Consider the following 112,276-nt stretch of genomic DNA (forward strand, 5'->3'; position numbering starts at 1 on the left):
CGCCGGGCATCTTGATCTCCTTGGGGGTAGCCAGCCCTGGATTGTGACAAATTTTACAAAATGACATTTATGACAAGTGATGATGTTACATGACATCACCATTCGAAAACAAGGGCTCTATACGAAACAGCCGGATTCGCGTTTATCTCCTGTCACGCAATTCGCAATGCACTGTCAAAGTTGTGACGGTTCAAGGAGAGTCTCATGAGCAGCAATTTCTGGGTGATCGGCGGCGAGTTCGGCTCGATGAATTTCCACAAGCTGGTGGAAGGCTCGGCCCAGGTGAAGGGTCCGTTCAAGTCGCGCAAGGAAGCCGAGGATTGCTGGCGCGAGGTGTCTGAGGAGAACCGCCACAAGGCTGGCGTCCGCTTCTCGATCGTCGAGGAGCCGCAGCGCGCTCCGGCGGCCTGACCGCCGATAAGGAATGCATTGCCGGGTATTTGAATAAGCTCGAGGAAGAGCCCAAGGACGGGGCGGTCTCAGCCGGGTCATTCCGGAGGGGGCCGCCCACGTCCGTTTGTGGTTACGACGGCGTGCTTATAACCCATTGAAGATGAAAGGGGATTGCAGAATACTGGGTTACTGCTAGGTTAACACGGTGGGAACCTGGCGAAACCAGGGCCGAACCGTGAAAGCGTGAGCGATGTCCGAGGCCGCCGATAGCAGCACAGACTCCCGCCCCGTGCGCCTGCGCGAAGCGCTGCGCCAGGCCCGGATCGAGGCCGCAGACCGAACAGGCGTGGTGGTCGACCTGCGCGACGCCGAGGTGGCGCGGCTGGAGATCCTCAACGATGCGCTCGACCCGCTGTTCGCGGAGATCCCGGGTCAGCTCGATCTGTTCGATCGCGGCATCAGCCAGGGTGAGACGCCGCGGCTGTGGATCGACGTCGTCGCCCATGTCGTGATGGGACGCGACAAGCGGCAGTACCGCTTTGTGCAGGACACCCGCAACGGCCGCATCGTGCTCGCCGAGTCGCACGACATCGCTGCGATCGTGAAAGCCGTCACCGACTACGTCGCCCGCCGCATGGTCGAGCGCGAGCGCGCCTTCAGCGTCGCGCGGGCTCAGTCGAGGACGATCGCCGAGGCGCCGCGCCGGCGCGGTGGGATCTGGCCGTTCGTGCTCGGCTTCGTGCTCGGCGCGCTGTCGCTGTTCGGGGTCGCATTCTATGCGAGCCTGCAGCAGATCTGACGGCCAGGCTGCGACTCAAAGCAGGCGGACCTCGCGGATCTCGCGCACGCGCAGCGCCTCGTTGACCGCGCGCACGGTCATGTCGCAGCGCCAGTGATTGCCGTCGCTGCTGATGGCAAACATGTTGTAGGCCGCGGCCGGATAGTGGCCATGCGCGATCGAGGAGGCCGAGGGCACGCCGACGACCGGGATCTTGCGCTCCGGGCCGTCGATCCAGAGCGTCGAATGCACGTGGTCGTGGCCGTGCAGGATCAACTCGACGCCGTGGCGGGCGAGCAGCGCGATCAGCTTCTTCGCGTCGGTCAGCCGCTTCATCCGGTGGGCCGAGCGCAGCGGATGATGCACCAGCAGCACGCGGAACAGCTGCTCGTGCGCCAGCGATTCGAGCATCTGCTCCAGCGCAGCGAGCTGTGCGCGGCCGAGCCGTCCCGTCGCCATGAACGGCGCCGAAGGCACGGCAGAGGACAGGCTGATCAGCGCGAGCGGCCCGCGCCGGCGCAGCGACGGAAACGTGGCCGGTCCCTCGGCATCGCCGCCGAAATAGTCGGCAAAGCTCTCGGCGAAGCGCAGCCGCGTCGAGCGCACATAGGCGTCGTGATTGCCGGGAATCGCGGTGACCCTGTCCGGCGGCCCCACGGTCCGGAGCCAGGCCTGGGCGATGGGAAATTCGGATTCCAGCGCGAAATTGACCAGATCGCCGGTGACGGCGATCTGGTCCGGCATCTGCGTGTGCAGGTCGGAGATCAGCAGATCGAGGATGTCGCGGCGATGGTATTTGTAGCGATTGCGCGTCCAGTTGAGATAGCCGAGCGCGCGCTTGCCGGCGAGCTCCGACAGGCGCGGCTTGTGCTGTGGCGCGAGATGCGGGTCGGACAGATGGGCGAGCGTGAAGGCAGCCATTATGCCCCTCGGTGCCGATGGCGGATGCAAGCGCGCCCAGATGTCATCTCGTGCTATCCCTCGTGGTGCCCGGCTCTCATGACAAGCCCTGCCAGCGAGCGCAAGAACAACCAGGACGACGACAGCGATGACGACATATCTGAGCCGGCTGCGGATCCGGCTCGAGCCCGCGCTCCGGCGCGGCTTCCACCTCTATTGGCGCTTCGCCCGCGGCATGACGCTCGGCGTCCGCGGCGTGGTGCTGGATGCCGAGAACCGCGTGTTCCTGGTCCGGCACGGCTATGTCTCGGGTTGGCACCTGCCGGGCGGCGGCGTCGAGGTCGGCGAGACGTTCATCGAGGCGCTGACGCGGGAGCTGTTCGAGGAGGGCCGGATCGCGCTGGAAGGCGAGCCGGAGCTGCACGGCATCTTCCTCAACGGCCACGTCTCGCCGCGCGACCACGTCGCCGTCTTCGTTATCAAAAGGTTCACGCAGGACCGGCCGCCGGAGCCGAACCTCGAGATCGTGGAGACCGGCTTCTTCGCCCGCGACGCGCTGCCGGAGGGAACCACGCTCGGCACGCTGTCCCGCCTGCGCGAGGTGCTAGACGGCGTTAAGATCATTCCCACTTGGCGGCCGGAACAGCACGTTGCCGCCGGATCATTATGAATTTCTGCACCGAATGAGGGCAGTCTCCCGTCCCGTGGGAGAGGGGTCGATGATATCACCTTCGATGCGGATCGCCGTGCTGGTGCCCTGCTACAATGAGGAGGCCGCGGTCGCCACCGTGGTCCGCGATTTCAAGCAGGCGCTGCCGACGGCCACCGTCTACGTCTACGACAACAATTCCAAGGACCGCACCATCGAGGTCGCGCGCGCGGCCGGCGCCGAGGTGCGCTCTGAGCGGCGCCAGGGCAAGGGTCACGTCGTCCGGCGCATGTTCGCCGATGTCGATGCTGACATCTACGTGCTGGTCGATGGTGACGCGACCTATGACGCGCCGAGCGCGCCCGGCATGGTTGCGCGTCTCGTGAGCGAGCGGCTCGACATGGTGGTGGGTCTGCGCGTCGACCAGGAGCAGGCCGCCTACCGCATGGGCCATCGCACCGGCAACTGGATGCTGACGAGCTTCCTCGCCGAGGTGTTCGGCCAGGCCTTCAAGGACATCCTGTCCGGCTACCGCGTATTCTCGCGCCGTTTCGTCAAATCCTTCCCGGTGCTCTCCGACGGCTTCGAGATCGAGACCGAGCTGACCGTGCATGCGCTGGAGCTGGCGCTGCCGGTCGCCGAGCTCGCAACGCCATACTACGCGCGGCCCGAAGGGTCCGTCTCCAAGCTCAACACCTGGCGCGACGGCTTCCGCATCCTCGGCACGATCCTGAAGCTCTATCGTTCGGAAAAGCCGCTGCGCTTCTTCAGCGCGATCGGCATCTTCCTCGCGCTGGTCTCGATCGGCTTCGCGATTCCGATCTTCGTCACCTATATCGAGACCGGACTGGTGCCGCGGCTGCCGACCGCCGTGTTGTCGATGGGCCTGATGATCATGGCGCTGCTGTCGGCCTCGTCGGGCCTGGTGCTCGACACCGTCACCCGCGGCCGCCGCGAGATGAAGCTGCTGGCCTACCTGTCACACGCCCCGATCGAGGGCTGATGCAGGCGAAAGCTTGTGTCCGTCCGCCGTTCCGGTCATGGTTCGGGCGTCAATGTCCTGAACGAGAACACCGCCTCCATGCCCATCCTCAACAGCATCGCCGCGCTCGCCGACGACATGGCCGCCTGGCGCCATGATTTCCATGAACATCCGGAGTTGATGTACGAGGTGCACCGCACCGCCGGCATCGTCGCCGAGCGCTTGCGCGAATTCGGTTGTGACGAGGTGGTGACGGGCATTGGGCGCACCGGCGTGGTCGGTGTCATCCGCGGCCGTCGGACCAGTTCAGGTCGCACCATCGGCCTGCGCGCCGACATGGACGCGCTGCCGATCGAGGAAGCCTCGGGCGTGCCCTATGCGTCGAAGACGCCGGGCCTGATGCATGCCTGCGGCCATGACGGCCATACCGCGATGCTGTTGGGTGCCGCCAAGCATCTCGCCGACACGCGCAATTTCGACGGCACCGCGATCGTGATCTTCCAACCCGCCGAGGAGGGCGGCGCCGGCGGCAAGGCGATGGTGGACGATGGATTGATGACCCGCTGGGGCATCCAGGAGGTCTACGGTCTGCACAATGCGCCGGGCGTGCCCGAAGGCGTGTTCGCGCTGCGGCCGGGTCCGATGCTGGCATCATCGGACCAGCTCGAGATCACCGTCCGCGGCAAGGGCGGTCATGCCGGCGCCGGCGTCCACAAGGCGGTCGACAGCGTGCTGATCGCCGCGCACATCATCACGGCGCTGCAGTCGATCGTGTCGCGCAACGTCGATCCGATCAAGTCGGCGGTCATCTCGATCTGCGTCGTCGAGGCCGGCAAGGCGATGAACGTCATTCCGGAGACCGTCGAATTGAAGGGCACCGTGCGCACGCTCGATCCCGAGGTGCAGGACCTGGTGGAGCGCCGCATTGCCGAGGTCGCCGACGGCATCGCCCGCACCTATGGCGGTGAGGCGGCGACGAAATACACGCGGCTCTACCCGATCACGATGAACCATGCGCGCGAGACCGGCGTCGCCGCTGACGTCGCTCGCGACGTTGTCGGCGCGGAGCGGGTGGTCGACAATGCGCCGCCGCTGATGGGGGCCGAGGATTTCGCCTTCATGCTGCAGGCCCGCCCCGGCGCCTTCGTCTTCCTCGGCATGGGCGACGGCAAGGACTGCCACCATCCGGCCTATCGATTCAATGACAACATCCTCGGCCACGGCGCGTCCTATTGGGTGCGGCTGGTCGAGAAGACGATGCCGGCCGATTGATGCCGGCGGCGAGTCGCTAGCTGCGAACGGTCGCCTGCAATGACCGTTGGCGCCACTGCCGGGGACTGCAGCCGATCCAGCGCGAGAACGCGCGGGAGAAGGCTGAGGCTTCGGAGTAGCCGAGCAGGAAGGCCACGTCCCCGAGCGGCAGATGCGCTTGGCGCAGATAGTGGCGGGCGAGGTCGAGCCGCGTCACCTCGACGAGGTCGGAGAAGGTGGCGCCGAACTCGGCAAGCCGGCGCTGCAACGTCCACGACGTGGTCGACAGCGCCTCGGCGACCTCCTCGAGATGAAGCGCGCCGGCCGACAACCGCCGCCGGATTTCGCCACGGACCAGATCGAGGAACGCGGGCGTGCCGCAGGAGCCGGCGACACCGGCGAGATCGGTCGTCAGCCGCTGCAGGCGCGACAGATTGGCCTGGGGCATGGCGCGGTCCAGGCCGCGGTCGCGAAACACCAGCGCATTGGTGCCTTGCGACCATCCGACGTCGGCATCGAAGGCTGCCTCATGATCGCGCCAGGCAGCCGGCCGGGCATGTTCGAACAGCACCATGTCGGGCGCCCAGCCCGATGGCAGGCAGGCGCGGAAGACGTTCGCGAACATGCCCATGGTCAATTCGGCGTCCTGCCGGCGATCGACGATCGAGCCGTCGAGAATGCGGTATTCCAGCCGGAGCAAACCGTCATGGCGCGTGAGACGGGTTTCGGTCGCCTGCTGATGCCAGGGAAACCACAGCGCAAGATGCTCGATCGCAGAGCCCAGCGTCGGCGCCGCGAGTGCGATCTCGCCGATCAGGCCGAGCATCTGCGGCTGGTAGCGCTGGCCGAACCACAGTCCGAAATTGTCGTTGCCGGTCTCCTGCGCGGCATCTTCCATCATCGCGACGTAGTCGGCGAGGTCGAGCGCGCGGCGGGTCTGGCCGAGGCATTCGGCATCGATGCCCACCCGTTCAAACACCGCCTCGGGGCGGCCTCCCGTCAGGGCGATGAAATCGGCGACACCGGTCGCAGCAGCGGCCAGAATGTTCCGGCTGCGGTCGCGCGGATGCTGGTGTTCGGCTGCGGGAGGCTGTGCCATGAAATCCTCGCCTTTGAGGACGTACGCCGTCGGTTGACACCTCGTAGTTATGCAAGTCACGTGCCTGCCGAAGCGGGCTATCGATAAAGCCCCCGCGCAGGGACGCGGAGGGCTTGTCTTGATCCTGGATCTCGCGAGTCCTGGCGGATCAGTCGGCCATGGCGCGGGCCTCGGTCAAGGCGATGTCGAGCAGGTTGTCACTCGCCGCGTTGCCGCGCTTGCCGGCCGTCAGACGATAGAGCAGCAGACCGGCGGCGAACAGCACCACGAAGGCCGCGAACACCTGCAGGTTGAACCAAATCATCGTGAGCAGCGAGAGCGTCGCACACACCAGCGCCACGGCCGGAAGCACGGGATAGAGCGGCGCCTTGAACGGCCTGATGAGATTGGGCTCGGTGGCGCGCAGGCGGAACAGCGCGGCCATGCTCATGATGTACATCACGAGCGCGCCGAACACGCTCATGGTGACGATGTTCGCCGTCAGCGTCTGCCCGGCGAACTGGATGAGCTCGTCGGAGTAGATCGCGGCGATGCCGATCACGCCGCCGGCCAAGATCGCCCAATGCGGCGTGCGGCAGGTCGGGTGCAGCGCGGCGAGCTTGGCCGGCAGGAAGCCGGCGCGCGACAGCGCGAAGATCTGCCGCGAGTAGCCCATGATGATGCCGTGGAACGAGGCGATCAGTCCGAACAGACCGATCCACACCAGCATGTGCAGCCAGCCGGAGTTTTCGCCGACCACGATCTTCATCGCCTGCGGCAGCGGATCGTTGATGTTGGCGAGCTTCGACCAGTCGCCGACGCCGCCGGCCATGATCATGGTGCCGAAGGCGAGCACGACGAGCGTCAGAATCCCGGCGATGTAGGCGAGCGGAATCGTCTTGGTCGGATTCTTGGTCTCCTCCGCGGCCATGGCCGCACCTTCGATCGCCAGGAAGAACCAGATTGCGAACGGGATCGCCGCGACGATGCCGCCGATGCTCGTCAGCGAGAACGAATTCTCACCGGCCCAGCCGTTGGCGGCGAAGTTGGCGAAGGAGAAACCGGGCGACACGACGCCCATGAACACCAGGAGTTCGGCAATCGCCAGGACCGTGACGAACAGCTCGAACGTCGCGGCGATCGATACGCCGGCGATGTTGAGGGCCATGAACACCAGATAGGCGCCGAGCGCGGCGGTCTTGGGCGACAGCGCCGGAAACTGGACGTTGAGATAGGCGCCGATGGCGAGCGCGATGGCAGGCGGAGCGAACACGAACTCGATCAGCGTCGCGAAGCCGGCGACGAAGCCGCCGAGCGGGCCGAAGGCACGGTAGGAATAGGCGAACGGTCCGCCGGCATGCGGGATCGCGGTGGTCAGCTCGGTGAAGGAGAAGATGAAGGTCGTATACATCACCGCGATGAAGATCGTGGTGACGAGGAAGCCGAGCGTGCCGGCCTTGTCCCAGCCGTAGCTCCAGCCGAAATATTCGCCGGAGATCACCAGCCCGACCGCGATGCCCCACAGATGGAGTCCGGTCAGGCTCTTCGAAAGGGTCGGTTTGGCCTCGTCACTCATGTCCAGTCGCTCCTGTCTGCTTGTGATGGGTGATTTGGGATGACGATGTGGTCGTCTCGATCGCGGCATCCGGCGCCGCCTCCTTGAGGCCGATGCCGGTGACGCCGATCCGCAGCGCCTCGCGCACCAGCCAGGCCAGCTTGTCGGCGGCGCGCTCGGCCGAGAGCCCGTGGTCGTGAATGTTGGAAATGCAGTTGCGGGCGCTGTCGCGCAGGCCCGGCGCCGGGTGCAGCGTCAGATACACGCCAAGGGAGTCCGCGGCGGACAGACCCGGACGCTCGCCGATCAGGACCGCCACCAGCCGTGCGCGCATCGCGGCGCCGACATCGTCACCCAGCGCCACGCGCGCCTGCGAAGCCAGCACGATCGGGCCGATGGACAGGCCCGTCAGACGCGCCTCGGTGGCGATCACGACAGTGGCGGCATGGCTTTCGACGGCAGCCGCCGACAGCCCGTCGGCAATGATGAAGACGAGATCGTACGGACCGGATGTCAGCCTGGCGGCTTCCTCCGCGGCGAGGCGGCGCCCGAGGTCGGGCCGGCGCAGATAGCTGGCGCGGTCCGGTGCTGCACTCGCGACCTTGATCACCTCCCGCGGCCCGAGCGCGTCGGCGATGCCGTCGAAATTGACCTTGCTCCATACGGCATCGCGCGCGAGCGCATGCGCCATCTGGAATTCCAGCTTCGCGGCCGTCGGAAGCCCGTCGCCGGCGCGCCCGAGTGCGACGCGGGCACGCGTCATCCGGCGCAGCAGGTCGAACGGATCGCCCCTCATGCCCGCGCTCCCTGGCCGATCAGCCGGACTACGGAAGGCGCGCTGCCCGGCAATGGCGGCACGCGGCCGCTTTGGTCGAGCAGGCCCATCCGCGCCAGCCAGGCCTCGAACTCCGGCGCCGGGCGGCGGCCGAGCAGATGCCGCAGCCGCATCACGTCGTGATGCGACAGGCTCTGATAGTTGAGCATGATGTCGTCGGCGCCCGGCACGGCGATCAGGAAGTTGACGTTGGCCGCCGCGAGCAGCAGCGCCAGATCGTCCATGTCGTCCTGATCGGCCTCGGCGTGGTTGGTGTAGCAGACATCGCAGCCCATGGGCACGCCGAGCAGCTTGGCGCAGAAATGATCCTCCAGCCCGGCGCGGATGATCTCCTTCGCGTCGTAGAGATATTCGGGACCGATGAAGCCGACCACGGTGTTGACCAGCAGCGGTGAAAACACGCGCGCGACGGCATAGGCGCGGGCCTCGACGGTCTGCTGATCGAGGCCGTGATGGGCGTCGGCCGACAGCGCCGCGCCCTGGCCGGTCTCGAAATACATGACGTTGTTGCCGACCGTGCCGCGCTTCAGCGACAAGGCTGCGTCCTGCGCCTCGGCGAGCAGCTTCAGGGTCACGCCGAAGCCGGCATTGGCAGCCTCGGTGCCGGCGATCGACTGGAAGACGAGGTCGAGCGGCGCGCCTTTCTCGATCGCCCGGATCGAGGTCGTGACGTGGCTCAGCACGCAGGACTGCGTCGGCACCTCGAATTTGAGCCTGAGATCATCGAGCATCGTGAGCAGGCGGATGCAGGCCTCGACATTGTCGGTCGCGGGATTGATGCCGATCACCGCATCGCCCATGCCGAACAGCAAGCCATCGAGCGTGCCTGCGGCGATCGCCTGGGGATCGTCGGTCGGATCATTCGGCTGCAGCCGCGACGACAGCCGCCCCTCCAGGCCGATGGTGGAGCGGAAGCGGGTCACGACCCGGCATTTGGCCGCGACGGCGACGAGATCGCCATTGCCGCAGAGCTTGGAGACCGCGGCCACCATCTCCGGCGTCAGGCCCGGCGCGAGGGCGGCCAGCCGGTTGGCATCCGCCTCCCAGGACATCAGCCATTCGCGCAATTCTCCGACGGTCAGCGACGCGACGGGCGCGAATGCGGCGGCATCGTGGCTGTCGAGGATGAGGCGCGTGACCTCGTCGCTCTCGTAGGGAATCAGCGGCTCGTCGAGGAAACGCCGCAGCGGCACGTCGGCGAGCGCCATCCGCGCCGCCACCCGCCGCGCGGCGCTGTCGGCTGCTATGCCAGCCAGCTCATCGCCAGAGCGGCGCGGCGAGGCGCAGGCCAGCAGCGTCTTGAGATCGTCGAACACATGAGTTTCGCCGCGATGGCGCGACCGGAACGCACCCGTCATCTTCGACCTGCCGCTCGTGCTGCGTCAGAGCGGTCCAAGCGGCCGCGATGGCGACCACAACGCTCATGAGCTGGGGCAGGTTAAGCGAGGGCGGCTCCGGAAACTTGACATCTTAGCACAATCTTCGGTCACGCCGCGCGAATGCTCAGAAAACTGGCATCAGTGACCCCCGGGGGCGGGCGAATGCTGTCAACACGTGGACGGCCCGCCATGGACCGCGCCGCTCCAGAATGCTATCTCGCCACCCCACATGAGTGACCTGTCCATTACGATCTCCGCCGAAAAGCCGGGCGACGCGCAGGCGATCGAGCGGCTGCATGAGCGCACCTTCGGCCCCGGCCGCTTCGTGCTGAGCGCCTACCGCTTGCGCGAGCATGTCGATCATCTGCTCGCGCTGTCGTTCACCGCCCATATCGGCACTTTGCTGGTCGGCTCGGTGCGGCAACTGCCGATCTGCGTCGGCGACACCAAGGCGCTGATGCTCGGGCCGCTGACGGTCGAGCCGCCGTTCCGCAAGCACGGCATCGGCCGCATGCTGATGGAGCGCTCGGTCGTGGACGCGCGGGCGCAGGGCCACCGCTTGATACTGCTGGTGGGTGACGCGGCCTACTACGCGCGCGTCGGCTTCAAGCCGGTGCCGAAGGGCAGGGCGATCATGCCGGGACCGGTGGATTACAACCGGCTGCTGGTGAACGAACTGATCGAGGGCGCGTTCGAGGGCGTCGAGGGTGCGATCCGGCCCGATTGGGATTACGCGAAGTAATCTCGGTCTCTCCGTCATTGCGAGCGAAGCGAAGCAATCCAGAGTTCCGCCCACGACTCTGGATTGCTTCGTCGCTTCGCTCCTCGCAATGACGAAGGAGGGGGCGCAGATTGGTCGCGTTCTGCGCCCTCCTCGAATCAGAATTTGAGGTTGGCAAAGATCCGCACGCCGATGCCGGGCAGCAGCACCTCGTCCTTGGTGTAGGACACGGAATTACGGATCTTCTCGTTGAGCAGATTGTTGCCGACGAGGCCGACCAGCATCTCGCGCGCGCCGAACATGTTCGCATCGAGTTTGGTCCGGTAGCTGACCTCCGCCTTGAGCAGGTTGTAGCCCGGCGTCGGAGTCTCCGCGATCGGCGCGATGTCGTTCTGCGCGAAGGCGTGCAGCAGGTTGATGCGGGTCAGCCAGTTGGCATCGCGCCAGAACAGGCCGCCGCCGACGCGCATCGGCGGAATCCGCGGCACGTTGGTGCCGTCCGCGAAGGTGGCGCGGACGACGTCGAACTGGTTCTCGATGCCCCAGATGCCGCTGCCGAGCGGAGCAACATTGAACTGGCTCTGGAACTCGAAGCCGCGGAACAGCGCGTTGCGCTGCGAGTAGACCGCCTGATTCAGCTCGGTGCCGGTGGTGCCGCAGGAGGCAAAATCGTCGCCGCACATCACGCCGGTCAGCCGGCGATAGATGAAGTTGCTGAACTGCGTGTAGTAGGCCGTGGCTTCGAAGCGGAACGGGCCGGTGGCCTTGCGCAGCCCGGCCTCGACGGTCTTGGCGGTTTCGATGGTCAGGTTCGGATTGCCGATGTCGAAGGTTGCGGTCGCATCATGGCCGCCGCGCGAGAACAGCTCGGCTGGCTTCGGCGCGCGCTCGACATATTGCGCGGTCACGCTCGCCACCAGATCGCCCGGCAGGTTCTGCAACAGGCCGACGCTCGCGCTCTTCGGCGTGTATGACGGATTTCGGGCGATGTTGGCCTGCGGCGTGCCGTCCGGCAGATAGTCGACCGGGAAGTTCGGCGTGGAGCCGTTCAGCGCGATGTGCTCGATCCGGCCGGCGACCTGCGCCTTGGTCGAGGGCGAGAAGGCGAACTCGTTGAAGACATAGCCGGCGACGCGGTTGTTGGTGTTGGGGCCGAACAGGCCGTTGAACACCGAGCCGGGATTGTCGGGGCTCGGCGCATTCAGCTCCTGGTGCCCGGCCTGCACGCCATAGGCGGTCGTCAGGGTGGCGAAGCGCAGATTGACGGGCATCATCTGCATTTCGACGCGCGCTTCCTGCTCGCGATTGGTGAAGGTCTGGCGCACGCCATCGGTGGTCGGGTCGGTGACGGCTGCAAGGCCGAGCTCATTGTGCCGATAGTCTGTCGCGCCGGCCCAGAACCGGATCGCGTCGATTGCCGCGGAGTCCGGGCGATACTCGCCCTTCGCGGTGATCTTGGTCTGGTGCGCATCGATCCGGGTCCGGCTGTCGGCGCCGCCAATGCCGGGGATGTGGTAGAGCGCATCGGTCTGCGTGATCGCGGCGCCGACGAAGCCGCCTGAGAAGAAGTAGCTGCCGCCGATCGAGGCGCCATCGTTCTGCGCGGCGGAGTTCGGTTGCCGGCCGTTCACCGGGCGGGTCTGGTCGAACAGATAGGGATAGCCGGGAATGGAGTAGTCGCCGGTCTTGCGGCCGTAGGCATCGGCATGAAGCGCGAAATTGCCGCCGCCGGCATCGAGCAGCACGCCGCCCTCGACGCCGCGGTCGACCGAGCTGAACGAGGTGCGCGTTTCCGCGGTAACGCAGGGCGCGCTGCCCGCGGCCGGAGCGCTCGCCGGCAGGCCATAGGTCTGGAACGGCGCGGTCGAACAGGTCGGCAAAGCCTGCGGAATGCGGTTGTTGGTGGCGCTGACGACGCCGCCGATCGAGGTCGAGCCGTAGCGTAGCGCCGCGGGGCCGCGGACCACCTCGATCTGGTCGCTGGTGAGCGGATCGATCGGCACGAAATGGTCCTCGCCGAGATCCGAGGCGCCGCCGCCGCCGAGCCCGTTCTCGACGATGCCGACACGGTTGACGTCGAGGCCGCGAATGATCGGCCGGCTCGATGCGCCCGGCGCGAAGCTCGATCCGGTGATACCGGGTTTCGAATTGAGGAGGTCGCCGAGCGTGGCGGCGCCGGAGCGGCGGAGCTCCTCGTTCGGCACCACGGTGACCGTCGCGAACTGGTCGGTGATGATGGGCGTTACGCCCTGCTGCGGCGGGGGCGGCGCGGTCTGTGCCTCGCGCGCGGGCGCCGGCGTGCGTGGGCCGCTCCGGGCCACGCGCGCTGTGGGATTGGGCCGCGGCACCACCGGCTTGCGGGCACGGATCGGGCTCGGTGCGGTCACTGTGACCTCGGGCAGTTCGGCCGCCGGCTTCGCAGGATCGTCAGCGCGCGCGGGCGCACCCAAAACGCACAACATGGCTGCGGCGCTGCAGCCCGACATCAAGGCTCTCGACAACATCTTTCACTTCCTGATCCTGATCAGGCGTCCCACGTCTTTCGTTGCCGGCGGGATGCGCCTGCCGTCGTCGTGCGACGGACCATTCCTTCACGCGGCCGCCGTGCGCTCGCGCGCAGGGCAGCGTTTCGAGCGGCTCAGATCAGGCGGTGGGAGGAGCGCGCGGCTGGAAGGCGGTGTCGACGACGACAGCCGCGACAGTGGCGGTGATCGCATCGGGCAGACGGAATGCGACCGCTTCAGGAGGCGTCAGAACTGGCGCCGGTGACAGCAGGATCGACTGCGCCATCGCCATGACGGCGCAGATGGCACAGCCATCCGGCGACGGCTGTTGATCGGGATCTTGGTCAGCGGGAGAGGGACCAGTGTGCCGCTCGGCGATGGAGATGCCACCGCCGTCCCGGGCTTGTCCGGCGAGCCAATGCACATGGCCGAAGGCGAGCGCGAATTGCAGCACCAGCGCCAGCAGCGCGAGCCGCGAGACATCCTTGATGTTCGCGCGAAACCAGCTCATCGCCAGCTCTGGCTCATATGAATAGGCCACCCCGTTCGGCTGAGAGGCTCAGCCTTTGTTACAATATAACATCGCAAGGGAGCTTCACAGCTGTCAATCAGTGCACTGCAACGGTGGTCGGAATCCCCGTCGCTGTGCCCTTCGCGCCACGTGGCGCGCCGCGGTGGTGCGTGCTTGTGTCTTCGTGTCAGCGTCCCTCGCGCACCCAGGTCGCGGCGAGCGCGCCGAGCAGCAGCAAGAGGCCGATCACGCCGGCGAACATCGGCAGCACGCCGACGCCCTTGACCACGCTGGCATCGCGCATGCGCACGCCCATCCAGCCGTCGCCGCTGAACAAGGTCGATGACCTCACCGGGACGATGCGCGGCATGTCGATGCCCGAGCCGTCGCCGATGCGGCGGGCATCGCCGCCCGTCGCCTGTGCCAGCGGCTTCAGGGTTTCGGTGGTCGAGGTGACCTCGGAGAATTCCTTGGGATTGGTCGGGCCGACATTGATCAGCGCCTTCAAGGTGCCGTCGGTCGCCTGCCACAGGCCGAGCTCGTTGGCGGGAAGGGTCGCGCGCCATTCGCCGGGATCGCCCTGGCTCAGAGTGAGCTCACGCGTCTGGCCGGACGGCGAGGTCACGGTCACCGGCGGGACGCTGTCGCCCATCGTCTGCCGGATGACGGCGAGATCCTTGCCTTGAATCTGCAGCCGCAGCGCTTCCTCGTCGAGATCCGGCTGCTGCATCAGCCAGTGCGACATGCGCCGGAGCAGGTCGAGATGCGGTCCGCCGCCCTCGTAGCCGCGTGCCCACAGCCAGATGTGGTCGGACAGCAGCAGCGCGACGCGGCCGGCGCCGAAGCGCGACAGCAGCAGCAGCGGCTTGCCGTCGGCGCCGGTCATGACCGGCGGACTGACCGCATTGCGCGTCTCCACGGTGCGGAAGAAGCGGCTCCAGTGCGGCGGCTCAGAGCCCGAGCCTTCGAGGCCGCGCGTCACCGGATGGCGTTTGCCGGCGTCAGACAGATGCGCATAGAACGGCTTCTCGGTGACGCCGACCGGTTCGGCGGGCAGCACCGAGTCGAGCGGTGTGCGCCAGATGCTGGTGTTGGAGGCGTAGTCCGGGCCGGCCGAGACCAGCACCGCGCCGCCATTCCTGACATAGCGCGCGATGTTGTCGAAATAGGCGATCGGCAACACGCCCTGGCGGGCATAGCGGTCGAAGATGATCAGCTGGAATTCGTTGATCTTCTGCTGGAACAGCTCACGGGTCGGAAACGCGATCAGCGACAGCTCGTTGATCGGGGTGCCGTCCTGCTTCTCCGGCGGCCGCAGGATCGTGAAGTGGACGAGATCGATGCTGGCGTCCGACTTCAACAGGTTGCGCCAGGTCCGCTCGCCCGAATGCGGCTCGCCCGACACCAAGAGCACGCGCAGCTTGTCGCGGACGCCATCGATCGAGACCACCGCGCGGTTGTTGACGAGGGTCAGCTCGTTGTCGAGCGGCGAGGCTTCGATCTCGACGATGTTCTGGCCTTCGTGCTTGACGTCGACGTCGACATTGGCGGCCTGGCCGCTGGTCAAGGTGCGCTCGCTGATGACCTCGCCGTCGCGGCGGATCACGACCTTCGCGCTGGCGCCGCTGACGCCCTGGTCGTCGAGCCGGAAGCTGATGGTCTGCGGCTGGCCGACGATGCCGAAGCGCGGCGCGGCGGTGATCGCGATGCGGCGGTCGCGCTCGGACTTCTGGCCCGTGATCAGGGCCTGCAGCGGAGCCTGGAAGCCGAGTGCGGCAACGTTGCCGGGAATGTCGTGAACGCGGCCGTCGGTGATCATGAAGGCGCCCGCGACCCGATCGACGGGGACGTCCGACAGCGCCGAGGTCAGCGCGCTGAAAAGATGCGTGCCGTCGGTCTCGCCGTCGGCCTGGCCGGCATCGACGACGCGGACCTCGAGGCCCTTGATCTTCTTCAAGCTGTCGACCAGCGACTCCTGGGCCGCCTGGGTCTGCTTGTTGCGGTCACCGAAATTCTGGCTCGGGCTCTTGTCGACCACGACGGCGGCGACCGAGCTCAGCGGCTCGCGGTCCTCGCGCGTGAACTGCGGATTGGCCAGCGCGAGCGCGATCAAGGCCAGCGCGGTGACGCGGATCCAGGCCGAACGCGAGCGGCCGAGCAACAGGAGCGCGGCGATGACGACGATCGCGCCGATCGCAAGCCACAGCACGATCGGCGGAACCAGAGGTGTGAACGCGATGCCGTAGTTCATGAGGCAAACTCGCAGTTGTCGTCATGCCCGGCCTCGTGCCGGGCATCCACGTCGCGCAGCCTGCGTCGCTGCTCGTGGATCGCCGGGTCAAGCCCGGCCATGACAACCATTGTTGTTGTGATATCGAGAGCGACGACGCGCATTGTCACTGCCCGAGCCGTTCGATCAGCGCCGGCGCGTGCACCTGGTCGGCCTTGTAGTTGCCGGTCAGCGTGTACATCACGATGTTGACGCCGGCGCGGAAGGCGAATTCGCGCTGCCGTGGCTCGCCCGGAACCATCGGCAGCATGGCCTGGCCGTCGGGGCGGATGGCCCAGGCGCCGGCGAGATCGTTGGAGGTGATGATGATCGGTGAGACACCGTCGCCGCCACGCGCCGGACGGGAGGCGCTGTCCTCGTCCTCATCTTTCGGCAGCGCCTCGACCCAGGTCTGGCCCGCGGTGAAGCGGCCGGGGAAGTCGCGCAGCAGGTAGAACGTCTTGGTCAGCACGTGCTCGCGCGGCACCGGCTCGAGCTCGGGCACATCGAGCGACGACAGGATCTCGCGCAGCGACTGCATGCCCGGGGTCTGCTGCGCGCCGTTCTCGCCCGGAGGAGCCTCGACGGCGTCGCGGGTATCGAAGATCACCGTGCCGCCCTGCTTCATGTAGGCGTCGATCTTGTTGATCGCGTCCTGCGGCGGCTTCGGCACGCCCGGCACGATCGGCCAGTAGATCAGCGGGAAGAAGGCAAGCTCGTCATGCGCGGGATCGACGCCGACGGGATCGCCGGCTTCAAGCGCGGTCCGCTGCGCCAGGAACAAGGTCAGCCCGGTCAGCCCGGCCTTGACGATGGAATCGACGTCGGCATTGCCGGTCACGACATAGGCAAGCCGCGTCTGTGACACTGCGCGCATCGCGAAATCATCGCTGGCGGCGTCGGCGCGTGCGGGCGCCGGCATCGCGACCGCGAGCAGGGCGCCGGTTGCCAGCACCGCAAGCGCGATGGCCGCGGGGGCCGCACGCCGTCGTCTTGCCAACGCGGCCAGCACGCCGCCGAGCAGGGCGACAATGACGGCGTCGATCAGGAACAGCAGCAGTGCGGTCGACAGCAGGATGCCCCGGAGATCGCGCGGCTCGGCGGTGGTGTAGCTGGCGCGGTTGGCGCGCAGCGCTGCCGTGTCGAGCTGCAGAATGCGATCGGCGGGGCTGAGCGTGTTCACTGCGGTAGGTCCCTCGGCTGGGCCATAGAATCCGGGCGGATGATCCAGCGAAGCCCGGTCGTTGAAATCAGCCGGTAGCGGCTTGGCGGTCGAAGGCGGCGGTCCGAAGGCGCCGAAGCCGTCGAGGATGTGCAGCGGCGCCAGCGTGGCCTTGGCGGTCTCACCCGCGGGACCTGGGCCCGGCGTCGAGGTGTAGCCGGACATGTCGACGATGCGGCGGAGCATCTCGACTATGGCGCCGGACATCGGCAGATCGGACCAGCGCATGTCGGCGCTGACGTGGAACAGCGCGATCAGGCCTTTGCCGCGATGCTCACCGGTGACGAGCGGCGTGCCGTCCTCAAGAGACGCCCAGCTCTTGGTCGCCAGCACGGCGTCGGGCTCGGCGAGAACCTGGCGGTTGACGGTGACGTCCTTCGGGACAGTGATGCCGGCGAACGGGCCGTCGGCGGCGAAAGCGGCCAGGTGCTGCGGCTTCTCCCATGTCAGGCTGCCGCCCAGGGTGCGGCCGCCGCGGCGCAGCTTCACCGGCACGAGGTCGTCGTCGCCCTGCGCCAGGCGCGGGCCGGCGAAGCGCACCAGCACGCCGCCATTCTCGATCCAGCCGTTGAGACGGTCGCGCAGCTCCGGCGACAGCGTGCCGACGTCGGCCATCACGATCATCGGCACCTTCTGGTCGAGGAACTGCGTGATGACCTGCTGCGGGGCGCCGCGATCGCCGAGCCTGAGATCGGCGAACGGCGACAGCGCGCGGGTGAGATAGAAGGTCGGTGCGAGCAGCGGCTGCGCGGTGTCGCTGGTGGCGCCGGAGACGATGCCGACGGCGCGGCGGCGCCAGCGCTTGTCGAGCAACTGCACGGCGCCGGCCGAGCGCTCGCCCGCAATCTCGAGCCGGGTGATGTCGTTGCGCAGCTCGACCGGCAGGTCGAAGCTCGCCTCGGCGTCGTGCGCGCCGGCGGCAAAGCTGAACTGTGCCTCGCCGAGCGGCGAGCCCTTGGCATCGAGCGCGCGCACGATGCCGCCCGGAACGGAGAGATCCGCCCGCAGCACCTTCACCGTCATCTTGGCGGCCGCGTTCTCGGCGCCGGCGAGCGCCAGCGGCGAGGGCGTGCCGCCTTCGAACACGGTCAGGCTGCGGTCGCCGATCGTCTTGGCGAGACCCCCCACGAACTCGCTGCCGCGGCCGGGATCGACGCCGTCGGAGAACCACATGATCTCGGCATCGCCGGTCGCTTTCAGGAAGCGATCGAGCTGCGGCAGCGCGTCGGCGCGCTCGGTCGTGTAGGCCTTGGGCGCGATCTGGCGCAGCGCGACGCGCGCAGCACCGGCCGGCATCAAGGTGAGGTCACGCGCGGGCTCCGACAGCGGCAGCAGCGCGACGCCGCGGCGGTCGGCATCGGCGTTGGCGATGATCTCGTCGGCGGCCCTGATGCGCGTGTCCCAGCTTGCGGCCGCGCTCCAGCTGTCGTCGAGCAGCAGCACCAGCGGCGCCTTGCTGCCGACGGCTTCGGTGCGCGGATTCCAGATCGGGCCGGCTGCGGCGAAGATCACCAGCGCCGCCGCCACCAGCCGCAGCAGGGTGAGCCACCACGGCGAGCGCGACGGCGTCTCTTCCTTGGGCGTGATGTCGAACAACAGCCGGGTCGGCGGAAACTCGATGCGGCGCGGCCGCGGCGGCATCACCCGCAGCAGCCACCACAGCACCGGCAGGCTGACGAGACCGGTCAGCAGCAGCGGTTCGGCGAACGACAGCGGCAGGCCCATCATGCGCCGAGCCCTCCGGGGCCAGCGCCCACTTTGACGCCGCCGCGCGCGCTACCTTTGGCCGTGGTCATGCCGGCATGCAGGAACAGCAGCAGCTCGGCGGCCGAGCGGCTGGTGGTGTGGGTTGTGAACAGCCAATCGAGCCTGCCGGTCTCGGCGCGGATCTGGTCGCGATGCAGCGCCACGCGAGCGACGTAGTCCTGCGCCCAGCTCTCGGCGCGGCCGGCCGTGATCACCTCGCCGCCTTCCGGCTCGACGAACTCGACGCGGCCCGAATAGGGGAAGGTCTCCTCGGCCGGATCCACCACCTGCACCATCGTGCCGTGTGCACCGGACGCGGACAGGCCCGCCAGCATGGTGCTGATCTCGGAGATCGGCGACCAGAAATCCGACAGCACGACGATCTCGGCGAGCGCCGAGGGGACGAAGGACGGCGGTAGGCTCGGCCTGATCGTCTCATCATGCAGCATCGCCTGCGCAATGCGGTCGATCACGTTGCGGCTCCCGGTCGGATTGATCAGGCCGGGAATGCCGACGCGTTCGCCGCCGGCCACCAGCAGCTCGGCCAGGGCGAAGGTCACGATCAGCGCGCGCTCGAGCTTGCTGTCGCGCGCGCCCTTCGACGCGAAGGCCATCGACGGCGAGCGGTCCGGCCAGATCCACACCGTGTGCGCGGCCTCCCATTCCTGCTCGCGGACATAGAGATGGTCATCGCGCGCGGAGCGGCGCCAGTCGACGCGCTGCGACGGCTCACCGGAGACGAAGCGTCGGTACTGCCAGAAGCTTTCGCCGGAGCCGGCGCGGCGCCTTCCATGCAAGCCATGAATGACGTTGGCGGCAATCTGCCGGGCTTCCAACACCAGCCGCGGCAGCGACGATGCCAGCGTCCGGCTTTCGCCATCGGCACGCCGTATCGCGAGAATCTCCTTGTCGGCGTGCCCTGTCGCTGCGGCCATCAGCCAATCCGGCTCTTCAATTGCCGGATCACGTCCGGAATGGTGCGTCCCTCGGCGCGCGCCGGGAAGGTCAGCGCCATGCGGTGCTTGAGCACGGGCTCGGCGAGATCGAGCACGTCGTCGATCGAGGGCGCGAGCCGGCCGTCGAGCAGCGCGCGGGCGCGCACCGCGAGCATCAGCGACTGGCTGGCGCGGGGACCGGGGCCCCAGGCGATCAGCTTGCCGGCCTCTCCGGCCTCGGGACCGGGACGCGCCGAGCGCACCAGCGACAGGATCGCCTCGACCACGGAATCGCCGACCGGCAGCCGCCGCACCAGGCGCTGGGCCGCGATCAACGCATCGGCCGTCATCGCGCCCTTGGCGGCACTCTCCTCGGCGCCGGTGGTCTCGAACAGGATGCGGCGCTCGGCATCGCGATCCGGATAGTCGACGTCGATCTCCATCAGGAAGCGGTCGAGCTGAGCCTCGGGAAGCGGATAGGTTCCTTCCTGCTCCAGCGGATTCTGGGTCGCGAGCACATGGAAGGGCTTCGGCAGGTCATGGCGGGCGCCTGCAACCGTGATGTGCTGCTCCTGCATGGCTTGCAGCAGCGCCGACTGCGTGCGCGGGCTGGCGCGGTTGATCTCGTCGGCCATCAGGAGTTGCGCAAACACCGGGCCGGCGATGAAGCGGAACGAGCGCTTGCCGCCGGCGCTTTCGTCCAGCACCTCAGCGCCCAGAATGTCCGACGGCATCAGGTCCGGCGTGAACTGGATGCGCTTCGCATCGAGGCCGAGCGTCACGCCCAAGGTCTCGACCAGCTTGGTCTTGGCGAGGCCGGGGACGCCGATCAGCAGCGCGTGGCCGCCGGACAGGATGGTCACCAGCGTGTTTTCCACCACGCGGTCCTGGCCGAAGATGACGCCGGAGATCGCATCCTTTGCCGCTCGGATCTGGCCGGAGACCTGTTCGGCCGACCGGACGATCGCATCCTCGAGCTTCTCGGCACTCTCAGCCATTTCCGTCGCTCCTTCTGCCCCGCATCTTGAACTTTCGGACGGACGTTCCGCTCCAGTTTGCCGGGAAGCGGATGCCAACCTATGCGAAGGCGCTGTATTCGTTGAGTTAAACTATCCCCATATTATCGGCATTACGGGGTATTGACGGCATCACGTTATGGCGACCTTACATGACCTGCAGGGCCGCCAGGAACTTTTGCACAGACGACGGCGATGGAATCTTGCACCAATCGTGCCAAGGTGGACGCAAACTCAAGGCAAACCATGGCGAAGCAAGGGCAGACCACCGACAACGGACTCGATCGGCTGACGTCGGCGGCAACGCAGGCTGGCACATCGGCAAAGGAACTGCCGCCGGTGCATTTGTGGAATCCGCCATTCTGCGGCGATCTCGACATGCGAATCGCCGGTGATGGTAGCTGGTACTACATGGGCACGCCAATCGGGCGGCCGGCGCTGGTGCGGCTGTTCTCGACGATCCTCAAGCGCGAGGGTGACCGCTATTTTCTGGTCACGCCGGTGGAGAAGGTCGGCATCCGCGTCGATGATGCCCCCTTCACGGCCGTAGAAATGCGGACGGAGAGCGATGCGCGCGGGCCGCTGCTGCATTTCCGCACCAATGTCGACGACTGGGTCGCGTGCGATGCCGAGCATCGGCTGCGCTTCGAGCCCGGCGAGAGCGGCGGGCTGACGCCCTATCTGCATGTGCGAGCCGATCTCTGGGCCAAGGTGACGCGGGCGCTGTACTACGAGCTTGTTGACATGGGTGAGGAGCGGATGATCGATGGTCGTGTGATGTTCGGCGTGGGGTCGGGCGGCGCGTTCTTCCCCATGGCCGATGCAGCAGAGGTGAGGGCGGCGCTTTGAACCAGCCCATGGTGAGGAACAGGACCGCTGAACTCAGTTCGGCCGATTTCTTCGCGCGGGGCCGCGCGCGGCTGCACTTCGACGTTCCGCAGGCCCTGCTCGATCCGGACGTCATTCCGGCCAGTGGAGATTCCGGCACCGACCGCATGCTCGAGATCATCTCCCGCGAGCAGCCGATCCGCCCCGCGGCGGTGCTGATCCCGGTGGTCGACCACCCCGAGCCGACCGTCCTCCTGACCCAGCGCTCGCCGAACCTCTCGAGCCATGCCGGACAGATCGCCTTTCCCGGCGGCAAGATCGACGTCACCGATGCCTCTCCGCTCGATGCCGCTCTGCGCGAAGCCGAAGAGGAGATCGGGCTCGACCGCAGCTTCGTCGACCCGATCGGCTATCTCGACGTCTACGGCACCGCCTTCGGCTTCCGCATCCTGCCCACGGTGGCGCGGGTGCGGCCGGGATTCACGCTCAAGATCAACGAGGGCGAGGTCGACGACGCCTTCGAGGTGCCGCTGGCCTTCCTGATGGACCCCGCCAATCACCAGCTGCATTCCAAGGAGTTTCGCGGCATGGAGCGTTCGTATTACGCGATGCCGTTCGCCGAGCGCTACATATGGGGCGCGACAGCGGGCATCCTTCGGGTGTTGTACGAGCGGATCGGTCGGCCATGATCCGTGGCGTATTGACGGAAATCGGAATTTTCCTCATTCCTTTTGCGGTTTATGTGTTGTTCTTGCTCGCGACCAAATCGGGGCTGTTGGTGCCGGCCAACTGGCCCTTTCATCTGACCACAAAATTGACGGTGGCGGCCCTGGTGCTGGTGATTGCAAGTCTGGTCCTGATCGCCGAGTTCTCCGGCGCGCCGCCGCGTTCGACCTACGTCCCCGCTCATGTCGAGAACGGCAGGCTCGTTCCAGGGGTCGAGAAATGATCGACGCGCGGGTGCTGCACGCGCCCTGGCTCTCGTCCGGTCCCGCCGCGCGCGTGCTCGCGCTGCTCAATTGCGATGGCGAGGAAGCACGGGTGGTCGGCGGCGCCGTGCGCAATGCGCTGCTCGGCATCGCCATCGGCGACATCGACATCGCGACCACGGCGCTGCCGGCGGAGGTGCTCCGGCGTGCCAAGGCGGCGTCGATCAAGAGCGTGCCGACCGGCATCGACCACGGCACCGTGACGCTGGTGCTGGACGGCCATCCGTTCGAGATCACGACCCTGCGCGAGGACACCGAGACCTTCGGCCGCAAGGCCAAGGTCGAGTTCGGCCGCGACTGGGTCGGCGACGCGCACCGGCGCGACTTCACCATCAACGCGCTCTCCGTCGGGCCCGATGGCGTGGTGCATGATCACGTCGGCGGCCTCGCCGACATCGCCCAGCGCCGCGTGCGCTTCATCGGCGACCCCGCCCAGCGCATCGCCGAGGACTATCTGCGCATCCTGCGCTTCTTCCGCATCCATTCGGCGTTCGGTCACGGCGCCCCCGATTGCGAGGGCTATCTGGCCTGCATCGCCGGCCGTGCCGGGCTCGCCACGCTGTCAGCCGAGCGCGTGCGCATGGAGATGCTGAAGCTGCTCGTCACCGACGGCGCTGTCGGCGCGGTCACGGCGATGGCGGATGGCGGGTTGCTGACGGCGATCCTCGGCGGCGTCGCCTATCTCGGTCCGTTCGCCGCGATGATCGGCATCGAGCGCGAGCTGGAGCTTTCGCCGAGCCCGGTCCGCCGTCTCGCGGCGCTCGCGGTCGCCGTGACCGAGGATGCGCGCCGTCTCGGCTTCAGGCTGAAGCTCTCCAACGCCGAGACCAAGGCGCTCGACGGCATGGGCCATCGCTGGTGGCGGTTCGCTTCCGCCGACGAGGCGCGAGTCCGGCGTCTGCTGTATCGTCTCGGCGAGACCGTCTATCGCGACCGCCTGATGCTCGGCTGGGCGCGGGCGCGCGATCGCGACGACCGGCGCTGGCGCGAGCGTGCGCTGTTGCCGCAGCGCTTCACGCCGCCGAAATTGCCGTTGAAGGCGGCCGATTTCATCGCGCGCGGGGTTGCGGAGGGGCCGCTTCTCGGTCATGTGCTTACCCTCGCAGAGGATGCCTGGTTAGCCGCGGACTTCCCGCTCGACGAGGCATCGCTGAATGCGATCGCCGATCAGGCGGCGGCGCGTGTCAACCGCGACGGACGTTCATGAATTTTCTGGCAGGTTTTGCCGACATCTCGCTGCTGCAACTCCTGCTCGTCGCTTCCGTCGCTCTATTCGCTTCCATCATCGGTGGTCTTGCCGGCTACGGCACCGGCGCTCTCATGCCGCTCGTGCTGGTGCCGATGGTCGGGGCCGAGCCGGTCGTGCCGATCATCGCGATCTCGGCGATCCTCACCAATCTCAGCCGTGTCGTCGCCTATATCAGCCATGCCGACCGTACGCGCGCCGGAATCGTCATCGCGGCAGCCGCGCTCACGACCGCGCTCGGCGCCTACGGCTACACGCGACTGACCAATGCCGGCGCGGCGTTCGTGATCGGCACGATGCTCATCATGAGCGTTCCGCTGCGGCGGATCCTGCGCAAGCGCGAGGTCAGGATCGGCAATGGCGGGCTTGCTGCCGGAGCGGTCGGCTATGGCGTGCTGGTCGGCGGCACCTCCGGCTCCGGCGTGATCCTGCTGTCGCTGCTGATGGCCGCCGGCCTCGAAGGCGCCGCGGTCGTCGCCACCGACGCGATGATCTCGGTGGCGACGGGCGTCATCAAGATCTCGGTGTTTGGTTTGGCCGGCGTGGTCACCGTGCAGGTCCTGGCGTTCGCACTGCTGATCGGCGCGGTCGCGGTGCCCGGCGCGTTCCTCGCCAAGGCCTTCGTCGCGCGCATGCCGGTGCACATCCACGCCGCCATCCTCGACGCCGCCGTCATCACCGGCGGCGGCGTGATGATCGCATCAGCGCTGCGGCATCTGCTGCCGGCGGCGTAGCCTTCCGGCGTCAAGCCACCTGCTGGTCCGTGTCCCGATCGGATGGCGTGATGGTGCCGGTCTCGGCGCGTGCCACGATGGCATCGAGCGCGGCGACGGCGCGGGTGGTCACCTCGTCGAGCGGCGGCACCATGCCGCCGGAGGCGAGCTCGACCCGGTTGCGGCCCTTGTGCTTGGCGCGGTACAGCGCGCCGTCGGCGACGCGCAGGATCTCCGTCAGATCGAGGCCGGCCTCGGGATAGGCGGCGACGCCGACCGAGATCGTCACCCGCGGCAGCATGCCCACGCCATAGCTGATGTTGAGCGCCTCGACGCGGGCGCGCAGCTCCTCCGCGCGCATCGACGCGCTGCTCGACCTCGTCGAGAGCCGCCTGATCAAATGGCGTCCCAACGTTGCCGAGCGCCCGGCCTGAGGCACGACGCGGCCATCCACGAAAGGCCGAAGCGCCGGTCCTGACGGGCCGGCGCTTCTGTCATGTCAGCCTGATGTGGCCGCGGCCTGCATCAGCCCCACTTCATCTCGCCCTTCGCCACCTTGGCGCCGATGTCGAGGGCCACGCCCATGCCGAGGCCGGGGAACTTCGCCTCCATTGCGGCCTTCAGGGCTGCGGCGTCCTTGGCCTTGGCGAGCTCCTCCTCGAACGCGATGAGATAGGACTTGGTGTGCCGAACACCCGACAGGTCGGTGGCGGCGTCCGCCACGGCATGGCCGGCGACCACCACCGTCGGAGCGCGTGCAGCGATCTTGTCGAGGGTCGCGATCCAGGCTGCGCGCTGCTCCTTGCTCTGGGTGTCGGCCGTCCAGACATGGACACCCGAGAAGATCATGACGCCGCCGAATACGGCTGCGAGCGAGGGCACCCAGAGATAGCGCCGATTGGCCAGCCCCTCGGCGGCGACGATCTCGATCGTCTCGCCATCGACCGACAGCGACGGGCCATCGAACGGTTCGGGCAGAACGATGTCGGCCATCGTCTGCGGGCCGTTCTCCTTCAGCTGCGGGCCCCAGACGGCGAGCTTCTTCTCGACATTGCCCTTGATCGCCTCGATGGTCGCCGTGGCGGCGATCACCTTCACGCCGGGAAAGGCCTCGCGGATCGGCTTGAGGCTGAAGTAGTAGTCCGGGTCCGACTGGCTGATGTAGATGGCCGTCAGCGTCTTGCCGCTCGCCTTGATTGCGGCCGCCACCGCGCGGCCGTCCGGATAGTTGAAGCCGCCGTCGATCAGCAGTGCTTCGGTGGGGCCCCTCAGCAGCACGGGCGCGCGGAAGAAGCCGTTCGGACCGGCGGGAAAGTGTGTCCAGACCAGTTTGCTGCCAGCGGCACGGCCGCTGTCCGATGCACCGAGAATGGCTGCGGCGGTCCCTGCAATCGCTGTCGTCATGATCTGTCTCCGTGTCGGCATGTCAGTCTCTTTCTTGGAGTGATAAAACGATGAGGCCGGGCAGCAGGCGGCGCTCCGGCCGTGTGCGACGGCTGGGTGGATTGTGCCAGGCATCGAGTACGGAGCGGCTCAGGCTGCTCCGAGTTGTGCGAGCAGGCCGTCGAGCGGTTCGTACAAAGCGTTGCCCGGCAGCGGCCTCTGCCGCTCGCCGTCACCCGCTAGCAGGGCCGGGACACCGGACAAGCCGTAGCGTCGCATCAAGCTATGCGCGGTCTGGAGCCGGCGGCCATAGGCCTCGACCAGCGCGTGATCCCGGGCCAGCATCCGCTCGGCGGCGCTCGCAAGGCCCAGCGCTCGAAGGACTTCGCCGACGCCCGCGACGCTCACGATGTCCTGCCCGTGTACGTAGCGCGCAAGCTGCAGCTCCTTGAGGACCGTGAGCTCACGGCCGGGGTCGGTGACGTGGACCGCCGTCAGGCCGAGCGATGCGGCTGTCGAATCGAAGGCGCCGCCCGCGCCGAGAATGCGGGTGCGGTACGCGTCGGTGAAACGCTGGCCGGTCTGCTTGGCGATGCGCTGGTCGTTGCTCCAGGCATATTCGGAGAATTGCGCATCCATCCTGCCGGCGCCACGGCCGGCGAACAGGCCAGTGGGCAGCAGCTCGAGCGTGATGGCGTCGTGGGCGGCGAGCGTCTCGACCGCCGGGCCGGCGCCGTAGCACCATCCGCAGAGCGGGTCGAACAGATAGGTCAGTCGCATTTCCGGAACCCTGTCTTGGAGCGGCATGGCGCCGAGATAGCGGGTTCTCGTTTGTTCATAAATACAGCATAATGAGACAGACTGTATGCTGTTAATGGACAATAGAAGGAGCCGCCGGCATGGAGGCGATCAATCTCAACCGCCTCGTCTATTTCGCGGCCGTGGTGGACGCAGCGTCCTTTACCCGCGCGGCCGATCGGCTCGGGATCACCAAAGCCGTGGTCAGCCAGCAGGTCGCCCAGCTCGAGCGCGAGCTCAGGACCGACCTGCTGGTGCGGACCACGCGCAGGGTCGAGCCGACGGAAGCCGGTCGCCTGCTGCATGCCCGCTGTGCTGCCATCCTGCGCGAGGCCGAGAGCGCATTGGCCGAGCTGGCGCAGAGCAACGCCGAGCCGATGGGACTGTTGCGCATCGCCGCGCCGAACGACTACGGCACCTGCACGCTCGCCGCGATCGCAACCGAGTTCTCGCGGACCTATCCGGCCTGCCGGGTCGAGCTGATCCTCGCCGACAGCAAGATCGACCTCGTCGCCAGCCAGATCGATCTCTCGATCCGCGTGGGATGGCTCGACGATTCCACCCTGCAGACCCGCCGGGTCGGCAGCTTCCGGCAGCAGCTGGTGGCCGCGCCGAACGTGGTCAGGCGCGTCGCGCATCCGCGCGACCTCGCCGCGTTGCCGTTCATTGCGAATGCCGCGCTGAGGGAGCCGCTCACCTGGCAGTTCATGAAAGGCGACGTCGAGCGCGAGAGCGTCGAGATGAGCCAGACGCTTACCATCAACGCCACGCCGGCGGTGCTCGCCGCGACGCTGGCCGGCGGCGGCCTGGCGGTGCTGCCCGATTTCCTGATCAGGGACGATCTCGCGGCCGGCCGCCTCGTGGCCATCCTGCCGTCCTGGACACTGCCGTCCGGAGGCATCCACGCCGTGTTCCCAGCGGCGCGCTTTCGTCCGCCGAAGGTGACGGCCTTCGTGGCGATGCTGATGGAGGCGCACAAGCGCGCAGTCGCCGGAGGTCCGCGGCGCGCGAAGTGACGCCGGCGCCGCGCGGGCCTAGCCCGCCGGCACCAGCTCGGTCAGCGAGCGGATGATGCGGTCGGGCTTGACGTCGGTGCCTTCCGGCAGGCCGTCGCCATGGACGTCGATCCAGATCGAATAGATGCCGAGCCGCTGCGGCGCGACGATCTCCCATTCGAGATTGTCGCCGATCATCCAGGTGTCTTCCGGGCCGACGCCGAGCCGCTCCATCGCGTGCCAATAGGCGCGCTCCTCGGGCTTGCCGAAGCCGTGCTCGCCCTCGATCTGGATGTGGTCGAAGCGGTGCGCCAGCGCGAAGCGCTCGATCTTGGCGCGCTGCTGGCCGGCCTCGCCGTTGGTGACGAGCGCCAGCCTGACGCCGCGCGCCTTGAATGCGTCGATCGCCTCATGCGCCCCGGGGAAGACGAACATCTGCTCGTCGCGATAGCCGGTGAAGCGATCGGCGATCCGGATCGCGAGCTCGGTCGGTAGAGCAGGACCGTGGCCGGCGAGCGCCGCGAAGCCGTCCTTCACCACCTCCTGCCGCGCCTGGATCAGCTTCATCCGCCATTCGGCGCCGGCGACCGACCAGAAGCTGCGTGCCGAGGCCAGGATCGCGGCGGCCACCGCCTGCGGCGTATGCGGCGCGAGTTCGTCGGCAAACTCGGTGGCGACGATATTCCAGGCGATCTCGGGACGGCCATAGGCCGACAGGATGGTGTCGTCCATGTCGATCAGCATGGCGCGGGGCAGGGCGGCGGTCATGATCAATCTACGCGGTTCAACAAATCGAGTTTCAGGGCCATTTCACCTCGGGCGGCATCGAGGACAGAATGCTGTCGACATTGCCGCCGGTTTTAAGCCCAAATGTGGTGCCGCGGTCGTAAAGCAGGTTGAATTCGACGTAGCGGCCGCGGCGGATGAGCTGCTCCTCGCGGTCGGCGGCGGTCCAGGGGCTGCTGAAATTGCTCCGGACAAGCTCGGGATAGACCTTCAGGAAGGCGCGGCCAACATCCTGGGTGAAGGCGAGGTCGGCCTCCCAGTCGCCGGAATCGTGATGGTCGTAGAAGATGCCGCCGATGCCGCGCGGCTCCTTGCGGTGCGGCAGATAGAAGTACTCGTCGCACCAGCGCTTGTACTTGTCGTACGAGGCCACCGCGGCATGGGCGTCGCAGGCGCCCTTCATCGCGGCGTGGAAGGCCAGCGTATCCGCGTCCTCCTGGGTGCGGCGGCGGTCCAGCACCGGCGTCAGGTCGGCGCCGCCGCCGAACCAGGCTTTCGTCGTGACGACGAAGCGCGTGTTCATGTGCACCGCCGGCACGTGCGGCGACCACAGATGCGCGATCAGCGAGATGCCCGAGGCCCAGAACCGCGGGTCTTCGGAGGCGCCGGGAATCTGGCTGCGGAATTCCGGGGCGAACTCGCCATGCACGGTCGAGCAGTGCACGCCGACCTTCTCGAACAGCCGGCCGTGCATCATGCTCATGACGCCGCCGCCGCCCGGGCCGCCGGCATGGTCGGTGCGCTCCCACGGCGTTCGGACGAACCGGCTCGGTGTGCGCGGATAAAGGTCAGCCGGCGCCTCGTCCTCGAGCCGCTCGAACGCCGCGCAGATCTGGTCGCGCAGGCTCTCGAACCAGGCGCGGGCGCGGGCCTTGCGATCCTCGATGGCGGCGGTGGTCATGGACATTCCCCTGGCACATTGGCGCTCACCCCGCCGTCAAGCGTCCATGACAGCCGGAGGTGACAGCGCTGTTGTCGCTACGGTTCGGTCCTACCACAATCGATCAGCCCTGCGGACCGAAATAGGTGCAGGTCTCGCGGCAGCTGTCGCGGTGGACGCTGACCTTGGTGACATGGCCGATCGAGCGGACGCGCTCATAGATGAAGCGCGACAGGTTCTCGAGCGTCGGCAGCCCGATCGCCTCGATCTTGTTCAGGAACTTGTGGTCGAGCATGGCCTGGATCTCGCTCAGCCGCTGCGTCAGCACGCCGAAATCGACCACCATGCCGGTCTCGGGATGGGTCGCATCGCCGCGCACCGTCACCTCGGCGCGGAAGGAGTGGCCATGGATCTCCTGGCTGGCTTCGCCGAGCGTCGTGATCGGCAGCGTATGCGCGGCCTCGAAGGTGAACGACTTGGTCAATTCCCACATCGTGTCAGTCACAATCCCTACCTGATGCCGATCATCTTGTGCGTCTGCAGACTGAGCCGCCATTCCGGATGATGCTGGCAGTAATCAATGGCGCGCGCCGTGTTCGCGGCCGCTTCGGGCCCGTCCATCGGCTGCAGCGAGAAGCGCTCGAAGGCAAGCCCCGCGAACGTCTCCGGCTCGGCCCCGTGTTGCGGGTAGACCAGCTTCAGCTCGTGGCCCTGCCGCAGCTTCAGCTCGGCGCCGGCCTTCGGGCTGACGCAGATCCAGTCGATCCCGTCGGGCGGAATGAGCGTGCCGTTGGTTTCGACCCCGACCGCGAAGCCGCGGGCGTGGAGCGCCTCGATCAGGTCGGCATCGACCTGCAGCAGCGGCTCCCCGCCGGTGAGGATCGTATAGCGGTCGGCGGCCCCGCCTGTCCATTGCCCGCCGATGGCCTCGGCCAGCGCTGCGGCGGTCTCATAACGGCCGCCCAGCGTGCCGTCGGTGCCGACGAAGTCGGTGTCACAGAACCGGCACGTCGCGGTTGCGCGATCGGCCTCGCGGCCGCTCCACAGGTTGCAGCCGGCGAAGCGGCAGAACACGGCAGCGCGGCCCGCCTGGGCGCCTTCGCCCTGCAGGGTCATGAAGATTTCCTTCACCGCGTAGCTCACCCTCCGGCTCCTTGTGCGGATTGCAATTGGACGAATTGTCCGGTCTGGCGCAGCGCCTCGCCGGCGGCCATCGCCGCGGCCATCGCCACGTTCAGCGAGCGCAGCCCCGGCTGCAGCGGAATCCGCAGCCGCGCATCGGCGACCGCCGCCACGCCGTCCGGCACGCCGGCGCTCTCGCGCCCGAGCAGCAGGATGTCGTCCGCGCCGTAGCTGAAGTCGAGATAGCAGGTCGCGGCCCTGGTCGTCAGCAGCAGCAGGCGATGGCCCTCTGCGGACCGCCAGGCCTCGAACGCGCTCCAGGAATCGTGCCGCCGCCAATTCAGTTGGTCCAGATAGTCCATGCCGGCGCGGCGGAACTGCCGGTCGGACACAGGAAAGCCCGCCGGTTCGATGATGTGGGCCGCGAGCCCGAGGCAGGCGCACAGGCGCAGAATCGTTCCGGTGTTCTGCGGAATGTCGGGCTGATAGAGCGCGATCTGCATGCGAATTGGTCTTAGGACTGAGGCGGAAAGTCCGCTTCCGAAGCGGGAATTGGTGCATGGCGTGCTGCAGGGCCGATAGCGGGCTTGCGCTCGTATCGCAAGGGTGCCAATAGAACGATTCTGGACGGCTTGTTCCCCAGGGGCGGTGGAGCGAGCCGTTTTCTGCCGCCGCGGGGGACGCGGGCGCCGGCAGGATCTCCCGGTCACGTGATCTCCAAGGTCGAGATCGTAAGACGTCGAGCGGGGCGGTTCCACCGGCTGCAACGAAGAAAGGGTTGGAATCGTGACAGCGTCTACTGCGGATCATCCGACACGCCGGGATTTTCTTTTCGTCGCCACGGGCGCGACCGCAGCGGTCGGTGCTGTGGCCGCCCTGTGGCCCTTCATCTCCCAGATGAATCCCGATGCCTCGACCATCGCGGCCGGTGCGCCGATCGAGGTCGATCTCGCGCCCGTCGCCGAAGGACAGGACATCAAGGTGTTCTGGCGCGGCAAGCCGATCTACATCTCCCACCGCACCAAGAAGCAGGTCGAGGAGGTCCGCGCGGTGCCGGTGTCGAGCCTGCCGGATCCGGCGACCGACCAGTCCCGCACCAAGGACGGCCACGAGCAGTGGCTGGTCGTGATCGGCATCTGCACCCATCTGGGTTGCATCCCGATCGCCCACGAAGGCAATTACGACGGCTTCTTCTGCCCGTGCCACGGTTCGCAGTACGACGCCTCCGGTCGCGTCCGCCAGGGGCCGGCGCCGCTCAATCTTCCCGTCCCGCCCTATCAGTTCGTTTCCGACACCAAGATCCAGATCGGCTGAGCAGACGTTCGTCTTGAGCTCACGCTCGATCGTGCAAGATAATTTCTTCAGGAACGCATCATGAGTGGACCTTCTGACTACCAGCCGAGCCACCCCGCCTTGAAGTGGCTCGAGCAACGACTTCCGATCATCGGCCTGGTCCACTCGTCCTTCATTGCCTACCCGACGCCGCGGAACCTGAACTATTGGTGGACGTTCGGCGCCATCCTCTCGATGATGCTCGGCATCCAGATCGTGACCGGCGTCGTCCTGGCGATGCACTACACGCCGCATGCCGACCTCGCCTTCAAGTCGGTCGAACTGATCGTCCGCGACGTGAACTACGGCTGGCTGCTGCGCAACATGCATGCCTGCGGCGCGTCGATGTTCTTCCTCGCCGTCTACATCCACATGTTCCGCGGCCTGTATTACGGGTCATACAAGGCGCCGCGCGAGGTGCTCTGGATCCTCGGCGTCATCATCTACCTCCTGATGATGGCGACGGGCTTCATGGGCTACGTGCTGCCGTGGGGCCAGATGAGCTTCTGGGGCGCGACCGTCATCACCAATTTGTTCTCGGCCGTGCCGTATTTCGGCGAGAGCATCGTGACCCTGCTGTGGGGCGGCTACTCCGTCGGTAATCCCACGCTGAACCGCTTCTTCGCGCTCCATTATTTGCTGCCGTTCCTGATCGCCGGCGTGGTCGTGCTGCACGTCTGGGCGCTGCACGTCACTGGCCAGAACAACCCGGCCGGCGTCGAGCCGAAGACCGAGAAGGACATGGTGCCGTTCACGCCCTACGCGACGATCAAGGACTTCTTCGGCGTCGCCTGCTTCCTGATCTTCTATTCCTGGTTCATCTTCTACATGCCGAACTATCTCGGCGAGGCCGACAACTACATCCCGGCCAACCCGGCGGTGACGCCGGCGCACATCGTGCCCGAATGGTACTACCTGCCATTCTACGCGATCCTGCGCTCGATCCCGAACAAGCTCGCCGGCGTGATCGCGATGTTCGCGGCCATCATCGTGCTGGTGTTCCTGCCCTGGCTCGACTCGGCCAAGACCCGCTCCAACAAGTACCGTCCGCTCGGCAAGCAGTTCTTCTGGATCTTCGTCGTCGTCTGCATCGGCCTCGGCTATCTCGGCGCGCAGCCGCCGGAGGGTGTCTATGTCGTGCTCGGCCGCATCCTGACGGTGCTGTACTTCGCCTACTTCCTGATCGTGCTGCCGCTGCTCGCGCGCATCGAGCGGCCGCGCCCGCTGCCGAACTCGATCGCTGACGACGTGCTGGCCAGGTCCGGCCGCAAGGCGGCGCCGATGGTCTCGACCGTGATCGCGCTGGTCGCCGCGGTGTCGCTGCTCGCCGGCAGCATGGGCGACGCCCGTGCCAGCGAAGGCCAGGAGAACCCGCCGTCGGCGAAGTGGTCGTTTGCCGGTCCGTTCGGCACCTTCGATCGCGGCGCCGTGCAGCGCGGCCTCAAGGTCTACAAGGAAGTCTGCTCGAACTGCCATTCGCTGCAATATGTGGCGTTCCGCAATCTCGCCGAGCCCGGCGGCCCGGGCTACTCGCCGGCGCAGGCGGCCGCCTTCGCGGCCGAGTACAAGATCAAGGACGGTCCCAACGACGCCGGCGAGATGTTCGAGCGTCCGGGCCGGCCGGCCGACTACTTCCCGTCGCCGTTCCCGAACGAGCAGGCCGCACGGGCCGCCAATGGCGGTGCGGCCCCGCCGGACCTGTCGCTGATGGCCAAGGCGCGCTCCTACAAGCGCGGCTTCCCCTGGTTCCTGATCGACTTCTTCACCCAGTTCCAGGAGCAGGGCCCGAACTACATCAACGCGCTGCTGCAGGGCTATGAAGAAACCCCGCCGCACGGCGTCACGATTCCGGACGGCTCGTACTACAACAAGTACTTCCCCGGGCATGCGATCAAGATGCCGCCGCCGCTGTCCGACGGCCAGGTGACGTTCGACGACGGCTCGCCGGCCACCGTGAAGCAGTATGCCCACGACGTCGCGACCTTCCTGATGTGGACCGCCGAGCCGCACATGGAAGCGCGCAAGCGCCTCGGCTATCAGGTGTTCATCTTCCTGATCATCTTCGCCGGCCTGATGTACTTCACCAAGAAGCGGGTCTGGGCCGCCGCGCATTGAGCGGTGATCGGAAACGTCTGATGAAAACGAAAAGCCCCTCCGGGGGCTTTTTTGTTGTCCCTGTGTTAGTTGGGCTCGGGCCAGGGGAGGCCTTGTCCGCGGCGCAGCCGGGAAAACGGAGTTCGCCCATGCCGTCACTTCTCGCCTTCGCCGGCGCCGCCGTGCTGGAGATCGGCGGCTGCTTCGCGTTCTGGGCTTGGCTGCGGCTCGGGCAGTCGCCGCTATGGCTGTTGCCCGGCATGGTCGCGCTCGCCGGCTTCGCGACGCTTCTCACCGTGGCCGACAGCCCGCTCGCCGGCCGCGCCTACGCCGCCTATGGCGGCATCTATATCACCGCGGCGCTGCTATGGGGCTGGCTGGTCGAGGGCCATCGCCCCGATCCGTGGGACGCCGCCGGCGCCCTGATCTGCCTCGCCGGCATGGCCGTGATCCTGTTCGCGCCGCGCGCGATGCCGGTCTAGCGCCCGTAGCCCGGATGAGCGCAGCGACATCCTGGATCGCAACAGTGCCGGCGAGGACCCCGGATGTCGCTGCGCTCATCCGGGCTACGAATCCTCTCACGTTGCAGCGAACCCGATCGCCTCCCGTCGCGCCGGACGCGCATTTGCGGTAAACCCCGCTCCTCAGCTTCCAACAAAACCTGCGGAGGAACACATGGGCACACTGATCAGCTTCAAGCGCCCCGATGGCCAGGAGGCCAAGGGCTATCTCGCCAAGGCCGCGCAGGCCGATGCGCCGGGCGTCGTCGTCATCCAGGAATGGTGGGGCCTGCAGGACCAGATCAAGGGGATGTGCGATCGTTTCGCGCTCGCCGGCTTCAACGCGCTGGCGCCCGATCTCTACAAGGGCACGGTGGTGCCCTATCACGATACGGATGCGGCGGGCCGGGAGATGAACTCGCTCGACTTCATGGACGCGACCACGCAGACCGTGCGCGGGGCCGCGCAATTTCTGGCGCGCAACGGCGCCAAGGTCGGCCTCACCGGCTTCTGCCTCGGCGGCGCGGTGACGATCATCGGCGCGACCAAGATCGACGAGCTCGCCGCCGGCGTCGTGTTCTACGGCATTCCGCCTGAGCAGGCGGCCAAGCCGGCCGACGTCAAGATCCCGCTGCAGGCCCACTTTGCCAACAAGGATGATTGGTGCACGCCGGCGCTGGTGGACGGCTTCGAGAAGGCGATGAAGGCCGCCGGCAAGTCGCTCGAGCTCTATCGCTACGATGCCGAGCATGCCTTCGTGAACGAGCAGCGCATGACCGTGCACGATCGCAGGGCCGCCGAACTCGCCTGGGGCCGCGCCACGGCGTTTTTCCACAAGCACCTCGGCTGAGCTGAGGGCCGGCGCGCCGGTTCCAAACCGCGCCGTGCGGACTCAAACCGCGCGGGCGGCCTTGGTTTCGGCCGAGGGCGCTTCGGCCTCACCAAGAGTCGGAGCGTCGTCTGAAGGAGCCAAGGGGTCGGCGCTGGTCACTGCGTCGGCGGAGCGCCGTCGACGCTTCGTCCGCTTTGCCTGCGCTTCGAGGAAGCAATCGAGCAGCGTCGGCTGCTTCGGGAGCGCATGCGACACTGAGGGCTGTTTGCCGCGGGCCATGTTAACCAAGGTAATTCAATATGGTTAACCAATCATTGCCACACTATTGCAGATTGACAACAGTGTTGCCCTCGCGCACAGGCAAGTTATGTAACTTTTTTGGGTTGCGACAATCGTTGGTCGATACCCGAGGCGGCGTGCACGCGCGCAACATGAGGTTGTGACGGACCACACAGCCGCCGGCTGCAGCTTTTCGTCGCTCGGCGCCGTCACGTTGCCGCGAATCACCGGGATCCTGCGGAGATCTGAGCATTGATCATGTTCGAAGCGCGTCGTTTCGTTCGATGTTCGAATTCGCCGCCGGTTGCATCGCCGAAACAATCTGAGGTAGCGTTCTCCGGTCCCTCTGCTGATGGAGAAAGCCGTGCGAGTGGCCTTTGCGCTGGCCGGGCTGGGCGGCTTGAACGCCCATGGCGCCGGCTTCCTCGACACTGCCCGCGCCTGGGGCGTGACGCCGGATCTCGTCACCGCGACGTCCGGCCAGATCCTGGTGCTGTCGGCGTGGCTTCAGGGTCTCGATCTGCGCAACGAGCTGATGTCCTCCGACCGCCACCGGGATCCGGCGTCGCAGTTGCGCACGGTGATGTTCGGCTATCCCGGGGTGTTTCGTCCCGCCTATGCCGAGGCGCTGGCGCGCTTCGTCTCCTGGCCGGATTGGCGTGACGGCCCGTTCAACGCCCTCGCCGACCGGCTGTGGCCAGCGCAGCAATATGTCCCGGTGCGGAGCGAGGCCGACTTCGCGCACGCGGCGGAGACGCTCAACGCCACGTTGGTCGGCGTCGTGTTCAACACCTATGATCCCGAGACCGGCACCGGCTATCTCTACGGCAACGAGGCGGCGCGGGCGCTGCTGCCGGCGGAGAAGTCGGTTCCCAACGCCCATGCTGTCAAGGCGCGGCAATCGGCGGCCAAGCGCGACCTGCGCTACGCCTCCGAGGTGCTGGCCGAGCGCGCCATCCGCCCGATCACGCCGGAGGCGGTCAAGGCCGCGCTTTGGCTGTCGCTCTATGGCTTCACCAAGCTGCCGCAGGGACAGATGGACGGTGCCTATCACCGTGCCAGCATCATTTCCGAGCTGCACGGTTTCGACCGCGTCTTCGCCGTCCGCCCGCTCGCCCAGGGGTGGCAGGGCCAGGCGCCGGCCAACTGGTTCGAGGTGCAGGACTGGACCACGGAGATGTGGTTCTCGGTCGGCTACAAGGCCGAGGTCGACGCGCTCAAGCGCATCAACGACCTGATCGCGAGCGGCGTGATCACCGATCCGAAATACAAGACCGTGGAGCTGGTCGAGATCCAGCCGGAGACGCCGGCCGGCTACTTCAACTACTTCGTCGAGCGCGGCGAGGTGTATGAGAACGCGGTGGTGGCGACGGAGATGAAGTTCGCCGAGCTGGGGCTGGTGAAGCCGGGGACGTGAGCGGTCGGCATTCAATCACGGCCGCCGCCGCGCAATGCGGTAGCGGCCGTGATGACCGTGGTCAGCCTGCGGTGATGGCCCCCACGAGCGCGTCGTTGGTCATCGGCCTGCCGTCGAGATTCCAGGTGCCGTCCACGGCGTGGACGCCGTTGGACCAGATCCGGTCCCTGGCAAGCGCCCCGCCGGAGAGGTCATGCAGGATGTCGGTGGCTTCGCCGAAGAACGCCGTCTGGACCTCGTGACTGGCGAGCGCGAATGACGGCGTCTTGGTCTCGATCCAGGCGCCATCGACCGGCGTGCCGCCGGCGAAGGTATGGCCCTTCGGCAGGATGTTCAGATGGGCCGTGACGTTCGCCCCCATGATCCTGTTGCCCGCCAGACCATGGTGTCTCAGGAACGATTCCGTGATCCGCGCAACGGCGATCGGCGCCTGGTCGGCAGCGATGACGCCTTCGGTGAGTGTGAGACTGATCGGCATGACTCCTCCTGTGCTCGCCCTAGGGCGGTTGTCCCGGGGAACGGCGGTCATTATATAACGACCGTGATCCACCAATAAAATAACGATCGTTATCAGTCAAGCATGAAATAACGATCGCTATGGAAGGCGCCAGATGCGGTACCACGCCGAGCATAAGCAGGAAGCAAAGACGAAGTTGTTGGAGGCCGCGGGGCGCGGCTTTCGCCGGCTTGGCTATGGCGGCATCGGCGTCGACGGCCTCGCCAAGGAAGCCGGGGTCACGTCCGGCGCGTTCTACGGTCACTTCAAGTCGAAGGACGCCGCGTTCGAAGCCGCCGCGTTGGCCGGGCTGGACGATCTCAGGACGGGCACTGCGAGTCTTCAGCAGCAGATGGGAGCGCGCTGGGCGGAGGCGTTCATCGCATTCTATCTCGGAGAACGTCTCCATTGCATCCTGGACTCGAGCTGCGGACTGCAGAGCCTGACGCCGGACGTGACGCGCGCCAGCGAGGAAACGAAGGCCGCCTATGGCACCGCGCTCGAAAGGGTCGCGCAGCAGATCGCAAAGGGGTTGCAGGGGAGCACCGATGAAGCTCGGCTGCAAAAGGCCTGGTCGCTGATGGCGATCCTCTCGGGAGGGGTGACGATGGCGCGCAGCGTCGGCTCACGCGAAGCCCGCGATGCCATCGCCGCCCACCTCAAACAAGCCGCGCTGGCGCTGCTGTAGAGCCGCTGCCGCGCGAGCGCTCGGCTTCGCAAGTTGTGAGGTGCCGCTCGCCCCAACGCCAGTGAGCTCCCCTGTCCGCAAGGGGGAGGGGAGCGCACCGCCAGTTTGGCGGCATGTCGAATCCAACGACGTTTCGATATCTGCTAGCATGGCCTATCAGATGATCTTGGATCCCGCATGAGCACCGAGCCGATCACGTTCGTCGACAAGTCGTCCGGCGACGACGCATGCGTGCTGGTTCGCGTCGTCGGCGATAGCATCGGGTTGGCGCTGTCGTTGAGGACGGACGGCGACATCGAGGTCTTCATGGCGGCCGAAGAGCTCGATCGAGTCATCGGTGCGCTTCAGCAAGCTCGCGCGGCGATGGGGCGCGAGGGAAGCGTCATCGTGACTCGCCCCACGTGAACGCACGTCTGGCAAGGGAGATAACAATTCCCCACGCGATCCTTCATGTCGTCTTCAACATGTCCGCTGCAGGCACGTTGCGCGCTGCGCTCCAGCAGGCTGGGCGCAGCGACCGCGTGATTGGCTTTGCCGACAGCCTGAGCTTTGGTCCGATCAATCCACCCGACCCGGAGCTGCGAACCGCCTGGATGGACCAGGAATTGCAAGTGTCAGGCTGGGAAGAGGTGGGCGGCCAGGCAACATCGTTCTGGGACGAGGCACTCTCGAGCAACAACCGACGGATCGCCTGGTTCACGCGGCGATCGACCCAGGAATATGCCGGCTTCCTCGAACTCCTGTGGCGGCTCGGCGATGAGCCGATCGAGATCGTCGATCTCACCGACACAGTCGTGCGGGCAGGGGAGACTGGGCCGAAGGCGCCACGGCTGGCCGTCAGCCTGGGTTTAGTGTCGCCGGAGACAATTCGCGACAATGCACTGTGGGATCTGCGGACCGTTCTGTCGCCGAGTCGGCGTGATGCCTGCCGAGAACGTTGGGCGCGCCTCAAAGCGGAGAACGCGCCGTTGCGCGTCATTCGCGACGGCGAATTGCTGTCAGCGCCGATCTCGTTCTTCGATTCGGTGCTGCTGTCATTTGCCACGGCCGACTGGCAGAAGACGGCGAGCATTATCGGGGAGGCGCTTTGCGAAACCGGGACGATTGTGCTGCAGACGGGCGATATCGAGTTGTTCGCGCGCGCCCGTGCGCTCGTAGCAGCAGGTCGCCTCGAGTCTCGTGGCGACCTGTTCGATATGCATCGCAGTGAGTTGCGGTTAGCGGGCGGCTGCGCATGACGCGTCAGGAATAGCCGGGTTGGCCGGACCCAGCGCCGCGTCCGCATCAGCCGCGGACCCGTCTAACGTTCCGGGGCCGGCATTGCAGCCCCGCGGCTCTTCTTCAGTTCGCGAACCTCATCCCGGTTGCCTTGGGCCTCGGAGAAATCCGGCGCCAGGGCGATGGCCGCGTCGAAGTCGGCGATCGCGCGATCGTAGTCTGCCTTCTCCTTGTAGGCGAGGCCGCGATTGTTGTAGGCATCGGCATAGCTCGGATCGAGCCTGATGGCCTGATCGAAGTCGACGATGGCCCGGTCGTGATTCCCTTTGTCGTCGTAGGCGATACCGCGACGGTTGAAGGCCTCTGCAAGCTTGCCATTAAGCCTCAGAGCCTCGTCAAAATCGGCGATGGCGCGGTCATGATCGCCTTTCTTGTCGTAGGCCGCGCCGCGGTTCATGTATGCTTTCGCGTGTTGCGGCTCGAGCTTGATCGCCACGCCGAAATCTATGATGGCACGGTCGTGATCGCCCTTATCGTCATATGCTATGCCGCGATTGACATGGGCAAGAACGTGACCCGGATCGCGCCTGATCGTTTCGTCGAAATCGGCGATGGCGTGATCGATGTCACCTGTTTCGAAATACGCGATCCCTCGGTTGAAATGGGCGTTAAGGGCTTTCGCGGGCGTCAGGCCGAATTTGATTGCAGCGCTGTAGTCGGCGATGGCGCGGTCGAACTGCTTCTTGTGTTTATGCACGGCGGCGCGAAGGGTGTATGCGGTGGCGTCAGTCGGGTCGCGTCGGATCGCCTCGTCTATATCTGCGAGACCGCGATCGAAGTCGTTCCTCAGAACATGGACTGCGCCGCGATCAACGTAGGGCTTGGCTTGCTCGGGGTCCAGCGCCAACGTTCGATTGAAGTCCGTGAGCGCCCGATCATAATTTTCTTTCGAGAAGTAGGCCAAGCCGCGATTGTAGTAGTAGAGCGGCTTCTTCGAATCGAGCTTGATCGCCTCGTCATAATCTGCAATCGCCCGATCGTAGTCGCCTTTGCCTGCGTAGGCGAACCCACGATTGTTGCGGGCCGCCGGGTAGGAGGGATCGAGCCTGATCGCTTCGGTGAAATCGGCTATGGCGCGGTCGTACTCCTGTTTCTCATAGTACGCATTGCCACGATTGAAATAGCCGTGGATCTGATCTTGTCCGGACCATCGATCGGACTGCAATGCGAAGGTGCAGCTCTCGATCCGCTGGTCGGCCGGGAAACGGCGGTCCAGGCACCAGGCCAGTGGCGGCTCGCCCTGCGCAACAACGTCGGGCGCCGTCGCCGCGGCAAAGAGGAGCATGGCGGGCAAGGCCAGGGGATGGCGTCGCAAAGGACGAATGCCTTCAGCAAGGGAGACGATGCAGCATAGACCGGGCACTGCATGCCCGGCAATTCGGATATTCGCTCTGCCGATGATCTCCGTGCCGGGCTGGTCGATCATGCGCCGCCCCGCGAAATTCATCAGCCGCCTCAAGCTGATTTGCCCTGTCCAGTCCTTCGCCAAAAAACATTCTTGTTTCTATTTTTCGGAATTCGTGCTCTGATATCTCCGTCCCACCCCGGCACGAGGGGCGTATCGCGATCGTCACGACACGCGGGGTGGAGATGCGGTGGGCGTGTCACGTCGCAGCATGGCAGACGTCGTGCGGACGAACGGCGGGCGCGCACGGTGAAGTCGCATGGTCCTGGCCTCCCGACGCTGAGGCCGCGCCGGTGGTGATGATGATCCGCCGGTCACGGGGGCAAGGCAGCCCGGTCCCCGGGGAGAGTGCGTATAAGCCGTCAGACCATCGCGCAGGGAAGGCCGGTCGTCCGGCTGACCTGTGGTGACTGCCGCCTGCTTTTTTTGCTGCAGGCGGGCCACGGGCATCAGCCGATGCCCGGCCTTTCCTGCGCCCTCGACTTGGAGGGCGGAATTGATGATCATCACTCGGGCATCATGTGTCGCGAGAATGCTGCTGCATATTCCTTTGTCATTCTCGTCGGCGCCAGTGCCTTCGGCTCGCCGGTGCGTATTATTGCGCCCTCGCCCCTTACGGGAGAGGGCATGTAGGACAGAGCGGCATGCTCGGTTGGGTGAGGGGTATGCCTCTGCAAGCGCCGCTGCGGAGAGAGACCCCTCACCCAACCGCGTTAGCGGATGGGCCGCACATGCCCTCTCCCACAAGGGGACCCACAAGGGGCGAGGGCGCTGTATCGGGCAGCCGGCCCGCGGCGCCTCTGTTGATCGGCTGAGGCATCACACCCCCATTTGTGGCCCCGCCGCCCTTGACCCCGGCTGCCCGCCGTGGTCAGTTCCGCCCCATGAGCACCCTTGTCCGCCCAGCCCGTCTCTGGTGGCGCACCTTGTAAAAGGTGGCCGGTGCGATTTGTTTGACATGAGATCGCAGAGGGGCCGCCACGCAGCGGCGGCTTCCGGTTGGTCCTGTGTGGCGTTTCCTCGGCAAATTCCGTAAGAGGACGCCCAAGAGGACCCCATGAACAGGACCGTTTTCGCCCTTCCGGCCCGCAGCGACTACCGCACCTCCAGCGGGCTCGCGATCACGCGCGCCGTCGAGCAGTTTTCCGGTGGCGCCAGCCGGCTCGATGACCTGATCAACCTGCTCGACCGCCGCCGTGGCGTGGTGCTGTCCTCGGGCACGACCGTGCCCGGCCGCTACGAGAGTTTCGACCTCGGCTTCGCCGATCCGCCGCTGGTGCTGGAGACCAAGGGCACTGACTTCACCCTGCAGGCGCTGAACCGCCGCGGCGAGGTGCTGATCGCGTTCCTGAAGGACACGCTGCGCGAGCCCTGTGTGGTCATCACCGAAGCTTCGCCGGCGCGGCTCGCTGGACACATCGTCCGCGGCCCGGCCCCGGTCGAGGAGGACCAGCGCACGCGGCGCGCCAGCGTGATGTCGCTGGTGCGGGCGATGATCGCGGCGCTCTCGGCCAATGACGACCCGCTGCTCGGCCTGTTCGGCGCCTTCGCCTACGACCTCGTGTTCCAGATCGAGGACCTCCAGCAGAAGCGGCCGCGCGAGAAGGACCAGCGCGACATCGTGCTCTACGTGCCGGATCGCCTCTTGGCCTACGACCGCGCCACCGGCCGCGGCGTCGTGCTGTCTTATGATTTTTCCTGGAACGGACAGTCGACGGAAGGCCTGTCGCGCGACACCGACGCCAGCATCTATCTCAAGGAGCCGCGCCAGGGGTTTGCCGATCACGCGCCCGGCGAGTACCAGGCGACGGTCGAGAAGGCCCGCGCCGCGTTTGCCCGCGGCGACCTGTTCGAGGCGGTGCCCGGCCAACTCTTTGCCGAGCCGTGCGAGCGCTCGCCGGCGGAAGTGTTCCAGCGGCTCTGCCGGATCAATCCGTCGCCCTATGGCGCGCTGATGAATCTCGGCGACGGCGAGTTCCTGGTCTCGGCCTCACCCGAGATGTTCGTCCGCTCCGACGGCCGTCGCGTCGAGACCTGTCCGATCTCCGGCACCATCGCCCGCGGCCGCGACGCCATCGGCGATGCCGAGCAGATCCGCCAGCTCCTGAACTCGGAGAAGGACGAGTTCGAGCTCAACATGTGCACCGACGTCGACCGCAACGACAAGGCGCGCATCTGCGTGCCCGGCACCATCAAGGTGCTGGCGCGCCGGCAGATCGAGACCTACTCGAAACTGTTCCACACGGTGGATCACGTCGAGGGCATGCTGCGGCCGGGCTTCGACGCGCTCGATGCCTTCCTGACCCACGCCTGGGCCGTGACCGTGACCGGCGCGCCAAAACTGTGGGCGATGCAGTTCGTCGAGGACAATGAGCGCTCGCCGCGGCGCTGGTATGCCGGCGCCATCGGCGCGGTGAATTTCGACGGCTCGATCAACACCGGCCTGACGATCCGCACCATCCGCATGAAGGACGGGCTCGCCGAGGTCCGTGTCGGCGCCACCTGTTTGTTCGATTCCGATCCCGCAGCCGAGGATCGTGAGTGCCAGGTCAAGGCGGCGGCGCTGTTCCAGGCGCTGCGCGGCGATCCGCCGAAGCCGCTGTCGTCGACCGCGCCGGATGCCACCGGCTCCGGCAAGAACGTGCTGCTGATCGATCACGACGACAGCTTCGTTCACATGCTGGCCGACTATTTCCGCCAGGTCGGCGCCAACGTCACCGTGGTGCGTTATGTCCACGCGCTGAAGATGCTCGCCGAACGAAGCTGGGATCTGATCGTGCTGTCGCCGGGGCCAGGCCGCCCCGAGGACTTCAAGATCTCGACGACGATCGACGCTGCGCTCGCGAAGAAGCTGCCGATCTTCGGCGTGTGCCTCGGCGTGCAGGCGATGGGCGAGTATTTCGGCGGCCAGCTCGGCCAGCTTGCCCAGCCGGCGCATGGAAGGCCCTCGCGGGTCCAGGTGCGCGGCGGCCGCCTGATGCAGGGCCTGCCGAACGAGATCGTCATCGGCCGCTATCATTCGCTGTTCGTCGAGCGCGACAGCATGCCGGAGGTGCTGACCGTCACGGCGGCAACCGAGGACGGCGTGGCGATGGCGATCGAGCACAAGACGCTGCCGGTCGGCGGCGTGCAGTTCCATCCGGAATCGCTGATGTCACTCGGCGATGCCGTGGGTTTGAGGATCGTGGAGAATGCGTTCCGGCTCAATCAGCCGGGGTGAGAGGTGGTTGCCGTCATCGCGAGGAGCGTGAGCGACGAAGCGATCCAGAGTTGTTTTCGCGGCCCTGGATTGCTTCGCTTCGCTCGCAATGATGAATTCCTCGCAGTCACGGCCAAACGAGGCAATGAGAGCACGATGACGTTCGATCTGGACATCAAGAACACCGTCCGCACCATTCCGGACTATCCGAAGCCGGGCATCCTGTTCCGGGACATTACGACCCTGCTGGCGGACGCGCGCGCGTTCCGCCGCGCGGTCGACGAATTGGTGCATCCCTGGGCCGGCTCCAAGATCGACAAGGTCGCGGGCATCGAGGCCCGCGGCTTCATCCTCGGAGGCGCAGTGGCGCATCAGGTGTCGGCCGGGTTCGTGCCGATCCGCAAGAAAGGCAAGCTGCCGCACAAGACGGTCAGCATGTCCTATGCGCTGGAGTACGGCACCGACGAGATGGAGATGCATGTCGACGCGGTGCAGCCCGGCGAGCGCGTGATCCTGGTCGACGACCTCATCGCCACCGGCGGCACGGCCGAGGGCGCGGTGAAGCTGTTGCGCCAGATCGGCGCGACCGTGGTGGCGGCCTGCTTCATCATCGACCTGCCGGATCTCGGCGGCGCCGCCAAGCTGCGCGCGCTCGACGTGCCCGTGCGCACGCTGATCTCCTTCGAAGGGCACTGAGAAGCGCGCGGCGGCGTCAGGACCGCTGCATCAGAAGCTCGTTCTCGATCTCGCGCAGCGCATAGTAGTTGCGCCGGATCCATTGATAGAGCTCGGTGGAGGGGTCCTTCTCCTGGCGCAGGTAGCCGGTGAAGGAGAACGAAAAACGTTCGATATAGGTTCTGAGGAACGCGGGCAGGGCGGCAATGTGCAGATGCTTGCTGCGGCTGTAGAGGTCGGGGAGCTCCTCGCGAAGGACGTGGTCGTTTTCGACCACGATCAGCTGGGGCTTCGGGATCTGGCGCCGCAGGGCATCGTAGGCGCGCATCGAGACCCGGTCGCCTTCGGCGCAGAACAGAATGATCGGGACCACGTTCCGCCGCGCGGCCTCCTTCAAAAAGCCGATCTGTTCGGACATCTTGAAGAACTCGTCGAACGAGTAGTAGCCGAGGTCGATCACCTTGGGGATGCCGTCGTTGAGGATCACCCGGTCCATCAGCTGGATCTTGCCGTAGGTGTCCTCGATCGTCGCGGTCTCCGTGATCTGCGGCAGGAAGTCGAGCAGCGACGGCTCGCGCAAGGTGACGTCGAAGGCGAGCACTTGGCCGTTCTTCAGCAGTAGGAACTCGCTCAGCACCCGCGCAAGCAGCGTCTTCCCGGATTGCGGCCGGGGCGAGCAGACGATGTAGACAGGCGTCGCGGGCATCCGACCTATATCAGGTCAAATGCGGTTGCGATAAAGTCCCATCCTTCACGGAGCTGCTATTTTTCCCCGGCCGGCCGCGGCGCCGCCGCCTTGGTCGAGCCGACGATGTCGGTCAGCTTGATGCGGTCGTACTCGCTCCAGACGTTGGCGAGCCAATGCCGGACATAGCCGCGCAGCACGAAGGAGTAGTTGGCGGCCTCGTCGCGGGGACCCTTGTTGGCGACGAATTTGAGGAACGGCACCGAGGCGACCTCGACCTGCTCGAACGCCATTTCGTTGAGCTTCGGGATGGTCAGCTCGGTCGCGTCCTTGATGCGGTGGAAGTAGGAATTGTAGGTCGACTGGTCCCACTCGAAGAAGCTGGTGTTGTTGATGAAGTTCTTCACCAGGAAATATTTCGCGCCGATCATGTAGCTCGCCGTCTCGGCGATCTCGTCGAGCGAGGCGATCGACGAGCCCAGGATGTGGAACACCGCGAAGGTGATCTGGCCGGAGCGGGCGGCGTCGAGGAATCCGATGTCGCGCAGCGCGGCGAGCGTCGGCGACATCAGGCCGGCGCGGACGTCGATCACGGTCACCGACGGCGCCACCGCGCTCAGGGTGTCGAAGATCTTCATCTGGTCCGGCGTCGAATTCATGTCGACGATCTCGGTGATCTCCGGGTGGAAGCGCTTCAAGGTGCCGCGCGGATGCTCGGTGTCGAACGCCCGGGTGGGGACGTTGTTGGCGCTGAAATAATCGAGCAACGTCCGCGACACCGTGGTCTTGCCGACCCCGCCCTTGTCCGCACCCACCACAACCACTGCCGGTTTCGCCATGGAAAGTCCTTCAGCCCTGAGGCCGGCCAGGGGGCCGGCGCATTGCATTCTGCTTTGGGCGCGAACATGGCAGAAACGCTGGAGAATTCAAATTCATTGCAGCACGGGACCGGGGAAATTTGCGCCTTCGCCGCAACAGGCTGGAGCAATCGGAGGCATTCCGGCCCGGGCGTTCGAGCCGGCGAGGAAGCACTTGCAAGCGAATGGCAGGACAATTGCCCGTCGCACGGGATTGGCGGCTGAATTCCGCGGCGAAGGCGGCGACTAGTGCCGGCCCCAGGGACCGGTCGCGGGGGTGGTCCACGGTCCCTGGGGAGCGGCTTGACCCTGGCCAGATGGCGGGGCCGGGCCATCGGCCTGGCCCCAGGGACCACCGGACGGCAACGGTGGCGGAGCGTCGCCGTCTGGAGCATCGGCTCCGGTATCGTCGGGCTGTGCCTCGTCCGTGGGCAGCGCCAGCGGGCCCGGATCATGGCCGCCGGCGAACCTGATCAGCGCCTGGACCCGGGCATCGATCGAGGGATGGGTGGCGAACAGGTCGGCAAAGCCCTCGCGCGGATTGTCGACGCACAATTCCATGACGGCGGAGGTGGCGCCGGGCAGTTCGCCGCGCCCTTCGATCTTGCGCAGGGCGGTGATCATGGCGTCCGGATTCTTGGTCAGCTCGACCGACCCGGCATCGGCAAGGTATTCACGGGTGCGCGACAGGGCCAGCTTGACCACCTGGGACAGCAGCCAGGCCACCACGATCAGCACCACCGCGATGATCACGACGATGATGGCCCCGCCGCCGGAGCCCTTGCGGTCGGAGTCGGACGAGGAGGACGACGACGACGAGCGACCCCAGCCGCCGCCCCAGCTCATGTTGGTGAACAGGCGGAAGAACAGTTCACCGAAGAAGCCGACCACGCCGGCGATGATGACGGCCACGACCATCAGCTGGACGTCGCCGTTGCGGATATGGGTCAGCTCGTGGCCGAGCACCGCCTCGATCTCCTGGTCATCGAGCGCGTCGAGCAGGCCGGTCGTGACGGTGACCGCGTATTGCCGCGGGTTCAGGCCGGTCGCGAAGGCGTTCAGCGCCGGGCTGTCCATGATCTTCAGCTGCGGCATGGTGATGCCGCGCGAGATGCAGAGATTTTCGAGCAGATTGTAAAGCCGCGGCTGCTCCTGACGCGTCACCGCGGTCCCGCCGGTGACCGCGTCGATCATCTTCTGATGGAAGAAATAGGCGATCACGATCCAGGCCGCCGCGCCCAGCGTGGCCCAGGGCAGCGCCCTGATCAGGTCGCGGGTGGCCGCGTTCATGTAATAGGCGACACTGCCATTGCCGTTGATCATGACCTCCGCGACCAGCGCGCCGGCGAACACCAGCACGTAGATCAGCAGGAACAGGCCGCCGAGCAGCAGCACCGAACGAGTCTTGTTCGATGCGATGTGGGTGTAGAGACCGTAGGCGGCCATGGCGTCGGACCCTTCAGCGCGGAGGGCGCGGGATCAGAACTTGACGCTCGGCGCGGCCTCGACTTCGGTCCGGCTGGCGCCGAGATCGAAGAACTCCTTGCGTGTGAAGCCGAAGGTCCCGGCGAACAGTGCGGCGGGCATCTGCTGGATGCCGGTATTATACTCTTGGACCGCGTTGTTGAAGAAGCGGCGGCTGGCGGCGATCTTGTTCTCGATGTCGGAGAGCTCGCCGGCGAGCTGCTGGAAGTTGGCGTTGGCCTTGAGGTCCGGATAGGCCTCGGACAGCGCGATCAGGCGACCGAGTGCGCCGGAAAGTTGGCCTTCGGCGGCCGAGACCTGGGCCGGGCCCTGCGCCGACATCGCCGCATTGCGAGCCTTGATGACCTCGTCGAGGGTGCCGCGCTCATGCGCAGCGTAGCCCTTCACGGTCTCGACCAGATTCGGAATCAGGTCGTGGCGCAACTTGAGCTGGACGTCGATGTCGGCAAAGGCCTGGCCGACCCGCTGGCTGAGGGCGACCAGCCGGTTGTAGGCGCCAAGGGCGAACAGCACGAGAATGACGATGATGCCGAGGACGATCCAGCCGGACATGACGGGCTCCGAGGGAGAGGGCGGGAGAACGAGGCGGCCGACACGCGACGGCGCCGCCGGTCCGCAGGTGGACCGGCGTGCATTGGTCGCATCAGGGGGGATGCCCGTTCAAGTCGCTTGAGCCTGGCCGGTCCGTTCGATGGGCGCCCAGGCGACCGAATTGGCGTCGGAGGCAACGATGCGCAGGGCTCAATAGGGACGGGCGACCCGCCATTGCTGCGTGGGGTCGTTGCCCTTGATATCGCCGGGGACGCTGTCGAGCTGCGAGGTGTAGAGCGGCCGGTAGCGGTAGGCCCACATCTTCTTGCCGTCGCTGCGGGTGATGACGGTGAAGTCGCCGCTGGCGGTTGCGTTGTCGGGGGCGATCAGCGGCGGCCGCTTCTCGGCACAGGCACCGTCGCAGGTCGACTTGTTCCCGGTGTTGTCGCGTTCGGTATAGTAGAGTGTCATTCCTTTTGGGTCGACCAGGACGGGACCGTTCTTGCCGACGATGGCCTTGGCCGGCGGGCCCTCCTGTTTCGGTGGGGGCGGTGCCGAGGATCCACCACCGTGGCCGTTTGCCAGGGCCGTTCCTGCCGAAGCCAGCAGCGCGGCGGTGATCATCATCGTCCTGAACATCGAAACGCGTTCCCGTGTGAGCAGCGCATCCAGCGCCTGTTGCAGCTCACCGTAGCAAGCAGCGATTTCTCTCGGGTTTCGCGAAATCGCGAAAATGAGAGACAAACACGACCTGTCGTTAACCATCTGCGGCCGCGACGGTATCTACGGCCGTGACGGCGGCTCCACGCCGTCGCCCCAGTCCCACCGGCGGGCGGCGGCAAAGGCGGGCTTGTCGCGGCGGGGAACGCTGATGACGCCGGCGGCGCCGTCCGCCTGACACAGCTTCGCGGTTGTCGCGACCTTGGTGACCGACGGCGGCGCGAGCACGCGTGCGGCGGGCCGATGCGTTGCTGGCTTGCGGGTGAGGGCAACGAAGCTGAACTTCTCGTCCTCGAACGGGACGTCAGCCCCTTTCAGTTCGCGATGTGCCCGCGACCGCGCCAGCCGCTGCGCGAAGTGGCACCAGTCCGGTGCCACGAGGGGACACGGCGCTGCGTGCGGGCAGGGCGCCGCGACATGAGCCCCGGCTGCGATCAGGCGGTCACGGGCCGCCATGATGCGTTGATAGCCGGCGGGCGTGCCGGGTTCGACGATCAGCAGCGTATCGCCGGTCCGGGCCCACAGCGCATCGACGGTCGCAGAGCGTTCGGCCTCCGTCAGCTCGCCGATCATGTAGCTGGCGATGACGAGATCGGCCCTTCCGGCACGATCGAGCAGCGCTCGCGCCGGTCCCAGCGCATAAGAGAGGTCGCGGAGGCGCATCGTGTCGTCAGCGAGCGTCAGCGCCAGCCCGCGCAACGCTGGATTGGAATCGACGGCGTTGAACGAGGTCAGCAGCGGAAACGCTTCCGCCGCAGCGAAGCTCGCGGTCGCTGGTCCGGCACCGACATCCAGCAGCGAGGCCGGAGCGAAGTCCGGGCTCGCCTGCATCACGGCATTGAGGCTGGCAACGACCGCCGCGTAGGTCGCCGGCATTCGCACCGTGGCATAGGCAATGGCGTCGGCGTCGCTCGTGATCGTTCCGGAATTGCCGCCGCTGCGGTAGGCGGCCGAGATGCGGGCCGCCCGGGCGGCTGCATCCTGCCGCGACTGCCCGTGCAGCATGGCTTCGAGGGACGCCTTCAGCGCGGCGGGCAGATCAGGAGAGATCATCGGTCCTCTCCACGCGTCAGTCCGGCCGCCGCGCGGGCGGCGATCCGGAATGACGCAGCAAGATCACGCCACCTGCTGGTCGAGAATCTTCACGGCCTCGTCGAGCGCGACCGAGACGAGCTGCGACACGCCGCGCTCGGCCATGGTGACGCCGAACAGCCGGTTCATGCGCGCCATGGTGATCGGGTTGTGGGTGATGATGATGAAACGGGTCTCGGTCGAGCCCTTCATCTCGTGCAGCAGGTTGCAGAAGCGTTCGACGTTGTGGTCGTCGAGCGGCGCGTCGACCTCGTCCAGCACGCAGATCGGCGAGGGGTTGGTGAGGAACACCGCGAAGATCAGCGCCATCGCCGTCAGCGCCTGCTCGCCGCCCGACAGCAGCGACAGCGTCTGCGGCTTCTTGCCCGGCGGCTTGGCGATGATCTCGAGGCCCGCCTCGAGCGGATCGTCGCTCTCGATCAGGTGCAGCGCCGCTTCGCCGCCGCCGAACAGCTCGGTGAACAGCCGCTTGAAGTGGTCGTTGACGGTCTCGAACGAGGATTGCAGGCGCTCGCGCGCCTCCTTGTTGAGGCTCTGGATGCCCTGGCGCAGCCGCTTGATGGCCTCGACGAGGTCGTCGCGCTCGGTGGTCAGCGCGGTATGCGAGCCCTCGACCTCGGTGAGTTCTTCCTCGGCGCGCAGGTTGACGGCGCCGAGCCGCTCGCGGTCGCGGCGCAGCTTCTCCAAGGTTTCTTCGATCTCGTGCAGCGGCGGCAGTTGCGTGTCCGGACCGATCTCGGCCATCGCCGCGACCGCCTGCGGCTCGCATTCGAGCATGTCGTGGATCTCGCGCTCGACGTCGCCGACGCGGCGCTTGGCGCTCTCCAGCCGCTCCTCGGCGCGGGCGGCTGCTTCGCGCGACTTGGACAGCGCTTCCAGCGACGCTTTCGCAGCGCGGTCGGTGTCGCCCATCGCAGTCTCGGCCTCGGCGAGCGCGTCGGCCGCGACCTGGCGCTCCTCCTCGGCGATGGCGAGCTCGTCGATCAGCGCGCTGCGCTTCTCGGCGAAGATCTCCGGCGCGTTGTCGAGCTCGGCGCGCTCGTCCCTCACCTCGGCGATGCGCGCCTCGATGGTGGCGATCTGCGAGCCGGCGCCGCGGATGCGGTTGAACCAGTCGTTGCGCTCGTTGATGATCGCCTGCACGCGGCGGTCGGCGAGCTCGGCCTCGCGGGCCAGCGCCTGGGCCTCGGCGCGCACCTGGGCCGCGGCGCGGCGCTTGGCCTCGATCTCGGCGCGCACGGCCGCCAGCCGGCCATCGGCTTCGGTGGTCGCCGGCAGCTCCTCGATCGCCTCCAGCGCATTCTGGTGCAGCTCGGCGATCTCGGCGCGGTCATGGGCGAGGCGGGTCGAGGCCTCGACCAGCGCCGATTTGCGCGCCGAATGGCGATTGATCTCGCGCTCGGCATTGGCGTGGCGCTCGCGCGCCGAGTTCACCTCGCGCTGCGCGGCGCGCCAGGCTTCGCGCGCGGCGCTCTCGGCGGCGGTCGCGGCCCTCACCTCGGCCTCGGCGCTCTCCAGCGCCTGGCGCTTGTTGGCGGCATCGATGCGCGCCTGCTCGAGCTCGGCCTCGATATCGATCAGGCGGGCACGCTCGGCCAAGCGCCGGGCCGCGCCGGTCGGCGCATGCGCCGCGGCGATGAAGCCATCCCAGCGCCAGACGTCGCCTTCCGGCGACACCAGCCGCTGGCCGGTCCTGAGTTGAGAAACGAGTTGAGCACCGCGGTCGCGCGACACCACGCCGATCTGGGCCAGGCGGCGCGACAGCTCCGGCGGCGCCTGCACATAGGCCGCGAGCGGCTCGACGCCATCGGGCAGCGCGGGGTCGGTGACCTCGGCGCCGGCGACCGTCCAGTGCATCGGCGCAGACGCATCGACCGGCGCATCGAGGTCGTCGCCGAGCACGGCGCCGAGCGCCTTCTCATAACCCTTGGCCACGGTGACGCCGTCGATGATCGGCGGCCACAGATTCTTGGTCTCGCTGTTCACCATCTTGGAGATGGTGCGCGCCTCGGTCTCCAGCCGCTGCACCCGCTTCTCGGCCTCGGCGAGCGGGGCGCGCGAGGCTTCGAGCTTCTGCCGCGCATTGGCCTGCGCCGACTCGTTGGTCTGCACCGCGGCCTCGGCCTGCGCCTCGGATTCCTCGGCCGCTTCGAGCGAGGCGGCGAGCGTGTCGAGATCACCGAGATGCGCGGTCTCCTGCGCCAGCCGCTCCTCGTCGGCGCGGACATTGGCGATGTCCTGGTCGAGGCGGGCGAGACGCTCGCGATGGCTGCGGACGTTGGCTTCGAGCTGGTTGCGGCGCGCGGTGAGGTCGGCGAGCTGCGTCGTCAGCTCGGTGAACTGGCGCTCGGTCTCGGCCAGATCAGCCTCTGCCTCGGCGACGCGCTCGTCGACGCCGCTGCGCATCTCGACGCGGGCCTTGATCTCTTCCTTCAGCTCCGCGTCTTCGGTCTCCAGGCGCTGCAGCGCGACCTGCGCGTCCTGGTTCTGCTGCTGCTCGCGCGCGACGTCGGCGGTGAGCTGCATCAGGCGGCGATCGAGCTCGCTAACGCGCTCCTTGGCGCGCACCTCCTCGCGGTCGAGCAGATCGCGGGCATTCTTCAGCCGCTGCATCGTCGCGGCGGCGCGGGCTTCGGCCTCGCGCAGCGCCGGCAGATGCGACGAACGGATCGCCTGGATGCGGGCCGATTCGGCCTGCTCGCGGGTCCGCTCCGCCATCTCGCGCACGGCGACATCGTGCACATGCGCGGCGTCGTTGAGGTCGGCATGCGCGCCCATCCAGCGCAGGTGATAGAGCGTCGCTTCGGCCTTGCGCACCTTGGCGGCGACCTCGCGGTAGCGGATCGCCTGCCGCGCCTGCTTGCGCAGGCCTTCCATCTGGCCGGAGAGCTGGCCGATGACGTCCTCGACGCGCAGCAGATTCGTCTCCGCCGCCTTCAGCCGCAACTCGGCCTCGTGGCGGCGGGCATGCAGGCCGGCGACGCCGGCGGCGTCTTCCAGCACGCGGCGGCGCTGCTCAGGTTTCGCTTGAATGATCTCGCCGATCTTGCCCTGGTGGACCAGCGCCGGCGAGCGTGCGCCGGTGGCGGCGTCGGCGAACAGGATCTGCACGTCGCGGGCGCGCACGTCGCGGCCGTTGATGCGATACACCGAGCCGGCCTCGCGCTCGATGCGGCGCGAGATCTCGAGAATGTCACGGTCGTTCACGGCCGCTGGCGCGGTGCGATCGCTGTTGTCGATCGTCATCACCACTTCGGCGTGGTTGCGCGACGGCCGCGTGTTCGAGCCGGAGAAAATGACAGCGTCCATGTCGGCGGCGCGCAGCGATTTGTGCGAGGTCTCGCCCATCGCCCAGCGCAGCGCCTCGACCAGATTCGACTTGCCGCAACCGTTCGGACCGACGACGCCGGTGAGGCCGGGTTCGATCACGAAGTCAGTCGGTTCGACGAACGTCTTGAAACCGTGAAGACGAAGACGCGTGAGTTTCATGCACAGATTCTCTGTTGGCGGGAGACGAATCTCCCAGCCCCGACAATACCATGGAAGGCAATGTCAATGTGGACTGAGTCGCCCTGGCGCCTCATTCTGAGGGCGGGACAATGGCGAGGGCTGGTCCCCAGGGCAACCCGCCGGGCCTGCTTTTCCAAGGCTTTCTCGTGGCGAACGGCCCACGAAACAGAAGCGGCCCCATTGAGGGGCCGCGCTGTGTCTTTGATGACTCAGTGATTCGAATCAGCTCTTCAGAAGCGGGTTGATCTTCTTCTGAAACTCCTCGATCGAAGCCTCGCCCTTGATCTTCTCGCCGTTGATGAAAAAGGTCGGCGTCGAATCGACTTTAAGAATGTCGCTCGCATATTTCTGGTCGGCGGCGATCTTGTCGAGCAACGCCTGGTCCTTGAGGCAGGCCTCGACCTGCTGCTGGCTGAGACCAGCCTGCTTGCCGATCCGCGTCAGCGTCTCCGTCGTGTTCTTCACCACCCAGTCGTTCTGCGAGCGGAACAGCATGTCGGTGACCGCGAAATACTTCTGCGCGTCGTCCTTGGCGATGCAGCGCGTCAGCATCGAGCCCGCGGCGGCTTTGATGTCGAGCGGGAACTCGCGGAAGATGTAGCGAATCTTGCCGGTATCGATGTATTCGGCCTTAAGCTTCGGGAACACGGTGGCGTTGAACGCCGCGCAGTGCGGGCAGGTCATGGAGGCGTATTCGGTGATGGTCACCGCAGCGTCCGCCGGTCCGATCGCCATGTCGGGCAACGACTGAGGCTTGGCGACATCGGCGGCGCTCTGCGCCATCGCGTCCGAGATCAGCCGCAGCGGGGAGAAGCCGGCCAGAGCGGCGAGGCCGGTCAGCGACAGGGCAGCGGTGAAGGCGCGGCGGGTGATGATCAAGGCTCTGCTCCGAAATGGGCGCATCTCGCGCCTGAAACGCTCGTAACTCGGCTTTTCGCTAGCTTGAAACCCACCCGGAGGCAATGCCGGGCCGCAAATGGGGATCAAAGCGTCAGCGTCAATTTCGCTTGATGGCGGCGCCCAGGCGGGCCAGCGCGTCGCGCAGGGCGTCGTCCTCGATCGCGGTCAGGGTCTGCGCGACCTTCGCGACCGTCTTCGGATCGGGCGGCACCGGGCGGCGCTTCACCGGGGGGCGCAACAGCGGCCCCTGGCGCAGCGCCAGCTTGCCGACCGCGTGCCAGCCGAAGAAGCGGTTGACCCGCTCCAGGATCACGTCCGACGAATGCTGGATCTCCAGCGCCATCGGCCCCTCGACGCGCAAAATCAGCGTCGCCGGCTCCTGCGGCTGGCCCTCGACCGGCCGCGGCCATTGCATCTTCAGCGGCTGGGCGTGCTCGGCGATCTCGCGCCCCGCGATCTCCGGCCAGCGCGTCACCAGCTCGCGCGCGGCAAAGCCCTGCTTGGCATAGGCGGCCGTCAGCACGTCGCCCATCATGAGCGACAGCGGTTTTGCGGTGAGGCGGCCGGGCTTTGCCATCGATGCAGGCTTCTCGTGGTCTGCCGCCCGTCCGAGCCGCCTGGGCTCGAAGAAAGCCGTGGATGCCGCAGACGAGACGGCGGTCCAGCGGGCGACGATGGCTCCTGACGTACTAGATTAAGCCAATGGTGTCATCAGCCCTTCCTTCCAAGCGCAAGAGCCGGCCAGAGAATCGCGGCTCCGCCGAGCGCCCCGCACAACTGCTCGCCTGGTACGACCGCCACCGCCGGCGGCTGCCGTGGCGCGCGCCGGCCGGGCAGCGCTCCGATCCCTATCGCGTCTGGCTGTCGGAGATCATGCTGCAGCAGACCACGGTGAAGGCGGTCGGGCCGTATTTCGAGAAGTTTTTGGCGCGCTGGCCGGATGTCTCGGCGCTCGGCAGCGCCGAGCTCGACGACGTGCTCCGGATGTGGGCCGGCCTCGGCTATTATTCGCGGGCGCGCAACCTGCATGCCTGTGCCGTCACGGTGCTGCGCGAGCATGGCGGCGTGTTCCCGGACACCGAGCAGGGGCTGCGCGCGCTGCCCGGCATCGGTCCGTACACCGCGGCGGCCATTGCCGCGATCGCGTTCGATCGGCTGACCATGCCGGTCGACGGCAACATCGAGCGCGTGGTGTCGCGGCTGTTCGCGGTGGAGGAGGCGATGCCGCAGGCCAAGCCGCAGATCCAGGCGCTGGCAGCGACCCTGCTCGGGCCGTCGCGCGCCGGCGACAGCGCGCAGGCGCTGATGGATCTCGGCGCCACCATCTGCACGCCGAAGAAGCCGGCCTGCGCGCTGTGTCCCTTGAGCGAGGACTGCACCGCACGCGAGCGCGGCGACCAGGAGACGTTCCCGCGCAAGGCCGCCAAGAAGACCGGCACGCTCCGTCGCGGCGCTGCCTTCGTCGTCGTCCGAGGCGACGAGCTGCTGGTGCGCTCGCGCCCCGCAAAGGGCCTGCTCGGCGGCATGACCGAGGTTCCCGGCTCGGAATGGCTCGCCGGCCAGGACGATGCCGACGCGCTCGCGCAAGCGCCGGAGCTGGCCGGCGTGAAACGTTGGCACCGCAGGCTCGGAATCGTCACCCACGTCTTCACGCATTTCCCGCTGGAGCTCGTGGTCTATACCGCGCGGGTCCCGGCGCGGACACGCGCCCCGGAGGGCATGCGCTGGGTCCCGATCGCGACGCTGGACGGCGAGGCGCTGCCCAACGTGATGCGCAAGGTCGTGGCGCATGGGCTGGGGGATTGATCTCGCCGCTGCTGACACGAGGCTGGCAGCAGTGCGGAGCTAGAACGGGCGCATAGAGGAGACGCCCATGGTCGCAACCGCACTCGATACGCTGACCCCGCCACCCTGCGCAAAACTGCTCGGATGGCGGTTGCTGGACGCCAACCCGGCCGACGGGTGGATTAAGATCGGCTTCGACGGCAAGCAGGAGTTCTGCAATCCCGCCGGCTTCATCCAGGGCGGCCTGCTTGCATCGATGTTGGACGACACGATGGGGCCCGCCGTCTTTATCAGGACCGAAGGTCGACTCTACACGACGACGGTGAGCATGACCGTCAACTATCTTGTGCCGGCGCAGCCCGGGCCGATCGTGGGCGAGGCGCGCGTGCTTCAACTCGGCAAGACCATCGCCTTCATCGAGGGACGTCTTACCAACGGCGACGGCGCCCTGATCGCAACCGCGAGCGCAAGTGCGCGGCTGGTGGAGGCGGCTAAGGCGCTCGCCAAATAATGCGACCCTCAAGCTCAGACCACGGGGCGGGCCGGACGTTCCGCTATGTGTTGCTTCTACGAGAACTGTATCCACGCGCTCCGCCGTCGTCCCGGCCTTGAGCCGGGGGCCCATACCCACAGGCAGTGGTTTGATGCACAGGGGTCATTGGCATTTTTCCCATCACGACGGCGGCGGGGCTTGTCCTGGACGACAGCGGTGGACGAGGCGGATTCACGGCTCAACCAGCGGCTTGAACGAGCAACAGAGACCGGGACGCGTCTGCGTTCGCGCGGCACATCATGCCCGAGGCTTGCGATCAGTTCATCCCTTGCGCGGGGGCGGGGCGTAAAACGGGGCCGCAGTTCGGCGGCCCCGCTTGCTCCGATCAATTCGGCTCGTTAATTCGGCTTGGGCGTCTCCACCACCAGCGCCACGATCCGCCGCACCAGCGGCAGGACAGCGAGCAACGTGGGGAACGCGACGAGCCAGGAGATGGCCCACGCTGCGGGCCAGGTCTCGATGAACGCCTGTGTCGGTCCAAGGCTCCTCAGCGTGGCGATCGCCGACACGACGAACGTCATCAGCACTGAGAGTGTCAATGGCATGACGACGGCCGAATAGCGCGCCGGCAGTTTTCTGCGCGCGCGCCGTTCACCAGATGGTTTCATGATGGCAGTTCCGGAATTCGATCGGTCGATCACGGGCAACGCGTCCTGCATTCCTCCGGATCGAGCCGATCCGTTGAATGCGTTGCCTGACGTGAGACGCTTACGGTGCGCATCAGCGCAGCAGGCGTCTGATAGCCTGACAACAAGGCGGACGCCAGCCAAAAAACTGAACGAGCCGGAATTCATGCCGCTGCTGCGCTAGCCGGTTTGGAGGGGAGGGTGGGCAAAGGCGCGCATCACCGTACTCACCATGGACTGCGCTCGATCCCGCGCCGTGCCCACCATCTGACTCGGAGTACGCAGCACCGCGGTGGGCACGCCGCCGCCCTGCCGGGCGGCTGCTTTGCCCACCCTGAGCGACCTCAACTGTATCAACGCATTTTGCTGTTGGCGGCCTGACAGAGCACGACGCGCGGGCGCCGGATGCTCAAGTCGGTTTCGTCGGACGTCCTGGCGCGCCGCCGAGTTCGCGGCCCGTTTCCAGCATCAGCGTGCGCAGCCAGATCGACCCCGGCTCGACCTGCGCCCTGGTCGGATAGAACATGTATTGTTCGTCGATGCCAGGATCGAGCGGCGGCGCGACGGTCGACAGCGACAAGGCCTGCGCCAGCGCCGCGATCAGGCGGCGCGGCACGAAGGCGACGAGATCTGTGCGCGCGGCGACATGCAGCGCCTCGATGTAGCTCGGCACGACCAGCGCGATCCGCCGCTCCCAGCCCTTGCTGCGCAGCCAGCCGTCGATCAGGTCCTCGCTCTGGCCGCGCAGCACCACCGCGACATGCCGGGCGGCCAGGAAGGCGTCTCGCCGGTTCAGTCGCCTGCCGGCCGGGTGACCGCGCCGCACCGCCAGCGCATCGCTGTCGGTGTAGAGCAACTGGCGATGGAAGCCCTTGAAGGCGTTGCCGATCGAGATCACCATGTCGATGGTGCGGGCGAACTCGGCGTGGAAGATCGCAGGGCCTCGCCAAGGCACGACGTCGATGCGGAGGTTGGGCGCGGCGCGCGTCACCTTGGCCATCAACGACGGCATCAGCAGCTCGACCGCGAGATCAGGCATCATCAGGCGAAATTGGCGTTCGCTCCGTGCAGCGTCGAACGCGTCGGGCGTGAACAGGCCGCGCACCTGATCCAGCGCCTGGGCGAGCGGGGCCTGCAGCGCAAGGGCGCGCGGGGTCAGCTCCATCCGCGCGCCGGTGCGGACCAGGAGGGGATCGCCGAGCAAGTCGCGCAGCCGCTGCAGCGCGTGGCTGGTGGCCGGCTGGGACAGTCCGATCCGCAGCGCAGCCCGGCTGACGCTGCTCTCGCGGAGCAGCGCGTCGAGCGCCACCAGCAGATTGAGATCGAGTGCGGCCAAATTCATAGGACGAATTAATATCATATCCGATATCGATTGGAAGAATGCGCCGCCACCCGTCATGCTTCGCCCTGTCGCAGAGGAGATCGGGAGACAGATGTCATGACCGCCAGCGCCAACAAGCGATTGATGCAAGAGCTGCTCACCAAGGCCGCCGCCGGCGACCGCGCGGCCTATGTCGCGGCCATTGCCGACGACGTTACGATGGTGATCACGGGACAATATTCGTGGTCGCAGACGATCAGGGGCAAGGACGCGCTGCTGCGCAATCTCCATGGCCATCTCAACAGCCTGCTGGCGGAGGGACGCCGCACCGTTCCGCTGCGTTTCATGGCGGAGGACGACCTCGTCGTGATCGAGGGCAAGGGCGAGATGCGCACTAGATCCGGGCGCCCTTACAACAACGACTATTGCCTGATCTTTCGGCTGCACGAGGGGCGCATCGTCGAGATCCGCGAATATTGCGACTCGGCGCTGACGGAAGCGGTGCTGGGACCGTTTCCGGCTGCGCTCAAGCAGACCGGTTGATGCGACAATGACCGAATTCAAGGAGAGTTTGCCGATGAGCGCCGTAGAAGCCACGGGTCATGACAACAAGCGGATCGTGCAGCATGTGTTCGACGAGCTGGCGAAGAGCAATGCGCAGCCGCTGCTCGCGCATCTTGCGGATGATTTCCGCTTCGTCATCATGGGCAGCGGATCCTGGTCGCGCAGCTATGACGGCAAGGCGGTCGTTCTCGCCGAGTTGTTCGCGCCGCTGCGGGCGCGGCTCGGCCGCATCACCACCATCCCGATCCGGCTGACGGCCGAGGCTGACCGCGTCGTGGTCGAGGCGCGTGGCCGCAATACGACGAGCGACGGCAAGGTTTACAACAACAGCTATTGCAACGTCCTTCGCCTGGAGAACGGCCGCATCGTAGAATGGATCGAATATTGCGACACGCTGCTGATCGAGACCGCGCTCGGTCCGCCGGCGCCGACGGCATGAGACGATTACGCGACTATCGGCATCGTCGATGATCGCGACAACGCTGTTGTTGGAATGCAGATCAATCCCGCTATACATCATCCTCGCCTCCTCGTGGTCGAAAGTGATTCGATGATTACGAATTCACTTTAGCTCCACGGCCTTCTCGCTTGCGAAGGCTGGCTAGATGATCTTCAGTGCATAAAACTTGCCGTAGCGAGCAGTACCGACGAGACGGATGCGTCCTGCAGGTCGGTGCTGATCGCATTCGGCGTGCAGAATGCGCCGACCGTGGTCGTCATCCCGATCTGTCGTCCGGTTTCGTTCCGAATCGCAGCTTCCGTTTTTCAGAATATTGCTTGACTCCACCCCCAAATCAGGTGTCTTATCCACGCCGTTCCGTCCCGGCAGGAGGGGCGTACGCGTCGTCACGACACGCGGGGCGGGATGCGGTGGCTGCGACGGCGTCGTCAGGACGAGCGACGTCGACCGGCCTCGTGCAGAGCTGCGGCGGCTTGCCGGCGTGGCGCGGGTGCGAGGTCTTTCGCGGACGTTGAAATCGTGTGGTCCTGGCATCCCGATGCTGATGCCAAGCGGGCGGTGATGATGATCCGCCGGTGACGGGGGCAAGACAGCCGGTCCCCGGGGAGATCACGTATAAAACGGAAGCCCATCGCGCAGGGAATGCCGGATGACCGGCTGGACCTGTGGTGACTGCCGCCTGCTTATCTTTCTGCAGGCGGGCCATGGGTTGCGGCCAGCGCCCGGCATTCCCTGCGCCCTCCTCAGTTGCGAGGGTCCTTCTCGGCAACACCTCGGGCGCGGCGCGCCGCGAGAGGGTGAGCTCATGTCCTTCATCGGGATGTCTGTCGTCGCATCGCCATCGATCGGCATGGGTCGTGTCCGGATCCGTGCGGGTCGAGCACGCGGCCCGCAGAATGCAGATCGCCCATGACGGCGCACGCGGGCGGCCAGGGGTGGACGGTCCGGACCGGTGCAGATAGGGTCGGATATCATCTGTCAGGGATCACCATGCTCAAGCTCTATGTCGCGCCGGGCACCTGCGCGCTCGCTTCACACATCGCGCTGGCCGAGACCGGCGCCGACTACGTCGCCGAGAAGCTCAGCTTCAAGACCAACCAGCAGAACAGCCCGGACTATCTCGCGATCAATCCCAAGGGGCGCGTTCCGGCGCTGGTGACGGAGCAGGGCGTTCTGACCGAGACGCCGGCGATGCTCGCCTATATCGCGCAGCGCTTTCCGGAAGCGCGGCTTGCGCCGCTCGACGACGTCTTCGCCTTTGCCGAGGTGCAGTCCTTCAACAGCTATCTCTGCTCGACGGTCCACATCGCCCACGCGCACAAGATGCGGGGCTATCGCTGGGCCACCGAAGAGTCCTCCTTCGCCGACATGAAGAAGAAGGTGCCGGAGACGATGGGCGCCTGCTTCGCGCTGGTCGAGCAGAAGATGCTGCGCGGCCCGTGGGTGATGGGCGAGCAGTACACGATCTGCGATCCCTATCTGTTCACGATCGCGCAATGGCTCGAAGGCGACGGCGTCGACATCAACGCCTTCCCGAAGGTCGCCGACCATTTTGGCCGCATGTCCGGGCGGCCGGCCGTCAAGAAGGCGCTGGCCGAGCTGGCGGGCTGACGGCCATCCTCGAGAGCCATGGCGTCGGAACAGCGCCCGCCAGCATGGCGCATCGGGAGAGCGGAAAAAATAGCCGCGCGAAGCCGGAACCCAGCTCCGGCCATCGACGTTGCAGGAGGCCGTGGCGCGCCTGCGACCGATCTCCTTTTCTGGGACCCCTTGATGTTGCCGGCTGCCGTTTCAGATGACCGTTTGCGCGCGACCGGCACCGAGGGCATCCGTGAGAGACTGAAGGCGGCAACGGCCTCGGCGCACCGCGCGCTGGATGAGGGGCTCGTTCATTTCGATCTCACCACGACGGCTCATTATTGCCGGTTCCTGCAGGCCAGCGCAGCCGCGCTGCTGCCGTTGGAGGCGGCGCTCGATCAGGCCGGGGTGGATGATCTGATCGAGGACTGGCCGCAGCGCCGACGATCGCAGGCGATCGCCAGCGATCTCGCGGATTTCGGTGCCGTGCCGATTCCGATGGACCTTCCCGCACTCTCGCTCGACCGTGCGGGCGTATTCGGCACGCTCTACGTACTCGAGGGATCTCGGCTCGGCGCAGCCTATCTGCTGCGCATGGTCGCGGCCTCCGCCGATCCGCGGGTGAGACGCGCGACGCGCTATCTCGGCCATGGCGCGCGGCAGGGCTTGTGGAGCAGCTTCCTGTCGCAACTCGCGCAAGCGCGGACGACGGCCGACGAGGAAGTCAGGATGATCGTGAGTGCACGCGAAGCGTTCGCGATGTTTGCGAAGGCGATGGCAGCAGCATGAACGAGCCGGTCAACCTCACCAATTGCGATCGCGAGCCGATCCATGTTCCCGGGACGGTTCAGCCGTTTGGCTTCCTGCTGGCGCTGGTGTCGGACTTCACCATATGCATGGCCTCGGAGAACGCGCCGGATTTTCTCGGCGGCGATATCGGCTGGCTGCTGCAGCGGCCGCTCGACGCCGTGCTCTCGGAGGCGGCCGCGGCCGCGATCCGCGCCAGGGTCGACTATCTCAGCGGCCCCGATGCGGTCGAGCGCGTGTTCGGCGTCGATCTGCAGGGCCGTGGCAAGCTTTTCGATCTCGCCATCCACTTTTCCGGTGCGTATCTCGTCGTCGAGGCCGAGCCCAGTCTGATCGAGCCCGGCATCAATTCCGGCGAGCTGGTGCGGTTGATGCTCGGCCGCATCCGCAAGACGGCGGGGATGATGGACCTGGCGCAGGAGGCGGCGCGCCAGCTCAAGCTGCTGACCGGCTTCGACCGGGTGATGGTGTATCGGTTTCATCCCGACGGCGCGGGTGAGGTGATCGCCGAGGTCGCGGGCTCCGGCCTGGAGCCGTTCCTCGGGCTGCATTATCCGGCCTCGGACATTCCCAAGCAGGCGCGGCAGCTCTATCAGCGTAACTGGCTGCGGATCATCGCCGACATCAACGCCGCGCCGGCGCCGCTGCTGTCGACGCCGACGCACAATGCCGGACTGCTCGACCTGTCGATGAGCGTGCTGCGCGCGGTCTCCCCCATTCACATCGAGTATCTCCGCAACATGGGCGTCGCCGCGTCGATGTCGGTCTCGATTCTGCGCGAAGGCAAGCTGTGGGGCCTGTTCGCCTGCCATCATTATGCGCCGCATCACCTGTCGTTCGAGAAGCGCACTGCGGCCGAGCTGTTCGGTCAGATGTACTCCTGGCTGCTCGAGGCGCGCGAGCGCGAGACCGAGATCGCCTACGAGACGCGCGCGCATCAGATCCAGGAGCGGCTGATCGAGCGCGCGGCCGCGCAGGCCCACAGCAAGCGCGCGATCCTGGAGTTCGTCGCCGACTATCGCCAGATGATCGAGTGCGACGGCATCGCCGTGTGGTCCGATGACGAGATCACGCTCGACGGCGAGACGCCGACCGAAGAGGAGGTGCAGGACCTCATCGGCTTCATCAACCGGACCTCCCCCGGCCGCATCTGCGCCAGCGCCGAGATTGCCAAGGTGTACGCGGCGGGCGAGGCATTTCGCGATCGCGCCGCCGGCTTCCTCGCCATTCCGATCTCGCGCACGCCGCGCGACTGCCTGATCTTCTTCCGCCGCGAGGTGCTGCGCGCGGTCAACTGGGCGGGCGATCCGAACAAGAGCTATGCCGAGGGCCCGAACGGTTCCCGCCTGACGCCGCGCAAGAGCTTCGAGCTGTGGCAGCAGACGGTGGCCGGCCAGTCGAAGCCGTGGACGGCGGCGGATTTGCGCATCGCCGAGAGCCTGCGCGTCACGCTGCTCGAAGTGATCCTGCAACTCTCCGAGCTCGCCGCGCGCGAGCGCCGCGGCGCGCAGGAGCGGCAGGAGCTGATGATCGCCGAGCTCAATCATCGCGTCCGCAACATCCTCAGTCTCGTGCGCGGCCTCGTCGCGCAGAGCAAGGACACGGCGACCTCGGTGGAGGAGTTCGCGTCCGTGCTCGGCGGCCGCATCCAGGCGTTGGCGCGGGCGCACGACCAGATCACCAACCTGAATTGGGCCCCGGTCGCGCTCCGCCACCTGCTCGAATCGGAGGCTGGCGCCTATCTCGGCTCAAGGGCCGGACGGGTGCGCATGGAAGGTCCTGAGGTCGCGCTCGACCCCAAGGCGTTCGCAACGCTCGCGCTCGTCGTGCACGAGATGATGACCAACTCAGCGAAATACGGCGCGCTCGCCGACTCCACAGGACAGGTGCAGGTGATCTGGCGGCTCGATCCCGGGGCGAGCCTGGTCATCGACTGGAAGGAGAGCGGCGGGCCGCCGGTGCAGCCGCCGTCGCGGCGCGGCTTCGGCACCACCATCATCGAGCGTTCGGTGCCGTTCGACCTCAAGGGCGACGCCGAGATCCGCTTCGACCTGCTCGGCGTGCAGGCGCGCTTCGTGATCCCTGCCAATTTCGTCCAGATGGTGCCGGCGATGACGGGGGCACCCTCCAGGCACCAGCGCAAGGAAGAGGACACGCCGCGCCTGTCCGGTACGGTGCTGATCGTCGAGGACAATCTGATCATCGCGATGGGCGCCGAAGTGATTCTGCTCGAGCTGGGAGCGCGGCACATCGACACCGCGGCGTCTGTCAGTCAGGCGCTGAAGTCGATCGAGCGCGCGGTGCCGAGCTTCGCACTGCTCGACATCAACCTCGGCGCGGAAAGCAGCCTGCCTGTCGGGCACCGGCTGAAGGAACTCGGTGTGCCCTTCATGTTCGCGACCGGCTATGGCGAGCGTGCGCCGATTCCGGCGGAGCTGTCCGACATGCCGGTGATTCAGAAGCCGTACACGCGCGAAGTCGTCGAGAAGGCATTGACGAAGATCAAATGAGTCGCACGCGCATCAAGGTCGGCTTTGCGCGTCGCGGTGATTGGCATTCATGATTGCAGTCTTGGGTTTTCTCACATCCGCGTGTTGCACATGAGCGCGACAACGCACGACGGGAGACAGATCATCGACTATTCCCACTGTTGCTGCGACAAAACAGCCCGAAAATATTAGAACGCATCCAAAGGACACCGCTGTTCTAACATTGTTTCGACAAATGGAACCTCCGCAGCCTTATTCCGAACGAAGTCATCGCCGAAACGGCGCAGCGGGGGCGCGTTGAATCGTCGGAGGTCTGATGACGAATCGAACGACGAGTTTGTTGCCGTGCGTTGCTGTCGCCGTGCTGGCGGGAGCGGCTGCGACGACAATCGAGTTTACACCGGCATCGGCTGCAGACGAATGCCTTGCAAAGCCTGCGGGGACGCCGGCGGGGAAGCACTGGTTCTATCGCATCGATCGCGCGACCAAGAAGCAGTGCTGGTATCTGCGCGACGACGATCGCGAAGCGAAGGGCGCGTCGCTGGTCACGCGCAAGCTCGCCTCGCAGAAGGAACGGGCTCAGCTCTCGTCGACCGCGGCAAATGCACGTGCCGAGATCCAATCGTCGTCCAAGGACGCCGCCGATGAGGTGAAGGTCGTGTCCTCGACACCGACCGTGGCGGCGTCTGTCTTTCCGTCGGCTGCTGCATTTCCGGCCGCGCCTGCGCCGGTCGTCGCGCCGGCGCCCGTGGTGTCAGCGCCGGCGGCGGCTGCGCCCGACCCGGTCGGCGCGGCTGTGAACGAATCTGCTGTTGCGACGCGTTGGCCCGACCAGTCCGGCACGCTGCAGGCCGCGGCGCAGCCCGCCGCGCCCCGCGCGTCATCCTACACGCTCGCGGCCGCCAGCGACACCAACGCCGCGGAAGCGGCTGCTCCCGCGACGCCGGCGCTGGCCGCTGCGGATGCGTCGCCGGCCGTGACGATCGGCATGTCCGGGGATGATGCGTCCAAGACGCGGATGTTTGCTTTCCTGGGCGCAGTCGCGATCGCGGGCTTCTCGATCAGCGTGCTGTTTGCGCGCGCCCGGAGCAGGCGGCAGCTTCGCATCGAGCCGGTGGCCGCCCGGCGCGTCACGCGTTGGCCGGCGGAGCCCGAGCTCGATCGCATGCACCTGCCGCCGGTGGACAGCTACTATCCGGCGCTGGCGGGACGCCGGGGTAAATCGTCGCAGTCGACAGCGCAGGTCTCGGTCGTGCCGCGCGACGACGCTCGCTACGATGAGCAGTACGAGGTCGAAGACCTGCTGGCGCGCTATTCCGGACAGGAACGCCGGAATTCCTGAGCGTCAGGCGGCGGACATCTCGGAGCGGATCTCGGCGCGCAATTCGTCGATCAGCCTGAGGCCGCCCTTGGTCTCGACATGCCAGAAGGTCCAGCCGTTACAGGCCGGCAGGCCTTGCGCCACCGCGCCGATGCGGTGGATCGAGCCGACCTTGTCACCCAGCATGATGGCCCCATCGGCGCGCACCAGCGCGCCGTGGCGGCGCTTGGAGTCGACGAGCTTGGTGCCGGGCGCGATCATGCCGCGTTCGATCAGCTCCGAGAAGGCGACGCGCGGCGCTTCGCGCGCCGTCATGAACGGTGCGAGCGTTGCCTCCGGCAGCGGCTCGACCGCGGCGATGCGCCGCTCTGCCGCCTTCGCATAGACCTTGTCGCGCTCGAAGCCGATGTAGCGGCGGCCGAGGCGTTTTGCCACGGCTCCGGTCGTGCCGGTGCCGTTGAACGGATCGATCACCAGATCGCCGGGTTTCGAGGATGACAGCAGCACCCGCGCCAGCAGGCCTTCCGGCTTCTGCGTCGGATGGATCTTCTTGCCGTCGCCGTCCTTCAGCCGTTCCTCGCCCGTGCACAGCGGAATCAGCCAGTCCGAGCGCGCCTGGACGTCCTCGTTGGCGGCCTTCAGCACTTCGTAGTTGAACGTGTAGCCCTTCGCCTTCTCGTCCCGCGCGGCCCAGATCATGGTCTCGTGCGCGTTGGTGAAGCGGCGGCCGCGGAAGTTCGGCATCGGGTTGGACTTGCGCCAGACGATATCGTTGAGGATCCAGAAGCCGAGATCCTGCATGATCGCGCCGACGCGGAAGATGTTGTGATAGGAGCCGATCACCCAGATCGTCGCGCTCGGCTTCATCAGGCGGCGCGCGGCGAGCAGCCAGGCGCGCGTGAAGTCGTCATAGGCGGAGAACGAGGAGAACTTGTCCCAATCGTCGTCGACCGCATCGACCTGCGATTCGTCGGGACGCTTGAGCTCACCCTTGAGCTGCAGATTGTAGGGAGGATCTGCAAACACCAGGTCGACCGATGCGCCTGGCAGTTTCGACATCTCGGCGACGCAGTCGCCGACGATGATTCGTTGCTCTTCGAGGGTCTGAAATTTAGTGCGGGGCGCCCTTGCAGACGCCCCGCGACGCGACTCTACCATGACTCAAGAACTCTGACTCAGGCGACGCTGTCGGCGACGCGGGACCTAACAACCGACTGCCCACACATTGACCCGGCAAAGTAAAAATGGACTTAACCCGGAAAATTATTCGCATCGATGCGCACGCATTCATCACGCGCACCGGCGACGAATTCCGTTCGTCGATACACGATGGTCTCTGCGCAAGACGCCGATTGCGATGGGTTTTTCGCGCCGGTCGCGCGCGAGCGCAGCCGATCGAGGTTCGGCGCGGGCCGGTTTTTTCGGCGGCGCTAGGCAAAATTTGCCGGCCGGGTTATTGATTAACACAGTGGAAATTTTACCTGTTTGCCGCGTTAGGCATTTCGCGCAGAGCCGCGCAAGAATCGTGAGGAAAGGCCGCCCATGCGTTACGATGATTTCCGTCGCAGCGACGACATCGATGACCGTCGCGACGAAGGCGGCGGGATGGGCGGTGGTATGGGTCTGCCGATCGGCGGCGGCGGGCTGGGCATCGGCACCATCATCGTTCTCGGCCTGATCGGCTACGCCTTCGGCATTGATCCGCGCATCCTGATCGGCGGCGCTGAGATGCTCAGCCACGGCGGCGCACCGACCCAGCAGGCCGATCGGCGCTCGCCCGGCAAGACCGGCGCGCCGAAGGACGAGATGGGCGACATGATCGCCGGCGTGCTCGGCGAGATCGACGACCGCTGGAGCGAGATCTTCCAGGCCAGCGGCCAGAATTACACCGGGCCCAAGATCGTGCTGTTTCGCAACAGCACCAATGGCGGCCGCTGCGGCATGGCGCAGTCGGCGATGGGGCCGTTCTACTGTCCGCCGGACCGGCAGATCTTCCTCGACACCAACTTCTTCCGCGAGGTCGAGACGCGCTTCCGGGGCTGCTCGGGCAGCGCCTGCAAGTTCACCGCGGCCTACATCATTGCGCACGAGGCCGGGCACCACATCCAGAACCTGCTCGGCATCCTGCCGCGCGTGACGCGGATGCAGCAGCAGTCGGACAACAAGGCCGAAGCCAACGCGCTGCAGGTCAAGGTCGAACTGCAGGCCGACTGCCTGTCCGGGGTCTGGGTCAATCGCGAGGCCAAGAAGCGTCCGGGCTTCCTCGAGGAGGGCGACATCGACGCCGCGCTGACGACGGCCTCGGCGATCGGCGACGACACCTTGCAGCGGAAGGCGACCGGACGCGTGGTGCCGGATTCGTTCACCCATGGCTCCGCCGCGCAGCGCAAACGCTGGTTCATGATCGGCTACCAGCAGGGCACGGTGCAGGCCTGCAATACGTTCAGCGCCAGTTCGCTGTAGGGAGACGCGATGATGGCGATCGACGAGAGCAAGAGCTTCATTCCCCTCAACATCGCCGTGCTGACGGTGTCCGACACGCGTTCGCTTGCCGACGACAAGTCCGGTACCACCCTGAGTGACCGCCTGACCGCTGCCGGCCATAGGCTCGCGGCGCGCGAGATCGTCACCGACGACGTCGAGAAGATTCGCGCGGTGGTGAAGTCGTGGATCGCCGATCCCGGCGTCGACGTCGTCATCACCACCGGCGGCACCGGCTTCACCGGCCGTGACGTCACGCCGGAAGCGATCGAGCCGCTGTTCGAGAAGCGCATGGACGGCTTCTCGATCGCCTTCCACATGCTGAGCCACGCCAAGATCGGGACGTCGACGATCCAGAGCCGGGCCACGGCCGGCGTCGCCGGCGCGACATACATCTTCTGCCTGCCGGGATCACCGGGGGCCTGCCGTGACGGCTGGGACGGCATCCTCGCCGCCCAGCTCGACTACCGCACGCGACCCTGCAACTTCGTCGAGATCATGCCGCGGCTCGACGAGCATCTGCGCCGGCCCAAGGCGCAGGGCGCGACGGCATAGGGCCACGGGACGACGACGCGGCGCGCGTCCATTGCGCGTCTCACTTCGTGGGTACGATCTCGAAAGCGCCGCCGCCTTCGATGGCCGCGCCAATGAGGCCGCCCATCATGCTGGCCGCGAAATTCTGGCCGCGCGGTCCCACGACCATCCGGTAGGTCTTGCCAGGCACGGCGGTGAAACGAATGTTCGACGAGCCCGGCGAGGACCATGTCGACACTGTGATCGTGGTGGCGCCGGGCGCAATCGAGCCGCTGTAGCTCTCGCCGCGGCCAAGGCTCGCCACCTTGGCGCCGTTGATCTCGATCGCCGCTGGAGCCGCCAGATAGAGGAAGTCCGTCGTGCGCGTAATCGCGACCGTTGCGCGCCCTTTGGGCGCGGCGCGAGCCGCCGTCCCGGCCTCGACCCCAAACAGGCCCGCGAGCGCGACAAGCGCCGCAAGCTTCGATCGCACCATCGATTCCATCACTGCTCCCGCCCTGTTTGGCGGGATAGTACCGGCGCGCGGGAACTTCGCAATCGGCATGCGCAGCCTGTTGTGGAGGTGATCTCGGCCTACCGGCGGTTGCTGCACGAGCCGCCCGGCTACAACTCGAGCCGCCATGTCTCGCCGGTCAGCGGGACGCCGAACATGGCGTGCGGCTCCTCGGCGATCTTGCGAAACCCGGCGCGGGCATAGATGTCGCGCGCGGCGGTGAGAATGCTTTGCGTCCACAGCTCGATCGTCCTGTAGTTCTTCTCGCGCGCGAAGCGGATGCATTGTTCGGTCAGGGCCCGGCCGACGCCGAGACCGCGGGCCTTCTTCTCGACCAGCAGCAGCCGCAGCTTGGCGACCTCGTCGCTGCCCTTGACCAGGAAGATCGAGCCGACCGGCTCGCCCGCAAGCTCGGCGATCCAGCAGTGCTCGCGCGCCGGGTCGTAGCTCCTGATGAACTGTGCGCCGATCTCGGCGACCAACGCCTCGAACGAGACGTCCCAACCATATTCCTCGGCGTAGACGGCGCCGTGCCGTGAAACCACCCAGCCGATGTCGCCCGGGCGATGGCTGCGCAGCAGCACTGGGGAGCGGCCCGGCTGCTGCGGCTCCAGGGCGGTCTCGATCGTCGTCATTGCACCGACCAGCCGGTCGCGCACGGATGGCGCCAGCGGCGCCAGCATGGCCGCGATCTCCTTCTGCGAGCTGCGGTCGAGCTTGGCATAGGCCTGCCGGCCTCTTGCGGTCAGGCCGAGCTGCTGCTGCCTGCGATCGGTTGGCAAAGGCGTGCGGGTGATCAGCCCCTGCTCGTCGAAGCTCTGGACGATGCGGCTGAGATAGCCGGCATCGAGGCCGAGCGAGAGACCGATCTCCTTGGCCGAGATGGCGTCGTACTGTGCGAGTTCATAGAGCACACGCGCCTCGGCCAGAGAAAACGGACTGTCGAGCAGATGCTGGTCCAGCGCGCCGAGCTTCCTCGTGTAGAAACGGTTGAACGCGCGGATGGCGGCGACCTGGCCGTCGGCTGGGGCGGAATTCATGGGGCACCTCCAATATTTGCCATTGTCAACCAATTGATTGACTTTGGCAAGTATTGTCGTGCCGCTACACCATCACGATCCGGCTGCGCAGCATCGTCCGCGAGGAACGGCCGAGCTGACGCAGCAGCCGCGTTTCGGCGCGCTTGTGGTCGGGCTTGTATCCGCCGAGCTGCCGGTAGTGATCCCTGGCGATCAGGAGACCCTGGTCGCCGAGCGGCCCGACCAGGACCCGCGCAACCGCGCGCAGCCGGTCGCGCAGGCTGATTGCGGCATAGGGAGATCGGGCATAGCGGAAGACGCCAGCGCGCGGCCGGCCGGTGGTGGCGACGCTCTGGACGAACTGCATGGTTTCATCGATCCAGCCGGGATCGAGCATCGCGCCGGCGGGCAGAAACATCAGCCAGGGCGCACGCGCGCTGGCGGCCCCTGCAGCCAGGGCCGCGGCCTGGGAGCCCTCGAACTTCATGAAGTGGCAGCCGGCGACGTCCGCGACCCGCTCGATCACGCTGGAATCGGGCGAGCGATCGACCAGCAGCACCTCGGTGACGACACCGGCCGCGGCGCCCGGCACCAGCGCGGACAGGGTGGCCACGGCGGTCTGCTCGACACCTTCGGTCGGAATGATCACGCTCAGCATGAAACTGGCATCGCTATCTGTCGCGCCTCCGGCATGACTGTTATCATCTTGTCATAGCCAAATCAGCCCGCTGCGCTGCGGAATTTTGCAGCACGCACCTGGCCGCGCCGTTCGGGGCTGCGCCCGAACGGTGCTATTTCAAGGTGCCGTGTTGCTGAAGCTCGCGCTTGACTGGCTCAGTCGCCTGCCTGCGTCGGCGTGGTGCCGCCGGCGCTGTTCGGCCACACCCAGTCGCGGATCGCCGGCATGTCCTCGCCATGCGCGCGGATGTAGCGGGCATGCTCGATCAGCGCATCGCGGAATTTCTGCTTCACATGGGCCGCCGACACGCTGAGGCCGGGCACGCGTTCGATCGCCTCGATGGCGAGGTGGAAACGGTCGAGCTCGTTGAGCACGACCATGTCGAACGGAGTCGTCGTGGTGCCTTCCTCGATGAAGCCGCGCACATGCATGCCGGCATGGTTGGTGCGGCTGTAGGTGAGGCGATGGATCAGATACGGATAGCCGTGATAGGCGAAGATCACCGGCTTGTTGGTGGTGAACAGGCTGTCGAAGTCGCGGTCGCTGAGGCCGTGCGGATGGTCCTGCTTCGGCTGCAGGGTCATGAGATCGACGACGTTGACCACGCGGATCTTCAGGTCGGGCAATTCCTTGCGCAGCAGGTCGACGGCTGCGAGCGTCTCCAGGGTCGGGACATCTCCGGCGCAGGCCATCACCACGTCGGGCTCCTCGTCGGCGGGCTCGGTGCCGGCCCAAGACCAGATGCCGATGCCGGCGTCGCAATGCGTCGCCGCCTCCTGCATCGACAGCCATTGCGGCGCCGGCTGCTTGCCGGCAACGATGACGTTGATGCGGTCGTAGGTGCGCAGGCAGTGGTCCGCGATCCACAACAGCGTGTTGGCATCCGGCGGGAAGTAGATGCGGACGATGTCCGCCTTCTTGTTGGCGACGAGGTCGACGAAGCCGGGGTCCTGATGGCTGAAGCCGTTATGGTCCTGCCGCCAGACATGCGAGGTCAGGAGATAGTTCAGCGACGCGATCGGGCGCCGCCACGGCAGCTCGCGTGACACCTTCAGCCATTTGGCGTGCTGGTTGAACATCGAATCGACGATGTGGATGAAAGCCTCGTAGCAGGAGAACAGGCCGTGGCGGCCGGTGAGCAGATAGCCCTCCAGCCAGCCCTGGCAGAGATGCTCGCTCAGTACCTCCATCACGCGGCCGTCATGGGCGAGGTGGACATCGTAGGGCTCGATGCCTTCCATCCACACCCGCTCGGTGACCTCGAATACGGCATCGAGCCGGTTCGAGGCGGTCTCGTCCGGGCCCATGATGCGGAAGTTGCGTGTCTCTGCATTCAGCGTGATCACGTCGCGCAGGAACTTGCCGAGCTCGCGCGTGGCTTCAGCCATGGTCTGGCCCGGAGAGGACACCTCGACCGCAAAATGCTGGTAGTCTGGGAGCCTGAGCTCGCGCTTGAGCAGACCGCCATTGGCATGCAGGTTGGCGCCCATGCAACGCGTGCCCTTCGGCGCCAGTGCCTGCAGCTCCGGCACGAGCCGGCCGTGGGCGTCGAACAGCGTTTCCGGCTCGTAGCTTTTCATCCACGCTTCGAGCAGCGCGAGATGCTCGGGCTTGCCGCGCGGATTGGTGATCGGCACCTGATGGGCGCGCCAGAAGCCTTCGACCTTGAGGCCGTCGACCTCCTTCGGCCCGGTCCAGCCCTTCGGGCTGCGCAGCACGATCATCGGCCAGCGCGGCCGTTGGATCGTTGCATCCGGCTGACGCGCATTCTGCTGGATCGAGCGGATGCTCGCGAGCGCGACATCGAGCGCGTCCGCCATCTGGCGATGCATCGCCTTCGGCTCCGCGCCTTCGACGAACAGCGGCTCGTAGCCGTAACCTTCGAACAGGCATTTGATCTCGGCATCGCCCATGCGGCCGAGCACGGTCGGATTGGCGATCTTGTAGCCGTTGAGATGCAAAATCGGCAGCACCGCGCCGTCATGGGCCGGGTTCAGGAACTTGTTCGAATGCCAGGATGCGGCGAGGGGCCCGGTCTCGGCTTCGCCGTCGCCGACCACGCAGGCCACGATCAGATCGGGGTTGTCGAACGCCGCACCATAGGCGTGGACCAGGGCGTAGCCGAGCTCGCCGCCTTCATGGATCGAGCCCGGCGTCTCGGGCGCGGCATGGCTCGGAATGCCGCCGGGGAAGGAGAACTGCCGGAACAGCTTGCGCAGGCCATCGGCATCGCGCGTGATGTCCGGATAGATCTCGCTGTAGCTGCCTTCGAGATAGGTGTTGGCGACCATGCCGGGGCCGCCATGGCCGGGACCGCACACGTAGATGACGTCGAGATCCTGCGCCTGGATGGCGCGATTGAGATGGGCGTAGATGAAATTCAGTCCGGGCGTCGTCCCCCAGTGGCCGAGCAGGCGCGGCTTGACGTGCTCCGCTTTCAACGGCTCGCGCAGCAGCGGGTTGTCCAGCAGATAGATCTGCCCGACCGAGAGATAGTTCGCCGCGCGCCAATAGCGATCGAGCAGGTCGAGATCGTCGGCCGTTTTGGTCTGATGGGAAGACGTGATGTTCATGGAACCTCGCTTGCCGTCCGCTTCGCGCTTGCGGGAAGTGCATTAGAGTAACGCCGCACCATTCCGTTCCAGTGCGCTGCGAAGGATAGAACGGGAATGTGATGGTTGGCCTTGCGTGGCTCCAGAACCGTTCCGAGACATTGTTCTTTTTTGTTCTTGTATTGTTCTTTTTGTGTGCTATGTCTTGGCCATGAGCCGAGCATCTTCACATGCCCTCAAGCGCCCGCCGGTCCCGGTGCCCTCCGAGCCGGTGGGCGCGCCTTCATCTGGCCCGGAAAACGACTTCCCCGAACTCGCGGTCGCCATCGAACGGGGCCGGCGCCGCGGCCGGGGTGCACAATCCAATGCGAGCGGCCGCTACGAAGCGGAGGCTCGCGTCGTCTTCGACGATGGCTGGCAGAGTCTCGAGGATTTGCCGCCATTCAAGACCACGGTCGCGACCGATACCTCGCGCAAGGTCATCACCCGCAACGACTCGCCGGACATCGGTTTCGATCGCTCGATCAACCCGTATCGCGGCTGCGAGCACGGCTGTGTCTACTGCTTCGCGCGGCCGACCCATGCGTTTCTCGGGCTGTCGCCTGGTCTTGATTTTGAATCCAAGCTGTTCGTGAAGCCGGATGCGCCCGCGCTCCTGGAAAAGGAGCTCGCGGCCAGCGGCTACGAGCCGCGGATGATCGCGATCGGAACCAACACCGATCCCTATCAGCCGATCGAGCGCGAGCGGAAGATCATGCGCGGCATCCTCGAGGTGCTGGAAAAGGTTGGCCATCCCGTCGGGATCGTGACCAAGTCGGCGCTGGTGATGCGTGATGCCGACATCCTGGCGCGGATGGCCAAGAGGAACCTGGCGAAGGTCGCGATCTCCGTGACCACGCTGGATCCGAAGCTGGCGCGCACCATGGAGCCGCGGGCCTCGACGCCGTCGAAACGGCTGGAGGCGCTGCAGGCGCTGTCCAGGGCCGGCATTCCGACCACGGTGATGGTGGCGCCGGTGATCCCGGCGCTGAACGACAGCGAGATCGAGCGCATCCTCGATGCCGCCGCCCATGCCGGCGTCAAGGAGGCGGCCTATGTGCTGCTGCGCCTTCCGCTGGAGGTGCGCGACCTGTTCCGCGAATGGCTGCTCGAGCATTATCCCGACCGCTACCGCCACGTCTTCACCCTGATCCGCGACATGCGCGGCGGCCGCGATTACGACTCGCAATGGGGCACGCGAATGAAGGGGACAGGCCCGATGGCCTGGATGATCGGCCGCCGCTTCGAGATCGCCTGCGAAAAGCTCGGCCTGAACAAGCGCCGGACCAAGTTGACGACCGATCATTTCGTCCGGCCGAAGGGCGGCGGGCAGCAACTCAGCCTGTTCTGAAGCGTGCGGAGAGCAGTTGATGAGCGCACAAGCGAGCGTTCCGCGGTTCACCGTCATCACACTCGGTGTATCCGAGATGCGGCGGAGCATCGCCTTCTATACGTCGCTCGGCTTCGCCCGAAAATTCCGCGCGACCGGAGAGGCCGTGGCATTCTTCGAGACCGGCGGGACGGTGCTGGCGCTGTACCCGTGGGGCGCGCTCGCCGATGATGCGGGCGTGCCGGACGCACCGCGCCCCCAGGCGTTCCGCGGCGTGACGCTGGCATGGAACTGCCGCTCGGAGGCCGAGGTCGATGCGGCGCTCGCGTCGGCGGTGGAGAAAGGCGCGATGCTGCTGAAGCCGGCGCAACGAACCGACTATGGCGGTTACAGCGGCTATTTCTCCGATCCGGACGGTCATGTCTGGGAAGTGGTGATCGCGCCGGGGATTGATGTCGGCGAGGATGATCGAGTGCATCTGCCGTCGTAGTCGGTCGCCGGCAAGGGGCGAATAGCGGGGAATGAGGTCCGTTCGGGGTTGCGCCGCCGCAGGCCGTTCCGCACCATGCCGGCCATGATTCGCGATCAGTCGAAAAAGCCGGGCAGGGCGAAGGCGACGAGCGGCGCCGTGGCGAAGAGCGCACCTGCAAAGGCCGCAACCAAGCCTGTTGCCACGAATGCTGCCGGCAGGTCGGCCGCCAAGCTCGGCAAGGGCGTCATCGCGGTGGCGCCGCCGAGCTTCCGGCGGGAGCGAGCGCTGCTCAAGCAGGGCATCTGGCCGGTCGCCGGTTGCGACGAGGCGGGACGGGGGCCGCTGGCCGGTCCGGTGGTCGCCGCGGCCGTGATTCTCGATCCCGCGCGCATCCCGAAAGGCCTCGATGACTCCAAGCGGCTGAGCGCGGAGCAGCGCGAGGCGCTGTTCGACAAGATCTGCAAGACGTCGGCGTTCGCGGTGGCTGTCGCCTCGCCGGCGCGAATCGATCGCGACAACATCCTGCGGGCCTCGCTGTGGGCGCTGTCGCGCGCCGTGAGGGCGTTGCCCGAGGCGCCGAAGCACGTCTTCGTCGACGGCCGCGACCGCATCGACGTCGATTGCGGCTGCGAGGCGGTGATCGGCGGCGATGGCCTGGTGATGTCGATTGCGGCCGCCTCGATCGTCGCCAAGGTCACGCGCGACCGGCTGATGTGCGCGCTGGCGCAGGATTGCCCCGGCTACGGCTTCGAGCAGCACAAGGGGTATGCCGTGCCGGAGCACCTCGCTGCGCTGGACCGGCTCGGACCGTCGGTGCATCATCGCAGCCTGTTCGCACCCGTCGTGGCCGCACGGCGCAAGCACCAGCCGTGGACCGACGTCCCGGAGCCGGATTTGTTTGCCGAGGTGACCGTGGTGACATCCACCGAAATCTCGGTCGGGGTCTGATGCAGGTTGCCTCGCGGTCGCCGCGGTCTTAATAGTTTTGGTCAGCCAGCCAGCACGAAGTGTCACTCCTCGCAGCAGGGGCGGTGTTGTGCGCCCCGATCGTGCGGTATCGATTGCGGGCGTCGGACAGCGAGGCTGCTGCGGATGAGCGACGGTCCTGCCGGCCTCCTCGACGTCCTCAGCGATTCAGCCAAGCGATCCAGCCGTTCATGCGTTTCACGTCCCTGGTTGTCGAACTGATCCGCGCAAGGCCGCGGCTGGTCGTCGTCATCGTGGTGCTGTGCCAGGCCCTGATGTGGCTCGGCGTGGCAATGCTGTTCTATCGCAGCCCGCCCGGCCAGCTTGCCACCACCATCGCGTTCGGACGCGAGTACCAGGTCGGCACCGATCTCGGGCCGCCGCTGTCGTTCTGGCTGTCGGACGTCGCCTATCGCCTTGCCGGCAATCATCTGCTCGGCGTCTACGTGCTGGCCGTGCTGTGCTCGGCGCTCAGTCTGTGGGTGATGTATCTCCTGGCGGCGGCGATCGTCGGCGGCCAGCAGGCGGTGCTTGCCGTGCTGCTGACCATGACCATCACCGCGTTCGGTGCGCCCACGCTGGAATTCGGTCCGGAGGTGCTGGCGCGTCCGCTCTGGGCGCTGCTGCTGCTGCATAGCTGGCGGATTCTCGGCGAGGGCCGGCGCAACGCCTGGTTTGCCTGGTCGATCGAGGCCGGCCTGCTGCTGCTGACCACGCCGGCCGCCACCGGCCTGCTGCTGCTGATCGCGGGCTTCGTGGTCTCGACCGCGCAGGGCCGCCGCGTGCTGCGCTCGTTCGATCCGCTGTTCGCGCTGCTCGTGGTGGTGGCGCTGGCGCTGCCTTATCTCATTTTCGTGCTGCGCTCCGACAGTGTCGGCTTACCAGCGCTGCCCATTCTCGCCGAGCTCTCGGTGCGCGCCTGGCATTGGCTCGCGCTGGCGGGGGGGCTGCTGCTGGCGATCTCGGCCGTGCTGCTGCTGGTGCTGCTCGACGCCGGCTGGATCAATCGCGGCGAGACCGATGCGCCGATCATCTATCGCCGCTCGGTGCCGCCGCTCGCGCGCGACTTCGTCTATTGCTTCGCGATTGCACCGGCGCTGGCCGGCAGTCTGATCGCCGGCCTGTTCGGCCTCTCGACCGTGTTCGGCGGCACTGCCGTGACCCTGACCATGGTCGGCCTTGCCCTGGTGGTCGCGTCGGGTGATCTGATCTATCTGCGGCGGCAGCGGCTGCTGCGCCTGGTCTGGGCGGTTGCGATCGCCGCGCCCGCCATCCTCGCGGCGGGCAGCGCTGTGGTGCTGCCGTTGCTCGGCGACCGCGAGGTCGCGACGGCGATGCCGGCCCGCGACATCTCCCGTTTCTTCGTCGAGAGTTTTGAGCGCCGTACCAACCAGCCGCTCCAGGCGGTCGCCGGCGATCCGCAGCTCGCCAGCCTGGTCGCGCTCGGCCGCCGCCGCGCGCATCTGTTCCTCGATGCCACCCCGCAGCGGACGCCCTGGGTCACGCTGGCCAAATTCGCCGAGAGTGGCGGCGTCGTGGTATGGCGCGCCTCCGACACGGTCGGCACCCCACCGCCGGAGATCGCCCAGCGCTTTCCTGGGCTGGTGCCGGAGGTGCCGCGCAGCTTCGACTGGCTGATCAATGGCCGCCAGCCGGTGCTGCGCATCGGCTGGGCCATCGTGCGGCCGAAGGGACCGTAGCGCTTTCCATAAGCCGTCATTGCGAGGAGCGAAGCGACGAAGCAATCCAGAGGCTTGGGCGGGATTCTGGATTGCTTCGCTTCGCTCGCAATGACGCGGAGGGAGTTCGGCTCAGACCGCCATCACCTTCGCGATCGCGCGCAAATCCTGCCATGACAGCCGCTTGTAGGACGGCGAGCGCAACAGATAGGCCGGATGGAAGGTGGCGATCGCGCGGATGGTGCGCTTGCCGGTGTCGTAGTCGCGCCATTTGCCGCGCGTGCGCATGATGCCCTCGGTGGTGCCGAGCAGCGCCTGCGTCGACGGGTTGCCGAGCGTCACCAGCACGTCGGGATCGACCAGCTCGATCTGGCGGCGGATGAACGGCAGGCAGATCTGCGTCTCCTGCGGCGTCGGCGTCCGGTTGCCGGGCGGGCGCCAGGGAATGACGTTGGCGATGTAGACCTTGCTGCGGTCGAGCCCGATCGCGCCGATCATGCGGTCCAGCAGCTTGCCGGAGCGGCCGACGAATGGCAGGCCCTCGATGTCCTCGTCGCGGCCGGGCGCCTCGCCGACCAGCATGATGCGCGCCTGCGGATTGCCGTCGGCGAACACCAGTCGCGACGCCGTCTGCTTCAGTGCGCAACCGTCGAAAGTCTCCAGGAGCTCGCGCAGCGCCTCCAGGGTCGGCGCTGTCAGCGCCGCCTCGCGGGCCGAGGCGACGGCCGCTTCCGGCGGAGGCGGCGGTTCGCCGCGCGGCGCAATGATCGCCGGCGCGGATAGCCGGCCGGCTTGCGGCGCCGCCGCCGGACGGGCGGCAGGAGCGGCAGGGGATGCGGCCTCAGGCTCCACCAGCCGGTTGATCGGCTCGTCGGCCAAGGCGCAATCGACCCCGGCCTCCAGATAGAAGGCGAGCAGTTGGCGGACGTCGGGGAGGGGCTCGGGGGTCATCATGATCGATCGTGGCAACAATGTACGCCGCCTCGGCGCATGGCGGAATGCATTTCGGTGGTTGTCCTGCCCCGAAAAATCGGAAACAAGAGCTTGGAATAACCCAAAAAAGGGACGGAACGCCCTAGTGTTCCGGCGCCAGCGTTCGCTCCCCCTCAGGACCAGCCCATCAGCGAACCGCCGGCGCCTCCAGGAACTCTAGTTAAGTCATTGTTGCTGTTGCAGCTCCGGGTTTGACCTTTGCACGCGCCAGGGGGATGCAAAGGTCAAATCCACTGCACCGGCCGGGCCTGAGATTGAGAGACATGAGCACCGAAGAGTTACCTCCGCGCGAATCCATGGAGTTCGACGTCGTCATCGTGGGCGCCGGCCCCTCGGGCCTGACTGCCGCGATCCGGCTGAAGCAGCTCAATGCCGACCTCAACATCGTCGTGGTCGAGAAGGGCTCCGAGGTCGGCGCGCACATTTTGTCTGGTGCGGTGATCGATCCGGCGGCGCTGGACAAGCTCATCCCCGACTGGCGGTCGGACGAGGATTGCCCGCTGAAGACCCAGGTCAAGGTCGACAAGTTCTTCTGGATGACCGAGAGCAGCGCGATCTCGCTGCCGGGCTTCGCGATGCCGCCCTTGATGGACAACCATCATTGCTACATCGGCTCGCTCGGAAATGTCTGCCGCTGGCTGTCGCGCAAGGCCGAGGCGCTCGGCGTCGAGATCTATCCGGGCTTCGCGGCCACCGAGGTGCTGTATGACGAGCAGGGCGCGGTGCGCGGCATCGCCACCGGCGACATGGGCATCGGCAAGGACGGCAAGCCGAAAGCCTCGTTCACGCGCGGCATGGAGCTGCTCGGCAAGTACACGCTGTTCGCCGAGGGCGCGCGCGGCAGCCTGTCCAAGCAGCTGATTTCGAAGTTCGCATTGGACGCCAAGAGCGAGCCGGCGAAGTTCGGCATCGGCCTCAAGGAAGTCTGGCAGATCGATCCGGCCAAGCACCAGAAGGGCCTGATCCAGCACTCGTTCGGCTGGCCGCTCGACATGAAGACCGGCGGCGGCTCGTTCCTGTATCACTACGACGACAACCTCGTTGCGGTCGGCTTCGTCGTCCACCTGAACTACGATGATCCTTATCTGTCGCCGTTCGAGGAATTCCAGCGCTTCAAGACCCATCCCTCGATCCGCGGCGTGTTAGAGGGTGGCAAGCGGCTAGCCTACGGCGCGCGCGCGATCACCGAGGGCGGCTACCAGTCGGTGCCGCGGCTGTCGTTCGCCGGCGGCGCGCTGATCGGCTGCGCCGCGGGCTTCGTCAACGTGCCGCGCATCAAGGGCGTGCACAACGCGATGGGCAGCGCGATGCTCGCGGCCGAGCACGTCAATGCCGCGCTCGCATCCGGCCGTGCCAATGACGAGCTGGTCAGTTACGAGAACGCCTGGCGCGGCTCGCCAGTCGGCGAGGATCTGTTCAAGGTTCGCAACGTCAAGCCGCTATGGTCGAAGTTCGGCACGGTGCTCGGCGTCGCGCTCGGCGGCTTCGACATGTGGTGCAACACGCTCGGTTTCTCGTTGTTTGGCACCCAGTCGCACGTCAAGCCCGATCGCGCCACGCTCGATCCCGCCAAGGCGCACAAGCCGAAGCCGGCGATGAAGCCGGACGGTAAGTTGACCTTCGACCGGCTGTCCTCGGTATTCCTGTCGAACACCAATCACGAGGAAGACCAGCCGGTGCATCTGAAGGTCGCCGACATGGCGCTGCAGAAGAGCTCCGAGCACGACGTCTATGCCGGGCCGTCCAACCGCTATTGCCCGGCGGGCGTCTACGAATGGGTCGAGGAGGGCACCAGCCCGCGCTTCGTGATCAACGCGCAGAACTGCGTCCACTGCAAGACCTGCGACGTCAAGGATCCCAACGGCAACATCACCTGGGTTCCTCCGGAAGGCGGCGGTGGGCCGAACTACGAGGCGATGTAGCCTCGTATAACGCACGATTGCGTGAGTCGGCTGCTCCGGGGAGGGCAGCCGGCCACGATACGGCCATACTGGCGCGGTTTGACGCAGGTCACCTTCGCCAAAGGGGCTCCCGGCTGACCCGAATATCCTGCAGATCCTTGCGGTTGGCCGCCAAACGCGGCATTGTCGGCGCCTTGAAGAGCTGCCGATCGGGTTCGTGTCCGTACCGATCCGTCATTTCCAACAACCAGAGCGCACCGTGATGTTGTCAATTCGCAATCGCTGGACCGCAATTGCCGTTTCTGCCTTGCTGATCCCCGGTGCCGTCCTGGCCCAGACGCCGGATCATCCTGCGGACAACGCCGCAAAATTTCCGACCGGCGTCGATCTGAAGTCGCTCACCACGTCGGGCAGCTATCTGGCGGCCCGCCACGCCAGCGTCGAGCGCGACGCGGCCTCGGCGGCGGCGTTCTACCGCTCGGCGCTACGCAGCGACCCGAAGAACAACGAGCTGCTCGACCGCGCCTTCATCTCCTCGGTCGCCGATGGCGATATCGACGAGGCCGTGAAGCTGGCCGAGCGCGTGCTCACGATCGACAAGTCCAACCGCATCGCGCGTCTCGTGGTCGGCGTGCAGGACATCAAGCAGAAGAAATACGCTGCCGCCCAGACCAACATCAACCAGTCGGTGCGCGGGCCGATCACCGATCTCGTCGCCACCTTGCTGTCGGCGTGGGCCGCGGCGGGCGCGGGCGATTCGAAGGCCGCCGTCGCCAATATCGACAAGCTGACCGGTCCCGAATGGTATCCGCTGTTCAAGGATCTTCATGCCGGCATGATCCTGGAGCTGGCCGGCAAGGAGAAGGACGCCGGCACGCGGTTCGAGCGCGCCTACAAGCTCGACGATTCGATGCTGCGCATCACCGAGGCCTATGCGCATTGGCTGTCGCGCAACAAGGATGCGGCGGCGGCGACCGCGATCTATGAAGCCTTCGACAAGAAGCTCGCGCGCCATCCGCTGGTGCAGGAGGGACTGCGCGAGACCAAGGCCGGCAGGAAGCTGCCGCCGCTGGTCGATTCGGCCCAGGCCGGCGCCGCCGAGGCGCTGTACGGCATCGGCGCCACGTTGAGTCGCCGCGGCGGCGAGGATCTGGCGCTGGTCTATCTGCAGCTCGCGCTGCACCTGCAGCCGAATCATCCGCTGGCGCTGCTGTCACTCGCCGATCTCTACGAGACGGTGAAGAAGCCGCAGATGGCGATCAAGGTCTATGAGCGGGTGCCGGCGAGCTCGCCGCTGAAGCGCAATGCGCAGATCCAGCTGGCGACCGATCTCGACAGCGCCGACCGCAGCGACGAGGCGATCAAGATCCTCAAGGACGTGATTGCCCAGGATCCGAAGGACCTGGAGGCGATCATGGCGCTCGGCAACATCGAGCGCGGCCGCAAGAAGTTCGCCGATTGCGCCAAGACCTATTCGCTCGGCGTCGATTCGCTGCCCGCCAACAACGACAAGGCCAACAGCGTCTATTACTATTATCGCGGTATCTGTCTGGAGCGCTCCAAGCAGTGGCCGAAGGCCGAGGCCGACATGCGCAAGGCGCTCGAGCTGCAGCCCGACCAGCCGCACGTGCTGAACTATCTCGGCTATTCGTGGATCGACCAGGGCGTCAATCTCGACGAAGGCATGAAGATGATCAAGCGCGCGGTCGAGCAGCGCCCGGACGACGGCTACATCGTCGATTCGCTCGGCTGGGCCTATTTCCGCATCGGCAACTACGAAGAGGCGGTGAAGAACCTCGAGCGCGCGATCGACCTCAAGCCCGAGGATCCGACCATCAACGACCATCTCGGCGACGCCTATTGGAAGATCGGCCGCAAGCTGGAAGCCAAGTTCCAGTGGGCTCATGCCCGCGACCTGAAGCCCGAGGCCGAGGAGTTGCCGAAGATCGAGGCCAAGATCCAGAACGGCCTGACCGACGATCCAGCGCCGGCCGCGGCGAGCAACGACAGCAAGGACACGCCGTCCGACGCCAAGAAGGACGACGGCAAGGGCGGCTAGGTCGCCCTGATCACGAGGTGAGAGCCATCACGGGCTCCTCGGCTTGCCGGGGAGCCCGGATGATTTTGATGAAGCGTGTGGCGGTGCCGGCCACGTTCGTTTCGGCCGCTGGCCGAGCGCGATACCGGATCCGCCACCGAACATGCTGGGGGCATTGCGCCGATGTTGGCGTCCACGGTCACCGGTGCGCTGCAGGAGCAGGGGCGCGCCAAGGTCAATCTGACCCTGCGGGTCGTCGGCCGCAGGGTCGACGGCTACCATGATCTCGAAAGCGTCGTTGCTTTCGCCGACTGCGCGGACCAGCTTACGCTGGTGCCGGGCCCGGAGCTGAGGCTGACGACAACCGGGCCGCTCGCGGAGGCCTGCGGCGAGACCACGGACAATCTGGTGCTGAAGGCGGCGCGGCTGCTTGCGGAGGCCGTTCCGGGCCTGAAGCTTGGCGCCTTCACGCTGGAGAAGGTGCTGCCGGTCGCCGCCGGCATCGGCGGCGGCTCGGCCGATGCCGCAGCGGCGCTGCGGCTGCTGGCGAAGCTGAATGGCCTGTCGCTGGACGACCCGCGCCTCACTGCGGTAGCCTTGAAGACCGGCGCCGACGTGCCGGTTTGCGTGCCCTCGCGCGCCTGCACCATGACCGGCGTCGGCGAGAACCTGCAGCCGCTCGCGCTTCCCGTCCTGCCCTGCGTGATGATCAATCCGCGCGTGCCGGTGGCGACCAAGGACGTGTTCCAGGCGCTCGGCCTCAAGCCGGGCGATCTGCTGGTCGGCGTGACGGATGTTCTCACGGCGCCGTCCTGGCCGAAGGCCGGTGCCACCATCGCCCATTGGGGCGCCGCGCTCGACCAGGTGAAGAACGATCTCGAGCCGCCAGCCTTGAAGGTGCAGCCGATCATCGGCACCGTGCTCGACGCTCTCCGTGCGAGCTCAGGCGTGCTGCTGGCACGCATGTCCGGCTCTGGCGCCACATGCTTTGCGATCTACGGCAGCGAGGTCGAGGCGAAGGCCGCCGGCGCAGAGATCGCCGTCGCGCACCCCGAATGGTGGGTGCATGCGGGGACGTTGAGTTAGTCGTAATTACTTACTAGCGGCGAGCGGCTTCCCGATACAGCGCCCTCTTCCCTTGTGGGAGAGGGCATCGCCGGCTCATCCACGTACTGGGTTGGGTGAGGGGCATCTGTCCGCGGACGCCGCGCTTGCTGAGGCATACCCCTCACCCAAGCGAGCTTGTTGCTCTGTCCTGCATGCCCTCTCCCACAAGGGGCGAGGGCGCATTAACGCACACCGCCTGCGCCGGGGCATGACATCACGAAGGGCAGGCCCAGGTTCGCCAACTAATGCGACCTGGCCAAACAGAACGCCACCACCTGCTCGAGCGCGGTCTTCATCGGTGACGCCGGAAACAGCGCCAGCGCGTCGACGGCCATGGCGCCGTAGTGATGCGCGCGGCTGATCGTGTCCTCCAAGGCGCGATGCTTGTTCATCAGCCCGATCGCATGGTCGAGATCGTGATCGCTGATCTCGCCGCGCTCCAGCGCCTTGATCCAGAAGGCACGCTCGCTGTCGCTGCCGCGGCGGAACGCCAGCACCACCGGCAGCGTGATCTTGCCCTCGCGGAAATCGTCGCCGACATTCTTTCCGAGCTTGGCGGCCTTGCCGCCATAGTCGAGCACGTCGTCGACGAGCTGGAAGGCGATGCCGAGATTCATGCCGAAGGACCGCGAGGCGGTCTGCTCGGCCTTGGGCCGATCGGCGAGCACCGGCCCGACCTCGCAGGCCGCGGCGAACAGCTCGGCGGTCTTGCCGCGGATCACGGCGAGATATTCGTCCTCGGTGGTTGCAGTGTTCTTGGCGGCGGCAAGCTGCATCACCTCGCCCTCGGCAATCGTGGCGGCGGCGGCCGAGAGAATGTCGAGCGCACGCAGCGAGCCGACCTCGACCATCATGCGGAACGCCTGGCCGAGCAGGAAGTCACCGACCAGCACGCTGGCCTCGTTGCCCCACAGCATGCGCGCCGACAATTTGCCGCGGCGCATTTCGCTCTCGTCAACCACGTCGTCATGGAGCAGCGTCGCCGTGTGCATGAACTCGACGGCCGCGGCCAGCTTGACGTGACCGTCGCCGGTGTAGTCGGTGAGATGCGCCATCGCCAGCGTCAGCATCGGCCGCAACCGCTTGCCGCCGGAGGAGATCAGGTGGTTTGCGACCTCCGGGATCATCGTGACGTCCGAGCCGGTGCGCGACAAAATCGTAGCGTTGACCCGTTCCATGTCGGCTGCGACCAGCGCGACCAGCCCATCGATGGAGGCTCCCGATGGACTCTCGAAAGGTACGATAACCGCCACTCTGGTCTCCGATTTTGCTATGCTCGAAACGACAATAGAAACTGCGGCCGCAGGCGGCAAGGGCAGACACGGAACCTTGACCCAAGCCTGGTTGACCGAAGCCCTTCTTGACCCAAGCCCTTCTTGACCCAAGCCCGCATGGAGACATAACGATTGAAGGAATTGGTTCGGACCAATGATATCGTGCTGGTTTCGGCGATCGGGGCGCTGCTCGATGGCGCCGACATCCATCACCTCGTCCTCGATCAGAACATGAGCATCATCGAGGGCTCGCTCGGCATCCTGCCGCGCCGGATCCTCGTGCATGAGGACGACAATCTCCAGGCCCGGCGGCTTCTCACCGACGCCGGGCTGGCGCATGAGCTGCGCCCTGATGAGTGACGCTGTCGACATCTCCGAGGACGCCGTGCTCGGCGGCCAATTGCGGCTGCGGCAGCCCACGACGGGCCATCGCGCCGGCCACGACGCAATCCTGCTGGCGGCGGCGACGGCCGCGCGTTCGGGCGAGCGGGTGGTCGATCTCGGTGCCGGCGTGGGGACGGCCGGGCTGGCCTTGGCCCGGCGCGTGGGCGGTCTCGGCTTGACGCTGGTCGAGCGCGAGCCGGATCTGGCGCGCCTCGCGCGCGACAACGCACGCGCCAATGCCTTGCCCGCGGAGGTCGTGGTGCTGGACGTCGCCGCGGACGCGGCTGCTTTCGCGGCCGCAGGGCTCGGGCCCGACAGTGTCGACGTCGTGCTGATGAATCCGCCGTTCCACGATGCCGCGCGTCACCGTGCCTCGCCCGACGCCGCGCGCGCGACCGCGCACATGGCAACGGCGACGACGTTGGAGATCTGGACGCATGCCGCGCGGCGGATGCTGAAATCCGGTGGCGTGCTGACCTTGATCTGGCGGGCCGATGGTTTGAGCGGGGTTGTCGCGGCGCTGGCGCGCGGCTTCGGCAGTCTTGCCGTTCAACCGGTTCACGGCCAAGCGGGCAAGCCGGCGATCCGTATCCTGGTCAGGGCCGTTAAGGGAGGGCGGGCGCCGACCCAGCTTCTCGCCGGAGTGGTGCTGAATGAGGCGGCAGGCGTGCCGAATGACGAGGCCGTGCGGGTGCTGTCGGGGCAGGGGGCGCTGGCCTTGAGCACCCCCTGAACGGTTGGTCGTGGTCGGGCGTTATTGCGTCTGAGCTTCGGACTGGCGTTCGGTTACCGTCGTGAACCGGATCGCAGTCAATAGAGTACCGATCAGCAGCATCAACAGGTAGACCTTCATGGATTCCTCCGCCGCACTCTGCACCTTGGCTCGCCGTGCGATTGCCCAGGAGATTGCAAGGCTCGTTCCAGCCCTTTGAATGGCAGCGGCGCGATAAAAAGTGGTTAATCCGAGGTAACAGGATGGTGGACAATTTGACACAACCCAGCGATGCAGCCGGGCTCTTCGATCGGCTGAAGGCGCTGCTTCCGGCGCGGCTGCGCGGCGTACCGGTGGTACCGGTCGTCCGCCTGTCCGGCGTGATCGGCGCGGTGACGCCGCTGCGGCCGGGCCTGACGCTTGCGGGCGTCGCCAAGGTGCTGGAGCGCGCCTTCTCCATGCGCAACGCCAAGGCGGTGGCGCTGGTGATCAATTCGCCCGGCGGCTCGCCGGTGCAGTCGCGCCAGATCTACTTGCGCATCCGTCAGCTCGCGGCGGAGAAGAAGCTGCCGGTGCTCGTGTTCGTCGAGGATGTCGCGGCCTCCGGCGGCTACATGATCGCCTGCGCCGGCGACGAGATCTTCTGCGATCCGTCCTCGATCCTCGGTTCGATCGGCGTGGTCGGCGGCTCGTTCGGGCTGCAGGACCTGATCAAGAAGATCGGCATCGAGCGCCGGCTGTATACGGCCGGCGAGCACAAGGCGATGCTCGATCCGTTCCTGCCGGAGAATCCCGACGACGTGGCGCGGCTGAAGAAGATCCAGCGCGAGATCCACGCGCTGTTCATCTCGCTGGTCAAGGAGAGCCGCGCGACCCGGCTGAAGGGCGCCGACGATGTGCTGTTCACCGGCGAGTACTGGGCCGGCGACAGCGCCGTCACGCTGGGGCTGGCGGACGCCATCGGCGACCTCCGCGCCGTCCTGCGCACCCGCTTCGGCGACAAGGTTGCAACGCCTGTCGTGGCGCCGGCGTCCGGCCTGTTGTCGGGTCTGCTCGGCCGCCGCGCCGCGGGCGCCGGCAGCCTGGGATTCGGCTGGACGGGGTTGGCCGAGGAGGTGATCTCCGCGGCCGAAACCCGGGCGATCTGGGCCCGCTTTGGGTTCTAGACTGGGGGCGCGCCATTTCGCCCCTCGCAATCCGGATTGCGGGGGGAACCGGGATCGGCGACAATGGGATTCGGGGTGGCTCTGTTCATGAACGAGGATCGACCAATGCCGCCGTTCGTTGCTTTCGCGGGTATGCTGGGCGGGCTTGCCGTGGTTCGCTGGGCCTACAAGGCCGCGCAGAAGATCAACCGCGAGCTCGAAGAGGCGCGGCTGTCGCGCGTCGCCGAGGCCGCACAGGCCGCCGAGATCAAGACTCTGCGCCGCGATCCCGTCACGGGCGCCTACCGGCCGGGCTGACGCGAGCCGCTGATCTTCGAACGACGGCACGTCGCCGCCGTTCGGAGACCCTATTGCCTTGATTCCTGATGGTCCCGCCGATACGGTCCGCGCGCTTTTCCGACGCCTGCGAAAGACCGATATCGACGATGGACTCGCTGCCTCCGCACATGCGCCCCGAACGTTCGTTCCAGGGCTTCATCCTGGCCCTGCAACGGTTCTGGGCCGAGCAGGGCTGCGTGATCCTGCAGCCCTACGACATGGAGATGGGGGCAGGCACCTTCCACCCGGCGACGACCTTGCGCGCGCTCGGGCCGAAACCGTGGAATGCCGCCTACGTGCAGCCGTCGCGGCGGCCGAAGGACGGCCGCTACGGCGAGAACCCCAACCGGATGCAGCACTACTACCAGTTCCAGGTGATCATGAAGCCATCGCCGCCGAACCTTCAGGAGCTGTACCTGAAGTCGCTCGGCGCGATCGGCATCGACGCCGCCGTGCACGACATCCGTTTCGTCGAGGACGATTGGGAGAGCCCGACGCTGGGCGCGTGGGGGCTCGGCTGGGAGTGCTGGTGCGACGGCATGGAGGTGTCGCAGTTCACCTATTTCCAGCAGGTCGCGGGCTTCGAATGCGCGCCGGTCGCGGGCGAGCTCACCTACGGCCTCGAGCGCCTGGCGATGTACGTGCAGGGCGTCGACCGCGTCTATGACCTCAACTTCAACGGCCGCGACGGCGACACCAAGGTCACCTATGGCGACGTCTTCCTGCAGGCCGAGCAGGAATATTCGCGGCACAATTTCGAGCATGCCGACACCGACATGCTGTTCGAGCAGTTCAAGATGGCCGAGGGCGCGTGCCGCAAATATCTCGCCGCAGGCTGGCAAGAAAATGCAAAGCTGGGTAACCGCCGGGAGCATCAGATGGCGTTGCCGGCCTACGACCAGTGCATCAAGGCCAGCCACGTCTTCAACCTGCTCGACGCCCGCGGCGTCATCTCGGTCACCGAGCGCCAGAGCTACATCCTGCGCGTCCGCGAGCTCGCCAAGGCCTGCGGCGAGGCCTGGCTGCATACGGAAGCGGGCGGGGCGGGAGTTTGAGTCAATATCGACGCGGGAAGTGACTCTTCACCCTCCCCTGGAGGAGGAGGGTCGGCACGCGATCGAGCGAAGCGAGATGCGTGCCGGGGTGGGGTGATCTCTCGGCTCGGGCACTGTTGATGATGGATAGACTGTCACCCCACCCCGATTGCTCATGCTTGCGCATGAGCAATCGACCCTCCCCCTCCAGGGGAGGGTGGCACTGCGCTGGTGGGTGGAAGATGTGATCACCCTCACTTGGTGGAGGATTGATCGCAGGCGAGCGGAGTGGGGTGAAGGTGCCAGATGGGCAAACGGCCGATCAGCGACTTCAAACGCCGAACCGCGAAACGGCTGCGCGAAAACACGACGGCGGCCGAAGACATTCTGTGGCGTCACCTGCGGCGCCTCGAGATCGAAGGGACCCATTTCAGATGACAGGTCGTCATCGGTCCCTACGTTGCAGATTTTGCCTGCCTGGCCCGTCGCCTCATCATCGAGGTGGACGGCTCGCAGCACGGAGAGGATGCGAACATCCAGCGCGACCAGGCCCGGACGCGCTGGCTCAACTCGGAAGGCTATCGCGTTTTGCGATTTTGGAACAACGACGTTATGACCAGGACTGAGGCGGTGCTCGAAGCCATTCACACGGAGATCGCGGTCACCCCACCCCGCCTGCCCTTGGCAGGCGACCCTCCCCCTCCAGGGGAGGGTGGTTCTTCGTGCAGAGAGACTTGAGATATGCCTGATCTTCTCCTCGAACTGTTCTCCGAAGAAATCCCCGCGCGCATGCAGGCCAAGGCGGCCGACGATCTGCGCCGCATGGTGACCGACAAGCTCGTCGCCGAGGGCCTCGTCTATGAGGGGGCCAAGGCGTTCGCGACGCCGCGGCGGCTGGCGCTGACCGTGCACGGCATCCCGGCGCGGCAGGCTGATCTCAAGGAGGAGCGCAAGGGCCCGCGCGTCGGCGGCGCCGATGCCGCGATCCAAGGCTTCCTCAAGGCCACCGGCCTGTCCTCGATCGAGGAGGCCACGATCCAGCGCGATCCGAAGAAGGGCGACTTCTACGTCGCGCTGATCGAGAAGCCCGGCCGCGCCACGCTCGACGTGCTCGCCGAGATGCTGCCGGTGATCGTCAGGACCTTCCCCTGGCCGAAATCGATGCGCTGGGGCAAGCGCTCGGAAAAGCCGGGCGCGCTGAACTGGGTGCGCCCGCTGCACGCGATCACGGCGACCTTCGGCCTGGAAACCGAGGAGCCCGATGTCGTCAGCTTCGCCGTCGACGGTATCGAGGCGGGCCAGACAACATTCGGCCACCGCTTCATGTCGCCGTCGCCGATTTCGGTGCGCCGCCTCGAGGACTATGAGGCCAAGCTGCTCGACGCCAAGGTCGTGCTCGATCCTGACCGGCGCAAGGACACCATCGTTACCGACGCCAAGCAGCTCGCTTTTGCGCAAGGCTATGAGCTGGTCGAGGACCCCGTGCTGCTCGACGAAGTCGCGGGCCTGGTCGAATGGCCGGTGGTGCTGATGGGCTCGTTCGATCCGGAGTATCTGAAGGTCCCCGGCGAGGTGATCCGCGCCACCATCCGCAACAACCAGAAATGCTTCGTGGTGCGCGACCCCAAGACCGGCGGGCTGGCGCCAAAGTTCATCCTGACCGCGAACATCGAGGCGACCGACGGCGGCAAGACCATCATCGCCGGCAACGAGCGCGTCATCCGCGCCCGGCTGTCGGACGCGAAGTTCTTCTATGAGACGGATCTGAAGACGAGGCTCGAGGACCGCCTGCCGAAGTTCGAGCAGATCGTGTTCCACGAGAAGCTCGGCACACAGGCCGAACGCATCGCCCGCATCGAGAAGCTCGCCGCTGAGATCGCGCCGCTGGTCGGCGCCGATGCTGCGAAGACCGCGCGCGCCGCCAAGCTCGCCAAGGCCGACCTGCTCACCGAGGTCGTCGGTGAGTTCCCGGAAGTGCAGGGGCTGATGGGCAAGTACTACGCGCTGGCCCAGGGCGAGGACGCCTCCGTCGCCGCAGCCTGCGAGGAGCACTACAAGCCGCAGGGACCTGGTGATCGCGTGCCGACCGATCCGGTATCGGTGGCCGTGGCGCTCGCCGACAAGCTCGACACGCTGGTCGGATTCTGGGCGATCAAAGAAAAGCCGACGGGATCGAAGGACCCGTATGCGCTGCGTCGCGCGGCTTTAGGTGTGATCCGGATCATCTTGGAAAATAATCTCCGACTTCACCTCGCTAGTATCTGCGGGCCTTGGTTTTTCCAACTGGCTACGGCAATTCGCGCGCGCGAAGTGGGGAACGAAGTGAAGCAGGTGGAGAGTAGTGAGAAGCCTGGGTTCACTACGTTTGTTGTGAGGGTGGATGCGGAAACGTTTGGTAGACGCAGCGTCCCAGTGGCAGTTGTCGATCTCATCTCATTCTTCGCCGACCGTCTGAAAGTGCAACTTCGTGAGCAAGGCGCCCGGCACGATCTTGTCGATGCCGTTTTCGCGACATCACCTTCCCCTTGGTGGCGGTCGGATGCCGTGAGAAGTGGTGCAGCCAAACTTGATCTCATCGAAGCAGCCGGCAGCCAGGAGGCCCTGGATCGTGAGCCTCCGCCGGAAGAGGAGATGAAGGATGACCTGCTGATGGTCGTGCGCCGCGTCGAGGCGCTCGGAAAATTCCTCGACAGCGACGACGGCAAGAACCTGCTTGCCGGCACCAAGCGCGCGTCCAATATCCTCGCGATCGAGGAGAAGAAGGACAAGCGCAAGTTCGACGGCGCGCCGGATGCTGCGCTGTACAAGCTCGATGAGGAGAAGGCGCTGGCGAAGGCGATCGGCGAGGTCGCGGCGGAAGCGGGCGCTGCCGTCGCCAAGGAGGACTTCGCCGCCGCGATGCGCGCGATGGCGAAGCTGCGCCCGGCGGTGGATGCCTTCTTCGACAAGGTGAAGGTCAACGACGACGATCCAAAGATCCGCGAAAACCGGCTCAGGCTGCTGAACGAAATCCGCAGCGCCACGCGCGCGGTCGCGGACTTCTCCAAGATCGAGGGCTGAGAGTGGACCGGCCGACGCTCGCCGCCTATGACCGTGAGGCGGCGGCGTTCGCGGCCGACTGGCATGCGCAGCCGGCGTCGGCCGATCTCCACGACATCGTCAGGCGCTTCTTCGTGTCCGGTGGCCGCACCGCGGACATCGGCTGCGGCAGCGGCCGCGAGGTCGGCTGGCTCAATGCCAACGGGTATCCTGCGGAAGGTTTCGACGCGTCGGAGGGACTGCTGGCTGAAGCGCGCACGCGCTATTCGAACGCGTCGTTCACGCGTGCCGAACTGCCCGCTCTCGCCAACATCGCGGATGCAAGCTTCGACAATGTGCTGTGCGAGACCGTGCTGATGCATCTCGATCGCAGCGACGTGGTGCCGTCGGTGCGGCGGATGCGCGCGATCACGAAGCCCGGTGGCGTCCTGTATCTGAGCTGGCGGGTGACGGAGCAGGCCGATCAGCGCGATGCCCACGGCCGGCTCTATGCGGTGGTCGACCTCGCAACCATCCGCGCACTCTTCGCAGCTGACACGAGTCTGCTCGATGAGGAGGTGGTCAGTGCCTCCTCGGGCAAGGTCATCCATCGCCTGGTGGTGAAGACGGCTGCCTGAGCGCAAACTGCGCCCTGGCTCACAGCACGCGGCGTCGGTCGCCCTGGATCGCGTCGCGACGCTTGCGATGACGGCGAAAAAAGTAAGCCCCACCCGGCGGGGGGAACCGGGCAGGGCCTTTCACATCTGGCCGCTTGCGGGGGCGTTGGCGACCAAATGCAGCTCTATAACTACTCAACAACCTGAATGATCCGCCGGGATCGCGGTTCGACCAGAACAGTTTCGCCGTTGACCACGGTGTAACGGTAAGGTGTCGCACCGAAGCGCTGCGGGACGTCGTAATATGTAACACCGGACTCTGGCAGCACGGTGCCAACAACGACGCGATCGGGGATCACATAGTTGGGAACACGCTCGCGGACGACATATTCGCGAAACTCCGGCCGTCGCTCGACCGTGATCACTGGAGCGTCCTCGTCGACCACGACGCTGCGGCCGACGCCCGTGGTGTAGGATTGCGCCTGTGCGGCCGCCGGAATCACGAGTGCGGCCACGAGGGCGGCAAGGGTGAGATGGGTTCGCATGGACGGGACTCCTGAGCTGTTGATCGCTGAGAGAGACCGGCGCGCGCCGGCATCTGCTCCCAATGCCGGCAACAGGTCATCGTTCCGCGCAACGCCACGTGGAACCGGCGGCATTTTTGCGGCAGATCCGGCGGTGGGGGAACCGGAACTCGTGCCGTGCGTCTCCTATTCCGCCACGATGGGCCAGGATAAAGTCCGGCCAAATCGAATCGCCCCAGCCTCGTCCTTCAATCATTCAGAGCTCGTCGATGACCCTGACCGTTGCCCATATCTCGCCGATCATGTCCGTGATCGCCGGCGTCCTCATCCTGATCATGCCGCGCCTCTTGAACCTGATCGTCGCGATCTTCCTCATCCTGAACGGCCTGATCGGCATGGGCCTGCTGAAGTGGCTCCACTTCTAGTCCCAGGTTCTAGTCCCAAGGTCGGGAACCCCCGAGCTTGCGCCGCAGCGCCCAAAGTGGTGTAAGGCGCGCGATTTCTCCTCCCATTTGCGGATCGAAGCACCTCATGGCCAAAGCGGTAGCGAAGTCTAAGAAAGTTACAGCGAAATCAAAGCCTTCCAAGCCCGGCAAGGCCAAGACCGCAGCACTCGCTCCACCGCGCAAGGCGCTCAAGACGGCGTCGAAGCCCGTGGCCAAGGCCCCGGCCAAGGTCGCGCCCAGGTCTGCACCGAAAGCGCCAGTGAAAACCGCTCCGAAGAAGCCGGCCAAAACGGCTGCCAAGCCGGTCGCCAAGGCCGCGAAGGCGTCGGCCGCGAAGGCCCCGGCCAAGAGCGCGGTCACCGCGATCAAGCCGAACAAGTGGGTCTACACCTTCGGTGACGGCAAGGCCGAAGGTAAGGCCGGCCTGCGCGACCTGCTCGGCGGCAAGGGCGCCAATCTGGCCGAGATGGCCAATCTCGGCCTGCCGGTGCCTCCGGGCTTCACCATCCCGACCTCGGTCTGCACCTACTTCTACGCCAACGACAAGACCTACCCGAAGGAGCTGCAGTCGCAGGTCGACAAGGCGCTCGACTACATCGGCAAATTGACCGGCAAGAAATTCGGCGATCCGGAGAACCCGCTGCTGGTCTCGGTGCGCTCCGGCGCCCGCGCCTCGATGCCGGGCATGATGGACACCGTGCTCAATCTCGGCCTCAACGACCAGACGGTGGAAGCGCTGGCACAGCTGTCCGGCGACCGCCGCTTCGCCTTCGACAGCTATCGCCGTTTCATCACGATGTATTCGGATGTCGTGCTCGGCTTCGAGCACCATCATTTCGAGGACATCCTCGACAGCTTCAAGGACACCCAGGGCTATCAGCTCGACACCGACCTCTCCTCCGAGGATTGGGAGATGCTGGTCGGCAAGTACAAGGACGCGGTCGCGCACGAGACCGGCAAGGACTTCCCGCAGGACCCGCACGACCAGCTGTGGGGCGCCATCGGCGCGGTGTTCTCATCCTGGATGAACGCGCGCGCGGTGACCTATCGCAAGCTGCACGACATCCCGGAATCCTGGGGCACCGCCGTCAACGTCCAGGCCATGGTGTTCGGCAACATGGGCGACACCTCGGCCACCGGCGTCGCCTTCACCCGCAATCCCTCGACCGGCGAGAGCAAGCTCTACGGCGAGTTCCTGATCAACGCGCAGGGCGAGGACGTCGTCGCCGGCATCCGCACCCCGCAGGACATCACCGAGGACGCCCGCGTCGAGTCCGGCTCCGACAAGCCGTCGATGGAAGTCGCGATGCCCGACGCGTTCAAGGAGCTGACGCGGATCTACACGCTGCTCGAGAAGCACTACCGTGACATGCAGGACATGGAGTTCACGGTCGAGCGCGGCAAGCTGTGGATGCTGCAGACCCGTAGCGGCAAGCGCACCGCCAAGGCGGCGCTGCGCATCGCGGTCGAACTCGCCAATGAGGGCCTGATTTCGGAGAACGACGCCGTGCTCCGCGTCGACCCGGCCTCGCTCGATCAGCTCCTGCACCCGACCATCGATCCCGCCGCCAAGCGCGACGTGGTCGCGACCGGCCTGCCGGCCTCGCCCGGTGCGGCATCGGGCGAGATCGTGTTCTCCTCGGACGAGGCCACCAAGCTGCAGGCCGACGGTCGCAAGGTCATCCTGGTCCGCATCGAGACTTCGCCGGAGGACATCCACGGCATGCATGCTGCCGAGGGCATCCTGACCACGCGCGGCGGCATGACCTCGCACGCCGCCGTCGTCGCGCGCGGCATGGGCAAGCCCTGCGTCTCCGGCTGCGGCACCATCCGCGTCGACTACGGCCGCGGCACGATGAGCATCGGCGGGCGCACCTTCAAGACCGGCGACGTGATCACCATCGACGGCTCGGTCGGCCAGGTGCTCGCGGGCCGCATGCCGATGATCGAGCCGGAGCTGTCCGGCGAGTTCGGCACCCTGATGGGCTGGGCGGACGCCGTGCGCGAGACCGGCGTGCGCGTCAACGCCGACACGCCGGAGGATGCGCGCACCGCCATCAAGTTCGGCGCCGAGGGCATCGGCCTGTGCCGCACCGAGCACATGTTCTTCGAGGAGACCCGCATCCGCACTGTGCGCGAGATGATTCTCTCCGAGGATGAGCAGGAGCGTCGCGCCGCGCTCGCCAAGCTCTTGCCTATGCAGCGCGCCGACTTCGTCGAGCTGTTCGAGATCATGAAGGGGCTTCCCGTCACGATCCGTCTGCTCGATCCGCCGCTGCACGAGTTCCTGCCGCACACCCAGGCCGAGGTCGAGGAAGTCGCCCGCGCGATGAACACCGATCCGCGCCGCCTGGCCGATCGCGCCCGCGAGCTGTCGGAGTTCAACCCGATGCTCGGCTTCCGCGGCTGCCGTCTGGCGATCGCCTATCCGGAGATCGCCGAGATGCAGGCGCGCGCGATCTTCGAGGCCGCGGTCGAGGCCGAGAAGCGCACCGGCGAGGCCGTCGGCCTCGAGGTGATGGTGCCGCTGATCGCGACCAAGGCCGAGTTCGACCTGGTCAAGGCGCGCATCGACGCGATGGCGCAGGCCGTGATCCGCGAGACCGGCGCCAAGCTGGAGTATCAGGTCGGCACCATGATCGAGCTGCCGCGCGCAGCTCTGATGGCCGGCCAGATCGCCGAGGCCGCCGAGTTCTTCTCGTTCGGCACCAACGACCTGACGCAGACGACCTACGGCATCAGCCGCGACGACGCCGGCAGCTTCCTCGGCGCCTACGTCGCCAAGGGCATCCTCGAGATCGATCCGTTCATCTCGATCGACCGCGAGGGCGTCGGCGAGCTGGTCAAGATCGGCGTCGAGCGCGGCCGCGCCACGCGACCCAACCTCAAGGTCGGCATCTGCGGCGAGCATGGCGGCGATCCCGCCTCGGTCGCGTTCTGCCACAAGGTCGGCATGAACTACGTGTCGTGCTCGCCCTACCGCGTGCCGATCGCCCGCCTGGCCGCTGCGCAGTCCGCGCTCGGCAAGGAGATCGCGAGCCAGGCCTGATCCTGCTGCGATCGATCTGATCTGACGAAGGCCGGCACATGTTGCCGGCCTTTTTCATTGGTGAGGGTTCGTCGCGATGCTGCGCGCACGTGACGCAAGGTGCACTTCTTCTCCACCACTGCCGCCATGCCGGGGGCGCTCCGGAATGACGAGTGGAGAGAGCGAACGTCGCAGGCCGATGGAACACTCCGCCTCATGATGTGCAGATGATTTTCATTCACCGCATCTGTTGACTGAATGTTCACCCGTTCTCGTCGGTGCGCTGTTTACCAAGCATCTCGATCGCTCGGCGCTCTGCAACTTCCCCGCTTGCCTGTTTCACAATTGCAACGCGGATTAACTCCTCGGCAACCTAAACCCGATACGAAGAGAGAAGATCGAATTGCACGGAAGCACTGTTGTTCGGTCGATCCAGTAAGCGTTGCGTTGAGCGTATCGATGTTAGTTCTGCGTCCCGATCCGAAGGGCGCGCGATTTGCGTCCTTCGGACTCGGTCTCTGCGTCTTCGCTCTGATGCCGACAGAGACCGGGTATCAAGACATCGCTTCTCTGCTCGCCCGCCAGCCGGGCGTCGCCGAACGCTGGCAGAAGCGTGTGTTCTCGGCTGCGGCCTCCATTCAGCTCGCCACCTATAGTTTCGGTCGTCCGATCGGAACCTCGGCGCCGCAGGCGGTGAGCATCCGCCTCGCAAGCCTCGATGGGCGCGATCTCGACATCACCGGATCGACGCCGCGCAATCCGGCGCTGCAGGTTCCGCCGCGCTATCAGGCCTCCGATTTTCCCAAGGTCGACCGCACGCTGAAGGGCGATCGTCTCGTCGTGCGTCCCCCGACGCCGTCGGCGCAGCCGACCGAATCGGCCGCGCCCGTCGAGCCCGCGCCCTCCGAGCCCGCACCCACGCCATCGACACAACCGGATTCGAATTCCTCGGTGTTCGGCGCCAAGACGACGGAAGCGCCGGCGCAGGCGCCGCTCCCGCAGCGTTCTGCACTCGATCCCGAATTGCAGGAGGCGCTGAGCGCGCCGCCGCTCGTGCAGTACGACGCGGCGAAGTCCGAGATCCAGACATCGGGCGAGCTGAAGCCTGCAGCCGATCAAATCCTGGTGGACGGCGCCGTCAGCTATGACGGCCTCAACATCAAGACGTCCAACCTCTATTTCGGCACGTCGTCGCTGGGCGGTGCCGCCGGCACCATGGAGACATGGCTGCCGGGCGAGGCGCCGCTGATCGTGATGCCGGATCCGGACCTCAAGCCGATGGCGGTGCTGTCACAGCCGGCCGACGATGCTGCCAAGGCCGGTGATGGCGGCGAGAGCATCGCGCCAAAGGGCGAGGTCAATGCCGACAATCAGCGCGAAAGGACTCCGGCCGAACGGTTGGGGCTCACGGACGAGAAGGCGCGCTTCAAGTCCGAGAAGTGTCTTGCCGAAGCAGTCTATTTCGAATCCCGCGGCGAGGCGGTGCGCGGCCAGATGGCCGTGGCGCAGGTCGTGCTGAACCGAGCGTTCTCCGGCTATTATCCGACGACGGTGTGCGGCGTCGTCTACCAGAACAAATACCGCCACTTCGCCTGCCAGTTCACCTTCGCCTGCGACAACAATCCGGATGTGATCCGCGAGCCCGAGATGTGGGATCGCGCCAGGAAGATCGCGAAGGCCATGCTGGACGGGCTGATCTGGCTGCCGGAAGTCGGCAAGTCGACCCACTATCATGCCTATTGGGTGCGGCCGTCCTGGGTCGCCGAGATGAAGCGCATGTACAAGTTCGGCGTTCACACCTTCTACCGGCCGAAGAAATGGGGCGACGGCAGCGACGCGCCGAGCTGGGGCACGCCGCAGCAGACCGCGGCCATTTCGGCCGAGCTCACCGAGGCCGCCAAGAGCGAGGCCGAGAGCAATCCGAACTGGACGCGGCGCTAATCATCTAGCGACGCGTCGCATTCCACTCGAGAAAGCGGCGATACAACTCGGTCTGGCGCGCCTGGTCCGGCGGCGTTGCGGCCGCCGGCTTTGCCGTGACAGGAATGCGCGGGGACGGTGCGGCGGCCGCGACCGGCTTCGACGGTTTAACGGTGGCCGTAGTGGCGGCCGGAATCCGTGTCGTCCCATCGAGCCATTCCTGCGCGGCCCGGAACCTGGTCCAGCCGGCGACCGGCGCGCGCGGCGCCATCTCCTGCCATTTCGGATGGAAGGGAGGCCGCTGCAGCTGCGACATGCGCGAGAACAGCGACTCGACCAGCAGCGACAGCCGGCGATCGCGGTCGCTTCCCGGCTGCCAATTATACGACGCCAGGATTGCCTCTGCTGCGATCGTTTCCACCGACTCGGAATTGGAGATCAGGTTGGGGTAGTCGTCCGCGGTGAGCTTGGATGGAAGGTAATCCTCGCGCAAGGTCTTGTCGTAGCCGACCGGGACGAGATGCAGATTGGCATCCGTGATCTGGCTGAGCCAGGGCACCGGCTTGCCGTCGACCGCAATCATCGCGTCGATCTCCCCCTTGCGCAACATTTCGAGCGCGATGCGCGGCTCGATATAGAGCAGATGCGGCTTGATCGCGAGCCGCTCGAACACGTTGATCGCGGTCACGAAGGTGCTGCCGTCCGGCAGGTCGACCGCAACGGTCTTGCCGTCGAGCTCCCGCATGGTGCGGATCGATCGCGGTGCCAGAACATGCATTTCCTCGTTGAACATCTTGGTGACGTAGACGAGCTGATTGCGGATGTTGCTCGCGAAGTCCTTGCGTTCGAGATAGGACAGCGTGTCCTTGCGCACGATTCCCACGTCGACGCCCTTGAGCATGAGGATGTCGGCCACCGCCTGAACCGAGCCGCTGCCGAGGACCGGCATGACCCGCAGGTTGATGCCGTCATTGAGGACCGAGGCGACGTCGGCGCCCATCTGCGAATAGGTGCTGCCATACGAGCCCGTCATCAGGCTCACCGTATTGGCGTTGAGCTGGCTCGCGAGATCGCGCTTGGCCGAGGCATAGCGGAAGATCGCCTTGAAGGAATCGCTGACCGCACCCGGGTCGATTCCGCTGCGCACCGGCCCGAACCGTTCCCAATGGCCATTGACGAAACGCTTCATCTGCATCTGCTCGATCGGCGCGTGGTCGCTGGCGCTGGTATTGGCGACGATCCCGGGAATCAACATGGGAATTGGCGTCCCCTTCAAGGAACGCGCCTGCCTCATGATGTTGTCGCGGGAGAGGTCGTCGCCGCAATTGCGCAGGACCGCAACCATCAGGTTGGCAAGCGCGTAGCCCACGATTCCCAAGCTGTTGTTCTTGCTGATTGCAGGCGCGTAGCGATCCATGAACGCGGACCACTCGGCGAAGCCGGGATCGCCGCCCTGCACACCGCCCTCGTACAGGATGGTGGCGGAAAGCAGTCCTTCCGCGTTCTGCAGGCCTGCAGGCTGCAGCACGGTGGCAACCGAATCCGAAACCGTGGGGATGATGTGCTCGGGTCTCCAGCCGAGCTCGGCGAGGCGGCGGATCGCGAGCACCGTGAATTTCGGGGTGCTGACGTCGACCAGGATGTTGGCTCCGGCGGTCTTCAGCTTCGCGATCTGCTGATTGATGTCGGCATCGGTGACCGCGTAAGCCGCTTCCGCGACGATCGGCAGCTTGCCGCCGAGCCCGTCCTTCAAACCCTTCAGATAGTCCTTGCCGAACTCGTCGTCTTGATAAAGCACACCGATGCGCGCGCCACCGGCATGTTGCTCGAGCAGATATTGCGCGTGAATATGAGCTTCAATCTGGTAGCTGGGTTGCGCTCCCATGGTCCAAGGATAGTCGCGAGGCTGATCCCAGATCGAGGCGCCGGAGCCGACGAACAATTGCGGTATCCTGTTCGCGTTGAGATAAGGCCGCACCGCCGCGCTGGTCGCTGTCCCAACGCTCGCAAAGATGACGTCGACCTTGTCTTCCTCCACCAGCCGTCGTGTCAGCTCCATCGTCTTCTGCGGATTATAGCCGTCGTCATAGGAGATGTAGGTGATCTTGCGGCCCCTGATCCCGCCCTCGTCATTCACCTTCTGGAAATAGGCGGAGATGACCTTGCTCACGCTGCCGTAAGCGGCCGCCGGCCCGCTGTAGGGCGTCGTATTGCCGATCCGGATCTCGCCCTCGGCAGCACGCGCCAGGCCTGGCACGGCGGCAAGCACGAGGAGCAACGCCACGGTCGGAGAACCCGGCGCGCCAAGCAGCCGAGGACCACGGGGCGCCGACGACAAGGCCGGCTGCAACAGACGATCAAACATTCCCATCATGGACCTCATCACGCAACACAACACTTTGCGGGGACGCGCGTCGCCCGCACGACACCATCGACCAGGATCCGGCGGTCCGCGCCCCGCCGCAATTCCTGCGCAGCGACCGGCGTGAGACCGCGCTGGATCACCCGGTTTCGAAGCTCGGGTCACTCGAGCCGCCGTCGAGCCTCGAGTGACCCGAGTTCGGCGGCTCTCGCGTACCAGGCGCGGGCCTTGGCCGGATCGGGCGCGACGCCAACGGCTTTCAGGTTGGACAAGATCGCGGGGTCATAGGTGCCGGCCAGCGTCAGTGATGCTTCGGCGTCCGCTTCCGCGACATGCGCCAGGATCAGGCGGGCACTCGCAACGTCGCCCGCGCCGATGAGATCGCGTCCGCGCTTCAGCATTTCGCTGATCTCGTTCTTGGTCAGCGCAGACGCGGCCGCCGGTGCAGGGCTCCTGGTCGCGGTGGTCCGAGATGCTTTCGGCGGAATTGACTGCGGGGTCTCGCCTCCGCCCGGAGCCGGCTTGACGATCGGGACCGACGCCACGATCGAATCGGCCCGTCCGATCGTGTGCGCCGCGGCGTCCAGCGATGCTTGGCCGTCATCGGATTTCGATTTCCCCGCTGTCCCGAAGTTTCGGGGAGACGATGAAGCGGTCGCTTCAGACTTCGTAACTGTTTCAATGTCCGGAGCCTGCATGATGCGCACCGCAAAGAACGCGAGGCACGCAAGCGCGGCCGCTGCGGCACCGAACCGGAAAACAGAATCGAATTCGAGCCGTTCGGGCGGAGGTGGAGGCATCACGACGGGATCGAGTGAAGGGATCTGCCAGGATCGGTCCGCTTCTGCTGGCGCCATTGGCATCGGCGCATCGTCAACCGCTGAAGCGGTTTGCCACCACGGCCGGGAGAGATCGGTGGCCGCATCCTCATCAGGCTCAGACGTCGCATGCGCGAGGCTGTTGGACAAAGCGGCAGGCTTTGCCGGGCGCCAACGTTCGCTCTGCGCATCACCCACGGTGATCCGCGATCCGCTACTCCGCAATAAGGAACTCATCCTCAACTACTCCTGCGGACACGCGCCATCGCGTCGCCCCGCAACACTCCCTGGACCGTTTGGCGCCTTTCTGCTCGGCGACTCAGCTTCCAAACCGGCGGCGAGACCGATGACCGAATCTATGGCCATGCCAAGCGGTGAATCGGCGATCTGGCAGCCGTGAATTCCCATTTCCTCGTCAGCAGGACGGACAAAACGCGCGCTACTACTTGAGCACCGCTAAATTTCGACCATCTCTTTTTCTTATTTGTACAGGTTCCGCGGTTCTTTTGCCGAAATCATGGCGAACCTGTCCAGCCATTTAGTTGGTGCTGGTAAATGCCGGCGGCGCCGGGGCGCACGAGATAGTGCGGCGGCGTCTGGCCGAGAACGATCTGAAGCCATGGCGAAGGGGCATGTGGCGTATCCCCACAGATCGATGCGAATTAGTCGCGCGCGTAGAGGATGTGCTCGATCCGTGCGGCGATTTGCAGCTGCTTCGACGAAAGGCCTCGTCCAACTCATTGGCGAGGGCCGCTCAGATCGTGCGCGTGATGACTACGAGCACCAGCGCAACGGTACGGCCGACTTGTTCGTCCAGCGCCCGCGGATCAATGGATGCACGCGGCCGACACGGCACGCACTAATTACATCGTGCCTGCCCCCAAATACCGGCGAGGCAGCAAATAACAACGAGTCGTAATATCTGTATTGGGCGACGATGGCTGCTTCGTCATGAGCACCGTCATTCCGGGACAAGGCCGCAGGCCCTGAACCCGGAATGACGGTGATCACGAATGACGGTGAAAACGCGACTGCCGAGCTCCGTCGTGACGCAGTCGGATCAGCTCTTGCTACGCGCTCAATGGCCGCGACTGCCGCGCCGTCGGCCGTGCCGCGAGCTCGTCGGCGATCTCGCGGGCAGCGGCCAATGTGGTCATCGTCCGCTGCGCGAAACTCGGATTCTCCGCGGGGCAGTCGGCGCGGCAATGCGCACCGCGGCTCTCGCGCCGGCTCCAGGCCGCGGTGGCGATCAGCAGCGCGGCGCTCGCCATGTTGCGCAGCCTCGGGCTGCCGGCGTCGCGCTCCATCCTGGCAATCGCGGCGATGGCCTCGGCGAGCCGCTCCTCGTCGCGGATGACACCGAGCTGGCTCGTCATCATCTCGCGCAGCGACACCTGCGCTGCGCCCGCGCAGGATCCGGCCGGATCGGCGAATGCAACGTGCTGCAGGGTCGAGGACGCGGTCAACGTCCGGCCGGAGATGTCGTCGGCAATCCGCCGGGCGAACACCAGCGCCGCGAGCAGCGCGTTGCCGGCGATGTGGTTGGCGCCATCCGTTGCCGTCGCGGCGACTTCACCTGCCGCCCAGAGCCCCTCGATCGAGCTGCGGCCCTGCGCGTCGACCGCGATCCCGCCCATGTGGAAATGCGCCGCCGGTGCCACTGGAATCGGCTGGCGGGTCGGATCGAGCCCCGCGGCGACGCAGGCCCGGTGCAGCATCGGATAGCGCTCGGCGACGTCGTCATCGAGCACGTCGCGCGCATCGAGAAAGGCGCCGCGTCCAGCGATGATCTCGGCCATGACGCCGCGGGCCACCGTGTCGCGCGGGGCAAGATCGACCAGCGGATGGCGCGGCAGCATGAAACGCTGGCCGCGCCGGTTGATCAGGATCGCGCCGGCGCCTCGCAGACTCTCGCTCACAACCGGCGCCGGATCGTGACCGGCCATCATCGCGGTCGGATGAAACTGCACGAACTCCGGATCGGCAATCACCGCGCCAGCGCGGGCGGCGATGGCGAGGCCGATGCCGGTGGCGTGCGGCGGATTCGTGGTCGCCGCGAACAGCCGGCCGATGCCGCCGGTGGCCAGCACGATTGCCGGCGCGGCGATCAGCATCGGCGCGGCCGCGTCGTCATCGGTCGGCCGCAGTTGCAGGCCACGCACCGCGCCGTCTTCCGTCAGCAGCGCGTCGGCGACATGGCCCTCGATGATGCGGATCGAGGGCGTCGCGCGCACGGCTTGCGACAGCGCGGTGATGATCGCCTGTCCGGTGAAGTCCCCGCGAACGCTGAGAATCCGTCGCGCGGCGTGCGCAGCCGCACGAGACGTCGCGAGCCTGCCGCCGTGATCACGATCGAATGCCACGCCGAGACGGACCAGGTCCTCGATTGCAGCCGAGGCATCGCGCGCGAGCGCCAGCGCCGCCGTCGCGTCGACGAGGCCGCCACCCGCGGCGATCATGTCGGCGGCATGGGTATCGGGGCTGTCGCCGGATGACACCGCTGCCGCGATGTCGGCCTGCATCGTCGTGCCGAACGAGGCCTCACCCAATGAGGTCGCGGAGATCAACGTGACCGGCTGCGGGGCGAGCTTCAGCGCGCAGAACAGTCCGGCAACTCCGGCACCGACGATCACGACGTGGCCGGATGTCTCGATCTGATCGTGGTCCATGTGCTGTCCAAATTCCACATTCCGTGCGCATGTGTACCGCGGTACCTGTTAGTTCTTCTTCAGAGACTTCCTTCGCTGTTTATCGGTGTTTGGCGACAAATAGCGGCCGTTCTGAAGGTCGCTCCCGCACAGGATGAATCGTCGTTTGCGACTCGCGCATCAGGACGTTTTCGCGCGGGGACAAAGACGCATGAGCGAGTTCCGGTGCCGGAACTCGCTTCGGATGACACCTGCTCATGGCTGGCCGCCGCATCGAAATTTTTCATGACTGGGTTCCGCTTTTGAGCTTGGGAGTTCAATGCAAATGCATTAACCGGAGAGGCGCGGCGGACAGCGACCGCGGCAGGGAGGACACTGATGTCGGTACAGGCAGGCGATCTCGGTACGGTGTCCCGCAACCAGGGCTGGCGCACGCCGGTGGTCATCATCGTGTGCGGCTGCGCCATTGCGCTGCTGAGCTTCGGTCCGCGCTCCAGCCTCGGCTTCTTCGTGCAGCCGATGAGCCGTGAATTCGCCTGGGGACGCGACGTGTTCGCCCTCGCGGTGGCGGTGCAGAACCTGTTGTGGGGACTCGGTCAGCCGCTCGCCGGCGCGATCGCCGATCGTTTCGGCGTGATGCGCGTCATCTGTGTCGGCGCGCTGCTCTATGCCGGCGGCCTGCTGATGATGCGCTATTCCAGCTCGCCGCTGTCGCTGAACATCGGCGCCGGCGTGCTGGTCGGCTTCGGCCTGTCGGGCTGCTCGTTCAATCTCATCCTGTCGGCTTTCAGCAAGCTGCTGCCGCCGGAGCGCCGGGGCGTCGCGCTCGGCGCCGGCACCGCGGCCGGCTCGCTCGGCCAGTTCCTGTTCGCTCCGTTCGGCGTCGCGCTGATCGACCAGTTCGGCTGGCAGAGCGCGCTGATGGTGTTCGCAACGCTGATGCTGTTCATCGTGCCGTTGTCGCTCGCCGTGGCGACGCCGCCGGCAGCCGAGGCCAAGCCGTCGGAGGCCGAGCAGCAGTCGTTCACGACCGCGCTGATGGAGGCGTTCGGCCACCGCTCCTACGTGCTGCTGGTGCTCGGATTCTTCACCTGCGGCTTCCAGCTCGCCTTCATCACCGTGCACCTGCCGGCGTTCCTGGTCGATCGCGGCCTTTCGGCGCAGGTTGGCGGCTGGGTGATCGCGGCGATCGGCCTGTTCAACATCATCGGCTCGCTCAGTGTCGGCTGGCTGCAGAGCCGGCTGCCGAAGCGCTACATCCTGTCCTTCATCTATTTCACCCGTGCGCTGGCGACGCTCGCCTTCATCTCGTTCCCGGTCACGGCGGCTTCCGCGATCGCCTTCGGCGCGGTTTCCGGGCTCGCCTGGCTCTCCACGGTGCCGCCGACCTCGTCGCTGGTCGCGATCATGTTCGGCACCCGCTGGCTCGCCACGCTCTATGGCTTCGCCTTCGTCAGCCACCAGGTGGGTGGCTTCCTCGGCGTCTGGCTCGGCGGCCTCGTGTTCGAGCGCTATGGCTCGTACACGCCGATCTGGTGGCTCTCCATCCTGTTCGGCGTGCTGTCGGCGCTGATCAACCTGCCGATCGTCGAGAAGCCGGTGGCGCGCGCCGTTCCCGCGACGTGAGTTGCGCGGCCGATCCGATCGGCTAAACATGGCGTGAGACGAAGAAAGTGCAGGGAGTGCGGCTGTGGGAACGTTCAAGGCGATCCGGATCGACAAGGCGGACAAGGGAACGACCGCGACGCTGACGCAGTTCGATGAAGCCGAACTGATGGACGGCGACGTCACCGTGAAGGTCGAGTGGTCGGCGCTGAATTACAAGGATGGGCTGGCGCTGACCGGCAAGGCGCCGGTGGTGCGCCGCTTCCCGATGATCGCGGGGATCGATTTCGCCGGCATGGTCGAGCAGTCCAGCCATCCCGACTGGAAGCCGGGAGATGCCGTGATCTGCACCGGCTGGGGCATGGGCGAGACCCATCTCGGCGCCTATGCCGAGAGGGCGCGGGTCAAGGGCGACTGGCTGGTCGGCCTGCCGCAGGGGCTGTCGGCTCGGGACGCGATGGCGATCGGCACCGCCGGCTTCACCGCGATGCTTGCGGTGCTCGCCCTGGAGAAGCACGGGCTGACGCCGGCGAGCGGGCCGGTGGTGGTGACGGGCGCGGCCGGCGGCGTCGGCTCGGTGGCGACGGCTGTGCTCGCCAAGCTCGGCTACCATGTGATCGCCTCGACCGGCCGCTTGGCCGAGGCTGACTATCTCAAGTCGCTCGGTGCCGCCGAGATCATCGACCGCAACGAGCTGTCCGGACCGGCCAAGCCGCTGGCGAAGGAGCGCTGGGCGGGCGGCATCGACAGCGTCGGCTCCAATACGCTCGCCAACCTGCTGGCGATGACCAAATATGGCGGCGCCATCGCCGCCTGCGGCCTCGCTGCCGGCATGGATTTGCCAACGTCGGTGGCGCCGTTCATTTTGCGCGGCGTGTGCCTCCTCGGCGTCGATTCGGTGATGTGCCCGCTGCCGGCGCGCAAGGCGGCCTGGCAGCGCCTCGCGACCGATCTGGATCGTGCAAAACTAGCTGAAATCACTCACGAAATCGCCTTGGACCAGGTGGCGTCGCTGGGGCCGCAGATCCTCGCGGGCCAGGTCCGCGGCCGTACGGTGGTAAGAATATCCTGAGGACGTTCAGACTTTTCAAACCATGCTGCTCCATTGTTGCCATGGTTGGTATGGTAAGCATGGGGTAAAGATACCGCCTTACCCGCTGCGTGGGGTTAAGTGGGAGTTTGATGCATGCTCGCGCGTATATTGCTGGGGACCGTGACTGCCGGTGCCGTGATTGCTCCTGCGATGGCGGGTTCGATGACAGCCGACGAGGCCCGCAAATTCGTCGCCGGAAAGGTGTTCGCCTTCACCTGCGTCGACGGCACCCGTGGCGCGGGCCGCATCCTCGACGACATGGGCGCGGCCGGTGCGGTGCAGTTCTCCGGCTCGGGGCCGGTGCGTCACATCCGCCTGCCGGGCAATACCCTGCAGATTCGCGGCCAGAATGTCTGCGCTGCCATCAAGGGCATGCCGTTCGAACCGTGCTTCAACCTCGACAAGAAGGACGATCGCAGCTTCCGCGGTTCGGTCTCCGGGCTCGGCGCCTTCGCCTATTGCGACTTCCAGCACCAGGGCGGAGCCACCATGCTGATGGCGCGCGCCGTGGCGCGGCCGCGCGCCGCACGCGCTGCTGGACCCGCGGCTGACGGCTCCCACACCGAAGTAGCGGCACGGGTCGAGACCCCGCGGGTGGAACGCAGCAAGGTGGAACCCTTGAAGGCAGATGCTGCGAAGGCCGCCAAGGCGGAAAGTTCCAAGACGGAGAACATGAAGGCCGAAAACGCGAAGACTGAAATTACCAAATCCGATAACGCGAAGTCGGATGCGGCGCCGGAGCTGCGTCGCTCGACCGATTAGTTGTTAGTTCACCGATCATTGAAAAACCGGTTCCCTATTATCATAGAGTAATTTTTTAAGCTGACCGCACGTTAGTGGTCATTGCGCCGTAGTCGTACGGAATCTCAAATTCATGCCTCGGTAGCGACTCGTGTGCAGTTTGCAACCAGGGGGGTGGCCCACGAGAAAGGGTCGTTATGTCGCTTTATTTCTTCCGGATCAGCCAGGGCCGCTATTCTGGCGCGGCTGATCAGCCTTATGAATTCGCCAACCGGGAAACCGCCTGGAACGAGCTGACGGCTGTCTGCTCCGACCTGATCGGCGGGATCTCGAGGTCGTTGCAGCAGGGGGCCGAGTGGCAGATGGAGCTGCTCGACGAAGCCAAGCAGCCGGTGTTCCGGATTCGCCTGGTGTCCGAAGCGGTCGGCTGAGGTCTAGCTGTCCGGGGTGATTGCGCCGCTGGCCGTCGGATTCGAGTCCGGTTTGCCGTGGCGGCAATCTTCTGCGCGCAGGCGCCATTTGATGAAGTCCGCGTCCACCTCGGGCGCGTCAGTCGGGATTGATGGAGTTCGGCCTAGGCTCCGCGTCGTGCCCCGGCGCCGCCGATCTCCGTCACGCTCTCGTGCTCAGTCGCTTGTGATGCTGTCGGACGTCGGTCCTGGCCCGGCCACCTCATCTCCGGATTCATCCGCGCGGTGATCAGCGTCTTCCGGTTGCTGCGGCGCAGGTCGTGGCGGCAATCGTCCTTTGCCCCGTGCGCGCTCCAAAGGTCTTGCTTCGACGCGATCCTTTAGCGGTATCGGGAGACCAGGTGTAGCGGCGGACGGTTTCAGGGTACCGCGTCATCCCTGAGCGCCATCATTTTATGGGCATTGTCAGTAATCTTACGGTTCCAGCATTAACCTCTGATAAGCCTGTTTCGCGCCCAATGAGGTCGGCAGAGACGACATGCGGGTTCGGAATTTTCGGAGCCCTCTGATCCTCTGACCTCGACCGCGCAGCGCAGCGTAGACCTGGATCTTCGGGCCGTCTTTGGCGCTGGCAGAACGCGGCCGAACCACGCAGTCAGCTGGGGTCCTCCGTGTCAAAGATGTCCATCCGTACGAAGATCATATCGGTCATCGCCTTCATGCTCGTCACCATGTGCGGGCTCGGCGTGCTCGCCGTCACCAGCATGCAGTCGATCAATGCCAACACGGTCGACATCGCCACCAATTGGCTGCCGAGCGTGCGCGCGATCGGCGAGCTGCGCGCCGACATCAATCTGCTGCGCATCGCCTTGCGCGCGCATGTGATGTCGGAGACGGCCGAGGCCAAGCAGGGCGCGGAGAAGCGCGTCAACGGAATCCTCGAGACGATCAACAAGGACCGCAAGACCTACGAGCCGATGATCACCTCGGCCGAGGAACGGGCGATCTACAACAACTGGGTGCAGTCCTGGGAGAAGTACGTCGTCGCGGTCAAGCAGGTGATGGACGAATCCAACAAGAGCGTCGGAAAGATCCCGCGCGAAGCCACCGAAATGCTGGAAAAATCGGCCGCGGCGATCGCGCGCGACGCCGACAAGTATTTCATCCAGGACATCGAGTTCAACAACAAGGGTGCCGACAACGCGACGCGGCAGGCCGCGGAGAGCTTCACGCGTGCGATCTGGCTGGTGATGTCGATCATTGCCGCGGCCGTCATTGCCGGCGTCGCCGTCGGTTTCTATCTCGTGCAGAACGTCTCGTCCGGCATTGCGTCGATCATCAAGCCGATGCAGGAGCTCGCCAAGGGCGATCTCGGCGCGGAGGTGACGCATCGCGGCGAGCCGACCGAGATCGGCGCCATGGCCGATACGCTGCAGGTGTTCAAGGAGGCGCTGATCGCCAAGAAGGAGGCCGACGAGCTCGCGGCCCACGATGCCGAGGCCAAGATCGAACGCGGCCGGCGCGTCGACAACATCACCCGCCAGTTCGAGGCGACGATCGGCGAGATCGTGCAGACGGTGTCGTCGGCCTCGACCGAGCTCGAGCATTCCGCCGGCGCGCTGTCATCCACCGCGACGCGCTCGCAGGAGATCTCGACCGCGGTTGCGGCTGCTTCGGAGGAGGCTTCGACCAACGTACAGTCGGTCGCTTCCGCGACGGAGGAGCTATCGTCGTCGATCACCGAGATCAGCCGCCAGGTGCAGGAATCCGCCCGCATGGCCACCGAGGCCGTCGACCAGGCGCGCATGACCAATGATCGGGTGAGCGAGCTGAGCAAGGCGGCGGCGCGCATCGGCGACGTGGTCGAGCTGATCAACACGATCGCCGGCCAGACCAACCTGCTGGCGCTGAATGCGACCATCGAGGCGGCGCGCGCCGGCGAAGCCGGTCGCGGCTTCGCGGTCGTCGCCTCCGAGGTGAAGGCGCTGGCCGAGCAGACCGCCAAGGCGACCGACGAGATCGGCCAGCAGGTGTCCGGCATCCAGGCCGCGACGCAGGAATCGGTCGGCGCCATCCGGGCGATCTCCACGACCATCGAGCGGCTGTCGGAAATCTCGTCGGCGATCGCGGCGGCCGTGGAGGAGCAGGGCGCCGCCACGCAGGAGATCTCGCGCAACGTCCAGCAGGCATCGGAGGGCACGCAGCAGGTTTCCGTGAACGTCGTCGACGTGCAGCGCGGCGCGACCGAGACTGGTACGGCTTCCACGCACGTGCTGGCCGCGGCGCAGTCGCTGGCCTCGGACAGCGACCGGCTGAAGCGTGAGGTGGCGTCGTTCCTGGAGTCGGTGCGCGCAGCCTAATCCGACATGGCGCTATGCCGCCGGCTGAGCCGGCGGCGCCTGCTGCTGCCGTCGGAACAGCACCTTCTGGTACAGCCAGCCGATCGCGACCAGCACCAGGCCGAGCCCGATGAACGACAGGGCGCGCCACACGCCGGTCAGCGCCGACATGTCGATCAGGAAGGCCTTCAGGATCGTCAGCGCGATCACGATCGCGGATGCCAGACGCGCGCGCTGCGACTGCACGATGATTCCGATCCCGAGCAGCATCACGCCGAAGGCGAGCCAGGCGATCGAATAGGTGTACTGCTCGGCGGCGCTGGTCGGTCCTGCCGTCAGATCGGGGCCGTGATAGATGCGGCGGATCTCGAGGCTGACATAGGACAGCGCCAGGATCAGTGCGCCCGCGGCCAGCGTATTGCCATAGGCTGGCGGACGGCGGCCTGCGACCGCGTAGGACAACAGCAGCATCAGTACCGCCGGGAACGCATAGGCCAGGATCAGGATGTTGAGCAGGCCGCCCTTGATCGCGACGTCCGAGATCATCGGGTTTTCGAACAGCAGCAGGCCGAGCACGGTGGCGCCGCCGGCGAATCCGGTGAGGATCACGGCGCTGATGTTGTGCACGATGCTGCCGCTGCGCTCCCGCAGCCGCTCCAGCCCGATCGCCAGCGCCAGGGCCACGCAGACGTCGAGTCCCACTTCGGCGAGCGACGGCACCGCCAGCATGTCGCCGTCGTTGACGGCGTGGCGGATCTCCAGGAAGGCGAGCAGGGTCGTGAACAGGATCGCGGCGGCCTCCACCGCGCGCAGCGGCGCGTCGTCGCCATGGCGGCGCATCAGATAGCTCGCGCCCCAGAACGACGCCGCCGGCACGCCATAGCCCCACAGCAGCCAGTTGAAGATCGGCGTGGTGCCGACATCGGCGCCGACGATGCGCGGATCATGGCCGATGCGCAGCACCACGAGCCCGGCAAAGACGGCCGCGAGCGTGCGCAGGAACGGGATCGGCCGGCTCTCGAAGATCCAGGCGGTGCCGAGCGACATCAGCGCCAGCGCGATCGTCAGCCAGCCCTTCTCAAGCGCGAAGGTCAGGGCCAGCGCCAGCGCGGCCAGCGTGCCGGTCGCGAACAGCGCGATCGAGGCACTGAGGCCGGGACGTTCCTCGCGCCGCGTCAGCGCCTCGGTGGCGACGGCAAAGCCGGCGGCGAGCACGACGGCGAGGATCGCGAACGGGATCGAGCGGTCGAGATGGGCGATGCGCGCATAGAGCGCGACCAGCAGCGCCAGCGGCGTGAACACGCCGGCCGCCGACCACACCACCGGCACGACGGCGTTGTGCGCGCGCCCCTGCGCCAGGAAGCCGGCGCCGCCGAAGCCCAGCGCGAAGATCGCTGCCGTCACCAGATGCGACGTGACCGACGCGCCGAGCGGGTTCGGCCCCATCCCGGGCAGCGCGCCGCCGGGCAGCACCAGCAGGTCCGGATTGTCGCGCAGCGCCCATTCGGCGAACACGAGGAACACGGTCGCAGCGGCGGCGGCCACCGCGCCGACGGCGCTCGGCGCGCGCCAGGCGACCGCCAGCGTCGCCGC

General features: G+C 66.3%; 100 protein-coding genes and 2 pseudogenes (2 of these 102 only partly in view). 56 read left to right on the forward strand and 46 right to left on the reverse strand.

Annotated elements, in window-relative coordinates; genetic code table 11:
* Positions 1 to 10: the start of a helix-turn-helix domain-containing protein gene (locus ACQR1E_RS15200; RefSeq protein ID WP_315717316.1), read on the reverse strand. 1,436 nt of this gene lie to the left of the window's left edge; the window shows 10 of its 1,446 coding nt (coding positions 1-10); its start codon is at positions 8 to 10; its stop codon lies off the left edge, out of view.
* Between the two features lie 194 nt (positions 11 to 204).
* Here ACQR1E_RS15200 and ACQR1E_RS15205 point away from each other — a divergent pair, with 194 nt between their 5' ends.
* Complete coding sequence (locus ACQR1E_RS15205; protein WP_315717315.1) at positions 205 to 411, forward strand: DUF4170 domain-containing protein; 207 nt, start codon at positions 205 to 207, stop codon at positions 409 to 411.
* A gap of 232 nt (positions 412 to 643) precedes the next feature.
* Positions 644 to 1,192 carry a hypothetical protein gene (locus tag ACQR1E_RS15210; protein WP_434897237.1) on the forward strand — a complete coding sequence of 183 codons (549 nt, stop codon included), beginning with the start codon at positions 644 to 646 and terminating at the stop codon, positions 1,190 to 1,192.
* Between the two features lie 15 nt (positions 1,193 to 1,207).
* On the opposite strand, the gene ACQR1E_RS15215 is transcribed toward ACQR1E_RS15210, so the two are convergent.
* Positions 1,208 to 2,092 (reverse strand): metallophosphoesterase family protein, encoded by an 885-nt coding sequence (locus ACQR1E_RS15215; protein WP_316193432.1) that lies wholly within the window; start codon positions 2,090 to 2,092, stop codon positions 1,208 to 1,210.
* Between the two features lie 127 nt (positions 2,093 to 2,219).
* Between ACQR1E_RS15215 and ACQR1E_RS15220 the strand changes: the two genes are divergently transcribed.
* The 3 genes from ACQR1E_RS15220 (at position 2,220) to ACQR1E_RS15230 (ending at position 4,974) form a co-directional block, all read left to right on the forward strand.
* Entirely contained in the window at positions 2,220 to 2,741 is a 522-nt protein-coding gene (locus tag ACQR1E_RS15220) for an NUDIX domain-containing protein (RefSeq protein ID WP_315717312.1), read from the forward strand.
* A gap of 49 nt (positions 2,742 to 2,790) precedes the next feature.
* Complete coding sequence (locus ACQR1E_RS15225) at positions 2,791 to 3,723, forward strand: glycosyltransferase family 2 protein (RefSeq protein WP_315717311.1); 933 nt, start codon at positions 2,791 to 2,793, stop codon at positions 3,721 to 3,723.
* Positions 3,724 to 3,801: 78 nt separating this feature from the next.
* Positions 3,802 to 4,974, forward strand: coding sequence for a M20 aminoacylase family protein (locus ACQR1E_RS15230; protein ID WP_434897238.1), 1,173 nt, complete (start codon positions 3,802 to 3,804; stop codon positions 4,972 to 4,974).
* Between the two features lie 16 nt (positions 4,975 to 4,990).
* On the opposite strand, the gene qhpR is transcribed toward ACQR1E_RS15230, so the two are convergent.
* From qhpR to ACQR1E_RS15250, 4 genes are all read right to left on the reverse strand, one after another.
* On the reverse strand, positions 4,991 to 6,052 hold the full coding sequence (qhpR, locus tag ACQR1E_RS15235; RefSeq protein WP_434897239.1) for an AraC-like transcriptional regulator QhpR: 1,062 nt from the start codon (positions 6,050 to 6,052) through the stop codon (positions 4,991 to 4,993).
* 148 nt (positions 6,053 to 6,200) lie between these two features.
* A complete protein-coding gene (eat, locus tag ACQR1E_RS15240; RefSeq protein ID WP_316171616.1) occupies positions 6,201 to 7,607 on the reverse strand; it encodes an ethanolamine permease in 1,407 nt (468 codons plus the stop codon).
* On the reverse strand, positions 7,600 to 8,382 hold the full coding sequence (gene eutC, locus ACQR1E_RS15245) for an ethanolamine ammonia-lyase subunit EutC (protein WP_434897240.1): 783 nt from the start codon (positions 8,380 to 8,382) through the stop codon (positions 7,600 to 7,602). Before eutC ends, eat begins: the two co-directional genes overlap by 8 nt.
* Entirely contained in the window at positions 8,379 to 9,779 is a 1,401-nt protein-coding gene (locus tag ACQR1E_RS15250; RefSeq protein ID WP_315717305.1) for an ethanolamine ammonia-lyase subunit EutB, read from the reverse strand. The genes eutC and ACQR1E_RS15250 overlap by 4 nt, the downstream gene beginning before the upstream one ends.
* A gap of 250 nt (positions 9,780 to 10,029) precedes the next feature.
* On the opposite strand from ACQR1E_RS15250, the gene ACQR1E_RS15255 reads away from it, so the two are divergent.
* Positions 10,030 to 10,542, forward strand: a complete 513-nt coding sequence (locus ACQR1E_RS15255; protein ID WP_315717304.1) for a GNAT family N-acetyltransferase — start codon at positions 10,030 to 10,032, stop codon at positions 10,540 to 10,542.
* Between the two features lie 137 nt (positions 10,543 to 10,679).
* On the opposite strand, the gene ACQR1E_RS15260 is transcribed toward ACQR1E_RS15255, so the two are convergent.
* The 7 genes from ACQR1E_RS15260 to ACQR1E_RS15290 form a co-directional block, all read right to left on the reverse strand.
* Complete coding sequence (locus ACQR1E_RS15260; RefSeq protein ID WP_434897256.1) at positions 10,680 to 13,007, reverse strand: TonB-dependent receptor domain-containing protein; 2,328 nt, start codon at positions 13,005 to 13,007, stop codon at positions 10,680 to 10,682.
* A gap of 157 nt (positions 13,008 to 13,164) precedes the next feature.
* Complete coding sequence (locus ACQR1E_RS15265) at positions 13,165 to 13,536, reverse strand: DUF2946 family protein (RefSeq protein WP_315750388.1); 372 nt, start codon at positions 13,534 to 13,536, stop codon at positions 13,165 to 13,167.
* A gap of 187 nt (positions 13,537 to 13,723) precedes the next feature.
* Positions 13,724 to 15,787, reverse strand: coding sequence for a hypothetical protein (locus tag ACQR1E_RS15270; protein ID WP_316183793.1), 2,064 nt, complete (start codon positions 15,785 to 15,787; stop codon positions 13,724 to 13,726).
* Complete coding sequence (locus ACQR1E_RS15275; protein ID WP_434897241.1) at positions 15,784 to 15,930, reverse strand: hypothetical protein; 147 nt, start codon at positions 15,928 to 15,930, stop codon at positions 15,784 to 15,786. Before ACQR1E_RS15275 ends, ACQR1E_RS15270 begins: the two co-directional genes overlap by 4 nt.
* A 2-nt stretch (positions 15,931 to 15,932) precedes the next feature.
* Positions 15,933 to 18,755 (reverse strand): DUF4159 domain-containing protein, encoded by a 2,823-nt coding sequence (locus tag ACQR1E_RS15280; protein ID WP_316203206.1) that lies wholly within the window; start codon positions 18,753 to 18,755, stop codon positions 15,933 to 15,935.
* On the reverse strand, positions 18,752 to 19,708 hold the full coding sequence (locus ACQR1E_RS15285; protein ID WP_316167439.1) for a DUF58 domain-containing protein: 957 nt from the start codon (positions 19,706 to 19,708) through the stop codon (positions 18,752 to 18,754). Before ACQR1E_RS15285 ends, ACQR1E_RS15280 begins: the two co-directional genes overlap by 4 nt.
* A complete protein-coding gene (locus ACQR1E_RS15290) occupies positions 19,708 to 20,706 on the reverse strand; it encodes an AAA family ATPase (RefSeq protein WP_315717298.1) in 999 nt (332 codons plus the stop codon). The genes ACQR1E_RS15285 and ACQR1E_RS15290 overlap by 1 nt, the downstream gene beginning before the upstream one ends.
* A 264-nt stretch (positions 20,707 to 20,970) precedes the next feature.
* On the opposite strand from ACQR1E_RS15290, the gene ACQR1E_RS15295 reads away from it, so the two are divergent.
* Genes ACQR1E_RS15295 through ACQR1E_RS15315 form a run of 5 tightly spaced genes read left to right on the forward strand, consistent with a single transcriptional unit; the run spans position 20,971 to position 24,521 of the window.
* Entirely contained in the window at positions 20,971 to 21,573 is a 603-nt protein-coding gene (locus ACQR1E_RS15295; RefSeq protein WP_316175824.1) for a DUF1285 domain-containing protein, read from the forward strand.
* An 8-nt stretch (positions 21,574 to 21,581) separates the two neighbouring features.
* Positions 21,582 to 22,241, forward strand: a complete 660-nt coding sequence (locus ACQR1E_RS15300; protein WP_409998624.1) for a CoA pyrophosphatase — start codon at positions 21,582 to 21,584, stop codon at positions 22,239 to 22,241.
* Positions 22,238 to 22,501, forward strand: coding sequence for a DUF6111 family protein (locus tag ACQR1E_RS15305; RefSeq protein ID WP_315750395.1), 264 nt, complete (start codon positions 22,238 to 22,240; stop codon positions 22,499 to 22,501). Before ACQR1E_RS15300 ends, ACQR1E_RS15305 begins: the two co-directional genes overlap by 4 nt.
* A complete protein-coding gene (locus tag ACQR1E_RS15310) occupies positions 22,498 to 23,748 on the forward strand; it encodes a CCA tRNA nucleotidyltransferase (protein WP_315750396.1) in 1,251 nt (416 codons plus the stop codon). Before ACQR1E_RS15305 ends, ACQR1E_RS15310 begins: the two co-directional genes overlap by 4 nt.
* Entirely contained in the window at positions 23,745 to 24,521 is a 777-nt protein-coding gene (locus tag ACQR1E_RS15315; RefSeq protein ID WP_315750397.1) for a TSUP family transporter, read from the forward strand. The genes ACQR1E_RS15310 and ACQR1E_RS15315 overlap by 4 nt, the downstream gene beginning before the upstream one ends.
* A gap of 10 nt (positions 24,522 to 24,531) precedes the next feature.
* Here the strand turns inward: ACQR1E_RS15315 and ACQR1E_RS15320 are convergent, their stop codons facing one another.
* From ACQR1E_RS15320 to ACQR1E_RS15330, 3 genes are all read right to left on the reverse strand, one after another.
* Entirely contained in the window at positions 24,532 to 24,954 is a 423-nt protein-coding gene (locus ACQR1E_RS15320) for a diguanylate cyclase (protein WP_316159420.1), read from the reverse strand.
* Positions 24,955 to 25,025: 71 nt separating this feature from the next.
* On the reverse strand, positions 25,026 to 25,925 hold the full coding sequence (locus ACQR1E_RS15325) for an MBL fold metallo-hydrolase (protein WP_315717291.1): 900 nt from the start codon (positions 25,923 to 25,925) through the stop codon (positions 25,026 to 25,028).
* Positions 25,926 to 26,033: 108 nt separating this feature from the next.
* Positions 26,034 to 26,663 carry a DsbA family protein gene (locus ACQR1E_RS15330; RefSeq protein WP_315717290.1) on the reverse strand — a complete coding sequence of 210 codons (630 nt, stop codon included), beginning with the start codon at positions 26,661 to 26,663 and terminating at the stop codon, positions 26,034 to 26,036.
* 119 nt (positions 26,664 to 26,782) lie between these two features.
* Here ACQR1E_RS15330 and ACQR1E_RS15335 point away from each other — a divergent pair, with 119 nt between their 5' ends.
* Positions 26,783 to 27,697 carry a LysR family transcriptional regulator gene (locus tag ACQR1E_RS15335; RefSeq protein ID WP_316226361.1) on the forward strand — a complete coding sequence of 305 codons (915 nt, stop codon included), beginning with the start codon at positions 26,783 to 26,785 and terminating at the stop codon, positions 27,695 to 27,697.
* Positions 27,698 to 27,715: 18 nt separating this feature from the next.
* Here ACQR1E_RS15335 and ACQR1E_RS15340 read toward each other — a convergent pair whose 3' ends face one another.
* From ACQR1E_RS15340 to ACQR1E_RS15360, 5 genes are all read right to left on the reverse strand, one after another.
* On the reverse strand, positions 27,716 to 28,444 hold the full coding sequence (locus ACQR1E_RS15340) for an HAD family hydrolase (protein ID WP_315750400.1): 729 nt from the start codon (positions 28,442 to 28,444) through the stop codon (positions 27,716 to 27,718).
* A 31-nt stretch (positions 28,445 to 28,475) separates the two neighbouring features.
* Positions 28,476 to 29,363, reverse strand: a complete 888-nt coding sequence (gene hemF / locus ACQR1E_RS15345; protein ID WP_315717287.1) for an oxygen-dependent coproporphyrinogen oxidase — start codon at positions 29,361 to 29,363, stop codon at positions 28,476 to 28,478.
* Between the two features lie 103 nt (positions 29,364 to 29,466).
* Positions 29,467 to 29,835: a 6-pyruvoyl trahydropterin synthase family protein gene (locus tag ACQR1E_RS15350; RefSeq protein WP_315750453.1), complete on the reverse strand. Its 369-nt coding sequence runs from the start codon at positions 29,833 to 29,835 to the stop codon at positions 29,467 to 29,469.
* Between the two features lie 17 nt (positions 29,836 to 29,852).
* The gene (gene queE, locus ACQR1E_RS15355) at positions 29,853 to 30,485 is read right to left on the reverse strand and encodes a 7-carboxy-7-deazaguanine synthase (protein WP_316193427.1); all 633 of its coding nucleotides are present in this window, start codon (positions 30,483 to 30,485) and stop codon (positions 29,853 to 29,855) included.
* Positions 30,482 to 30,967 carry a tRNA (cytidine(34)-2'-O)-methyltransferase gene (locus ACQR1E_RS15360; RefSeq protein ID WP_316183790.1) on the reverse strand — a complete coding sequence of 162 codons (486 nt, stop codon included), beginning with the start codon at positions 30,965 to 30,967 and terminating at the stop codon, positions 30,482 to 30,484. The genes queE and ACQR1E_RS15360 overlap by 4 nt, the downstream gene beginning before the upstream one ends.
* Positions 30,968 to 31,247: 280 nt before the next feature.
* On the opposite strand from ACQR1E_RS15360, the gene petA reads away from it, so the two are divergent.
* The 5 genes from petA to ACQR1E_RS15385 all read left to right on the forward strand — a co-directional run bounded on the left by petA (position 31,248) and on the right by ACQR1E_RS15385 (position 36,918).
* Positions 31,248 to 31,778, forward strand: coding sequence for a ubiquinol-cytochrome c reductase iron-sulfur subunit (gene petA, locus ACQR1E_RS15365; RefSeq protein WP_315717369.1), 531 nt, complete (start codon positions 31,248 to 31,250; stop codon positions 31,776 to 31,778).
* Positions 31,779 to 31,838: 60 nt separating this feature from the next.
* A complete protein-coding gene (locus ACQR1E_RS15370) occupies positions 31,839 to 33,911 on the forward strand; it encodes a cytochrome c1 (RefSeq protein ID WP_315717284.1) in 2,073 nt (690 codons plus the stop codon).
* A gap of 128 nt (positions 33,912 to 34,039) precedes the next feature.
* The gene (locus ACQR1E_RS15375; RefSeq protein WP_316193426.1) at positions 34,040 to 34,372 is read left to right on the forward strand and encodes a YnfA family protein; all 333 of its coding nucleotides are present in this window, start codon (positions 34,040 to 34,042) and stop codon (positions 34,370 to 34,372) included.
* A gap of 193 nt (positions 34,373 to 34,565) precedes the next feature.
* On the forward strand, positions 34,566 to 35,240 hold the full coding sequence (locus ACQR1E_RS15380) for a dienelactone hydrolase family protein (RefSeq protein ID WP_434863374.1): 675 nt from the start codon (positions 34,566 to 34,568) through the stop codon (positions 35,238 to 35,240).
* Positions 35,241 to 35,865: 625 nt separating this feature from the next.
* Positions 35,866 to 36,918, forward strand: a complete 1,053-nt coding sequence (locus tag ACQR1E_RS15385) for a hypothetical protein (RefSeq protein WP_434897242.1) — start codon at positions 35,866 to 35,868, stop codon at positions 36,916 to 36,918.
* 61 nt (positions 36,919 to 36,979) lie between these two features.
* On the opposite strand, the gene ACQR1E_RS15390 is transcribed toward ACQR1E_RS15385, so the two are convergent.
* Positions 36,980 to 37,396 (reverse strand): 4-oxalocrotonate tautomerase, encoded by a 417-nt coding sequence (locus ACQR1E_RS15390; protein WP_315717279.1) that lies wholly within the window; start codon positions 37,394 to 37,396, stop codon positions 36,980 to 36,982.
* Positions 37,397 to 37,529: 133 nt separating this feature from the next.
* Here ACQR1E_RS15390 and ACQR1E_RS15395 point away from each other — a divergent pair, with 133 nt between their 5' ends.
* The 3 genes from ACQR1E_RS15395 to ACQR1E_RS15405 all read left to right on the forward strand — a co-directional run bounded on the left by ACQR1E_RS15395 (position 37,530) and on the right by ACQR1E_RS15405 (position 39,340).
* A complete protein-coding gene (locus ACQR1E_RS15395; protein ID WP_434897243.1) occupies positions 37,530 to 38,102 on the forward strand; it encodes a TetR/AcrR family transcriptional regulator in 573 nt (190 codons plus the stop codon).
* 177 nt (positions 38,103 to 38,279) lie between these two features.
* Positions 38,280 to 38,507 carry a hypothetical protein gene (locus tag ACQR1E_RS15400; RefSeq protein ID WP_315717277.1) on the forward strand — a complete coding sequence of 76 codons (228 nt, stop codon included), beginning with the start codon at positions 38,280 to 38,282 and terminating at the stop codon, positions 38,505 to 38,507.
* Positions 38,504 to 39,340, forward strand: a complete 837-nt coding sequence (locus tag ACQR1E_RS15405; protein ID WP_316175817.1) for a DUF3658 domain-containing protein — start codon at positions 38,504 to 38,506, stop codon at positions 39,338 to 39,340. The genes ACQR1E_RS15400 and ACQR1E_RS15405 overlap by 4 nt, the downstream gene beginning before the upstream one ends.
* 62 nt (positions 39,341 to 39,402) lie before the next feature.
* On the opposite strand, the gene ACQR1E_RS15410 is transcribed toward ACQR1E_RS15405, so the two are convergent.
* Positions 39,403 to 40,827, reverse strand: coding sequence for a tetratricopeptide repeat protein (locus ACQR1E_RS15410; protein ID WP_434897244.1), 1,425 nt, complete (start codon positions 40,825 to 40,827; stop codon positions 39,403 to 39,405).
* Positions 40,828 to 41,842: 1,015 nt separating this feature from the next.
* Between ACQR1E_RS15410 and ACQR1E_RS15415 the strand changes: the two genes are divergently transcribed.
* Positions 41,843 to 44,005, forward strand: coding sequence for an anthranilate synthase component I (locus ACQR1E_RS15415; protein ID WP_315717274.1), 2,163 nt, complete (start codon positions 41,843 to 41,845; stop codon positions 44,003 to 44,005).
* Between the two features lie 135 nt (positions 44,006 to 44,140).
* Entirely contained in the window at positions 44,141 to 44,680 is a 540-nt protein-coding gene (locus tag ACQR1E_RS15420) for an adenine phosphoribosyltransferase (protein WP_172133418.1), read from the forward strand.
* A 16-nt stretch (positions 44,681 to 44,696) separates the two neighbouring features.
* Here ACQR1E_RS15420 and ACQR1E_RS15425 read toward each other — a convergent pair whose 3' ends face one another.
* From ACQR1E_RS15425 to ACQR1E_RS15465, 9 genes are all read right to left on the reverse strand, one after another.
* Positions 44,697 to 45,365, reverse strand: coding sequence for a hypothetical protein (locus ACQR1E_RS15425; protein WP_315717273.1), 669 nt, complete (start codon positions 45,363 to 45,365; stop codon positions 44,697 to 44,699).
* 56 nt (positions 45,366 to 45,421) lie between these two features.
* A complete protein-coding gene (locus ACQR1E_RS15430) occupies positions 45,422 to 46,183 on the reverse strand; it encodes a hypothetical protein (protein WP_009025709.1) in 762 nt (253 codons plus the stop codon).
* 264 nt (positions 46,184 to 46,447) lie between these two features.
* Positions 46,448 to 47,647 carry a M48 family metalloprotease gene (locus ACQR1E_RS15435; protein ID WP_434897245.1) on the reverse strand — a complete coding sequence of 400 codons (1,200 nt, stop codon included), beginning with the start codon at positions 47,645 to 47,647 and terminating at the stop codon, positions 46,448 to 46,450.
* 33 nt (positions 47,648 to 47,680) lie between these two features.
* Complete coding sequence (locus tag ACQR1E_RS15440) at positions 47,681 to 48,238, reverse strand: LemA family protein (protein ID WP_315717271.1); 558 nt, start codon at positions 48,236 to 48,238, stop codon at positions 47,681 to 47,683.
* 189 nt (positions 48,239 to 48,427) lie between these two features.
* The gene (locus ACQR1E_RS15445; protein ID WP_315750410.1) at positions 48,428 to 48,856 is read right to left on the reverse strand and encodes a COG4315 family predicted lipoprotein; all 429 of its coding nucleotides are present in this window, start codon (positions 48,854 to 48,856) and stop codon (positions 48,428 to 48,430) included.
* A gap of 144 nt (positions 48,857 to 49,000) precedes the next feature.
* Positions 49,001 to 49,990: a small ribosomal subunit Rsm22 family protein gene (locus tag ACQR1E_RS15450; protein ID WP_315826977.1), complete on the reverse strand. Its 990-nt coding sequence runs from the start codon at positions 49,988 to 49,990 to the stop codon at positions 49,001 to 49,003.
* A 63-nt stretch (positions 49,991 to 50,053) separates the two neighbouring features.
* The gene (gene smc / locus ACQR1E_RS15455; RefSeq protein ID WP_434897246.1) at positions 50,054 to 53,518 is read right to left on the reverse strand and encodes a chromosome segregation protein SMC; all 3,465 of its coding nucleotides are present in this window, start codon (positions 53,516 to 53,518) and stop codon (positions 50,054 to 50,056) included.
* Positions 53,519 to 53,761: 243 nt separating this feature from the next.
* Positions 53,762 to 54,418: a DsbA family protein gene (locus tag ACQR1E_RS15460; RefSeq protein WP_315717267.1), complete on the reverse strand. Its 657-nt coding sequence runs from the start codon at positions 54,416 to 54,418 to the stop codon at positions 53,762 to 53,764.
* A gap of 118 nt (positions 54,419 to 54,536) precedes the next feature.
* Positions 54,537 to 55,016, reverse strand: a complete 480-nt coding sequence (locus ACQR1E_RS15465; RefSeq protein ID WP_315717265.1) for a DUF721 domain-containing protein — start codon at positions 55,014 to 55,016, stop codon at positions 54,537 to 54,539.
* A gap of 125 nt (positions 55,017 to 55,141) precedes the next feature.
* On the opposite strand from ACQR1E_RS15465, the gene mutY reads away from it, so the two are divergent.
* Positions 55,142 to 56,245, forward strand: a complete 1,104-nt coding sequence (gene mutY, locus ACQR1E_RS15470; protein ID WP_434844152.1) for an A/G-specific adenine glycosylase — start codon at positions 55,142 to 55,144, stop codon at positions 56,243 to 56,245.
* Positions 56,246 to 56,312: 67 nt separating this feature from the next.
* Positions 56,313 to 56,735 (forward strand): PaaI family thioesterase, encoded by a 423-nt coding sequence (locus ACQR1E_RS15475; protein ID WP_316167462.1) that lies wholly within the window; start codon positions 56,313 to 56,315, stop codon positions 56,733 to 56,735.
* 380 nt (positions 56,736 to 57,115) lie between these two features.
* Here the strand turns inward: ACQR1E_RS15475 and ACQR1E_RS15480 are convergent, their stop codons facing one another.
* Both ACQR1E_RS15480 and ACQR1E_RS15485 read right to left on the reverse strand, forming a co-directional pair.
* Positions 57,116 to 57,385, reverse strand: coding sequence for a DUF2798 domain-containing protein (locus tag ACQR1E_RS15480; RefSeq protein ID WP_315827130.1), 270 nt, complete (start codon positions 57,383 to 57,385; stop codon positions 57,116 to 57,118).
* A gap of 427 nt (positions 57,386 to 57,812) precedes the next feature.
* Positions 57,813 to 58,745: a LysR family transcriptional regulator gene (locus ACQR1E_RS15485; protein ID WP_315750415.1), complete on the reverse strand. Its 933-nt coding sequence runs from the start codon at positions 58,743 to 58,745 to the stop codon at positions 57,813 to 57,815.
* Between the two features lie 96 nt (positions 58,746 to 58,841).
* On the opposite strand from ACQR1E_RS15485, the gene ACQR1E_RS15490 reads away from it, so the two are divergent.
* The 6 genes from ACQR1E_RS15490 to ACQR1E_RS15515 all read left to right on the forward strand — a co-directional run bounded on the left by ACQR1E_RS15490 (position 58,842) and on the right by ACQR1E_RS15515 (position 65,964).
* Positions 58,842 to 59,267: a nuclear transport factor 2 family protein gene (locus tag ACQR1E_RS15490; RefSeq protein WP_315750416.1), complete on the forward strand. Its 426-nt coding sequence runs from the start codon at positions 58,842 to 58,844 to the stop codon at positions 59,265 to 59,267.
* A gap of 34 nt (positions 59,268 to 59,301) precedes the next feature.
* On the forward strand, positions 59,302 to 59,727 hold the full coding sequence (locus ACQR1E_RS15495) for a nuclear transport factor 2 family protein (protein WP_315750417.1): 426 nt from the start codon (positions 59,302 to 59,304) through the stop codon (positions 59,725 to 59,727).
* A gap of 1,011 nt (positions 59,728 to 60,738) precedes the next feature.
* Positions 60,739 to 61,359: a glutathione S-transferase family protein gene (locus ACQR1E_RS15500; RefSeq protein ID WP_434897247.1), complete on the forward strand. Its 621-nt coding sequence runs from the start codon at positions 60,739 to 60,741 to the stop codon at positions 61,357 to 61,359.
* A gap of 162 nt (positions 61,360 to 61,521) precedes the next feature.
* Positions 61,522 to 62,115 (forward strand): biliverdin-producing heme oxygenase, encoded by a 594-nt coding sequence (locus ACQR1E_RS15505; protein WP_316175812.1) that lies wholly within the window; start codon positions 61,522 to 61,524, stop codon positions 62,113 to 62,115.
* A complete protein-coding gene (locus ACQR1E_RS15510) occupies positions 62,112 to 64,643 on the forward strand; it encodes an HWE histidine kinase domain-containing protein (protein ID WP_434897248.1) in 2,532 nt (843 codons plus the stop codon). The genes ACQR1E_RS15505 and ACQR1E_RS15510 overlap by 4 nt, the downstream gene beginning before the upstream one ends.
* 295 nt (positions 64,644 to 64,938) lie before the next feature.
* On the forward strand, positions 64,939 to 65,964 hold the full coding sequence (locus ACQR1E_RS15515) for a hypothetical protein (RefSeq protein ID WP_434897249.1): 1,026 nt from the start codon (positions 64,939 to 64,941) through the stop codon (positions 65,962 to 65,964).
* 3 nt (positions 65,965 to 65,967) lie between these two features.
* Here the strand turns inward: ACQR1E_RS15515 and ACQR1E_RS15520 are convergent, their stop codons facing one another.
* Positions 65,968 to 67,101 (reverse strand): site-specific DNA-methyltransferase, encoded by a 1,134-nt coding sequence (locus ACQR1E_RS15520; RefSeq protein WP_315717257.1) that lies wholly within the window; start codon positions 67,099 to 67,101, stop codon positions 65,968 to 65,970.
* A 384-nt stretch (positions 67,102 to 67,485) separates the two neighbouring features.
* On the opposite strand from ACQR1E_RS15520, the gene ypfJ reads away from it, so the two are divergent.
* Positions 67,486 to 68,406: a KPN_02809 family neutral zinc metallopeptidase gene (ypfJ, locus tag ACQR1E_RS15525; RefSeq protein ID WP_315717256.1), complete on the forward strand. Its 921-nt coding sequence runs from the start codon at positions 67,486 to 67,488 to the stop codon at positions 68,404 to 68,406.
* Positions 68,407 to 68,415: 9 nt separating this feature from the next.
* The gene (moaB, locus tag ACQR1E_RS15530; protein WP_315739947.1) at positions 68,416 to 68,979 is read left to right on the forward strand and encodes a molybdenum cofactor biosynthesis protein B; all 564 of its coding nucleotides are present in this window, start codon (positions 68,416 to 68,418) and stop codon (positions 68,977 to 68,979) included.
* A gap of 40 nt (positions 68,980 to 69,019) precedes the next feature.
* On the opposite strand, the gene ACQR1E_RS15535 is transcribed toward moaB, so the two are convergent.
* The 4 genes from ACQR1E_RS15535 to ACQR1E_RS15550 all read right to left on the reverse strand — a co-directional run bounded on the left by ACQR1E_RS15535 (position 69,020) and on the right by ACQR1E_RS15550 (position 73,722).
* A complete protein-coding gene (locus tag ACQR1E_RS15535; RefSeq protein WP_316171363.1) occupies positions 69,020 to 69,442 on the reverse strand; it encodes a hypothetical protein in 423 nt (140 codons plus the stop codon).
* A 119-nt stretch (positions 69,443 to 69,561) separates the two neighbouring features.
* On the reverse strand, positions 69,562 to 70,491 hold the full coding sequence (locus ACQR1E_RS15540) for a bifunctional helix-turn-helix transcriptional regulator/GNAT family N-acetyltransferase (RefSeq protein ID WP_315717253.1): 930 nt from the start codon (positions 70,489 to 70,491) through the stop codon (positions 69,562 to 69,564).
* Between the two features lie 64 nt (positions 70,492 to 70,555).
* Positions 70,556 to 71,128, reverse strand: a complete 573-nt coding sequence (locus ACQR1E_RS15545) for a glycosyl transferase (RefSeq protein WP_315717252.1) — start codon at positions 71,126 to 71,128, stop codon at positions 70,556 to 70,558.
* A 176-nt stretch (positions 71,129 to 71,304) separates the two neighbouring features.
* Positions 71,305 to 73,722, reverse strand: a complete 2,418-nt coding sequence (locus tag ACQR1E_RS15550; RefSeq protein ID WP_316171364.1) for a phosphoketolase family protein — start codon at positions 73,720 to 73,722, stop codon at positions 71,305 to 71,307.
* Between the two features lie 190 nt (positions 73,723 to 73,912).
* Between ACQR1E_RS15550 and ACQR1E_RS15555 the strand changes: the two genes are divergently transcribed.
* From ACQR1E_RS15555 to ACQR1E_RS15570, 4 genes are all read left to right on the forward strand, one after another.
* Positions 73,913 to 75,091, forward strand: a complete 1,179-nt coding sequence (locus tag ACQR1E_RS15555) for a PA0069 family radical SAM protein (protein ID WP_315717250.1) — start codon at positions 73,913 to 73,915, stop codon at positions 75,089 to 75,091.
* Positions 75,092 to 75,110: 19 nt separating this feature from the next.
* Positions 75,111 to 75,560 carry a VOC family protein gene (locus ACQR1E_RS15560; protein WP_315826969.1) on the forward strand — a complete coding sequence of 150 codons (450 nt, stop codon included), beginning with the start codon at positions 75,111 to 75,113 and terminating at the stop codon, positions 75,558 to 75,560.
* A gap of 75 nt (positions 75,561 to 75,635) precedes the next feature.
* A complete protein-coding gene (locus ACQR1E_RS15565) occupies positions 75,636 to 76,490 on the forward strand; it encodes a ribonuclease HII (RefSeq protein ID WP_315826968.1) in 855 nt (284 codons plus the stop codon).
* 209 nt (positions 76,491 to 76,699) lie between these two features.
* Entirely contained in the window at positions 76,700 to 78,208 is a 1,509-nt protein-coding gene (locus ACQR1E_RS15570; protein ID WP_316171365.1) for a glycosyltransferase family 39 protein, read from the forward strand.
* A gap of 111 nt (positions 78,209 to 78,319) precedes the next feature.
* Here ACQR1E_RS15570 and ACQR1E_RS15575 read toward each other — a convergent pair whose 3' ends face one another.
* The gene (locus ACQR1E_RS15575) at positions 78,320 to 79,138 is read right to left on the reverse strand and encodes a uracil-DNA glycosylase (protein WP_316167476.1); all 819 of its coding nucleotides are present in this window, start codon (positions 79,136 to 79,138) and stop codon (positions 78,320 to 78,322) included.
* A gap of 305 nt (positions 79,139 to 79,443) precedes the next feature.
* On the opposite strand from ACQR1E_RS15575, the gene ACQR1E_RS15580 reads away from it, so the two are divergent.
* The 3 genes from ACQR1E_RS15580 (at position 79,444) to ACQR1E_RS15590 (ending at position 84,205) form a co-directional block, all read left to right on the forward strand.
* A complete protein-coding gene (locus tag ACQR1E_RS15580) occupies positions 79,444 to 81,102 on the forward strand; it encodes an electron transfer flavoprotein-ubiquinone oxidoreductase (RefSeq protein ID WP_316188118.1) in 1,659 nt (552 codons plus the stop codon).
* Positions 81,103 to 81,343: 241 nt separating this feature from the next.
* Positions 81,344 to 83,140, forward strand: coding sequence for a tetratricopeptide repeat protein (locus ACQR1E_RS15585; protein WP_315717245.1), 1,797 nt, complete (start codon positions 81,344 to 81,346; stop codon positions 83,138 to 83,140).
* A 162-nt stretch (positions 83,141 to 83,302) separates the two neighbouring features.
* Entirely contained in the window at positions 83,303 to 84,205 is a 903-nt protein-coding gene (locus tag ACQR1E_RS15590) for a 4-(cytidine 5'-diphospho)-2-C-methyl-D-erythritol kinase (protein ID WP_315826965.1), read from the forward strand.
* A 263-nt stretch (positions 84,206 to 84,468) separates the two neighbouring features.
* On the opposite strand, the gene ACQR1E_RS15595 is transcribed toward ACQR1E_RS15590, so the two are convergent.
* Complete coding sequence (locus ACQR1E_RS15595) at positions 84,469 to 85,479, reverse strand: polyprenyl synthetase family protein (protein WP_315717243.1); 1,011 nt, start codon at positions 85,477 to 85,479, stop codon at positions 84,469 to 84,471.
* A gap of 153 nt (positions 85,480 to 85,632) precedes the next feature.
* Here ACQR1E_RS15595 and ACQR1E_RS15600 point away from each other — a divergent pair, with 153 nt between their 5' ends.
* The 8 genes and pseudogenes from ACQR1E_RS15600 to ACQR1E_RS15635 all read left to right on the forward strand — a co-directional run bounded on the left by ACQR1E_RS15600 (position 85,633) and on the right by ACQR1E_RS15635 (position 92,770).
* A complete protein-coding gene (locus tag ACQR1E_RS15600) occupies positions 85,633 to 85,860 on the forward strand; it encodes a DUF2007 domain-containing protein (RefSeq protein ID WP_006613556.1) in 228 nt (75 codons plus the stop codon).
* Positions 85,853 to 86,617, forward strand: coding sequence for a tRNA1(Val) (adenine(37)-N6)-methyltransferase (locus ACQR1E_RS15605; RefSeq protein WP_315750427.1), 765 nt, complete (start codon positions 85,853 to 85,855; stop codon positions 86,615 to 86,617). Before ACQR1E_RS15600 ends, ACQR1E_RS15605 begins: the two co-directional genes overlap by 8 nt.
* A 242-nt stretch (positions 86,618 to 86,859) precedes the next feature.
* Positions 86,860 to 87,762, forward strand: a complete 903-nt coding sequence (locus ACQR1E_RS15610) for a S49 family peptidase (protein WP_315717239.1) — start codon at positions 86,860 to 86,862, stop codon at positions 87,760 to 87,762.
* Between the two features lie 105 nt (positions 87,763 to 87,867).
* Positions 87,868 to 88,059 (forward strand): hypothetical protein, encoded by a 192-nt coding sequence (locus tag ACQR1E_RS15615; RefSeq protein WP_315717238.1) that lies wholly within the window; start codon positions 87,868 to 87,870, stop codon positions 88,057 to 88,059.
* Positions 88,060 to 88,187: 128 nt separating this feature from the next.
* Positions 88,188 to 89,135: a glycine--tRNA ligase subunit alpha gene (locus ACQR1E_RS15620; RefSeq protein WP_434863369.1), complete on the forward strand. Its 948-nt coding sequence runs from the start codon at positions 88,188 to 88,190 to the stop codon at positions 89,133 to 89,135.
* A gap of 285 nt (positions 89,136 to 89,420) precedes the next feature.
* Positions 89,421 to 89,852, forward strand: a pseudogene (locus ACQR1E_RS15625) (endonuclease domain-containing protein).
* Positions 89,853 to 89,855: 3 nt separating this feature from the next.
* Positions 89,856 to 92,174: a glycine--tRNA ligase subunit beta gene (glyS, locus tag ACQR1E_RS15630; protein WP_434897250.1), complete on the forward strand. Its 2,319-nt coding sequence runs from the start codon at positions 89,856 to 89,858 to the stop codon at positions 92,172 to 92,174.
* A gap of 2 nt (positions 92,175 to 92,176) precedes the next feature.
* Positions 92,177 to 92,770: a class I SAM-dependent methyltransferase gene (locus tag ACQR1E_RS15635; protein WP_316167482.1), complete on the forward strand. Its 594-nt coding sequence runs from the start codon at positions 92,177 to 92,179 to the stop codon at positions 92,768 to 92,770.
* Between the two features lie 170 nt (positions 92,771 to 92,940).
* Here the strand turns inward: ACQR1E_RS15635 and ACQR1E_RS15640 are convergent, their stop codons facing one another.
* Complete coding sequence (locus ACQR1E_RS15640; RefSeq protein WP_316167483.1) at positions 92,941 to 93,294, reverse strand: DUF1236 domain-containing protein; 354 nt, start codon at positions 93,292 to 93,294, stop codon at positions 92,941 to 92,943.
* A gap of 248 nt (positions 93,295 to 93,542) precedes the next feature.
* Between ACQR1E_RS15640 and ACQR1E_RS15645 the strand changes: the two genes are divergently transcribed.
* From ACQR1E_RS15645 to ACQR1E_RS15655, 3 genes are all read left to right on the forward strand, one after another.
* Positions 93,543 to 93,698 (forward strand): DUF3096 domain-containing protein, encoded by a 156-nt coding sequence (locus ACQR1E_RS15645; protein ID WP_012042558.1) that lies wholly within the window; start codon positions 93,543 to 93,545, stop codon positions 93,696 to 93,698.
* Positions 93,699 to 93,804: 106 nt separating this feature from the next.
* Positions 93,805 to 96,768, forward strand: coding sequence for a pyruvate, phosphate dikinase (gene ppdK / locus ACQR1E_RS15650; protein WP_315826960.1), 2,964 nt, complete (start codon positions 93,805 to 93,807; stop codon positions 96,766 to 96,768).
* 438 nt (positions 96,769 to 97,206) lie between these two features.
* The gene (locus tag ACQR1E_RS15655; protein WP_434897251.1) at positions 97,207 to 98,688 is read left to right on the forward strand and encodes a cell wall hydrolase; all 1,482 of its coding nucleotides are present in this window, start codon (positions 97,207 to 97,209) and stop codon (positions 98,686 to 98,688) included.
* A gap of 4 nt (positions 98,689 to 98,692) precedes the next feature.
* On the opposite strand, the gene ACQR1E_RS15660 is transcribed toward ACQR1E_RS15655, so the two are convergent.
* Both ACQR1E_RS15660 and ACQR1E_RS15665 read right to left on the reverse strand, forming a co-directional pair.
* Positions 98,693 to 101,038, reverse strand: coding sequence for an ABC transporter substrate-binding protein (locus ACQR1E_RS15660; protein WP_434897257.1), 2,346 nt, complete (start codon positions 101,036 to 101,038; stop codon positions 98,693 to 98,695).
* A 152-nt stretch (positions 101,039 to 101,190) separates the two neighbouring features.
* Entirely contained in the window at positions 101,191 to 102,084 is an 894-nt protein-coding gene (locus tag ACQR1E_RS15665) for a hypothetical protein (RefSeq protein ID WP_315750434.1), read from the reverse strand.
* A 335-nt stretch (positions 102,085 to 102,419) separates the two neighbouring features.
* On the opposite strand from ACQR1E_RS15665, the pseudogene ACQR1E_RS15670 reads away from it, so the two are divergent.
* A pseudogene (locus ACQR1E_RS15670) lies at positions 102,420 to 102,661 on the forward strand (IS630 family transposase); the annotation flags it as partial.
* 256 nt (positions 102,662 to 102,917) lie between these two features.
* On the opposite strand, the gene ACQR1E_RS15675 reads toward ACQR1E_RS15670, so the two are convergent.
* Positions 102,918 to 104,516: an L-aspartate oxidase gene (locus tag ACQR1E_RS15675; protein WP_315826957.1), complete on the reverse strand. Its 1,599-nt coding sequence runs from the start codon at positions 104,514 to 104,516 to the stop codon at positions 102,918 to 102,920.
* Between the two features lie 357 nt (positions 104,517 to 104,873).
* Here ACQR1E_RS15675 and ACQR1E_RS15680 point away from each other — a divergent pair, with 357 nt between their 5' ends.
* From ACQR1E_RS15680 to ACQR1E_RS15700, 5 genes are all read left to right on the forward strand, one after another.
* Entirely contained in the window at positions 104,874 to 106,121 is a 1,248-nt protein-coding gene (locus ACQR1E_RS15680; RefSeq protein WP_316200687.1) for an MFS transporter, read from the forward strand.
* A gap of 64 nt (positions 106,122 to 106,185) precedes the next feature.
* Positions 106,186 to 107,172, forward strand: coding sequence for an acrylyl-CoA reductase (NADPH) (gene acuI, locus ACQR1E_RS15685; protein ID WP_315750437.1), 987 nt, complete (start codon positions 106,186 to 106,188; stop codon positions 107,170 to 107,172).
* A 114-nt stretch (positions 107,173 to 107,286) separates the two neighbouring features.
* On the forward strand, positions 107,287 to 107,955 hold the full coding sequence (locus ACQR1E_RS15690; protein ID WP_315826955.1) for a hypothetical protein: 669 nt from the start codon (positions 107,287 to 107,289) through the stop codon (positions 107,953 to 107,955).
* A gap of 176 nt (positions 107,956 to 108,131) precedes the next feature.
* The gene (locus tag ACQR1E_RS15695) at positions 108,132 to 108,365 is read left to right on the forward strand and encodes a DUF6894 family protein (RefSeq protein WP_315717224.1); all 234 of its coding nucleotides are present in this window, start codon (positions 108,132 to 108,134) and stop codon (positions 108,363 to 108,365) included.
* Positions 108,366 to 109,015: 650 nt separating this feature from the next.
* Positions 109,016 to 110,704, forward strand: coding sequence for a methyl-accepting chemotaxis protein (locus tag ACQR1E_RS15700; protein ID WP_316167488.1), 1,689 nt, complete (start codon positions 109,016 to 109,018; stop codon positions 110,702 to 110,704).
* A 12-nt stretch (positions 110,705 to 110,716) separates the two neighbouring features.
* On the opposite strand, the gene ACQR1E_RS15705 is transcribed toward ACQR1E_RS15700, so the two are convergent.
* Positions 110,717 to 112,276, reverse strand: partial view of a DUF2339 domain-containing protein gene (locus tag ACQR1E_RS15705; protein ID WP_434897252.1) — the 3' portion only. 1,122 nt of this gene lie beyond the right edge of the window; the window shows 1,560 of its 2,682 coding nt (coding positions 1,123-2,682); its start codon lies beyond the right edge, outside the window; the stop codon is at positions 110,717 to 110,719.

The sequence above is a fragment of the Bradyrhizobium sp. HKCCYLRH1030 genome (assembly GCF_051168395.1).
Taxonomy (GTDB): Bacteria; Pseudomonadota; Alphaproteobacteria; order Rhizobiales; family Xanthobacteraceae; genus Bradyrhizobium.

Excerpts from the sequence above, each read along its gene's own strand:
- ACQR1E_RS15205 (WP_315717315.1), top strand. The coding sequence starts at position 205 with ATGAGCAGCAATTTCTGGGTGATCGGCGGCGAGTTCGGCTCGATGAAT.
- ACQR1E_RS15210 (WP_434897237.1), top strand. The coding sequence starts at position 644 with ATGTCCGAGGCCGCCGATAGCAGCACAGACTCCCGCCCCGTGCGCCTG.
- ACQR1E_RS15215 (WP_316193432.1), bottom strand. The coding sequence starts at position 2,092 with ATGGCTGCCTTCACGCTCGCCCATCTGTCCGACCCGCATCTCGCGCCA.
- ACQR1E_RS15220 (WP_315717312.1), top strand. The coding sequence starts at position 2,220 with ATGACGACATATCTGAGCCGGCTGCGGATCCGGCTCGAGCCCGCGCTC.
- ACQR1E_RS15225 (WP_315717311.1), top strand. The coding sequence starts at position 2,791 with ATGATATCACCTTCGATGCGGATCGCCGTGCTGGTGCCCTGCTACAAT.
- ACQR1E_RS15230 (WP_434897238.1), top strand. The coding sequence starts at position 3,802 with ATGCCCATCCTCAACAGCATCGCCGCGCTCGCCGACGACATGGCCGCC.
- qhpR (WP_434897239.1), bottom strand. The coding sequence starts at position 6,052 with ATGGCACAGCCTCCCGCAGCCGAACACCAGCATCCGCGCGACCGCAGC.
- eat (WP_316171616.1), bottom strand. The coding sequence starts at position 7,607 with ATGAGTGACGAGGCCAAACCGACCCTTTCGAAGAGCCTGACCGGACTC.
- eutC (WP_434897240.1), bottom strand. The coding sequence starts at position 8,382 with ATGAGGGGCGATCCGTTCGACCTGCTGCGCCGGATGACGCGTGCCCGC.
- ACQR1E_RS15250 (WP_315717305.1), bottom strand. The coding sequence starts at position 9,779 with ATGACGGGTGCGTTCCGGTCGCGCCATCGCGGCGAAACTCATGTGTTC.
- ACQR1E_RS15255 (WP_315717304.1), top strand. The coding sequence starts at position 10,030 with ATGAGTGACCTGTCCATTACGATCTCCGCCGAAAAGCCGGGCGACGCG.
- ACQR1E_RS15260 (WP_434897256.1), bottom strand. The coding sequence starts at position 13,007 with ATGTCGGGCTGCAGCGCCGCAGCCATGTTGTGCGTTTTGGGTGCGCCC.
- ACQR1E_RS15265 (WP_315750388.1), bottom strand. The coding sequence starts at position 13,536 with ATGAGCTGGTTTCGCGCGAACATCAAGGATGTCTCGCGGCTCGCGCTG.
- ACQR1E_RS15270 (WP_316183793.1), bottom strand. The coding sequence starts at position 15,787 with ATGAACTACGGCATCGCGTTCACACCTCTGGTTCCGCCGATCGTGCTG.
- ACQR1E_RS15275 (WP_434897241.1), bottom strand. The coding sequence starts at position 15,930 with ATGCGCGTCGTCGCTCTCGATATCACAACAACAATGGTTGTCATGGCC.
- ACQR1E_RS15280 (WP_316203206.1), bottom strand. The coding sequence starts at position 18,755 with ATGATGGGCCTGCCGCTGTCGTTCGCCGAACCGCTGCTGCTGACCGGT.
- ACQR1E_RS15285 (WP_316167439.1), bottom strand. The coding sequence starts at position 19,708 with ATGGCCGCAGCGACAGGGCACGCCGACAAGGAGATTCTCGCGATACGG.
- ACQR1E_RS15290 (WP_315717298.1), bottom strand. The coding sequence starts at position 20,706 with ATGGCTGAGAGTGCCGAGAAGCTCGAGGATGCGATCGTCCGGTCGGCC.
- ACQR1E_RS15295 (WP_316175824.1), top strand. The coding sequence starts at position 20,971 with ATGGCGAAGCAAGGGCAGACCACCGACAACGGACTCGATCGGCTGACG.
- ACQR1E_RS15300 (WP_409998624.1), top strand. The coding sequence starts at position 21,582 with ATGGTGAGGAACAGGACCGCTGAACTCAGTTCGGCCGATTTCTTCGCG.
- ACQR1E_RS15305 (WP_315750395.1), top strand. The coding sequence starts at position 22,238 with ATGATCCGTGGCGTATTGACGGAAATCGGAATTTTCCTCATTCCTTTT.
- ACQR1E_RS15310 (WP_315750396.1), top strand. The coding sequence starts at position 22,498 with ATGATCGACGCGCGGGTGCTGCACGCGCCCTGGCTCTCGTCCGGTCCC.
- ACQR1E_RS15315 (WP_315750397.1), top strand. The coding sequence starts at position 23,745 with ATGAATTTTCTGGCAGGTTTTGCCGACATCTCGCTGCTGCAACTCCTG.
- ACQR1E_RS15325 (WP_315717291.1), bottom strand. The coding sequence starts at position 25,925 with ATGCCGACACGGAGACAGATCATGACGACAGCGATTGCAGGGACCGCC.
- ACQR1E_RS15330 (WP_315717290.1), bottom strand. The coding sequence starts at position 26,663 with ATGCGACTGACCTATCTGTTCGACCCGCTCTGCGGATGGTGCTACGGC.
- ACQR1E_RS15335 (WP_316226361.1), top strand. The coding sequence starts at position 26,783 with ATGGAGGCGATCAATCTCAACCGCCTCGTCTATTTCGCGGCCGTGGTG.
- ACQR1E_RS15340 (WP_315750400.1), bottom strand. The coding sequence starts at position 28,444 with ATGACCGCCGCCCTGCCCCGCGCCATGCTGATCGACATGGACGACACC.
- hemF (WP_315717287.1), bottom strand. The coding sequence starts at position 29,363 with ATGACCACCGCCGCCATCGAGGATCGCAAGGCCCGCGCCCGCGCCTGG.
- ACQR1E_RS15350 (WP_315750453.1), bottom strand. The coding sequence starts at position 29,835 with ATGTGGGAATTGACCAAGTCGTTCACCTTCGAGGCCGCGCATACGCTG.
- ACQR1E_RS15360 (WP_316183790.1), bottom strand. The coding sequence starts at position 30,967 with ATGCAGATCGCGCTCTATCAGCCCGACATTCCGCAGAACACCGGAACG.
- ACQR1E_RS15370 (WP_315717284.1), top strand. The coding sequence starts at position 31,839 with ATGAGTGGACCTTCTGACTACCAGCCGAGCCACCCCGCCTTGAAGTGG.
- ACQR1E_RS15375 (WP_316193426.1), top strand. The coding sequence starts at position 34,040 with ATGCCGTCACTTCTCGCCTTCGCCGGCGCCGCCGTGCTGGAGATCGGC.
- ACQR1E_RS15380 (WP_434863374.1), top strand. The coding sequence starts at position 34,566 with ATGGGCACACTGATCAGCTTCAAGCGCCCCGATGGCCAGGAGGCCAAG.
- ACQR1E_RS15390 (WP_315717279.1), bottom strand. The coding sequence starts at position 37,396 with ATGCCGATCAGTCTCACACTCACCGAAGGCGTCATCGCTGCCGACCAG.
- ACQR1E_RS15395 (WP_434897243.1), top strand. The coding sequence starts at position 37,530 with ATGCGGTACCACGCCGAGCATAAGCAGGAAGCAAAGACGAAGTTGTTG.
- ACQR1E_RS15400 (WP_315717277.1), top strand. The coding sequence starts at position 38,280 with ATGAGCACCGAGCCGATCACGTTCGTCGACAAGTCGTCCGGCGACGAC.
- ACQR1E_RS15410 (WP_434897244.1), bottom strand. The coding sequence starts at position 40,827 with ATGAATTTCGCGGGGCGGCGCATGATCGACCAGCCCGGCACGGAGATC.
- ACQR1E_RS15415 (WP_315717274.1), top strand. The coding sequence starts at position 41,843 with ATGAACAGGACCGTTTTCGCCCTTCCGGCCCGCAGCGACTACCGCACC.
- ACQR1E_RS15420 (WP_172133418.1), top strand. The coding sequence starts at position 44,141 with ATGACGTTCGATCTGGACATCAAGAACACCGTCCGCACCATTCCGGAC.
- ACQR1E_RS15425 (WP_315717273.1), bottom strand. The coding sequence starts at position 45,365 with ATGCCCGCGACGCCTGTCTACATCGTCTGCTCGCCCCGGCCGCAATCC.
- ACQR1E_RS15430 (WP_009025709.1), bottom strand. The coding sequence starts at position 46,183 with ATGGCGAAACCGGCAGTGGTTGTGGTGGGTGCGGACAAGGGCGGGGTC.
- ACQR1E_RS15435 (WP_434897245.1), bottom strand. The coding sequence starts at position 47,647 with ATGGCCGCCTACGGTCTCTACACCCACATCGCATCGAACAAGACTCGT.
- ACQR1E_RS15440 (WP_315717271.1), bottom strand. The coding sequence starts at position 48,238 with ATGTCCGGCTGGATCGTCCTCGGCATCATCGTCATTCTCGTGCTGTTC.
- ACQR1E_RS15445 (WP_315750410.1), bottom strand. The coding sequence starts at position 48,856 with ATGTTCAGGACGATGATGATCACCGCCGCGCTGCTGGCTTCGGCAGGA.
- ACQR1E_RS15450 (WP_315826977.1), bottom strand. The coding sequence starts at position 49,990 with ATGATCTCTCCTGATCTGCCCGCCGCGCTGAAGGCGTCCCTCGAAGCC.
- smc (WP_434897246.1), bottom strand. The coding sequence starts at position 53,518 with ATGAAACTCACGCGTCTTCGTCTTCACGGTTTCAAGACGTTCGTCGAA.
- ACQR1E_RS15465 (WP_315717265.1), bottom strand. The coding sequence starts at position 55,016 with ATGGCAAAGCCCGGCCGCCTCACCGCAAAACCGCTGTCGCTCATGATG.
- mutY (WP_434844152.1), top strand. The coding sequence starts at position 55,142 with ATGGTGTCATCAGCCCTTCCTTCCAAGCGCAAGAGCCGGCCAGAGAAT.
- ACQR1E_RS15475 (WP_316167462.1), top strand. The coding sequence starts at position 56,313 with ATGGTCGCAACCGCACTCGATACGCTGACCCCGCCACCCTGCGCAAAA.
- ACQR1E_RS15480 (WP_315827130.1), bottom strand. The coding sequence starts at position 57,385 with ATGAAACCATCTGGTGAACGGCGCGCGCGCAGAAAACTGCCGGCGCGC.
- ACQR1E_RS15485 (WP_315750415.1), bottom strand. The coding sequence starts at position 58,745 with ATGAATTTGGCCGCACTCGATCTCAATCTGCTGGTGGCGCTCGACGCG.
- ACQR1E_RS15490 (WP_315750416.1), top strand. The coding sequence starts at position 58,842 with ATGACCGCCAGCGCCAACAAGCGATTGATGCAAGAGCTGCTCACCAAG.
- ACQR1E_RS15495 (WP_315750417.1), top strand. The coding sequence starts at position 59,302 with ATGAGCGCCGTAGAAGCCACGGGTCATGACAACAAGCGGATCGTGCAG.
- ACQR1E_RS15500 (WP_434897247.1), top strand. The coding sequence starts at position 60,739 with ATGCTCAAGCTCTATGTCGCGCCGGGCACCTGCGCGCTCGCTTCACAC.
- ACQR1E_RS15505 (WP_316175812.1), top strand. The coding sequence starts at position 61,522 with ATGTTGCCGGCTGCCGTTTCAGATGACCGTTTGCGCGCGACCGGCACC.
- ACQR1E_RS15510 (WP_434897248.1), top strand. The coding sequence starts at position 62,112 with ATGAACGAGCCGGTCAACCTCACCAATTGCGATCGCGAGCCGATCCAT.
- ACQR1E_RS15515 (WP_434897249.1), top strand. The coding sequence starts at position 64,939 with ATGACGAATCGAACGACGAGTTTGTTGCCGTGCGTTGCTGTCGCCGTG.
- ACQR1E_RS15520 (WP_315717257.1), bottom strand. The coding sequence starts at position 67,101 with ATGGTAGAGTCGCGTCGCGGGGCGTCTGCAAGGGCGCCCCGCACTAAA.
- ypfJ (WP_315717256.1), top strand. The coding sequence starts at position 67,486 with ATGCGTTACGATGATTTCCGTCGCAGCGACGACATCGATGACCGTCGC.
- moaB (WP_315739947.1), top strand. The coding sequence starts at position 68,416 with ATGATGGCGATCGACGAGAGCAAGAGCTTCATTCCCCTCAACATCGCC.
- ACQR1E_RS15535 (WP_316171363.1), bottom strand. The coding sequence starts at position 69,442 with ATGGAATCGATGGTGCGATCGAAGCTTGCGGCGCTTGTCGCGCTCGCG.
- ACQR1E_RS15540 (WP_315717253.1), bottom strand. The coding sequence starts at position 70,491 with ATGAATTCCGCCCCAGCCGACGGCCAGGTCGCCGCCATCCGCGCGTTC.
- ACQR1E_RS15545 (WP_315717252.1), bottom strand. The coding sequence starts at position 71,128 with ATGCTGAGCGTGATCATTCCGACCGAAGGTGTCGAGCAGACCGCCGTG.
- ACQR1E_RS15550 (WP_316171364.1), bottom strand. The coding sequence starts at position 73,722 with ATGAACATCACGTCTTCCCATCAGACCAAAACGGCCGACGATCTCGAC.
- ACQR1E_RS15555 (WP_315717250.1), top strand. The coding sequence starts at position 73,913 with ATGAGCCGAGCATCTTCACATGCCCTCAAGCGCCCGCCGGTCCCGGTG.
- ACQR1E_RS15560 (WP_315826969.1), top strand. The coding sequence starts at position 75,111 with ATGAGCGCACAAGCGAGCGTTCCGCGGTTCACCGTCATCACACTCGGT.
- ACQR1E_RS15565 (WP_315826968.1), top strand. The coding sequence starts at position 75,636 with ATGCCGGCCATGATTCGCGATCAGTCGAAAAAGCCGGGCAGGGCGAAG.
- ACQR1E_RS15570 (WP_316171365.1), top strand. The coding sequence starts at position 76,700 with ATGCGTTTCACGTCCCTGGTTGTCGAACTGATCCGCGCAAGGCCGCGG.
- ACQR1E_RS15575 (WP_316167476.1), bottom strand. The coding sequence starts at position 79,138 with ATGACCCCCGAGCCCCTCCCCGACGTCCGCCAACTGCTCGCCTTCTAT.
- ACQR1E_RS15580 (WP_316188118.1), top strand. The coding sequence starts at position 79,444 with ATGAGCACCGAAGAGTTACCTCCGCGCGAATCCATGGAGTTCGACGTC.
- ACQR1E_RS15585 (WP_315717245.1), top strand. The coding sequence starts at position 81,344 with ATGTTGTCAATTCGCAATCGCTGGACCGCAATTGCCGTTTCTGCCTTG.
- ACQR1E_RS15590 (WP_315826965.1), top strand. The coding sequence starts at position 83,303 with ATGTTGGCGTCCACGGTCACCGGTGCGCTGCAGGAGCAGGGGCGCGCC.
- ACQR1E_RS15605 (WP_315750427.1), top strand. The coding sequence starts at position 85,853 with ATGAGTGACGCTGTCGACATCTCCGAGGACGCCGTGCTCGGCGGCCAA.
- ACQR1E_RS15610 (WP_315717239.1), top strand. The coding sequence starts at position 86,860 with ATGGTGGACAATTTGACACAACCCAGCGATGCAGCCGGGCTCTTCGAT.
- ACQR1E_RS15615 (WP_315717238.1), top strand. The coding sequence starts at position 87,868 with ATGCCGCCGTTCGTTGCTTTCGCGGGTATGCTGGGCGGGCTTGCCGTG.
- ACQR1E_RS15620 (WP_434863369.1), top strand. The coding sequence starts at position 88,188 with ATGGACTCGCTGCCTCCGCACATGCGCCCCGAACGTTCGTTCCAGGGC.
- glyS (WP_434897250.1), top strand. The coding sequence starts at position 89,856 with ATGCCTGATCTTCTCCTCGAACTGTTCTCCGAAGAAATCCCCGCGCGC.
- ACQR1E_RS15640 (WP_316167483.1), bottom strand. The coding sequence starts at position 93,294 with ATGCGAACCCATCTCACCCTTGCCGCCCTCGTGGCCGCACTCGTGATT.
- ACQR1E_RS15645 (WP_012042558.1), top strand. The coding sequence starts at position 93,543 with ATGACCCTGACCGTTGCCCATATCTCGCCGATCATGTCCGTGATCGCC.
- ppdK (WP_315826960.1), top strand. The coding sequence starts at position 93,805 with ATGGCCAAAGCGGTAGCGAAGTCTAAGAAAGTTACAGCGAAATCAAAG.
- ACQR1E_RS15655 (WP_434897251.1), top strand. The coding sequence starts at position 97,207 with ATGTTAGTTCTGCGTCCCGATCCGAAGGGCGCGCGATTTGCGTCCTTC.
- ACQR1E_RS15660 (WP_434897257.1), bottom strand. The coding sequence starts at position 101,038 with ATGGGAATGTTTGATCGTCTGTTGCAGCCGGCCTTGTCGTCGGCGCCC.
- ACQR1E_RS15665 (WP_315750434.1), bottom strand. The coding sequence starts at position 102,084 with ATGAGTTCCTTATTGCGGAGTAGCGGATCGCGGATCACCGTGGGTGAT.
- ACQR1E_RS15675 (WP_315826957.1), bottom strand. The coding sequence starts at position 104,516 with ATGGACCACGATCAGATCGAGACATCCGGCCACGTCGTGATCGTCGGT.
- ACQR1E_RS15680 (WP_316200687.1), top strand. The coding sequence starts at position 104,874 with ATGTCGGTACAGGCAGGCGATCTCGGTACGGTGTCCCGCAACCAGGGC.
- ACQR1E_RS15690 (WP_315826955.1), top strand. The coding sequence starts at position 107,287 with ATGCTCGCGCGTATATTGCTGGGGACCGTGACTGCCGGTGCCGTGATT.
- ACQR1E_RS15695 (WP_315717224.1), top strand. The coding sequence starts at position 108,132 with ATGTCGCTTTATTTCTTCCGGATCAGCCAGGGCCGCTATTCTGGCGCG.